Below are 115,343 nucleotides of genomic sequence, written 5' to 3'. Positions count from 1 at the left end.
ATGCACAAGATCAATACGCTAAGGGTATGGAGAAAGCCATGCAACTTTGGACCGAACAGAAAACTGCTGAAGCTTCAAATCTTTTTGAAAGAATTGCAATGGCTGAAAGTGACAATTGGCTTCCATATTTCTACGTTTCTGTTGTCAATACAACAGCATCTTTTGGAGAAAAAGATGAAGAAAAATTAACGCAACAATTAGAAAAGGCAAAAGAGTTTATAGCAATTGCAAAGAGAATTTCGCCAGATAATCCTGAAATTTTAGTACAAGAAGCTATGATAAATACCGCTTGGATTGCTTTTGATGGTGCCACATATGGTATGACATTATCTGGAAAGAACGTCAAATTGTATAATGAAGCAATGAAAATAGCTCCACAGAACCCTCGAGTACTATTATCAAAAGCTGAATGGGATATGGGTTCAGCTCGTTATTTTGGAAAGGACACTACTCCATATTGTAATGATATTGAAAAGGCTTTAGAACTTTTTGCTACCTTTAAATCTGATATTCCTTTTTATCCTGTTTGGGGTAAAGAAAGAGCTGAACAAGTTTTAAAGGAATGTAAAGCATAATGCATGTGGAGTTTTGTCAAAGTAGTTAAGATTTCTTTACTGATTACGGTTTTTGTTGCTATTCTTAGCATTTTTATATTTGGGAATAATGATTACTCTTTGGAAAGTATTTCCCGAAACTTAATTATTGCCTTTGTTTTTTCTTTTGGACTCACTTTAGTTAACTCATATTACTACGATGGAATGAATCTTCGATATTCATGGGAGAAAGATCCAAAGAAACGGTTATGGTTTGGAGCCATTGGGTCTTTGGTATTGACTCTAATAACTTTTGGGCTGCTTCGATTTTTAGTCTATTATTATTTTACTGGTAGTTCTTTCTACGAGTTTGTGGAACGCGAAAAAAATGAGACGGGCTCTTATGTAATTGCACTGATTATTACCTTAATTGCATCTCTGTTCACCCATGCTTTTTATTTCTATCGTACCCTTCAAAAAAGAGAGGTAAAAGAGCAAAAAATAATTGCTGGTACCGCCTCTGCACGATTTGACGCGCTAAAAAATCAATTAGATCCGCACTTTCTCTTCAATAGTCTTAATGTATTGACTAGTCTAATTGAAGAAGATCCACATCAAGCTCAAAAGTTTACAACCTCGCTATCTAAAGTTTATCGATACGTTTTGGAACAAAAGAACAAAGACTTAGTTACAGTAGATGAAGAACTAAATTTCGCACGTACCTACGTTAGGTTATTAAAAATGCGTTTTGAAGATAGCATCGTATTTGACATACCAGAGCAATCTAGCCAGCCAGATGCCAAGATCATACCACTTTCTTTGCAACTACTTTTAGAAAATGCTGTAAAACATAATGTAGTGACTTCCTCAAGGCCTTTACATATTAAGGTATTTGAGAGTAATGGTAACCTTGTTGTTGAAAATAATCTGCAAGAAAAACAAGTCGTTAAAAAGAGCAGTGGAGTTGGTCTGCAAAATATTCGCCAACGTTATGATATTTTAACGGATAAACTGGTATTTATAAACAAAACAAAGTCCGATTTTAGTGTATCTCTACCCATGTTATCTAAACAAGTTTCCGTGATGGAAACACAAGAAGAACACATTGAGGAAAAACGTTATTTAAAGGCTAAAGAAAGGGTTGAAGCACTTAAAGGTTTTTATGGTAATCTCATTGCTTATCTTATTGTTATACCCTTTTTATGGTGGCTTAACTTGCGAACAACTGATTTCATTTGGGCGATATTCCCAACTTTAGGTTGGGGCTTTGGTTTAACTATGCACGCCTTAGAGGCCTTTGGCTATAATCCAATCTGGGGTAAACGTTGGGAACAAAAGAAAATCCAAGAATTAATGGAAAATGAAGACTTTTAAATTAAAAAAGCGATAGTTCTTCTTACAAATTCAGCAATTCATTTTCAATACTACCCAGCCTTTTTTCAATCCATCCTATTAAAACTACAATTCAGTAATACACTTTTTTAGAATAGCCCACTTATTGAGAGATTTGGTATGTAATTAATAACAAAATAAAAGCATATCATCATGGAAAACATAAACGAATACAAATACAATAAAGCTGTTGAAAGAGTAAAATGCATTAAGTCTTTTTACACCCACCTAACAATCTATTTTTTGGTCATAAGCGCTTTAGCCTATATCAACTATTCTACAACTAGTTTTGTTTGGGTAATCTTTCCTGCAGTAGGATGGGGATTAGGACTCATAAGTCATGGTCTTCGCGCTTTTGGTCAAAACTTGATTTTCGGTAAAGATTGGGAAGAGCGAAAAATTAAAGAATTAATAGAAAGTGATAAACTATAATACATCAACCAAAAAGCGAATAAAATGGAAAACTATAACGAGAGTAAATATTTAAGAGCAAAGAAAAATGTAGAAGAAATCAAAGCTTTTTATGGAAGAGTGATACGAGGCATTGTTGCAATTCTAATTGTCGGGGCTATAAACTATTATCTGAATGAATGGCAAAGACCATGGTTTTTATGGGTTGTTTTTGGGGTAAGTTTAAGTCTTTTTATTAGGGCTTCTAAGATTTACGGATTAAATATGATTTTTGGTAAAGACTGGGAAGAGCGGAAAATAAAAGAGTTTATTGAGAAGGGCGATTTTTAAACTTTTATCTTTAAAAACCAACAAACCATTATTATGGAAAACACAAATAATAACAACAAATACTTAAGAGCTAAGGAGCGCGTTGACGAGCTAAAAAAGTTCTATGGACACTTAACATCTTATTTTATTGTAATAGCCGGCCTTGGAGCCTTAAATTATTGGGTAAATGAATGGAGGTATATGTGGTTTTTATGGGCAGCTTTTGGCTGGGGAATAGGCGTTATATCGCATGCGATAGGTACTTTTAGTCTTAATCCATTTTTTGGTAAGGACTGGGAGAAACGTAAGATTAAAGAGTATATGGAAAAGGAGAATGATCAGAGAAAATGGCAATAGTTATGGAAGATTTAAAAACAGAAAAGCTCAATAGAGCAAAGAAAAGAGTAGAACAGATAAAGGGATTTTATATTCATGCCACAATTTATACGATAATAAATATTTTTATTTTGGTTAATATTTTTATTGGCAATGGATATGATGGTGAAAATTTTTGGCAATTTTCTCATTTTTTAACCCCTTTCTTTTGGGGTATTGGTTTATTTTTTCATGCTGCTAAGGTTTTTAATTTTAATCCAATTTTAAATAAGGATTGGGAAAAACGTCAAATAGAAAAGTATATGGAAGAGGACCGTAAGATTTCTGAAAAATATACTAAGAAATGAAAAAGGAATATAGCGCAACATCGCAATTAGAGCGCGCTCAAGAACGCGTAAAGAAACTTAAGAGTTTTTATAAACATTTAATGGTTTATATAATTATTAATGGTCTTTTGCTCTTATTTTCTGGTAAAATGACTTTTATTCTCTTAAGTAAAGAGGCTTTAGGTAATCCTGATTTTATGAAATGGATTAATTGGAATGTATATGGGACACCAATAATCTGGGGTTTAGTATTGTTAGCACATGCTGCAGTGGTTTTTATTCCAAGTCCCTTCAAAAAATGGGAAGAACGTAAAATAAAAAGCTATATGGAAAAGGAGAGAATGAGAAACAATTCAAATTCCATGTAGTAACCATTCGTATGGAAAATAAAACAATTAAATACAAACGTGCTACTAAAAGGGTGAAACAATTAAAAGGTTTTTATAATCATATTAAAATCTTTGTGGTGGTGAATTTGGCTCTTTATTTAATTAAAAGTGGCTGGATTCATTCTTGGCTGCCAAATGGTTTTCCAAGAGCTTCTTATTATTTTGATTGGATAAATGAAAATTTCATAATCTGGGGTATATTTTTAATTTTTCATGGTTTGCTTGTTTTTCGTAACAAACTTCCTTTTTTTAAAAACTGGGAGAAAAAGCAAATACAGAAATTCATGGAACAAGAAAGTAAAGAAGAGAATAAGTATAGATAGTTTGATAAATTTTATCGAAGTTTAAGTATCAATATTAAAATAAACCTGAATGAAAGTTATCATTATTGAGGACGAAAAACCTGCAGCTAGAAGATTAGGAAGATTATTGAGTGATTTAAATGTTGCGGTTTCAACAATGCTTCATTCTGTTGAAGAATCAATTGAGTGGTTTCAAAATAATAAACACCCTGATTTAATCTTTTTAGACATTCAACTTTCGGATGGATTATCATTTGAAATATTCGATGTTGTTGATGTTAAAAGTGCTATCATTTTTACTACCGCTTATGATGAATATGCGCTGCAGGCTTTTAAGTTAAATAGCATTGATTATCTGCTAAAACCTATAGATGACGAGGAGCTTGAAAAAGCGGTAAAACAGTACAAAGAATTAAAGCCTGAAAAAGAACAAATTGCTGTTGATTTTGAAGACATTAAAAAGCTTTTAATTAACCCACTTGAACGCGAATTCAAAAAACGATTTACAGCCAAAGTTGGACAGCATATAAAAATTATTAATGCTGATGAAGTTGAGTGTTTTTATAGTGAAAATAAAGGCACTTATGCAGCTACTATTGATGGAAGAAATTATTTGTTGGATACCACTTTAGAAAACCTTGAAGACGAACTTTCACCAAAAATATTTTTCAGAGTAAGCCGTAAATTCTATGTTAATATAAATCATATTAATGATATAATTTCATATACTAATTCTAGACTTCAAATTAAGCTAAATAGCTTTAAAGAACAGGAAATTATTGTTAGCCGGGAGCGAGTAAAAGATTTTAAGTTATGGTTGGAATAAGAGTATTTAATAATCTGAATTTAAGATAATTAAATATCGTTATAGATTTTTCTTATACCAGCTATTTTTACTAAAATCACCCTTTTTCATCCACCCTATTATCATCAAAAGCCGATGGTAGCAATTTAGGAATTAATTTAATAAAAATTGGTAATAAAACAGCTCCACCTGGTAACATGAAAATAGCTAGAGACGGAATAGATTTAAAGAGGTCAAGAAGTTGACTTTGTATTTTTTTTCGCTCCTCTACATTTAAATCTTTAGAAGTTGCCTTGGCTAAAAGCTGTACTAACTCTCTACTTTCTGAAAGCTCCTTTTTAAGCCTTTTACTATTTCGTAAAATTAATTTACTGACATTTTTGGTCATCCCATCATAGAATTTTGATGCCAAATTTGTGTCTTGTAAATAGGGTATTTTTTGATGATTTTTAATGAAGAAAAGTTTAACATTTTCTAATGCATTTTTAGCGTTGGTTTTTGTCTTGTCTAAGACGCTAGAAATTTTAAAAATAAACTCTGATTCTGAGTGGTCTAAAGTAGCATCTTCCCAAACAGCTAAACAAGCAAAATCGAGCAAATAATCTTTCTCACATTCACTTAAATTATCTGGTATCATTTGAAGATAAGATCCTTCAAATTTTGTCTCGTTTAAATCAACATAGGTTAATGATGATTCTAATAATTGCATTAGTTTAAGATCATTATCATTTCGCTTTTTTGAATAAAGAGCGTGATAAGCTATGTTAATAGTTATATATTCTAAAACTTGAGCATGTCTTGTTAACGACTTAGAGTTTGACAAGTAGGCACTAAAAATTAAAATATCAACATATAATAAAGAGTTGGTTAAACTATTCCCAAAAGCTTTATTAAAAACGTTACCATTTAAGTAAATTCTTGACTCAACAAGCTTTTCAAGTTGTGCAATGGTTTTGCTTCCGGTCAATATTTTATTTAAGAAAGAGATTCTTCCAACCTCCATTTGTTGATAATAGGCAAAAACAGTATCAACAAACTTTTCAAAATCTGAACTGTTAGTTTCAAAACGAAAAGCAAAATATAAAGCCGTTAATAGATTTATTTTGGCTATCTCATCTTCCGATAGCTTATGTTCAGTAGGTATAAATGATGGAATGTCTAGATGTATGCCATAAACAAAGCCATTATCTAATAGCTCTAGATAGAGTTCTTTGTAAGAAGAATAGGGTAACTCTCCGGTTTTTAAAAGAGAACCAAATTTATTAATCCAACCTGGAGCAGATGGGTTCATAGGTTAATTTTCCAACTTCAAAGAAACATAAATTATAAGACTTTGGCTACAATGAAGTCATCTAATTAAATTAAAATTGAAAAGAAGAATTTTGAAAAGCAAAAGATTTTCTAACAGCTTTAGAACTCAATAAAATTACCCAAATCCAGGGTCCAATTATATTCTTTATAGTCAATTGCTACGCCCCTGGTCGTGGGAATCAGGTCTTGTTCTTTAAGAATCTTAAGTGAACCATCTTTGCCTCCAAAATCTCCCCTAAACCAACTAAACACAGAAGAAACAAATACTTTGTTTTGTGTGGTATCAAATGTTGTGGAACTTTTTAAAAAATACGTTGCGCTCTTGGCCAATTGATGATGTAAATCAATAGGGTAATAAATAGCAATTGGTGGACAGTCTTTTGCACCACAGTTAAGAGCAAAATGAATTCTGTAATCTGGATTTTCTACTCTTAATAATTTTTCGAACCCATTAGGAAAACTTTTTTTTACGTATCCCAATCCTAGTTTGGATTTAGACTTTCGAATTATCCCATGTTCAATCTTATCAAAAGAAATTTCATTTTCGGCTATAATTATTTGATTTCTTGAAAAGAAATGGTTTCGATTTTCATAAAGTTCCGGACTTTTTTTCAGAATTACTTGTATGTAAGCATTGTAGAGATTAATCCAAAAGGCTAACTTTTGTTCATCTGTTTTAAGGGTGTTAGCTAATTCTTCTAGGTCAATTTTCGCTAACTGCTCTTGAAGATATTCAGTGTTTTCACCTTTTTTAATTTTTTCTAAAAACTGCTCAGAAAGCGAATTAAGTTTCGTAGTCTGTGCTTCACACATGGAGAAGATTAACAAAAGAAAAATACTAATGCCTTTTAATTTCATATCATTTTGTTTCACCAGAAATTCAATTTACCACAGTTAATTAAGCACATGTGGTCTTTGTCGTAAAAGATTTAATTTCCTTTCTGAAATCTAGCAAACTAAATGCTGTTGATGTTTTATAAATTTATTAATGATGATAAGCTTTTCATTTGCAGTTTTAAAGTAAGAGCAATTCAAAAAACTCACGTTTCGTATTCCAAATGACGAATAGATTAATGAAACATAAAATTCAATAGCCTTTAGTTAATCGTTAAGTCGCAAAATAAAATGCTTGTTAAACATTAGTAGGTAATGACTTTTTGAAATCAATAAACTTTATTGATTTGCCTTATTTAGAAAAATATTAAAAAGCCAATCTTACTTGAGAAGTACTCTTTAACTAGTTTATGAAGCTTTTTTTGAAGTATTTTTTATTAAACCAATACCAGAAAAGAAGAAGAGTGCTCCCAAGACCCCATAAATAATCATAGCTCTCGTATTTTCACTATTATTTCCATACAATATTGCTGTATAAATTAAGCCTCCTATTCCCGCTAAGGTTAATATGGCTCCAAAAATCTTTTTTATATCCATGGCAGCAAAATAATAAAAAATTTAATTATCAATGGTTTTAATAATTTTACAAGGATTGCCAGCAGCGAATGTATCTGAAGGAATATCTTTAGTAATCACACTACCCGCACCAATTACTGTTCTGTCACCAATTGTAACACCAGGGCAAATAGTAACATTGCCACCTATCCAAACATCTTCACCAATAGTTATAGGTTTACCAAACTCCAAGCCGGAGGCCCGTGATTTGGCGTCCAAAGGATGTGTAGCTGTATATATTTGAACATTGGGTCCGAACATGGTTCTATCACCAATTTTAACAGGTGTAACATCTAGTACCGTACAATTAAAATTAAAAAAAACTCTTTTACCTAAATAAATATTAGTACCATAATCACAATAAAAAGGGGGTTGAATAAAGCAACTTTTACCCTGATTAGGAATGAGTAATTTGGCCAAACGTTTCAATTCTTTTCCGTTATCCGGTGAGCAAGTATTTAGTTTTTGTTGCAAGAGTCGAGCTTCAATCCGTTGAGATACTAATTCTTTGTCAAAAGGATTGTAAAGTTCACCATGTATCATTTTTACTTTTTCATTCATAAGCTCGAAAGTAAATCTTGAGTATTCAAGATAGTTGCAAATTCTTCGTTCAAACTTGCTAAGGTTGTTTGATGAATGATTTCTGAATCAAACTTATCCCCATTTGGAGCTATGCTGTCAAAAGTAGCCGTTGCGTCTGCAATTAAATAGGTTTTAAATCCAAGATTAGAAGCCATTCTAACACTTGTTGAAATGCAATGATTGGAAGTAAGGCCTGCTATAACGACTATTGAAATATCATCTTTATTTAATTGTTCTTCTAAATCGGTGCCAATAAATGCGCTATTTACATTTTTAGAGATAATAGGTTCTCCTTTAATTGGCAAAACTTCATTTTTTATAGCGAAGCCGGCTTTAGAAGGATGTAAAGGTGATTTTGGGTTTTGAGAACTGTGTTGGACGTGAAAAACAGGTAATTTAAGTGTACGCCATTTTTGAAGTAATGTTTTAGCATTTTCTTCTGCTTGATGGTTATTTCTGTTACCGCCATAATACTCCCAATCGTCTAAACCATATTGTATGTCAATGAGTAACAATGCTGAGTTATCAAATTCTAAATTCATCGTATTACTATTTTTTTTTCCATAACAATGTAGTCTATCCCTCCTTTTGTAAATTGAATGTTAGTCTCTTCCATACCAAAATTGGTATAAAAACTAACTTTATCCTTACGAGCATTACACCAAATATTTTCAATATTTAGGATACTTAATTTATTAAACATTGCTTTAAGTAATTCAGTGCCATATCCTTTGCCTTGCTGTTTATTTACAGTAGCAAATTTTCTAAACTGTACTCTTTTTCCTTGGAAAAATAGTGAAACAACGGAAACAAGATTATGATTAATAAATAGGCCATAGTGAAGCCCATGCTCATCATTTTTCAGTTTTATGTAATCAATATTTTTGTCCGGCCACATGACTTGATGCCTAATATCCCAAGTTTCGTAGTGTGCAATTTCTTTGATATTGAAATTCAAGAGAATAAAATTCTGTGATTTATACCTTAAACATGTTGGTCAATTAAAATGGTATTACCATCAGGGTCTTTAAAGACAAAGCTTGCTGGTCCGGTACTGTTTTCATCTGCCTCGCTCACCAATTTAATTTGATTAGCTTTTAGGTGTTTTTGTATTGTACGTACGTCATCATAACCCTTTACTGGTTGAGCATTTTCATCCCATCCAGGATTAAAAGTCATGATATTATTTTCAAACATGCCCTGGAACAAACCAATTAAGGTAGTACCATTTTTCATTATCATGTAGTTTTGCTCTATTGAACCTGCGAAAATCGCAAAGCCCAATTTTTCATAGAATGTTCGAGAAGTTTCTAAGTCCTTTACAGAAAGACTTAATGAGAATACGCCTAGTTTCATTTTTGTGTATAATGGTTATCTCTTAAAATTAAGAATTTTACTTAAGAACTTCACTTAAAACTAACCATACATTTTCCATTACAATTTGATGTCCTTCCGCGGTTGGATGAATACCATCTTCTAAGTTTAATTCTGGGTTACCGGCCACATTTTCCAAAAGAAAAGGTACAAGTGGAATATTATTTTCTTTTGCCAACTTAGGGAATATTTCGCGAAATTCTTTTGTGTATTCTGGCCCCATATTCGGTGGTATTTGCATGCCTGCCAAGACAATTCTGGTGTCATCGTTCTTTTTTTTGACCAAATTGATAATTGCTTGTAGATTAGAACTGGTTTCGTTCAACGGAATTCCTCTTAAACCGTCATTCGCACCTAGTTCTAAAACAAAAACATCGACTTTCTGATTAAGAACCCAATTTAATCTGTTTAATCCGCCAGCTGTTGTTTCGCCGCTCAAACCCGAATTGACAATGGTATAATTAAGGTTTAAAGAATCTATTCGTTTTTGAGTTAATGCAGGAAAAGCCTCTTCCAATTCTATACCATAACCAGCAGTCAAACTATCACCAAAAAACAGTATTACTTTATTACCATCCTCTATTAAAAGATTTTTTTGTTGTTCAGTCGTTTCTGATGTTTTATTTTGAGTTGTTTTTTTTGCTGAATCATCACACGATAACATTAAAAACAAAGCAAAAAAATAACGAAACTTTAAGAGGGTACGCATAGTAAAAAGAGGTGTTAAGTGAATTCAATTGCCTATTTTTCGATTTCGAAAAAATACAGCTCACATATAAACTATGTCAAAGATATTAAACGTTGGTCAGCTTGGGAAAACATACACTAGTGGTTCTAAAAAGTTAACGGTTTTAGATGCTATTTCATTTGAAATTGAAGCTGGTGAAACTTTTGCGATTGTAGGCCCTTCAGGAAGCGGTAAAACAACATTGTTAGGCCTTTGTGCAGGTCTTGATGAACCTAATGAAGGTTTTGTAGAACTATCTGGAAAGGACTTATCTGACCTAAACGAAGATGAAAGGGCTTTACTGCGTAATAAAGAAGTGGGATTTATATTTCAAAATTTTCAATTATTACCAACGCTTACCGCACTTGAAAACGTTATCGTTCCTTTAGAACTACAGGGCCAAAAGAATGCAAAAAAAGTGGGGATTGAATTATTAGGTAAAGTAGGCTTAAAAGATAGACTTCATCATTATCCTTCCCAGTTATCTGGTGGAGAACAGCAACGTGTTGCTTTGGCTAGGGCGTTTTCTACGCGCCCTTCTATTTTATTTGCAGACGAACCAACAGGTAATCTTGATGAAGAAACGGGTCAAAAAGTGGTTGAGTTACTATTTGACCTCAATAAAGAAGCTGGTACTACTTTAGTGATTGTGACCCATGATTTAGAATTAGCGCAAAAAACGCAGCGTATATTGAAGCTTAAAGGTGGTAGAATTGTTGCTAATGAAACAGTATCTATTTGATAACTATGAAGAATCAATCTACTTCAAAAGCAGGTATTAGTTGGATTTTTAAAATGGCCTGGCGTGATAGTAAGGCTAGTGGCAAACGCTTGCTTTTATTTATGGCTTCAATAATTTTAGGTATTGCGGCAGTTGTTTCTATTCAATCTTTCAGCGCTAACTTAAAAGATAATATTGCATTACAATCTAAAGCATTAATGGGTGCTGATTTTTTAATTGATAGTGATAAACCTCCAACACCCAAGGTTCAAGCTATTATTGACTCTTTGGGTGGCGTTGATGCAAAAGGGGTTAGTTTTCCTTCAATGGCCGTGTTTCCAAGAAGTGGCGATACTAAACTAGTCAGTATTCAAGGTATTCAAGGCGCCTATCCATTTTATGGCGAATTAGAAACAGTACCGCTAAATGCTGCAGGTACTTATCAAAAAACAAATGGTGCTCTTGTAGATGCTACATTAATGTTACAATTTGGTGTAAACGTTGGTGACTCTATTAAAATTGGAAATAGCCTTTTTCCTATTACTGGGAGTCTAGTTTCAGCACCTGGTACAGGTGGAGTTGGGGCTTCTATAGCTCCTCCTATATGGATTCCTTTTAAATCTATCGAAGAAACAGGTTTAATTCAAATTGGTAGTAGAGTAGGCTATGATTTTTATTTTGTTGCCGATGAACAACAAGATTTGGAAGAACTAGATAGGTTAGTTGACCCAATGCTCGATGTAGAGGGTGCCGATTTGGACACTCACTTGTCTACAGGACAACGTTTAGGTCGAAACTATGAGAACTTTGGTAAGTTTTTAAATCTTGTAGCCTTTATTGCCTTGCTTTTAGGTTGTGTAGGTATTGCTAGTTCAGTTCATATTTATATTAAAGAAAAGCTTAGCTCCGTTGCCGTATTGAAGTGTTTAGGAGCAACTAGAAAGCAGAGCTTCTTTATTTACTTAATACAAATAGCTGGAATGGGTTTTGTGGGCGGATTTTTAGGGGTTTTAACTGGTCTTGTTTTACAACAATCATTTCCATTATTATTGCAAGGATATTTGCCTTTTGAAGTAGAGATTAGTTTTGCTCCCCAAGCAGTTTCGGTAGGATTAATATTGGGGGTTTTAATGTCAGTTTTATTTGCATTAACACCATTATTATCAACATGGTTTGTCTCACCTCTGCAAGTGTTGAGGGTACAGGATGATAATGGTAAAAACTCCTTAACATCTCGTTTTTTGGTTTTATTGGCTATCATGCTCTTCGTATTTGGATTTGCTTATTGGTTACTTGGTAGATTGAACTATGCACTTTACTTTGTACTAGCAATTCTTATGGTATTTGCAGTTTTAGGAGGAACAGCAATTTTATTCATGCGATTGGTAAAACGTTATTTTCCTAATTCTTGGGGGTTCACTGCTCGACAGAGTCTATTGAATCTTTTTAGACCAAATAATCAAACTGCGGTTTTAATTTTAGCTATAGGAGTAGGTACATTCTTAATTAGTACCCTATACTTTACAAAAGATGTATTACTAGCTAAAACATCTTTAGAAGCTAGTGAAAAAGCCCCAAATTTAATTTTAATGGATGTGCAAACTGAGCAAAAAGAGCACGCTGAAAATAGTATTAAATCTTCAGGGCTTGAGGTTTTAAATAATATTCCGATAATTACGATGCGCGTACAACAAATAAAGGAAAGACCTGTACGAGAATTGATTTTAGACACTACCACCACTATGAACAAGTGGATATTACATCATGAATTTAGAGTAACCTATAGAGATGAGTTAGTGAGTTCTGAAACCTCACTAGAAGGAACTTGGCCTGTTGAAAAAACTCCTAATGGTTTAATACCAATTTCACTTGCTGAAAATGTAGCTCAAGGTGCACAAGTTAATCTTGGTGATAAACTTATTTTTAATGTACAAGGTGTACTAATGGAGACTTATGTAGCCAATATAAGAACCGTTGATTGGGCTAGAATGCAAATAAATTTTTCCATTCTTTTTCCTTCTGGTATTCTAGAAAGTGCACCTCAATTTCACGTCTTAACGACAAATGTGCCGGATACTGGTACTTCAGCTTCTTTACAACGGCAATTGGTGAAACAGTTTCCGACGGTATCAATTATAGATTTAAGACAAGTTTTAAGTGTTATAGAGGGTATATTAAATAAGATTTCTTGGGTAATCAACTTTATGGCCTTTTTTAGTATTCTTACTGGTATTATTGTGCTGATAGGTTCGGTTAGAACTAGTAAATATCAGCGAATTAAAGAGAGTGTACTGTTAAGAACTCTAGGAGCAAAAAGTAAGCAGATATTACGTATTACAGCTTTAGAATATCTGTATTTGGGGCTTTTAGGAAGTGGAATAGGATTGGTACTTGCTTTAGTGGGTAGCTTTTTATTGGCAAAATTTGTATTTCAAACAGCTTTTATTCCTTCATGGCCGCCTTTCGTCATTGTTTTACCTGTAATCACTCTTTTGGTATTGTTGATAGGCTTATTTAATAGTAAAACAGTTTTACAAAGCCCGCCTTTAGAAGTTTTAAGAAAAGAAATTAACTAATTTATCAAAAGAAACAGCATATAGAGGGTAAAGCATTCACCCTCTATATCTGAATCTGAATATTTTTATAATTATTGTATGATACCAGTACAGGCAACACGTGCCCCAGCGGCACCACTTGGCTGAGATGTGAAATCATCAATACCTTGGTGTACTATAATTGCTTTACCCACAATATTTTTAGTATCATCATCACATCCAATGCACCATTCACTAGTTGCAAATGAGATGGATGCATTGCCACTCGCATCTGCAGTAAAATTACCAATGTCGCCTTTATGATAACCACCTTCAGCTCCCCATTTTGCATGAGGTTGAAATGTTGGGTTCCAATGACCACCAGTTGATTTTCCATCAGCAGATGAACAATCAGCTTTTTCATGAATATGAATAGCATGCTCACCTTCTGTTAAACCAGTTAAAGAGGCCGACATACTCACAGTACCACCTTCTTCAGCAAAAGTTACTTCGCCAGATATACCACTATCACTTTTAGGTTCTAATTGAAATGTAATCGCTTCATTTTTAGCCATTTCAATCATTTCTTTTTCAGTTTCAAATTCTGTCTCAACTGCTTCCATTTCTTCCTTAGCGGCATTAGTATCTTTCTTTACCTCTTTGCAGCTAAATACAGTCACTATCAATAAGCCTAATAGTGTTGCTTGAACTTTTTTCATTTTTAGTGTTTTTAGTTTTGTCTAAGTTACTGAATATTTCAAGTGAATTCAATATTTCAGCTGCTATCACTTTAGAATTGCGCCTTAAAAAGTTCCTTGGGATCTTTAATTCCTCTTTTCAAATTTTCACACAATAATAAGGTCTTATCAATTTTGGTTTGCGAGTTTTTGTAGCGAGCTATACCATAAATCAAACCTCTCTTTTTACCATCGGTAAAACTTTCAAAAATTTTAAAGGCCTCATAATCACTAATCATAACCGCTTCAAATTCTTCCGGAACTTCAACTCCATATTTTGAAGTGTCCTCAAAAAATTGCATTTCAAAAATATCATTTGGAAATAGCCCCAATTCTTTTTGATAGCGTTTACCAAACATCATACAATATTGACCATGTATTTTTTGAATGGCGGCATGAAATACCAATTCTTTCCCTTCAAATTTTGCAACGGCCTTCACACGTCTTGTTTTCATCTTTATGAAGGGTTCTACTATTTCTTCTGAAAGAATTAAAGAATAATAATCCCCAGTTACAGAAATTTCAAAAACAGAACTTTTCAGCATAATACGAATCAATTACAAACAAACCAATTATGAATTTTAAAGGAAAAACATCGATAAAATGGTTAAAAAATACGATAATCGGTATTTGGACGTTTTAAAAGTATCTAATTTCCCCCGATTAGTAAATAAATAAAAACAATAAACACAAACCATTATGTTGGTCTACCAGCCATCAAAATATTTAGATTTTCTTTCATATTGTAGGCAAAGACGTTTATTCAGTAGAAATTATCAGAATTTACGTTTAATGAAACAATCCGGGGAAATTGCCCAAAACGAATATGTTCAGGCATTAAGAAAATTACATAATCGTGTAATTGAATTAGAACTACAATATTTTGATATTCTTCATATGAGACTTTAGTCTACTAAACTGCTAATAACCTGAGTATCGCTATGCAAAGTTTTATGCACAGGGCATTTATCAGCTATCTGTAATAGCTTTTGCTTTTGTTTTTCATCAAGGTCTCCATTTAGTTTTATTTCTCGATGAAAAGTATCAATCTTAGCATTAGTACTCTCACAATTTTCACAATCTTCTATATGCATTTTACTGTAAGAGGTGTGAACTTCTACATTATTAATAAGCCATCCTTTTCGTTTGGCATACATTTGAATTGTCATAACGGTGCATGCTGAAAGTCCGGCAGATACTAATTCATACGGCGAAGGGCCATAATCATTACCACCAAAACTTATGGGTTCGTCGGCAAGCATGTAATGGTTTCCTACTTTTAATTGCGTAGAAAATCCGTCATCATTATCTAAGCTTGCAATAACCTGATGTTTTGATTTTAACTTGCTATCAACACGGGCATTAATAGTTAAATATCTTTTGGCCCAACCAGATATGACTTCACCTACATAAATAGAATCTTTTTTATCAAACAAAAGATGATCTGCTCCACCTAAAGACACGAAACTTTTTGGATGATGCGCGGCGCTATAAATTTCTTCTGCATTTTTAATTCCCACGGTTTCATCTTGTGGTGAATGCATGATAAGTAGTGGCTTGCGTAGTGATTTAGCAGTTTCTGGTAACGATTTAGATTCTAAATCATCAACAAACTGCTTTTTAATTTTAAAGTCACGCCCGCTTAAATTTACCACTGCCTCACCTTTGGCTTTAATTTCTTCTAGCCCACTTTTAAATAAATGTTTAACATGTTTTGGGTTCGAAGGAGCCCCAATAGTGGCAACAGCATTAATAGATTCTATTTCAGCTGCAGCAAATAAAACTGCTGCACCGCCTAATGAATGGCCAATTATTAAAGAGGGTGCTTCATAATTCTCTTTCAAAAAATTAGCAGCAGCAATTAAGTCATTTACATTGCCAGAAAAATTGGTATCTGCAAAGTCTCCATCACTCTCTCCTAAACCAGTAAAATCAAAGCGGAGCACCGCAAATCCATTAGCGGTTAAAGCTTTACTTATATTTTTTACTGCAGAAAGATTTTTTGTGCAAGTAAAGCAATGGGCAAAAAGTGCAAAATTATGTGCTTGCCGATCTGCCGGAAATTCTAACCTACCTATAAGTTTTTGTCCTTCTTTATTATTGAAATTAACTTTCTGCAGGTTCATTATTTTTTCTTTTTCCTTAGGTCGGGATTAAAGAAGAAACCTATCTGAAAACGATTAAAAACTGCACTAGAAAACTGATTGCGTAGCCAACCTAATTGCAGGCTGCTGTTATCTGTAATATGAGCGCCTATAGCACCATAAAGTCTGTTTTGCCCGAAGAGGTTGTCTTGAAGGTTAATGAATAATTCATCATAAAAATTTAAGAAGAACGTATTGGTTAAGGGTAAAGTCATTTGAATACGATATCGAGCACGGTGCTCTGTCTTGTTTTCATAATCAAAATCATCTTTTTCAGCAACGGTTATAAAACGTTGCTCAAGGCGATAACGGTGTTCAAATAATAATTCCCAAACCTTATTCTTTAAAATGAATTGCTCAAAAATTCGGTGTTCTTTTATTCTTATATCATCATCAATGATATCATCAAAAATTAGTCTATTATCTTCAAAATTTGGGTCGGTATTAATAAAAGCGTATCCCCCGGTAATCATTGCATTTGGGTTGATATGATAATTGAGCCCAGTTCTTAATAATAATTGATTAAAATTATCCGAAGTTTCATAATATCTAAACTGCGCTTCAGTATGTAAACTGAATCGTTCTGAAATTTTATTCATTCCGAAATACATATACCAAATACCGGTTTCATCTTCTCCGGTTTCTTGACTGTTGGCTAAAAAACTTATTAAAAAACAAAAAACAATAACTCTTTTCATGTTCTGCTTTTTTTAATTGATGGAAAATGTTTTTGTTGTTTTGAAAGGAGATAAGTCAATACTTTCAATAGACTCTCTATAGGTTTTCCATGTATCAGTAAAGAAAGAATTAGTTTTAGTTAAGGTCTCTTTCAACTCGGCTTCAGCATAATTGATTAAATCTTTCTCTGTTTTTGTGATGCCTGTTTTTCTGCTGTAAACATATCTATTGGCTACGCTTATTCTTTGCATTACGGTCACCTCAGGGTTTCTTGTGATACCTTGACGTTTGTCTACTTTGCCAATGTATAGGGCGATTACAGAGTCAATGCTTTTTACAATGGTAGAAGACTCCTTAATTTGGTCTTTGTATTTGTCTTTATCTAAAGCTTTCAACTCTTTAGAATACTTGTTTGCCAAGTCTTTACTTTCAACCAATTGTTTAACTGCATCTGCTGCCGTTTGTGTCAATTTTTGAAGTTTATTTGCACTCTCGTATACCTCATTAATGGCTGCAATATTCACTTTTATTCTTGGATCGCTCTTAACGGTAACTGCTGTCTCATCAGTTACATCACCAAAACTTACTTGCACTTTGTAGGTACCTGGTTTTACAGCAACACCACCTCTTTCACGACTATTCTTGCTAATTTTCCTTGAAGGACGTTCTGCTCCTTTTTCATCCATTCTCCAATAAATTCTATGGAAACCGGCTTTTTTAGGTGTCTTATATTTTAGTGTACGAATAAGGCGTTCCCCATCATAAATATCAAACTGAATTGAATCTTTTTTCTGAACACCAGTCAGCTCTTTTTTAGAAGCATCAATATCAGAAGTTTCCTTATTTGTTGTATCAGCTTTTTTATCATCCTTCTTCATGTCCTCTTTACCCTCTTTCAAAAAGTAGGTAATCATGGCGCCACGCTTTCTGTTTTCTCCATTGTATATAGCATCTGCACCAAAACGGCTACCTGTAGCTTGTTGATAAGCGGCTTGATAGGCAGTCGGACTCTCGAATAGCTTAATATCTTTTTGTAGAATGGCTTTATTAGCTGCTAGAGCTCTCAATGGGCGAATATCATCTAATACCCAGGCGGCACGACCAAATGTTCCAATTACTAAATCATGTTCTCTAGGGTGAATTACCAAGTCTTTAGTGGAAACGGTAGGATAACCTTCTGTCCATTTTTTCCAAGAATTACCAGCATTAAAAGAAATATAAAGACCATCATCAGTTCCTAAAAACATAAGATTCGCGTTTATTTCATCTTCGACGATAGCTAAAGCATAACTCTGAACATCATTACTATCTACAATTCTAGACCATGTTTTACCATAGTCTTTTGTTCTATACACGTAAGGTGTATAATTGAATCTTCTATAATCGTTTGCAATTAAAAGCGCTTCTCCTTTATTTTTTTTAGATGCTTTTATTTGTGGTATCCAACTTCCTTTTGGTAAGCCTTTAATATTAGCGGTAACTTCAGACCAATTTGCACCTCCATTTTGAGAATAATGCACACGACCATCATCTGTGCCAACCCAAAGCATATCTTTCTCAACAACTGAAGGTTCAATGACCAATATGGTACAATGATTTTCAGCCCCAGTAGCATCCATGGTCAATCCGCCACTCTCACTTTGTTTTTGTTTTTCAGGATTATTTGAAGTTAGATCCGGAGAAATTACTTGCCATGTCAAACCCTTATCTGTGGTTTTATGTACGAACTGACTTCCAAAATATGCCGTACTATTATCAAAAGGGTCTTGACCAATTGCAGCGTTCCAATTGAATCTAAGTTTTGTATCGGCATTTGGTGCCGTTGGGCGTACAGAATAATTATTACCTGTCTTCCAATCATAACGCGAGACATTACCTTGCTGACTCATTGTATATCCGTATTGACTATCATCTAAATCAGGTACAACATCAAAGCCGTCGCCGAAACTAATTTCTTGCCAATAATCGTTACGAATACCTTGCGCTCTCCAAGCATAAGCAGGGCCTCGCCAAGAGCCATTGTCTTGCATTCCGCCATAAACATTATAAGGATATTCATTATCTACATTAATATGATAGAATTGAGCAACAGGAATATTACCCACAAAACGCCATGTTTTACCACCGTCTTTAGTAATATTCATGCCTCCATCATTACCATCCATCATAAATTGTCCATTCTCTGGATGAATCCACCACGCATGATGGTCAGGGTGTACACCATTATCCACGCCATAAGCAGGCATAAGTTCTGTAAAGTTCTTACCACCGTCTTCAGAAACATTCACATAGGTAAATACTGAGAATACTCGATTTTCATTTTCTGGGTCAACATGGATATCAGAATAATAAAAAGGTCTATTTCCGATATCATTTTTATCATTGATTTTTTTCCATTTAAAACCACCGTCTTCTGATTTGTAAAGCGCATTCTTCTTGGCTTCAACTAAAGCATAAACAATATTCGGTTTGTTTTTGGCGATAGCAATTCCTATTCTACCCAATTCCCCTTTTGGTAAACCATCTTCATCAGTTAGCTTTTTCCAATTAGCACCACCATCATGTGTCATATATAAGCCACTTCCAGAACCTCCTGATTTAAAAAACCATGGATCCCTTTTATGTTCCCACATGGCAACCATTATTTTATTAGGGTTGGTTGGGTCCATTACCATATCTCCAACACCAGTTTTGTTGTTCACAAAAAGAATTTTACTCCATGTTTTACCGCCGTCAGTTGTTTTAAAGACTCCTCGTTCAGGATGTTCACCCCAAGGGGAGCCAATTGCGCCAGCATAAACGGTGTTTGGGTCTGTCGGGTCAATAATAACACGATGTATATGCCTAGTGTTCTCTAAGCCCATAGCCACCCAGTTTTTACCACCGTCTAGTGATTTATAAACACCAAAACCACCATTTAAACTGTTTCTTGGATTACCCTCACCTGTACCTACCCAAATTACGGATGGGTTAGACTGTTGAATAGCAACAGCTCCAATAGATGCTGTTAATTCTTTATCAAAAATTGGTTCCCATTTAATACCGCCAGATGTTGATTTCCAAAGTCCTCCCGAAGCAGTTCCAACATACATTACATCAGGATTTGAAGTAACCACATCAATGGCCGTAACACGACCGCTCATGCCGCCAGGACCAATATTTCTTGGTTTAAGGTCTTGAACAAGGCCCATTGTAAATTCTTGAGCAACCAGTGAAGTTGATGCGAGGAGCATCAAAAAGGAAAGTAATTTTTTCATTTTCGAATTAGTTGGAAATTAGTCGCCTAAAGATAAAGAAAAGGCTTAGGTGATTTCTTAAAAAGGTGTTAAGGAATTTTATCGACGAACTACATAATCTACTTGACTTTTATCGAAAAATCAATCGCTTTGACAATAAATGACATATTTGATGGTTGTCTTTTCACCAAACCAAACTAATACCTCTTTTATTATGAAGAACTACTACATTTTTACTGTCGTAGTTGTATTATTGATAAGTAGTTGTTCTGATGAAACAACTGTATTCGATTTACAAAGCCAAGGTAAAGCCCTACTACTAGAAGAAAATAATACTACGCTTTTAAATTCAGTTTCAACAGCCTCTAATGGAATTCTAGAGATTTATTTTGAGCACGAAGAATACGACAATGACCTATTTGAAAAAAATAAATACTATGGTCTAAATCGTTCCGCTTTTGAAGCTAATTTTAATAAGGGCTCGAATACAGCTAATGCTAGTAGTGATTTCCATCTGAATTTAGTGGGCCAAGTTCAAAGCCCAAGTTTTGACGGCAACACTAATATGGGAGCTACACATATCGATATCAATAATAATTTTGCCTATGTTTCATATAACACTGTAGGTGAGGTTTACGCCGGTGCAGTAGATGTAATTGACCTTAGTGATCCTTTAGTACCGATTCTTTCTTCAAGAATGTACTTGTATGACAGAGATGCCAATGTTGTTTTATATGATGAAGGCTATATTTATGTTATTGGTGGTGTAAATGCCGAAAAAGTTATTGAAGCGACAGGTGAAGCTTTCATTGCAAAAATCCGAGTAAATGACGGTGTTATTGATTTAAATGATGTAAGCTATACTTATCAAGAAGGCCAAACAGCAACTGGAATTACAAAATCAGGAAATTCATTTTACGTCACCAGTGGTGTTCAAGGGGTTGTTGCAAAATATGATGCGAATAATTTTTCAAAGACGAACGAAGTATCTTTTGACGATTTACGCTGGGTAGCATCTTCAATTGATAAAATTGCTGTTTTAGATGGTAGTGCCGGAGTAAGGATTCTTGACACTGATTTAAACGAAGTTTCGCAAATAGGCACAAGAACTGATTTCGTTGCTGGTGCCAAACGTACCATAGCCATTGCAAACGATAAATTAATTGTAGCAGAGGGCGATAATGGAGCTGCAATATTTGACTTGGATTCGGCAACTTTGGAAGAAAGACTTCCGATACTAATTGACCCAGATAATGTAATTGAGGCTGATAAAGTTACTAATGCAGTTGACGTCGAAGGTAATGTCACTCTTATGGCAAATGGTGGAGCAGGTTTAGCTATTAGGGTTAAGAATGATATTATTGACCTAATGGGAGTTGTAGAATTAAATGGTTCCATAAATTACGTTGCCACGGACGGAGATTTTATATTCGCGGCATCAGGTACTCGAGGTTTACAGATTATAAATAAAATTCGTACTCAAGAAAGCTTGGTTATCCCCGAAGGAAATTATATTATAAAGGCAAGACATAGCACACGCGCAATAGGTATATCAAATCTTTCCGCAGATGATGGAATAAATATTAATCAAAGATCCTTAACCGGTGATTCAGAAAATGAAGAATGGCATTTAGAAGTTTTGGATTCAGGAGCATATGTAATAACATCTAATTACTCCAATAAGGCAGTTGCCAGCAGAAGTACTGATGTTAGACAGTGGCAATTCGGGAATGAATCTGATCAACAATGGGCGATTGAACCCGGAGCTCAAGAAGGTTATTTTTATATAAGAAACTTAGGAGATGGAAGATACCTAGATGTTTATGGAAGACGAACTTCATTTGGAACAAATATAATAACATGGCCATTTCATGGTAGAAACAATCAGCAATGGACTTTTGAACGTTTAGAAGATTAAATAAGTTTTAATTTAATACAATATAGCCTCTCAATGTTTTCATTGAGAGGTTTTTTATTTTGTGATTTTTATAATGATTGATGTTTTTAAAAAAAAAGCTTAGAAAAGGCCTAGCTATTTATTAATAAAAAGACCCCGATAGAAAAGAATTTTCAATTAAAGTAACAAAAATTAAAAGCTCGCGTCTGATTGCTAAATCAATCAATACATAAATCATTATGAAAACTCAACTTAATCAATCAATCCGAATTGTAATCTCTTTGGCTGTGACTCTTTTAATATGGGGCCATATTGCTTGGGATTATGTTCATGGCGGCATTCCTACGCACTATATTTTGCATAATAAAGATTTACCTGGTATTCCCAATTGGTGGGGAGGTCTTGTCTTACCTTTAATTACATACTTTTTGCTATTCAGAATACAGCAACGCATAAAAAAGCCAGCTAGTAAAGAAACCTTACAGAAAATTGGATTAAGATTTTTATCAGGTTTGATTTTTGCCGTAACAATTTCTATATGTTATATGCAAGACATTCAAATAGTAGATTTTATTATGGGCCTTGTCTTTTTGATGGCTTTTATTTTTCCTATTTATAAATCTGAATATTTTTTAGGATGGGTACTAGGGGCCTCTTTTACCTTTGGAGCAATAATTCCTATCGGATTTGGTAGTCTTTTATGTCTAGTGTTTTTTATAATATATCATTTAGTAGGTTTTATTAAATCTTTGCTCAAATCAAAAGGGAACTAATTATTCTTTTATAAAAATTCCAAATAATTCATTGCCTTGCCTAGGTGGAATAGAGTTGTAACAAGGTTCAAAAGTGAGCGTTTTCAAATGCTTAGATAAATATTTGGTATACAGTTTTTTATCACCACCAAAAGGTCGTTTTTCTAAATCATTTCCTAATGGGATGTCAAACCAAACGCCTACTAACTTTCCATCAGTATTTAGTAGTGCATTCATTTGATGTGCATAAGCATAACGATTTTTATCAGTCGGCACAAAAGAACAAAAGAAGGTTTGTTCAAATATCAAATCGTAATGGTTTTTATGCCTGAAGAAGTCTTCGTGCAATAATTGATTTTCCGGAAAGTCTGGATTTCTCTTTTGAAAGGCTTTTAACGGAGTAGGTGAAATGTCCATCACATAAACATTTGTAAAACCTTTTTCCCATAAATATTCGGCTTCATAGGCATTACCCGCTCCTGGAATTAAAATTTTTAAACTTTTATTTTGAAGTTGGTCTATATAGGCCTTAATAGGGGTAGATGGGTAACCGATATTCCAACCTGTATTCCCTTGCTGGTAGCGCTCTGTCCAGTATTTTGATTCTTCAACATTCATGATATGTAGTAGTTCATATTACTGTTACATACTTTCAAAGATATCGTAAATAATAGTGCAAATACAATTTTAAAAAAACTCGTAGACTTTAAGCTAAGCATATATTAATAGTAATGCCATTTAAAATAATTAGCTTAATTTAATGACCACCAAAAACAACGAACGTCAATGAATTTTTCACCTTCAGAAAAGATAAAAGAATTAGGACTGGAGTTACCTCCGGCTCCACCACCAGCGGGTGTTTATCGACCTGTTTTAGTGGTCGATAATTTTCTATATGTTTCTGGCCAAGGCCCTGTATTGAGCGATGGTTCATTAATTAAAGGTCGCGTAGGCGATGATATGGAAATAGAAGCGGGTAAATTGGCCGCACGTCAAGTAGGCCTAACAATGCTATCTACGATTCAAACACATTTTGGTAGTTTAGACAAAATTAAACGGGTTGTAAAAGTACTAGGTATGGTCAATTGCGGTCCTGATTTTGGACAACAACCTTTGGTTATCAATGGATTTAGCGAATTGTTTGCTGAGGTATTTGGTAAAGAAAATGGAATTAGTGTTCGTAGCGCCGTAGGTATGATTTTACCCAATGGTATCCCTGTTGAAATAGAGGCAATGTTTGAACTACATTAATATGGAAAAAGCTACCTGGTATCATGTAACCGATTCTGACACTATTGTTTCTCCTTCACTTTTAGTTTATCCAAATCGGATAGAACAGAATATTATGATAATGCTCGAAATAGCTGGAGGTGCAGCATTTTTAAGACCACATATTAAAACTCATAAAATGGCTAAAATCATTACCATGCAATTAAAGCATGGTATTGATAAGTTTAAATGTGCAACTATAGCCGAAGCAGAACTTTTAGCACAATCTGGGGCAAAAGATGTTCTCCTGGCTATACAGCTTACAGGCCCTAATCAGCTGCGTTTTTTTGATTTGATTGCAGCTTATCCTCAAACACATTTTTCTACTATTATCGATAATTCGAAAATAGCTAATGAAATGGCCTCCAAAGCTAAAAAAAGAAAAGAAAGCGTTTATTTATGGTTAGACCTTAATAACGGAATGCATCGAACTGGTATTTTACCGAATAGTAAAGCATTAGAATTGTATAAAGAAATGGCTGAAAACCCATATATTGAGGCGGAAGGTTTACATGTATATGATGGTCACATCCGAAATTCCGATATCACAACGAGAATCAATGTTTGTAACAATGCTTTTGAAACCGTTACCAATTTAAAAAAACAAATTGAAGTTGCAGGATTAGTAGTAAAAAATATTGTTGCTGGCGGTACGCCTTCGTTTCCCGTGCATGCTAAACGAGATGGTATACAAGTATCACCAGGCACTTCGTTATTATGGGATTTTAGATATGGAAGTCTTTTTCCTGACTTAAAATTTTTACATGCCGCAGTTATCATGACGCGTGTTATCAGTAAACCAAAGAATGGTCATCTTTGTTTAGACTTAGGTCATAAATCTGTCGCGCCGGAAATGCCATTACCAAGAGTTCAATTTATTGAGGATACAGATTTTGAACAAATAGGGCAAAGCGAAGAACATTTGGTTGTTACTACAAAGCATAGCGATAACTACGAGGTTGGTGATGTGCTCTATGCAATACCATATCATATATGTCCGACGGTTGCAAAATATCATGAGGTCACCGCAATTAAGGGGGGTGAAACTTCAGAAGTATGGCAAGTAGAGGCCCGAAATAACAAAATCACTATTTAATTTAAAACCATGTTTGTTTTTGATGCTCATTTAGATCTTTCTATGAACGCTTTAGAATGGAATCGCGATTTAAGATGGTCAATTGAAGCCATTAGAAACAGCGAACAAGGCATGACCGATAAACCTGATAGAGGTTTGAACACAGTTTGTTTGCCTGAGTTGCGAAAAGGAAATATTGGTCTTTGTGTTGCTACTCAGATTGCTCGGTATGTTAAAAAGAGTAGTTCTTTGCCAGGTTGGAATTCACCAGAACAGGCCTGGGCACAAACACAAGGGCAATTAGCTTGGTACCAAAGTATGGAGGCAGCTGGTGAAATGATTCAAGTTCATGATTTAAATACGCTAAATACTCATTTACAGTTATGGAAGAGTGATGCTCTCAACAAGCCTGTAGGTTATATTTTAAGTTTAGAGGGTGCAGATTCTATCGTAACTCTGGACCATCTAGAAAAATCATACGAAAGTGGGTTAAGAGCAATTGGCCCGGCACATTATGGCCCAGGCACTTATGCTCATGGTACAGATTCCGTGGGTGGAATAGGAGTGAAGGGCAGGGCACTTTTAAAAAAGATTGAAGAATTAGGACTAATTCTAGATGCTACGCATTTATGTGATGTAAGTTTCTGGGAAACGATGAAATTGTATCAAGGCCCGGTATGGGCTAGTCATAACAATTGTAGAGCCTTAGTAGACCATAATCGTCAGTTTTCGGATGAACAGTTAAAGGAACTTATTTCAAGAGAAGCGGTTATTGGCATAGCTTTAGACGCTTGGATGATGGTACCAAATTGGGTACGTGGACAATCAACCCCGAAAGGTATGGGTGTATCTTTAGCACAAATGGTTAATAATATTGACCATATCTGCCAATTGGCTGGAAATACCAAACATATTGGGATTGGTACCGATTTAGATGGTGCATTTGGTAAGGAACAAAGCCCTGCAGATTTAGATACTATTGCTGATTTACAAAAAGTTCCGCAGTTATTAGAAGATAAAGGGTATACTCAAAATGATATTCAAGGGATTATGAGCGAGAATTTTCTCAATTTTTTAAGGAGAGTTTGGGCATAATAACTTAGAAATTTGTAGTCTACGCATGAGAATTCATTCAAATATTTAGATTATACCAAAGTATGACTGATAAATCATTCGTTTATGTGTTTTTTTAAATTTTATAACATATATTTGTATGATATAGCATTCAAAATAAGTACTTAACATATAATATGAATGATAAATCATACAATAATTACAGAGAAGCTTCTGATAAATCTTTATTAGAAATCATAGGTAAATTCGTTAAATCACATCGTTTAAACCAAAATAAGTCACAAAATCAGGTGGCTGATACTGCCGGTATTAGTCGTTCTACTCTAAGTTTATTAGAGCGAGGTGAAAAGGTTCGTATTGATAGTTTAATCCAGGTGTTACGTGTACTTGATTTACTTGATGTAATGGATGCGTTTCATATTTCAGATGAAATAAGTCCTATTGCCTATGCCAAGCTTAAAAAGAAACAACGTAAAAATGCTTCACCACAAAAGGTGAATAAAGTTAATGAAGAAGATTTAGGATGGTAGATGTTGCAGAAGTCAAAGTATGGGGAGTTTCTGTAGGTGCTATTCGTTGGGAGCAATCTCAACAATTAGGATATTTTGAATATGACAGAACTTTTATAGAAAAAGGTTGGGATTTATCACCCATAAAAATGCCAATTGCACAAGGTTCTCGAATCTATAGTTTTCCAGAACTGCGCAAAGGTCGCGCAGACATTGAAGATACCTTCAAAGGTCTACCGGGCTTGTTATCAGATGCATTACCCGACCGCTATGGTAATAGACTTATTGATACTTGGTTAGTAAAACAGGGACGTTCAGAAGATAGTATGAACCCGGTCGAGAAGTTATGTTTTATAGGGGCTAGAGGTATGGGTGCACTCGAATTTTATCCTTCACAAATAAAAGCTGGTCAAAATAGTTTTTCCTTAGAGCTGGACAGTTTGGTCCAAGTGGCTAAAAAAATGCTGAATGAACGTAAAACCTTTTTGACTAATCTTGATAAAGACGAAGAGAAGGCAATGTTAGAGATTTTAAAGATAGGTACCTCTGCTGGTGGCGCCCGCCCAAAAGCAGTTATAGGTTACAATCCTAGAACCAAAGAAGTGCGCTCAGGTCAAGGTGATTTGCCTAAAGGTTTTGAACATTGGTTACTCAAATTAGATGGTGTTAGTGGCGAACAATTTGGTGAAAGCTCAGGTTGGGGTAGAGTAGAGTACGCCTATTACTTGATGGCTAAAGATGCTGGAATTCAAATTAACGAATGTCAATTGTTAGTTGAAAATAATAGGGCTCATTTTATGACCAAACGTTTTGATCGAAACAATAATGAAAAGTATCATATTCAGTCCTTATGCGGTATACAGCATTACGACTTTAATGATATGTATGGCTATAGTTATGAGCAGGTATTTCAAACAATGCGCCTATTGCGATTAAGCTACCCTGAGGCTGAAGAGATGTTTAGAAGAATGGTGTTTAATGTTTTAGCTACCAATTATGACGACCATACTAAGAATTTTTCTTTTCTTTTAAAAAAGGGTGAAGCTTGGCAACTAGCTCCGGCATATGATTTGTGTTTTTCTTTTGACCCTAGTAATCATTGGGTGAACAAGCAAACCCTTAGTGTTAATGGTAAGCGCTTGAAGATTACAAAAGAAGATCTGATGACCATAGCCAAAGACAATAATATCAAACGAGGTTCAAAAATAATTGATGAAGTAAATAACATAATCAAGTCATGGACAACATACTCTAAGAAGGCAGTATTACGAAACGATTTAACCGATAGAATTGGGAACAGTTTAAATTTTTTGTAGATTCTTCTTAATCCTTATTTACAGCAGATTTCAACAAATCTTTAAGATCATTTTTATCCAAAACTTGCATACCCTTTATCACATAATCTATATTTTGAGTTTGTTGAATATCTTCTAAGGGATTGGCATTCAGCAATACGATATCGGCTTTATTACCTTCAATAAGTTGACCATAATCAGCATCTTTCTTTAAAAATTGAGCCCCTTTATAGGCAGAGTTCTGTAGTGCTTGCAGCGGTGAAATACCCACGTTGACCATAGCTTCTAGTTCTTGGTGTAACGAAATTCCTGGATAAGTATACGAGTTAAAAGCACCACTATCTGAACCTGCCAAAAGTGAAACTCCGGCATCAGACATGGTTTTGGCCAATTTGCCAAAAAAGGTATCTAATTCTTTTCGATTTTGAATTGCTTCGGCTGTTGAATTCTTAACTCTATTAATACGCATTTCGTAGGTTTTTATAATTCCCGAGCCCATGTATTGCAAATAAGCATCTTGGCTATGGTCGACTTCATCTAAATAACTCAATATTCTACCGATGTTTAGCGTAGGAATAGAATACACATTGTTCTTCTTCAATTTTGAAAAAGTGTTCTGAGCTACGGTTTCATTAAAGCTTGTTTGAAGGGCCGGCATTGCTTGCCAGAAACCAATTTCTTTATTTTGTAATTGTTTGGTAATGGCCCCTTCTTTACTAGAACATCCTTTCATAATGTAGTATAAATGCTCAATACCATCAATTCCTGCGGTAATGGCATCATCAAGTTCCACGGTAAATGGCATATGCCCTGTTGTAATGGTATTTCGTTTTTCAGCCTCTCGAATTGTATTTAAATACGCCTCACCACTAATTCTACTGTCATAAAGCTTGACGTAGTCAGTTGGAATTTGTTCTAAAGAATCCAAAGCTTTAGTGATTTCAATATCATTTTCAACGGGAATAGAACCGGCCCAAGTTGCATTCGGACCATCAATTTTTGGCCCTGAAGTAAAGATGGTTGGACCAAGAAGTTCTTCCTTTTTAATTGCCTCTTTCCATTCCATTACTTGCGGTGTTAAATCACCACCGGCATCGCGAACCGTTGTAATTCCATTAGCTATGAAGAGTTTCAAAAGATTTTTATTTGCGGCAATCAAAGAATCGCCGCCTCTAAAATGTACATGATTGTCCCAAAAACCTGGTAGCGCGAACTTTCCACTTCCATCAATTTCTGTTTTAGCAGTGTAATGGCCTTCATTAAAGCTAGTACTTATTTTAACAATTTGCCCTTCAGAAATAAATATATTTTGAGTGTCTATTTCACCGGTAATAATGTCTATAACATTACTATTTTTAATAACTAGGTCATAATTCTTAATTGGGTTTTGATTACATCCAATAATTAAAATAAAAAGTATGGCGTACCCAAGTTTTCTCATTCCGTAATTAATTTGTAAAAAGGTAGTAATTATAATACAGTTAGTTCAATAGCTTTCTAATTGCAATAAATATTAGAATGAAAATTGAGTAACCAATAAAAAAGGGTACAATGTATTGCTTTAAGTCCATGACCAACATAGTACCTATAAGCAATAATTGAAAACCTAGACCGAATGTTGAAACTGCAGTCATGAACCAATTGGGCATTCGGGTACCTTCTACCGCCTTTTTATCCATGTTATAAATTATCTTATCAAAAGCACCATACAGCAAACTGTAAATACGAAACAAAATATTTACGTGTATTTGTCTTTCACCTTTAAGCGCAATAGGTGTTTCGTTTTCAAAAACACGACTGGTGGTATCACCGTGATGTTGGTTTCTAAGAATCACATAATAATAATTGTATAAGGTGCCTTGAAGTTGTAGCCCTAAAAATGCTAAAATGGTATATGCGATAGAACCATCAGTGCTGTACCAGATTGTCATTAAAATTAATAAGTTCAGAAGCATATCAGAGATAGAATCAAGATAACGCCCAGTATACGACGGGGTATTTTTAAGTCTTGCTAATTCGCCATCCGCTGCATCCAATATTGATTTTAAAACTAAGAAAAATGCTGTAGCCCAATAATATTCGTTTAATATGCAGAACACGGCAATTAGACCACTAGCTACAAACAAAAATGTAACATGAATTGGGGTGAAAGCTGTGTTTTGAAGTGATTTTGCGATGACGTTGGCAATTGGTCTGCCGTAATCTGATAAATCTAAAAATTGATTCTCCCTAGGTAATTTTGACATTTACTTTGGTAAAAAAATAGAAGGAACGGGAACACGCTAGCCAACTATTTTTTAAAACAGAAGCAAAAATAACCTAAAATTCACAAATAATTAAAGTAGCTCAAAACCTTTTTTGTATTTTAAAGTAAGTCTTATTACTACTTTAATATTTTAGTTTTATTGATGTCCAAGTTCGCAGCCACAGCCAGGTATGGTAAAGCCATGTGAAGCTTCATGCCATGGAAAGGCCTGATTGTATTTGTTATTTTCCCAATAGAATTTTCCACGATTCTCTTGCGTATTGCCAATTTCGTTCATCGTATCGGTATCGAATAAACGACCATTAACCATGGTATACTTCACGGTTTCTGTATTTCGAATATTCTCTAAAGGATTTTTATCTAAGACGATGAGGTCTGCCAGTTTACCCACCTTTAATGAACCTATTTCATTTCCGGCTCCAATATATTCTGCCCCATTAATAGTTGCGGCTTTCAATGCTTGTAAATTAGTCATACCTCCTTGATGCAATAACCAAAGTTCCCAGTGCGCTCCAAGACCTTGTAATTGACCATGAGCACCTAAATTTACTTTAACCCCTTTATTGGTTAACGCAGTGGCATCTTTGGATACCAAAATATGACCATTTTCATACTCTTCATCAGGTACCATAGTCCTGTGGCGAGAACGTGAATCAACTAAACCTCTAGGGGTATATTTTAATAGTTTTTCATTTTCCCAAATCTTATCTTTTTGATAGAACCAATATTCACCATTGAGTCCACCGTAATTAACAACAAGAGTAGGAGTGTAGCCAGACTTACTATTTTGCCAAAGCTCTAAAACATCTTTGTATACGGGTGCTACCGGAATATTATGTTCAACACCGGTATGACCATCCATGAGCATCGTCATATTTGTGTAAAAAGTGGAACCACCTTCAGGGACTACATTAATGCCCAATTCACGAGCAGCTTGCATTACCTGTTGACGTTGTTCTCTTCTTGGTTGGTTATAACTCTTAACAGATTTAGCACCGTAAGCTTTTGTTCTACGGATAGATGAACGAGCATCGTCTAAATTATTGATGACAGCTTTAAAATCACCATCTGCACCATAAAGTATAATTCCGGTAGAGTAGAGGCGTGGGCCAATCATATCTCCCTTTTTTATTAACTCAGACATTGCAAAAATAGATTCTGAATTGGCCGATGGATCATGTGATGTAGTTACTCCAAAAGCAAGATTGGCGTATAATTGCCAATGTTTTTGTGTGGTTAACCCGTAACGGAAACCACCAACATGCGCGTGAGCATCAACAATACCGGGCATAATGGTTTTTCCTGTAACATCAAATACTGTTGCATTAGGTGGAACTGAAATAGCTTCTGATGAGCCTAATTGTTCAATCTTGTTTTCATTAATAATTATGGTCCCATTCTCGATGACTTCATCACCTTCCATAGTAATAATTGTGGCATTGGTAAAAGCAATACGACCTGTTGGTTTATGAGTTTTGAGTTCTAAACCTACTTTAATACCTGTTGAATCGGGTTTAGCCACTTTTTTTGGAGAATTGGGCATGAAGGTATAACGGTCTTTGATAGCGTTTGAAAAATATTCATCACCCAAAGTCCACATGATATTTTTGCTATCCTTAGACCAGTGGAGATTGATACCTGCATCTTTTGATATTTGTGCAATAGGAACGAATTTAGACTTGTTATCTAAATTAAGTTCCTTTCCATTCATCACTAGTGGTGCGATATAAGCCTGATGTAGATTTGTAAAGGCAATCCAATTATTATCTGGGCTCGGAACTAACCTATTGGCATATTTAGATTTTACATGAGTCCTAACTTTATTCCCATTTAAATCAACCGATTTTAAACTTTTGGTCAAATTACCAAAATAAGTACCACCAGTTTGATAAAATATTCGATTACCATCTTTAGTAAACATCGGGTATTCTCCTTCTTCTGAAACCCATTTATGATTTCCGCCATTTGAATTCATGGTGTAGATGCCAGTATTTTTACTAAAGGTTCTACCTTGGTCGTTATTACCACGCTCCTTGCAATAGGTAATACTAGTACCATCCGGGCTAAATCTTGGTGTGCGGTAAATGCCTTTTTCAGTAGTTAGTTTTGTTGAACTACCACCTGAGGCTGGTATTTTATGAACAGCTCCTAAGTTTTCATCATTCCAAGTGACAAAGACGATTTCTTTACCATTGGGAGAAAAAGAAGGCTCCGCCTCAAAATCAGAAATATTAGTCAATCTTTTTGGTTTTCCGTTAGGAAGTTTTTTACTCCATAAATGACCCACTGCGGTAAATAGTATGGTTTTTCCATCTGGTGATGTGGTCGCATGTCGGATGACTTTGGCGTTAAAACTGTCCGGAGCCACAGGAGAATTAAAATGTACGCGTTCTGCAATTTTAATTTCATTTTCAACTTGAAAAGGAATGTTAGTGACCTCTAAAGAATTCACATTTATGCTATGGATTTTACCGCCACTCCAGAATACTATTGCTTTATCATCTGGTGTCCAATTAAAATTTGGGAATACTCCGAAAATTGCCCAAGCTTCTTGTTGGTCTTTACTTAAACCGTCGTATAAAGGCCATTCTTCGCCGGTTTTTAAATCATGTAAGAACAAGACTGTTTTAGTGCGAATACGTTTGATGAAGGCTAACTTAGACCCATCGCGTGAAAGCTGAGGCCTGGCAGCGCCGCCAGGGCCGCCGGTAATGGTGATCGTTTTTCCTGTTTCAAAATCGTAACGTTTGATAACATAAATTTGACTATTGGGGTCCATGTTATATTGAAAATATCCTCCTGGATATACATCTTCACTGTAATAGAGGTATTTGCCATCAGGCGACACACATGGTTCATTTACATTTTGCTGGTCGTTTTTACGCTTGGTAACTTGCAAACCAGAACCACCAGTAATGTGATACTGCCACATTTCGCCAGCTCCCAGTGATCGTTGTGAAGTAAAGTGTTTGCGACCTATTAAATAGTTGCCATTAGGCATCCAATAAGAATTATTTAATAATCTAAAACTTTCTTTGGTGACTTGCTTTGGGTTAGAACCATCGGTTTTCATTATCCAAATGTTATCACCACCACCAGCATCAGATGTAAAAGAAATATATTTGCCGTCAGGGCTAAATTTGGGCTGAATTTCAAAAGGGATACCGCTGCGTATTGCAGTTGCCTTTCCTCCTGAAATAGGCATACTATAGATATCGCCTAATAAATCAAAAACAATGGTTTTTCCATCAGGACTAACATCAATGTTCATCCAGGTGCCTTCATCCGTGGTTAGGGTATAATCCTTGTAATTAAATGATTCTCCTGGGTTAGCTACATCCCATTTTGTAGGTTCTTTTTTCTTGTCTTCTTGAGGGAAAACAATAATTGATGCCAGTAACACCAATACAGTCGTTAGTTTTTTCATTTTGTTGGCAAATTAGTCGACTAAAGATAGGCAAAACCCGCCTTAGATTTTGACACTATCGGTTTATCATTACCTTTAGAAAGTAAAAATTCTTGATGCTTGAATTAAGACCAACCTGCGAAAACTGCGATAAATCTTTACCACCAGATAGCCTAGAGGCTATGATTTGTACCTATGAGTGTACTTTTTGTTTGTCATGTGTGACAGAAATTCTCGATAACGTATGTCCTAATTGTGGTGGAGGATTTGAAAAACGCCCAATTCGGCCTAAAAAAGAATTGGATCATAACCCCTCAACAACTACAAGAGTTTTTAAGCCAGTAAATTTGAATTCTTTTCAAGTCCTAAAAGAGAAAATGATGAATATTAATCCTAAGGATAGATAAGGATTTTATGAAACAACCACCTTGGTATTACCTATTACTTTTAATATTGTCCGGTGAAGCAGTATTTATTTTACCCTTTGTACTGCCAAGAATTTTCAGACCTACCGTTTTAGAAGTTTTTGAACTTTCAAATGTCGAAATAGGACTGTGCTTTTCTATATATGGTTTGGTAGCCGTTCCGTCGTATTTGTTAGGCGGCCCTTTAGCAGATAGGTTCCCGCCTAGAAAATTAATAGCCATTGCCTTATGGATGACGGCTTTAGGTGGTCTCTTATTTGCTTCATACCCTAGTTTATTATCATTACAAATGCTTTATGGTTATTGGGGCTTTACAACGATTTTTTTGTTTTGGGCACCTATGATAAAAGCAACTCGCCTTTGGGGTGGCAATACATCACAAGGCAGAGCATTTGGTTTTTTAGACGGTGGTCGAGGTTTAACTGGTTTTCTTTTTGGCTTGCTGGGTGTATTTATATTTTCTCTGATTATGGGAGAACAGGTGGCGGAGGCCTCTTTACAAGAAAGTCAAGAAGCTTTTTCTTTTGTTATTTATGCGGCAATAGTAATTATAATGCTGGTTGGTGTATTGGTTTGGTTTTTTATGAAATCTGGAATAAATGAAAAAGAGATTTTGGTCGACCAGATAACAGTTTCTCAAATTAAATCCGTCCTAAAATTACCTTCTGTATGGCTTTTGATGGTTATTATTCTTTGTGCTTATGTGGGTTATAAAATAACTGATATTGTCTCTCAATTTGCAAATGAGGTAATGCTATATAACCAAGTAGAATCTGCTCAACTAGGTGCTTTTTTACAATTTTTACGACCGGCGACGGGTATTTTGGTTGGACTCATCGTTGACCGATTTAAAATCACCTTTTGGCTGTTTTTGAGTTTGGTCTTATGTATTCTAGCTGGTGCTTTATTTGCTTCTGGTTATATTATTCCGACTACATTCTATCTCTTTTTTATTGCTGTCTCTTTAATTGGTATGGGTGTTTACGCAGCTCGAGCTTTGTATTTTGGTGTTATGAAAAAAGGTAAAATTCCCTTAGTCCTTACTGGTACAGCAGTTGGTCTCATTTCTTTGATCGGATATACTCCAGATATTTTTGCAGGACCAGCTTATGGTTATTTTTTAGATAAGTATCCTGGTCAACAAGGCTATCAATACGTTTTTTGGATGCTAACTGCTTTTTCTGCGGTTGGAGCTATTGCAGCATTCATATATTATAGACTGTTTGAAAACAATAATTAACATTTTAAAAAAAGTAAGACAGCCGTCGCTTTTTGTTATCTTTCTAACTTAAATTAAACCACATCCGAATGAAGCGTCTTGCGTTTTTAATCTCATTGTTATTTTTTAGTTTTTCTATTGCTCAAACAAACCCTAAATGGGCTAGGTATCCTTCTATTTCACCTGATGGTAAAACTATTGTTTTTACCTACAAAGGGAACTTATTTAGTGTGCCAAGTACTGGAGGCACAGCCATGCAATTGACCTTTCATAAAGCACATGATTACAAGGCAGTATGGAGTAAAGACGGTAAGCGTATAGCATTCGCTTCTGATAGATATGGCAATTTTGATGTATTTGTAATGGATGCATTAGGAGGCGAGGCAACGCGATTAACATTGCATAGCAATGACGAAGTGCCTTATACATTTTCACATGATGACACCACCGTTATTTTTGGCGGAATAAGACAAGACGCGGTGAAACATAGACAATACCCGAATAGGTCTCAACCCGAGTTATATATGGTGGCCTCTAATGCTGGCAAAGTAAATCAAGTATTAACAGTGCCTGCTCAAGACGTACAAATAAGTTCAGACGGAAGTTATTTGCTCTATCATGATAAAAAAGGATACGAAGATGAATTTAGAAAACATCATGTATCCGCGATTACACGAGATGTATGGATGTATGATATGACAAATGATAAGCATACGATGCTAACCAACTTTAAAGGAGAAGATAGAAACCCTGTGTTGTCTAAAGATGAGAAGACCGTCTATTATTTAAGTGAAGAAAGCGGCACTTTCAACGTGCATAAGTTTGCGCTCGATAATCCTTCTCAAAATGAACAATTAACCGAGTTAAAAACACACCCTGTAAGATTTTTATCTTATGGAAATGGCACTATGGCTTTTAGTTATGATGGTGAAATTTATACCCTTGTTGACGGTGAGGCCCCTAAAAAAGTTGGTATAATTATCAGAACGCAAGATGGCGCTAATTCAGACCAGTATATCTCTATTAATTCTGGAGTTCGTGAAATGGTCGTTTCGCCTAACGGTAAAGAGATTGCTTTTATAGCAAGAGGTGAAGTTTTTGTTACTGCCGTTGAAGGTGGGCTTACGAAAAGAATTACCAATACTCCAGAGCAAGAACGTTTTGTACGTTTTACCTCAGATGGTAAAGGAGTTGCTTACGCAAGTGAAAGAGAAGGTCGTTGGCAAATCTTTAAAACTACAAAGACTAGAATTGAAGAGCCTTACTTTTTTGCAGCAACCCTACTTAAAGAAGAAGTGGTTTTAAACAAAGAGGTGGATTGCTACTTGCCCAAATTTTCAACCGACGGCACCTATATGGCTTATATAGAAGATAGGCGTACACTTAAAGTTTTAAACCTCAAAACCAAAGAAGAGAAAACCTTAATGACACCTGATGAATTGTACCATATGCGTGACGGTGACAAGTATTTTACTTGGAGTCCTGATAGTAAATGGTTATTAGTTTCATGGGGTAAATCGTTAAGTAATGGTGAAGTTTTATTAGTCGCCGCCGATGGTAGCAAAAAAATGAACTTAACTCAAAGTGGTTATTATGATTATTATCCGAAATGGGTAAATGACGGAAAACAATTATTGTGGTTTAGTAATAGAGATGGCTTAAAGAGTTATGCTACAAGTGGAAGAACTCAAGGTGATGTCTATAGTATGTTCTTGACGCAAGAAAGTTGGGATAAGTTCAGTATGACCAAAGAGGATTTTGATTTAATGAAATTACTCGAGGAAAAGAAAGATGATAAGAAGAGTGAAGATAACTCTGATGCTGCTTCCAAGAAAAAAAGTAAAAAAGATAAAAAGGAAGAAAAACCCAAAACCAAACCTTTAAATTTTGACTTTGAAGATGTGATGGAAAGAAAGGCCAGATTAACAATACATTCGTCTAATCTTAGTGATGCTGTGCTCTCTAAGGATGGTGAAAAATTGTACTATCTCGCTAGGTTTGAAAAGAATCTAAATCTTTGGGAAACGGAACTGCGAACGAAAAAAACCAAAATGTTAATTGGTCTAGGTGCACGCCGAGCAAGTCTGCAATGGGACGCTAAACAAGAGAATTTATTTCTTCTAAGCGATGGAAGTATTTCTAAAGTAGATTTAAAGTCTGGTAGCACTAAACCGGTTAAAATGAAGTCTGAAATGCAATTAGATACTGATGCTGAGCGCCAACATATGTTCGAGCATATTTGGTTGCGTACTAATGCAATTTTCTACCATTCCAATTTTCACGGTAAGGATTGGGAATTGTTACGTAGTGAATATGAGAAGTACATTCCGCATTTAGGTAATTCTTATGAATTCGCCGAGGTTGTTTCTGAATTACTTGGAGAATTGAATGTAAGTCATGCTGGTGGTCGTTACAATACTAACATCCCTAATGGAGATGCCACGGCTAGTCTAGGGATTTTTATGGATTATACTTATGTGGGTAATGGAATAAAAATAGCAGAAGTAATTAAGGGAGGACCGTTAGATAAAGCTTCGTTCAAACTTGAAGTAGGAAGTATTATTGAAAAAATTAATGGAGAAACCATTCAAGCCGATAAAGATGTTGCTGGCTATTTAAATCGTTTGTCATCTAAATTCACTTTACTTGATGTGGTTGATGCCGCCGGCCTAAAAAGACAACAAATTACTGTTAAACCAATAACCTTAGGCCAAGAAAATCGTTTGCTTTATAAACGCTGGGTAAAAATTAATGAAAAGGAAGTTGCCAAAAAAAGTAACGGTCAATTGGGTTATGTTCATATTCCAGGAATGAGTGACGGTCCTTATAGAAATATATATGAGCAAATGTTAGGAAAGTTTTCAGACAAAAAGGCTGTTATTGTTGATACTCGTTTTAATGGTGGAGGTGATTTAGTAGCAGATTTGGCGATGTTCTTTACTGGAGAACCTTTTATTACTTACGAAACTGAGGATAGACAAGTAGGTGGTGAACCAACATCGAGATGGACAAAACCAACTTTAGCTATTTTCAATGAATCTATGTATAGTGATGGGCATTGTTTTGCTAGTGGATATACCGATTTAAAAATTGGTAAAACCGTAGGTATGCCAGTACCAGGCACTTGTAGTTTTGCAGGTTGGGAACGTTTGCCGAACGGTGGTGTATGGGGAGTAGTGCCCGTAAGTGCTAAAAACAAAGCAGGAGAATGGATGGAAAATAATCAAACAGAGCCTATGATTGTGGTCAAGAACATGCCAGATGTCATTGATAAAGGTATTGATCAACAACTGGAACGTTCTATTGAAGAGCTTTTAAAAGATGTAAACTAGCGAGGACTTCTTGATTTGATACCTTGTTTACAAAGTGATATGATTTCTATTATCCGCTTATGTCTGGTTTCATTTCTTTTGGCTTGATTGAGCCAATAAAGATAACTTTTGCGCTGGCCTTTTGTAAAGCGTTGATAGTTATCAAAAGCTTTTTGGTTTTTATCAAATGCCATTTGTAAATCTTCAGGGATTATGCCTTTTTCTACTTTGTCTAATGCTATCCATGAACCATTTTCTTTGGCAGTCTTTATTGATCTTAAGCCGCTTTTGTGCATTAAGCCCTGTGCTTTAAGTTCTTTTAGGTGGTCTTTGTTCACTTTACTCCATACGCTCTTTGGTTTTCTTGGGCAGAAGTATTGTCTTCGTTTACCATTACCTAAACTTTTTACGGTACTGTCAATCCATCCAAAGCAAAGCGCAACCCTTACTGCTTCTTCCCATCGCATACTTAGCATAGGGTGTTCAATTTTATAAAAAATAAGATATATGCCTTTCGTGCTCATATGATTTTCTAACAACCATTCCCGCCACTCTTTATCATTCTTAAAATAGTACTCTTTTATTGCTTCCATTATTAAAAATCAAGACCCTAACAAATATCCAGAATATTTAATAGCTTTGATTTTATCTCAAGGCAAATTCTTATGAAAAAATTTCTTCTCTGTTCTGCAGTACTTGCGGGCGCTTTATTTTTACTAAATAGTTGTGATACTAAAAGATCAGGTACACCTAAGGTATTGGTGTTTTCTAAGACTATGGGCTTTGCCCATGCTTCTATTCCTGCAGGTATGGCTGCTATTGAAAAGTTAGGTAATGAGAACGGCTTTGCAGTTGATACCACCACTAATGCGGAACTTTTTAATGAAGAGAATTTAAAAAAATATTCCGCTATCATATTTTTAAGTACTACAATGAATGTACTTAATCATTATGAAGAAGCAGCTTTTGAACGTTATATTCAAGCCGGTGGCGGTTTCGTAGGCATACATGCTGCTGCGGATACAGAGTACGATTGGGGTTGGTATAATCAATTGGTTGGGGCTCAATTCTTGAGTCATCCTGCTGGAACTCCAAATGCCAATTTTATAGTTGAAGACAATACTTTTATCGCCACAACTCATTTTACAGATTCTATTTGGAATCGTTCAGATGAATTGTATAACTATAAAAACTTAAACCCCGATGTAAATGTTTTGATGACTGTGGATGAATCTTCTTATGAAGGAGGTGAAAATGGTGAATATCATCCAATTTCTTGGTATCATGAGTTTGATGGAGGTCGTTCATTTTATACTGGTGCAGGACACACAGATGAAAGTTTTAAAGAAGAACTATTCTTAAAGCATTTATTAGGAGGTATACAATATGCAATTGGAGAAAATTTGGAGTTAGATTACGCAAACGTTTCTTCACAAATTCCACCTGAAGTAGACCGATTCTCTAAAGTAAACTTAGCACAAGGGGAATTTTTTGAGCCGACTGAGATGACTATTTTACCTAATAACGATGTCTTAATTGCACAAAGAAGAGGTGAGATTTTGCTCTATAAAGAAGACACCAAAGAAATTACTGAAGTAGCTAAGTTTGACGTATATCATAAGACACTTAAGGCACAAGGTGTAAATGCTGAAGAAGGTGTTATGGGGCTACAAAAAGACCCTGATTTTACCAGTAATAATTGGGTTTATGTTTACTATGCTCCAACGGGCGAAAAAGAAGTCAATAGATTATCAAGATTTACCTTTAGAGATGATGTTTTTGAAATGGCTTCTGAACAAGTTATCCTTGAAGTGGCTAGCCAAAGAGAGATATGCTGTCATACGGGTGGCTCCATAGCTTTTGGTCCTGACAACTTATTGTATTTGTCCACTGGCGATAATTCTACACCATTTGATGAAGGAAATGCTAAATACGTTAACAGTGGCTTTGCACCTTTGAACGATTTACCAGGACATGAGCAATACGATGCTAGAAGATCTTCTGGTAACACCAATGATTTACGCGGGAAAATTTTAAGAATAAAAGTAAATGAAGATGGTAGTTATGATATTCCTGAAGGAAATTTATTTCCTGCAGGATTGGAGAAAACAAGACCTGAAATTTATACCATGGGGCATCGAAACCCTTATAGAATTTCTGTTGATATTAAAAGAGGTTATGTTTATTGGGGAGATGTTGGACCGGATTCAAGAGTAGATAGTCTTGAAACAAGAGGTCCGCGTGGTTATGATGAAATGAATCAAGCAAGAGAAGCAGGAAACTTTGGTTGGCCTTTATTTATTGGTGATAATAAACCTTATGTGGCATATAATTATGAAACCGGTGTTTCTGGCGAGGCTTTTGATCCAAAAAAACCAATCAATAATTCAAAAAATAATACTGGGTTAACAGAGTTGCCCAAAGCGATGCCGGCATATACATTTTATCCTTATGCGGAAACCACAGAATTTCCGCAAGTTGGTTCGGGAGGTCGTAATGCGATGGCAGGACCAACTTATTATTCTGATTTATACAAAGGAGAAGAAAAGCTACCTGCTTATTATGATGGTAAGGTCATCATATATGAGTGGATGCGCGGGTGGATGATGGCTATTCATTTAAACGAAGATGGTAGTTTTAATAAAATGGAGCCTTTTGCTTCAGATATTGAGGTAAACAGTCTAATAGATATGGAGGTTGGACCTAATGGTAAAATCTATTTGTTAGAATATGGAAGTGGTTGGTTTTCTAAGAATGATGATTCTGCTTTAAGTTATATCGAATTTAATGGCGGAAATCGCCCACCTTTAATTGATAATATGATAGTTGATAAAACTTCAGGGGCAGCACCATTGACAATTAATGCAAGTGTTGAAGCAATGGATAGAGAAAAGGACAACATGACTTACGTTTGGGATTTAGGTAATGGAGATACAAAAGAAACAACTACACCTGAACTTAAGTATACTTATAATGAGGTTGGTTCTTATAAAGTAAAAGTTGATGTAAAAGATGATTTAGGAGAAACTGCTCAAAGTGAGTCTGTGGCTGTTGTTGCAGGTAATAGTAGACCTGAGGTGAATATTAACTTAGTAGGGGGTAATTCTTCTTTCTTTGTGCCTGGCCAAGACATATCTTATGAAGTCATTGTGAACGACCCTGATGGTAATGAATCATTGAATGAAGAAAATATTTTTGTAAGTGTTGATTATTTAGAAGGTATGGACAAGGTTGCCATGTCTTTAGGTCATCAACAAGTTTCTGCAGTTGTTACTGGTAAAGCACTAACCCAGGCGATGGATTGCAAAACATGTCATAAAGAAAAAGAGGCTTCAATCGGTCCAAACTATTTGGAAATAGCTAATAAATATAATGGTCAGTCAAATGCTTTGGCTTACTTGGAAGAAAAAATAGTTGCTGGTGGTTCTGGTGTTTGGGGAGAAGTTATGATGCCTGCACATCCAAACGTGACTGCTGATGAAGCAAGACAAATTAGTTTATACATAACATCACTTGCCGACGATTATAAAGAAAAAAAATCCTTACCTCCAAAAGGAAGTGTTACGGCCACGGCGAAACCTGGGCAGATGATGATCATTACAGCTAGTTATACAGATACTGGTGAAGAGGGTGCAAGTCCATTAACAGGGACTAAATCAGTAGCACTTTCTAGTAATACGGTGACTTTCCCTAAAAACACACTTACGGATGGAATGCAGGCAGTACAATTTGGAGGAATGGATTTGCAGTTACTCAATGAAGCCAAAGGCGGTCTTGTAATGGAAAATGTTGATTTGACAGGCGTTCAGGCAGTTCTACTTACATTTGGTTGGCAAGAAGCACCTAGTATAGGTTACAATTTTGAGATACGTCAAAATAACGCTGAAGGCACCGTAATTGGCCAAGGAGCAATGCCTCAGCCTCAACCCGGACAACCAGGTGGCGCTGCAATGCTTACTTTTTCTGAAAAAATAGAAAGTAAAACTGATATCTATATTAGTTATGCCATTGAAGAGGGTAAGGAACCAGCTATGGTTGCTCTTGTAAATGCAACATTTAATTAAATCGGTTTGTTAGGTAAAATGGGCTAAAGTTTTTCATTCAATATGGCGAGCATTGTTTGAATACCTTCACGATAATTACCAAGTCTTAAATTTTCATTAGGACTATGTTGGTTATTATCTCTATTGACAGTTGGTACAGTCACTGCAGGAATATCAAGTGTGGTGACAAAGGGAGAGATTGGTATTGAACCACCGCTCATTCTAATGCGTATGGGGTCTTCGTCAAACGATTTTTTAAGTGCTCTTGTTAGCCAAAGACCTACTTCTGAATCAAAGTCTGTTCTGAAAGATTGATACGATATTTCAGAAGTTAGTGTAGCTGTTTTGGGGTACTTTAAGCGTTCTTCTGTACTTGGTTTTTGTTTCAAAACATGATATCCTTCAGCTATAATATGATTATTAATTAGACTAAGAAGTCTTTCAGGGTTAGACTCTAGAACTAATCGTACGTCAATTTCAGCTCTTGCCCAACTAGGTATGATTGTTCTGACCTTTTCATTTATCCAACCGGATTGCATCCCGCGAATATTTAATGAAGGATATTGTATAGCTTCTTGATAATAGCCTCCCACTTTATCAGTTTCGGCAATTTCTAGTCTATTTTTAATTTGAGTTTCATTATCTGGTACTGCCTTAAGGATTTGCTCAGTCGCAGGATTAATGGAGATGCCATCATAGAAGCCCTTAATGGTGACGCGACCTTGATCATCTTTCATTGATGCCAGTAATTTTGCAAGCCTTAACGCAGGGTTTGGGGCATAATTACCAAAATGCCCACTATGTTGAGGAACATTTGGGCCATATGTAGTTAACTGCAAAGTGGCAATACCTCGGGCACCAAAGGTAAGTGTAGGTTTATTGGTGATATGTCTTGGGCCATCAAAAATAATGAGCATATCAGCTGATAAAAGTGTTTGGTTTTCCGTTACTGCATTGGGCAGGCGAGGTGATCCTAACTCTTCTTCAAAATCCATGATGATTTTGATATTGTAATTAGGTGTTATGTTGAATTCTTTGGCGGCGTCTAATGCACTTAAAAACATTGCTACCGGACCTTTAGCATCACTTGCAGAACGTGCAAAAACTCGCCAATCATCTTCGTAATTTGTCATTTTTTCCCAAGAAACTTCTTCCCAGTCACCATTAGAATTTAATCTTTTTAAAGTTGGTCGGTAAGGACTTTTTTGAAACCATCTTGTGGAATCGACTGGTTGACCATCAATTTGTAGGTAAATCAATACCGTCTTTTCGGCATTTTTATGTTTACGCTCAGCTAGAAGCAAAGGCACCGTTGCGGTTTTGATTCGATGGGTTGTAAATGCTCTTTGTTTAAAAGCTACTTCACACCATTTTATATTTTTTTCAATATCCTCTGGATAAAATGCATCGTTTGGAATGCTTAAAATTTCTTTAAGAAGTGGAATGGAGCTTTCCGCATATTTTGAAGCAATTTCTTTTAATTTGTTTTGACTTAACTTTTGTGAAAAACTACTAACACAAATAAAGCTCAAGCAAATAGTAAATCTTGTGGTTTTGGTAAAAAGATTAATCATCATGAGTTAAAGAATTTAAAATAGAGTTTTTTGTGTTATCCTTTTGTAAATCAACAAAATAAAATAAAACAAAATAATTACTAGTGTAATTCCTAGAATTAGAAAGGTATAGTTTTTAAAGAGTTCTGATTTTTCGGGAATATTTTTGAATGAATTTTTCCAATTACCACTTAAGTATCTTCCAATGGGCCACCACAAAATATTTAAAACCACATTAAATTTAAGAAACTTCAAAATCAAGGGAGGGGTATTTTTATTTAATTGAAAAGCCAGATAAACCCAGATTGGAAAGGCAATCAGTCCGATGGCCGTCGTAAGATTACCTAAAGGAATTTCTGGGTTTTTAATCAAGGGGAGTAGCAGCATTTCTGAACCGGAAACCAGAAAAATTAGACAAGAAAGGAAAAGAAAAAAGCTGGTTAATAAGAGTAATTTATTCTTTTCTTTCATGAGTACTGTGTTTTGTCCAAAACAAAAGTAAGTCCGGTTTCCTTTGGTGTATGTAAATGCTTTAATAGGCCAGACTTATCTATTAGTTTTCCACCTAATTTTTTTACAGCCTTCTGTGAACGAAAATTATTTTCATCAACATTGAAGAGCACATAATCAAAATATTTGAAGGCGTGAATAATCATTAAATGTTTGAAAGCTTTGTTATACTTGCCACCCCAGAAGTCTCTAGAGAGAAATGTCCAACCAATTTCAACAGCGTTGCTAGCGTTCTCATGACGTTTGTAACGTGAACTTCCAATAATAGTTTTGGTGGCTTTATCAAAAATTGCAAATGCCCCTTTTGAGGCCATAGCGTTTTTAAAGAATTCCTTAAAAACAGCCAGTTCGAATCTGTCTGGGTTTTGATGTAGCTTCCAAATTTCAGCATCACTTGCTACATGATACAAATTTTCAAAATCCTTATCTAATAGTGGTCTAACAATGACCAATTCATTTTCTAATGTTGGCTGTAAATCTATCATTACTAAATAAGTTTTTCATTTTTAGTTTCTGGCTGATTTTTCACCATAAATTGAAATATATCATTTCTTGAATAATGACCGTTCACATCAAAATCCATTTTTGCGTTTGTAATATCATCCAAGTCTATTTCAGCATTTAAAACACCTGCTTTACCAAATAATGGGCCGGCCAAAACCTTTCCTTGTGGAGAAATAATAATACTTCCACCTTGACAAAGGTCTTCAGGTTGTTCTTTTACTAACTCCTGATGGATTTTTGAGTACATGGATTTTGTAAAATATTGATTACATCCCAATACAAAACATCTTCCTTCTAATGCAATATGTTTGAGTGTCGTGGTCCATTCTTCTCTTGAGTCCGCTGTTGGAGCAAGGTAAATTTCAACTCCCTTTTGATACATAGCCATTCTGGCGTGTGGCATATAATTTTCCCAACAAATAAGTCCACCAAGTTTACCGATTTTTGTATCAAAGGTCACCAATGAAGATCCATCTGACTCTGCCCAAACTAAGCGCTCTGTCCCCGTCGGTTTTATTTTGCGATGTACGCCTAACAGACCTTTGGTAGGGGAGATAAAGACCATACTGCAAAATAGACTACCATTGTTGTTTTGTTTTTCAGTAATCCCAATAACAAGATAAGTCTTATGTGCCCTAGAAAGTCCAATTAATCGTTTCATTTCTTCACCCTCAATAGCTATACTGTTTTTATAGTATTCTGTATAGAGAGATTTACCTTCTTCTGTTCGGCTACCTATTCTTGCGCCAAAATCAAAACCTCTGGGATAGCCTGGTATAAAAGACTCGGGGAATACTAATAAATCGCAATTTAACTTGGCTTGCTCAAGGATAATAGCTTCCATTTTATCCAAGGTTTTTTCCTTATCAAAAAAAATAGGATTGTCTTGAACTACGCCTAACTTTACTTTCATTTCAATACTTTTTGAAGCAATACAAAGTATGAAATATATAAGACTTAAACCATTAGTAAATCAATTATGCCTTGAATTGGTTCAAGTTCTTTTTGATGAACGGTTATGGACTCTAGAACACTACTACCAACCATGTCAAACTCACTTTTTAAAATCGTAATACAGTTTTCAGCTTCTTTAATAGTTAAGCCATTTGGTATTTTATAATAACTTTTGTCATATTGAGTTGGTTCTAAACAATCAAAATCAAAATGAAGATATAGTTGAGTGATATTCTTTTTCTTTAAAGTTTGTACCAATTCAAATAAATGTAATTTTTGTGGTGCATATATATTGCCATTATTGATTCTTTCCTGTTCTTTCTTGTCAATATCTCTTAAACCAACATAATGTATTTGCGAAGCTTCTAAATTTGAGAATAGCAAGGAATTCATTTTTATTTCACCTTCGCCCAAAAGGGTTCTTAAAGGCATGCCATGAAAATTGCAACTAGGAGAATCACACGGTTTGTTGATATCGGCATGTGCATCAAACCAAATAAGCCCTAGGTTTGGGTATTTTTTATTTAAAAAAGATACCGGAACAATTTCTAAACCGCAGTCTCCACCGATAATCTGTAATTTTGATGGATTCGATTTTTCTAAAACCTCTTTGAAACGACCTAATTGCTCATGAATGGCATTGAAATTATTGATATTATATAGTTGTTCCCCATTTTTACCAGCAGGAATTATTGCCAATGGAATGGATTCAATTGTGGTATCATTTAGATATTCAAGAATTGCTTTGGCCCCATATTCAATAGATTTTCCGGTACCAGAGCCTTGCCATTGCGGAAAGTAAATTTTCACTCTATAATTTTTGAATCTATATAGAAATCACGGTCAACATTAAGAGTACTACTGTTTACTTTCTCAGTTTTCCAATCTGAGGTTGGATATATCCATTGATTTTTATCACCAATGGTCATTTCAACTGGCATGTCAAAATCTTCTACAACATTGGTATAGCGATACTTTAAACTCTTGCCTTCTAATTTATACTCTAAAGTAGGTATCATTGAGGTTCTCAAGTATTGTTCAAAAAAGGCAGTTAAATCAATACCTGATTCCTTTGATAAAAAGTTTTCTATTTGAGCAGTTGTTACCGTTTGATGATAAAATGTTTTGTTCATATTCCTAAGGATTTTTCTCCACTTTTCATCATCTTCTATAAGCTGTCTTAGAGTATGTAATATATTAGCTCCCTTGTAATACATGTCATTAGAACCTTTTTTATTAAGATTATAACGCCCTATTATTGGTTTGTCATTTTGTATTCTCTTTCTGGTCCCAATGACATAATCTGCTGAAGCCTCTTTACCAAAATGATAGTCTAAATACAAATTTTCTGAATAGGCTGTGAAGCCTTCATGAATCCACATATCAGCAATATCTTTGTAAGTGATACTGTTTGCAAACCACTCATGACCCGCTTCGTGTATGATAATAAAATCGAATTTAAGTCCCCAGCCACTATCTGATAAGTCTGTTCCTTTATATCCGTTTTGATACCCATTACCATATGTAACTGAACTTTGATGTTCCATGCCTAAATAAGGTACTTCAACCAACTTAAAACCATCTTTGTAGAAAGGATACGGGCCAAACCAATGTTCAAAAGCATCCATCATTTGGCCAGTTTGTTTAAACTGTTCTTTGGCTTTTTCTAAGTTTTCAGGTAGCACATAGTAGTCCAAATCAAGGTCTCCATTTTCACCTTTGTATTTTTCTCCAAAATGAACATAATCTCCAATATTAACATTAACCCCATAGTTATTTATTGGGCTATCAACATACCAATGATACGTTTTTGTGTTTGCATCTTCATCCACTGAGCGCAAGCGACCATTAGATACATTCATTAAGTCTTTTGGCACCTTTACACTAATAGCCATGCTGTCAACTTCATCATACATATGGTCTTTATTTGGCCACCAAACGCTTGCACCTAAACTTTGGCAAGAAGTAGCAATAAAGTGGCTGCCCTTACTGTCTTTTTTCCAAGAAAACCCGCCATCCCAAGGAGCTCTAACCGCTTCTTTGGGGTTTCCTGAATAGTGAACTTTTATTTCATTGAAATCTCCTTTAACTTGTTTTTTACTGAGCAAGATGAGATGAACATTACCACTACTTTTAAATGTTAGTTCTTTACCATCGCTTACTACTTTTTCAATTTGCATAGGAGCTTGCAAATCAATTTGCATTAAATCATGCTCCTTCAAAACTTTATAACGAATGGTGTTTGTTCCAGAAATAAACTTTAGATTTGGTTTAACCTCGATATCTAAATGATAGTAATTCAAATCCCACCACTCGCGCTCAGGAGTTATACTACCTCTTAAAAAATCTTCTTTTGTATAACTAAGATTATCCTGCGAATAGACAAAAACACTACAAAAACTAAGGATTACTATCAGTAAGTACTTCATAAAAATGGATTGGTTTATCTAAAAATTGCGTTAGGAAATACTACCGGGCTTTCATGCCCATCTTCTCCAATTGCTGCAATTCCGAAAAAATAATTATCGATTACAATACCATCTAACGTAAAAATGTTGGTATTTCTTACAAATTTATAATTATCCCATGTAGGAGAGGTAGTTTCACGCCAATAAATTTTGTAACCAATAGCTCCTTCAACCGGGCTCCATTTAAATTTAGCTGCTGGTCTAACAATACCTCCAATTTCAACTTTTTCTGGCCCAGGAGGGGCCCAAGCTATTGATGCTAAGTTAATTGCATTTACTGCAGTTAATTTTTTGGCATACTCAAAATTCACATGTTCCAAGACATCTCCATAAGCTATGCCGTCTTCTACACGAATATCTTGGTGTTGTTGTGTATAATTCTCATGTGACTCCATAATTCTTATTCCTGCATAACCAGCATCATTAAAAGGTCGGTGATGCCCTCCACGACCAAATCTATCAAGTCTATAAATCATTGTAGGGTTCATTTCAGGCATGTAGGTTTTTACCGTTTTATGAACATAGCGAGCTAATTGTCTAGAAACACCATCTACTTCACCTCCATAAAAACGTCTAGCATTGCGTTGCTTTTCTGTTTCGGTGACCGGAACGGGCTCAGAAAAGATTCTAAAATCTCTATTACTTACAACCCCATCAACACCTTTGATGTTACCAATCATATCATTATTGAGTATTCCAACAATATTCCATTCATTTTCCTTTGCATAAGCTGCTAAGCCTTTTCCACCAAAAAGCCCTTGTTCTTCACCTGAAAGTCCAACGAAAATGATACTACTTTCAAAATCATATTTAGAGAGCACTCTTGCTGCTTCAATAGTACCTGCCATTCCACTTGCATTATCATTAGCTCCTGGAGAGTCTGAAGTAAAATTGGTTGGGTCACTAACTCTAGAATCAATATCACCGCTCATAATTATAAAACGGTTAGGATGTTTAGTTCCTCGTTTGATAGCAACAACATTAACCACCCAAACATCATTTACTATTCGTCCGTTAGTTCCTTTTTCTACAAAATCTTTTTGATAAAACACTTCAAGACAATCAGCACAGTCATTAGAAATTTTATCAAACTCACTTTTAATCCATCTTCGAGCAGCACCAATTCCTCTTGTCTGAGAGACTGTATCACTCAAAGTATGTCTCGTTCCAAAATTGGCCAAGGTGGTTATATCTGCTTCTATGCGCTCGGCTGAAACAGCATTAATAATATCATATATTCTTGAATCGTTTTGGGCAGTAAGACTTAAAGAGAAAAGCAAAATGCTACTCAGTATTATTTTTTTCATTTTATTCTGTTTTGAATTTTTTAAAAAAGTAATAACTGTGACCTGCACATAGAGGCCCCAACAGGCTATATAAAAGACCTGGTAATCCGAAATTAATTCCTATTTGTAAATAGGCAACAAAAATTGAAATTAGAGCGACCAGAACAAAAATTCCGAAATGCCTTACATAAAAGAGTAAATGATAAGCCGAAACATATTTTTTCGTTTTATCGTATGCTCTCCAGTACATTAAGGCTAAACACATAAATATTAGCGCAAAACCAAGACCATAAAGCTCAAAAATACCGGCTAATTTTTCTGGTGTCATTCCTTCAGTACCAAACCACGAATTGACCAATGTTTTAAGTGGAAATACGTAATATAGCACTACAAATAATAACACGGCATTAATGACGATAATATGGTTATCCATATAATTGGTTCGCCTAAAAAAATTGTAATGTAGATACCATAAGGTTACTAAAACGAAGAAACTCACAGCAAAACCCGTGAATAATTTAAAGTCTATGGAGATAATAGATTCGGAACTACTAGATCCCACCGAAACAACTAATAGTGTTGCTGCAAAAGCAAAAACTGCATCACTGAAAGCTTCTATCCTAGAAATATTATGAGGTAATTTCACAATAGAAATTTATCGAATTAAAGTGAATCTGGCAATTTTATCACCTTTAATAGCTATTCCTCATAAAATTTAAAAATTAAGAGTACAATTATTCAAATAATATGTCAGGTCATCAATTGGTATGCGATTGTGATAGACTATAGAAGGTAGCTTGAACGAAGTCTTCATCATCACCAGAATTATTTTGATTGTATACGCCAGCTTTGAAATACATGTACTGTCCTCCAACATCATAACCACTATCTGACATATCAACAACTTGTGTTACATCTTCTTTACCTTCTCTAATGATTGTAACAGTTAATTCATTACCAACGACCTCAATACGATAACTGAACTTTTCGTCTAAGGCGATACCATCGGTTGGATTACTGGCGCTATTTGAGCGAGAGCCAATCATTTCATACCAAAATTCGTCATCGTTATTTTCTTCGTGAGCAAAATAAATACTACCAAGTTCATTGTTCGGTAGTTTTCGATAGTACAAGCGAATTGGTTCATCACTGTTAGCGTGAATTTGACCAACAATTACACGTCCTCGATGGCTGGTGCTTCCAGTTGTTGTGACATGATTTACTGCTAATGTCGCTGTCAATAAACCATCATAACCACCAGAATTATCAATATCTTGTTGTGGAGCACTACCAAATACCCAGTTGTTTCTTGAAATTCCAGTAGTATTAAAATCAGTATTACCTCTGCGCAACATTTCGCGAAGTTCTACTCTTGTATAACTGGTATTTGTTGAAGTTTTAAACCCTGCATTCGGGCATTTGAAAACCATACCACCATCTTCAGCAGTGTAAAAAAAACGATCATCCTCGTAACCAGAACTTAAATCATCTTCTTTTATGTCATCGGCTGTACCACTGCCGTCAATATCGGTAGGAATACTAATTTTCCAAACTGCGAGGTCAAAGTTCCCTGATGGTGGTAAACTACTATCTAAGTCTTCAAAAGCACCTGTTTCTTCTTCCTCTTCTTCTTCCGGTTCTTCTACTTCTTCTTGCTCCTCTGGTTCTTCACCAATTACTATTTCTGGTTCTTCAGGTGTTTCTGGTTCAGAAGAACTACAATTAAAAAATAAAAATGCAAAAATGAATAGGGATAAAAGTTTTGTTTGGGACTTCATTTAAATCTTATTTAAATCAAAAAATAGTGTTCACTGCTGACATTTAAAATGAAAACTACGTCAAAATTTCGAAATTAGGTGTATCTGCAGTGATTATAACAAAGTTAGTAATTTCTGTTTTTAGTAAGAGCGTATTTATCGCCTCAAAAAAATAGACGTTTGAAGGCGGCGTTAAAAAGCTTTATTTAACAAAAGTTACTTTCGCAATTTTACCATATTCAATTTCATAAATGGCAATTGCTTCAAAACTACCACCGTTAACCGTGATGTGCTCTTGATCTATTACTTTATTACCAATAATAATTCTGTTTTTTATTTCGCAGTTTAAATCGGGTGTTGCATCGAAAAACCCCTTATAACCTTGTCTTATGGCTTCTTGACCTTTTGAGGTTTGATTATTAGGGAAACTATATAATTCTACATCCTCACTGTAGGTTTCTAAAAATGCATCAATATTTCTAGAATTGTAAGCGACGAGTTGTTCATCAACAATTTGTTCAGCTTGTTTTTCATTACCCTTGCCATAAACCATAGTCATGGATTTAATTTTACCGTTTTGAATTTTATAAATTGCAGCTTGTTTCTTTTTGTTGGAAGAGTTAAGCACTAGTTCTTTATCAATTACTATATCACCCACAATAATTCTAGATACGACATCTACTTTAGTTTCACTATCATTATCAAAATAATTTTGATAGTCCTTTCTAAGATTTTCAATTCCAGTAAATAAGGTTTTGTTCGGAAAATTGGCAACCACAACATTTTCTGAAAAGCATGAAACAAAGGCATCTAGATCTCTTTTGTTAAATGATTGAAATTGTTTATCAATTAATGATTCGTGTGATACTTCAGAAACTATGGCAATTTTATTGCCATTTGGCGAAATCGCCAATCTTGAAATTTTTTGAACATTCTTGTCTTGAGACTTGTATAGCGTAGCCCATTGATTAAGTTCTTTAGAATCAAAGATCATAAGCATGTTTTTCATTCCAATTAGAGCAAAGCCCATTGGATGCCAAGCATAATCTTGTGTATTAGAAATGTTGGTGATGGAATCAGTTTTTCCAGTAATAGGATCTAATGACTTTAGTACATTTTGATTGCCCTCTCTTTGTATAAAGCTTATATTTTTTGAATTTGGAATTTTCTGAAGACATCTACCTACATTTTTCTGAAAAGTATAATTAGTTCCGTCTTTCAAATTACTGACGACTAAATCCATTCTATTCTCTATCAGAACGGTATTGACTAAAACGTCTTTATTGTACCATAGATGATAACCCACTTTTGCATCTTTCAAAATAGGTTTAGAATTACCTTTTTCAATGTCATACGCATAAAGCAATTGTAGCCCCGTTGTATCTAATCGAACCGCAGAAATTTGATTACCATTCACAATTCGAGTAGGGGAGTATTCACTACCAACTGTGGTATCAGTTAACCAAGTGGTCTCGCCAGTCGCAATATCATACTTTCTAATATCAGTTTGTCCGTTACGTGTAGACGAAAAAAGAACTGTATTATTATCGAAAAAAGAAGGTTGGTTATCGTACCCAGCATTACTAGAAATATTAATCTTGTTCGAAAGAATTACTGTGTCATTATCAACACTTAAATCAAAGAGATAAATTTCAGTATCAGCTTGAGCAGATATAAATTGGTGACAAATAAAACAGACTAGAAAAAAAATGTAATTTTTCAAACTATTATAGATTTACAAAGTGTTTTAATAATTCACGAACCTTTTTTGTACCATCAATATGGTACTTGGCTTGTGTTTTTTGGAGCCCTACTTTCACGGTTATGGTCGATTCTGGTAGTTCTTGAAACATGAATTCATCTGTCCAATCATCACCTATTGCAAAAACAAAATCATAGTCATCTTCACTTAAAATCCTAACTGAAGCCCTTCCTTTATTAACGTTACTACTTTTAACTTCCATGACTTTATTGCCGTTAAGAACACTAATATCATCATTACCGATTAAACTAGTCAACACCGTATTTAGTTCAGTTGCCCGTTTATTACCAAAATCAGGATCTGTATTTCGATAATGCCATGCTAATGAATAATTTTTCTCTTCAATAAAAGACCCTGGTGTTCTATCTACGAAAGATTCCAACACTGGTTGAATTTTTTCCATCCACTCTCCATTTACTTTTTCTAAAAGTTTAAACTGTTCGCCATCTCTTGAAATCCAAACTCCATGCTCTACAATCATGTTGTATTTTTTTGGTAAAAACCAGCGTGTAAAAGTTTCTTTGTCACGACCGCTAATAAGAAAGAGCGTTGTACCTTCTTGATGGTGTAGTTGATCTAAAAGTTGATATAATTCTTCATTAGGAGAGGCTTTTTGAGGGTCTTTATGAAAACTTGCAAGTGTTCCATCATAATCTAAAAACAACAGTCTTTTTTTTGCGGAGCTATATTTAGAAGAAACGGCCTCTAAAATCTCATCATTCATTTTTTGAGAAACATAGGTTCCAATGTCTTGCCCCTGTGTTTTTAATGAGTTCATAAATTCATTAGCCCAGACCTCCACATTATAACGCTTTAGTCGATTTTGAAGAAACATATTTCGAGCAATCTGCTCTTCTTTAGGCATGGTGATGGCTTGTTTTAAGGTATCAGCTTGTTGTTCAAAATTGTTCGGATTTATGAGTAAAGCTTCATTCATTTCATAGGCTGAACCCGCCATTTCACTTAATATAAGCACACCTGTTTTATCTGTACGGGTCGCAACGTATTCTTTTGCCACCAAGTTCATGCCATCTCGTAGCGGCGTTAACCAGGCAATATCACTCGAGGTATATAAGTCAATCAGGTTTTCAAAAGGAAGAGAACGATAAAAATACCAAATAGGCGTCCAATTAACGGTTGAAAGTTCTCCATTAATTCTACCTACTAATTCATCTATTTCACGTTTTAATAACTTGTATTGCGGTACATTGGACCTTGATGGTACTGCTAAGATAATTAGACGAACCTTTTCTTTATATTCTGGGTATTTATTTAAAAAGTACTCAAAGGCATTTATTCTTTTGGCAATTCCTTTACTGTAATCTAAACGATCAATAGAAACAATTAATTTGGTATCTGGAGCGGATTTTTTGTGTTCATCTAATTTAATTTGTAAATCTGAACGTTGTTTACCTTTTAAAGCACTACTCTTTTTAGCAGCTTTATGAAACTTATCATAGTCAATTCCCATAGGGAAAGAGTCAACTTTAATTACTCGATTTTCAAGATAAACGTCATTAAAGCTTACATCAAGTCCTAATAATCTTCTTACTGAACTTAAAAAGTGTCTCTCATAATCATAAGTATGAAACCCTATTAAGTCTGCTCCTAAAAGCCCTTCAAGAACTTCTTCACGCCAAGGCAGGGTTCTAAAAATTTCATAAGAGGGAAAAGGAATATGTAAAAAGAAACCAATAGTAGCATTAGGCCTTTTCTCCTTTACCATCTGCGGCACCAACATGAGTTGGTAATCGTGTATCCAGATAATATCATCATCGCCAGCTTCTTCTAAAATAGCATCTGCAAATTTCTGATTTACAGATTTGTAACTGTCCCAAAAGTCTAATTCGAACTCGGAATATTCTAGAAAATAATGAAATAGAGGCCAAATAGTTCTGTTACTAAAACCAAAGTAAAATCCATCAACATCGTCCTTGGTGAGCCTTACTTTAGAACAACCATGTTCTTTTAAAGCACTATCTATAGTTTCAGATAAGCCATCAGGAATGTCTTCATCTGTTAGTCCAGACCAGCCAATCCAAAGGCTTTCACCACCACTATGAACAGATTTCATACCAGTTGCTAAACCACCGACACTAGGAATTGCTGATAAGCCGCCATCACTTATTTGCAATTGTACTGGCAGCCTATTAGAAATAATTATAGTTTTACTCATAAATAAATTTTAGAACAAAAATGTAATAAAAGTGGTGTTTTTTCGATTAATAAGAAAGAAAAAACCTACAATAACCACCAGAAAATAAGAATCCCACTATGGATAACCTAAATTACGGAATAATTGGAAACTGTAGAAGTGCAGCTTTAATTTCTAACACAGGATCATTGGATTGGTGCTGTTTGCCTCAATTTGATTCTACCTCAGTTTTTGCAAAAATATTGGATGATAAAAAGGGGGGGTCTTTTGAAATCATCACAAAATATAATTACGAGATAACTCAAAAATACCATCCTAATACGTCCATTTTAATTACGCGTTATTCAGATGGTGAAAATATTTTTGAGCTGCATGATTTCATGCCTAGATACCACAAATTGACTGGTAAGTATAATGCTCCACCTGAAATAGTTCGATATGTAAAGTACATTTCTGGAGCCCCAAAGTTCTCTGTGCTATATGACCCTAAATTAGAATATGCTATAGGTGAAACAGCTAATCACGTAAAAAATAACTTTATTGTCAGTTTAACGGATAAAGAAAAGTTTGATACATTGTTTTTATATACTTCTTTCAATAAGAATCAGGTGGTCAGTGGCGATGAAATTACTTTAAAAGAAGATGGTTATTTTTTAGTTTGTTATAACGAGAAAATTTTAAAGCCCAGCACTGAAAAGATGTCGCTTGAGCTAGAGCGCACGAAAATTTATTGGTTAGATTGGGTTGATAGAACTCCAACTTATAAAAAGTTCAATCCAGAGATTATTCGAAGCGCACTTACTTTAAAAATGCTCACCTATGATAAGACTGGTGCTGTATTGGCTGCACCTACCACATCTTTACCAGAAACTATTGGTGAAGTAAGAAATTGGGATTATAGATTCTGTTGGATTCGTGATGCCTCGATGGTAATTAAAGTGGTTTCTGAACTAGGACATAAAAATTCTGCCAAAAGATACTTACAGTTTATTATTGATTTAATGCCAGATAAAGATGAGAAGCTTCAAATCATGTATGGTATTAACAAGGAAAAGCAATTAACAGAACAAACCTTAGAGCATCTTGATGGTTATAAAGGCTCTAAACCTGTGCGAACCGGTAATGCTGCTTATGAGCAAAAACAGAATGACATTTATGGAATATTAATGGATGTTATATATGAGCAATTAAATAAATTTAGTAACGATATTGAAAATGGCGAAGAGCTTTGGAGTATCACCAAAGGTATTGTTTGGATAGTTAATAAACACTGGCAAGAACCTGATAAAGGAATTTGGGAATTTAGAGGTGAAGATCGTCACTTTACTTTTTCAAAAGTTTTATGTTGGGTAGCGATAGATAGAGCAATAAAAGTTGCCAAAATTTTCGGAAAACATCGAAAAATTGAACAATGGACTTCTATTGAACAAGAAATTAAAGCTGATATACATGAAAACGCTTGGAACGAAGATGTTAATGCTTTTGTTCAATCATATGGTTCATACGACTTAGACGCATCTGTATTATTGATGGAATCTTATGGTTTTGTTGATGCCCGTGACCCAAAATTTGTGAGTACTGTAAAAGCTATCGAGAAAGATTTAAGTAATGATGGCTTACTTTATAGATATAAAAATGAAGATGATTTTGGATTACCTTCATCTTCATTTACAATTTGTACTTTTTGGTTTATCAATGCACTATTCAAGATTGGCGAGGAAGAAAAGGCTCTAGCTCATTTTGAACAATTGTTAAGTTATAGCAATCATTTAGGGTTATTTAGCGAGGATATTGATTTTAAAACAAAACGTCTTTTGGGTAATTTCCCTCAGGCTTATTCGCACCTAGCTTTAATTGAATGTGCAATTAATTTTTCACGCAAACAGAGTGAGGCAAAAATTTTGGAATCTATCAGTTAATGTTTGATAAATTCCAATTGTTCTAGTCCCTTCTTTTTAATTTTTGCTATAAGAAGATTAAGATGCTCACTTGTCGTAAAAGGATTCATTAGACTAGTTCTTAAGAAAATCTTTTCATTTAGTTTCGTTTGAACTAAATAGAATTCGCCTTCTTCAAGTAATTCTTGTCTAATATTCTTGTTAATTTGATTCAACTGATTGTTTGAATAGTTTTCTTCTTTAAACCGAAAACACACAATATTCGACATCGGTGAAGTGGCCATTTCAAAATTAGCATTTTCAGTCAAATACTTTTCAAAGTCCTTTGCTAAGTCATATTGGCGCGTTACGAATTGATTAAAAACCTCTTGACCATAAAGCTTGAATAAAATATACCAATGCATGCACATCATAGTTTTAGTGCATTCAAAAGTCTTTTTACCACTGTTTATCCAATCATCTTCTTCAATATCATTGAGTAGGTAATCTGCTCTTTGACTAAAGGTAAGTTCAGCATGAATCTTATTTTTAAATAATAGTGCTGTGGTTATGGTGGGCATTAGCATCATTTTATGACCATCAATAACTACTGAATCTGAAGTAGAAATACCATTAAGAAGGTGTTCGTATTTATTAGAATAAATAGCAGCACCTCCGTGAGCACCATCTACATGAAACCAAAGGCCTTTTTCTTTTGCGAATTTTGAAATAGTCATTAAATCATCATAAGCCCCTGTGGCAGTTGAGGGTGCACTGCCCACAATGGCAAATATTTTAATCCCAGCGGTAATTGCATTTTGATAAGATTCTTCTAAAACAGAAGTATCCATAGAAAAATTATCCTGAGCAGGCACCTTAATGATTCCTTTTTCACCTAGTCCCATGATTTTAGCGGCACGATCGATACAATAATGGGCTTGTTCACAAACCATAACACCCAAAGGATCTGAATAACCTTCATTCCAAATGTCGTTTGAAATTTTTGCTTTCCGAGCAGATAATAAGGCTGTCAAGTTGGCCAAGGTTCCCCCGGAAGTTAAAAGCCCTCCAAAACCAGATTCATAACCTATTTTTTTACATATTTCATCAGTCACTACTTTCTCAATTGCTGAGGGAGCCATGCCCATTTCATACACTGCCATGCCGTTGTTAAGTAAGGCGCTAGCGAAGGCTGTTAAAAGGGTAATTGGAGCAGGAGCAGAAACTTGGTGTCCTACATATTTCGGGTGGTGAGTGTGTGTTGTACGTTTAATTACTTCAGGAAAGAAATCTTCATTCTCACCATTTTCTAAGAACGATTTCCAAAAATCTAATTCTTTTTCAGGCTCGTTCCAGTGAAGGGTTTTTAAAGCTTTCCCACTTGTCGTGTTTTGAATATGAGCCTTAATTTGTTTTAGAAGAATTAAAGAGTTCTTTTCAAATTCTTCTGGTGAGTATATTTTTTTAAAAAGTTCATCATTCATTTTATAAAATTAATGGCTTGATGATAACTGACAAAGTTGGAAACAAAAAAACCGCTCCTTAGGTGGAGCGGTTTCTCAAATTACGCTTCTAAAAGAAGCCATTATTTGAATTAGTCAAAGGTATACCCGTTATCCGCTGCTATTCTATCAGCAATTTGAGTTCGTAAGGCAACAACGTTGGGTTGATTTGTATATTTAGTGAAGCGCTTTAAGCCCATCAGCATCATTTTTTGTTCATCACCTTCAGAGAAAGAAACTATAGCTTCTTTTCCTTTTTGACTCACAATATCAGTAGCTCTGTATAAATAAAGCTTAGACATCGCTATTTGAGTGCTCTGCGCATCTTCACCGAATCTTTTTACATTTTTCTCTGTTCGTAAAATAGCAGATTCTGCTAAATACACCTGAATCAAAATATCAGAAGCTGCCATTAAAAGTTGTTGATGTTCTTCTAATTGAGGTCCGAATTTTTGAACTGCACTTCCCGCCACCATTAAAAAGACTTTTTTCAAACGTTTTACAAGGTCTTTTTCTTCTGCAAACAACACAGAAAAATCTGGAGTATCAAAAGATGGAATTCCCATTAATTCTTCTCCAACTGCCGTTGCAGGACCCAATAAGTCAACATGACCTTTCATGGCTTTTTTAACTAGCATGCCAACTGCTAACATTCTATTAATTTCATTGGTACCTTCATATATCCGAGAAATACGGGCATCTCTCCATGCAGATTCCATAGGAGTATCAGCACTAAAGCCCATACCACCAAATATTTGAATTCCCTCATCAGTTGTTTGTTGTACATGTTCAGAAACGGCAACTTTCAGAATGGAACATTCAATAGCATACTCTTCAACTCCTTTAAGTTCTGCTTCTTGATGAGTATTGCCAGCTTCTTCTCGCATAGCAATTCTGTCTTCAATATTCTTAGCTGCTCTGTATGAAGCTGATTCATCTACATAAACATTAGTAGTCATGTCAGCTATTTTTGCTTTTATGGCACCAAAATTCATAATAGGCGTCTTGAACTGAATTCGTTCGTTAGCATATTTAGTGGCTTCATTAACAACTCTTCGCTGAGCATCTAAACAGGCTGCAGCCAATTTTATACGACCTACGTTCAAAGCATTCATGGCGATTTTAAATCCATTTCCTTGCTCTGAAAGCATATTCTCAACAGGAACTTTGGTTTCGTTAAAGAATACTTGACGAGTGGAGGAGGAATGAATCCCTAATTTTTTCTCTTCGTCTCCTAAAGTTATCCCATTACTTGGGTCATTTTCAACAATAAAGCCTGTTATGTTTTTATCATCACCAATTCTTGCAAAAACTATAAAAAGATTACAGAAACCGGCATTTGAAATCCACATTTTTTGTCCTGTAATACTATAATGTTTTCCGTCTTCTGAAAGTACCGCTTTTGTTTTTCCAGAGTTAGCATCTGAACCAGCACCAGGTTCGGTTAAACAATAAGCTCCAAACCATTCACCAGTGGCCAACTTTGGCACATATTTTAGTTTTTGTTCTTCGGTACCATAAAGCGTAATAGGCATTGTGCCAATACCAGTATGTGCGCCAAATGCAGTGCTAAAAGAACCAGTTGCGCCAGAAATATAATCACAAACCAACATGGTAGAAACAAACCCCATGCCCATACCTTCGTATTTTTCAGGAACAGCAATACTTAAAAGCCCTAATTCCCCTGCCTCACGCATACATTCTTCTGTATATGCGTAATCTTTACTTTCAAAACGTTCCCAGTGTGACCAAAGTTTTCTATCAACAAATTCTTTAGTGCTTTCACGCATCATATTTTGTTCTTCACTCAAATCTTCCAAAGTGAATATATCTTCACAATCAACCTCTTTTACTAAAAATTGGCCTCCACGTAAAATCTCTTTTTTTAAAGTTTCAGTACTCATAGTAATAGTCGTTATTTCTTTTTCTTAGTTTAAAAATTCAAATATTCCGGCAGCACCTTGTCCCGTACCTACACACATAGTCACCATACCATGTTTACCTTGCATGTTACGCTTACGCATTTCATCAAACAACTGCACTGATAATTTAGCACCAGTGCAACCAAGTGGATGACCTAAAGCAATTGCCCCACCATTAGGATTAATGATATCCGGGTTAAGTCCTAACTCTCGAATTACGGCTAACGATTGCGATGCAAAAGCCTCGTTTAATTCAATTAACTCGATATCTCCTTGTTTTAAACCTGCTTGTTTTAATGCTTTTGGTACTGCAGCCACTGGACCAATTCCCATAATTCTAGGAGGTACTCCAGCCGCGGCATAATTTACTAAACGAGCAACTGGTTCAAGATTCAATTCTTTAACCATTTCTTCGCTCATAACCATGACAAAAGCAGCACCGTCACTTGTTTGAGAAGAGTTACCTGCAGTAACGCTACCATTAGCGGCAAATACTGGTCTTAGTCTTGCTAATGCTTCAATAGATGTTCCGGCCCTGGGCCCTTCATCTTTAGTAACTGTATATTTCTTTGAAGCCTTTTTACCATTTCCATCAACATAAGTTTGTTCCACATCAATTGGAACAATCTGGTCTTGAAAGCGATCTTCAGCTAAAGCTTTTAAAGCTTTAGTATGTGAGTTAAAAGCAAATTCATCTTGGTCCTCTCGCGAAACCTTATATTCTTGTGCTACAGCCTCAGCAGTGTTACCCATGCCCCAATAATAATCTTCATGACCAGACTTTACAATATCGTAGTTCAATTCAGTTTTAAAACCTGTCATTGGTACGGAACTCATACTTTCAACACCGCCAGCGATTATGCAATCTGCCATTCCAGCTTGAATTTTTGCTGTTGCGATACCAATAGTTTCTAGGCCCGAAGAACAAAATCTGTTAACTGTTACACCTGGTACATCAACAATATCTAATCCCATTAATGAGATTAAACGAGCCATGTTTAAACCTTGAGACCCCTCAGGCATAGCGTTACCAACAATTACATCATCAATACGTTTTTTATCGAAATCAGGAAGTTGATTTACTAAGTGAGAAATGGTTTCTGCAGCTAATTCATCGGCCCTTTTGAAACGAAATCCACCTCTACCAGACTTACCAACTGCTGTACGATATCCTTTAACTATATATGCTGTTTTCATTTTTTAATTTCTTAGAGGTTTACCAGTTTTTAACATGTGTTGGATACGTTCCAATGTTTTTCGTTCAGTACATAGTGATAAGAAAGCTTCTCTTTCTATATCTAATAAATACTGTTCAGAAACATAGCTAGGTTCAGATAAATCACCACCAGCCATAACGTAAGCCAGTTTATTTGCAATTTTCTTATCGTGTTCACTGATATACCTGCTTGCTTCCATTGAATCTGTTCCAACTAAGAACATACCTAGAGCCTGTTTACCTAAAACCTTAACATCTTTACGAGTAGGTGGCTGAGTATAACCAGCTTCTGCCATTAGTTTGGCATGAGCTTTGGCTGTTGCAATTTGGCGGTCTTTGTTAACCACTACAATATCTTTACCCTTTTGAAGTATTCCTAAATCATATGCTTCATAAGCAGAAGTTGAGACCTTTGCCATCCCAATTGTTAGAAAATACTCTTGTAAAACATTCAATTCAACATCACCTTTTCTAAAGGAGTCAGATGCTCTTAGTGCAAATTCTTTAGAACCACCACCACCAGGGATAACACCAACACCAAATTCCACTAAGCCAATATAGGTTTCAGCAGCAGCAACCACTTTATCTGCATGCAGGGAAAGTTCACAACCGCCACCTAATGTCATGCCGTGAGGTGCAGAAACCGTAGGAATAGATGAATAACGCATACGCATCATTGTATCTTGGAACATTTTGATAGCCATGTTAAGCTCGTCATATTCTTGTTCAACGGCCATCATGAAAATCATACCGATATTAGCCCCTACAGAAAAATTAGCAGCTTGGTTACCAATTACTAAACCTTGGTAGTCTTTTTCCGCTAAATCAATTGCCTTATTAAGGCCTGTCAAAACATCTACTCCAATCGTATTCATTTTAGATTGGAATTCAACATTCAAGATTCCATCTCCTAAATCTTCAATAACAACGCCAGCGTTTTTAAAGACTTCTTTTGATTTGCGTATATTATCTAATATGATGAATGAATCTTGACCTGGTATTTTGACCATTTCCTTTTTAGGAATATCATAAAAATATGTTGCGCCATCTTTTACAGAATAGAATGAAGAAACCCCAGCCTCTTTCATTTCAGCAACCCATTTTGCTGCTTCTTGATTTTCTGAGCCTATAAATTCTAAGCCCTTTTCAAGACCAACGGCATCCCAGATTTGGAAAGGACCATGTTCCCATCCAAAACCAGCTTTCATGGCATCATCTATTTTGTACAAGTCATCTGTTATTTCAGGAATTCGATGAGAAACGTAGGCAAATAACTGACCAAAACTTTTTCTATAGAACGCTCCTGCTTTGTCTTTACCACCTGTTAAAACTGTGAAACGGTCAACAACTTTGTCTATAGTTTTTGTCAATTCAAGCGTAGCAAATTTTGCCCTTTTTTTAGAACGATAGTCCATCGTATCTAAATCAAGCGTTAAAATTTCGGTTTTACCTTTGGCATCTTTAGATTTTTTATAAAAACCCTGACCGGTTTTACTTCCTAACCATTTGTTTTCCATCATGGTCGAAATAAAATCTGGTAAAGCGAACAATGCATGTCTTTCGTCTTCCTTGCAATTATCAGCAATTCCGTTTGCTACATGTACCAATGTATCCAAACCAACTACATCAACAGTTCTAAATGTTGCGGACTTCGGACGACCAATGACGGGTCCTGTAAGCTTATCTACCTCTTCAACAGTCATTCCCATTTCCTTTACAGCATGAAAAAGACTTTGGATACTAAAAATCCCTATTCTATTTCCAATAAAGGCCGGAGTGTCTTTGGCAATAACAGAGGTTTTACCTAAATATTGCTCACCATAACCATTCAAAAATTCTAAAACTCCGGTATCCGTTTTTGGACCAGGTATAATTTCAAAAAGTTTTAGATAACGGGCTGGATTAAAAAAATGAGTCCCACAAAAATGTTTCTGAAAATCGTCACTACGACCTTCGCTCATGAATTTAATTGGTATACCTGAGGTGTTTGATGTAATTAATGTTCCTGGAGTTCTATGTTTTTCGATACTTTCAAAAACTATTTTTTTGATATCTAATCGCTCGACAACCACTTCAATAATCCAATCTACCTTGCTGATTTTAGAAATATCATCTTCTAGATTACCAGTTGAAATTCTACCTGCAAATTTTTGGTGGTAAATAGGAGAAGGCTTTGATTTTAAAGCGGCTTTTAAAGAATCATTGACCAATCGATTACGAACTACTTTGTCTTTTAAGGTTAGTCCTTTTGCTTTTTCTTTATCGTTCAATTCTCTTGGAACAATATCAAGCAATAAAACTTCGACCCCAATATTGGCAAAGTGACATGCTATACCACTTCCCATGATACCTGAACCTATTACGGCAACTTTATTGATATGTCGCTTCATGAATATGCTTTGGATTAATTAGTTGTTGTTTTTCTATAAATGTTTTTATCTAAAATGAGTTTGTTTATGACACCAATTGTTTTGAAAAAACCGGCTAAATCATTCTCATCAATATCTTGTTTTACAGCGTCGTTGAATCTTAAAACGACTTCTTTAGAATCTTTTCTTTTACTCAAGCCTAGTTCAGTCAAGTGAATCAATACACCTCTACCATCATTAGGGTTAGGCTTACGAATTATATATCCTTTTTCTTCAATATTTTTTAGAATTCTTGAAAGACTAGTAGATTCCATTCCCATTTTTGGACCAAGAGCGGTACTAGGAGTACCTTTCTTCGGGTCAATACTTAATAATGTAAAGCCTAATGCCATGGTAAGTCCATAGTTTTTAGCTTCTTCATTGTACATTTTAATTACTGATTGCCATGTGGCTCGCAAGGCATAATCAATGGTCAAATCCTTCATAGAACAAAAATTCGACTGTAAATATAGTGAAAATTTATTATGCATGCATAATAAATTTGATGTCGAATTCTAAGAAATGAACCTTTTAATTATGATTTTTCCGTCTTCCGTTTTTTTAATTCCCCACCAATTATTGAAGAGAAAACAGAAGGGAGAATAGCTAGTGGCCCAAACACGGTTGGAACTAAAAATATGAGACTTGAGTCTTTTTTCTGGCTTATTTGATAAAGTGCGACACCTAACGCAATACACATGATAATTAAAAATACCACAGCGCTTACTAAAAGTGTTTTCTGATATTTCTTGAGTTGTTCTGTTGTGTATTTTTCAAAAGCCATTAGTGTCCGTATATATCATTATATAATGCAATATACTTTTCTTTTACGATTTTTCTTCGGAGTTTCATAGTTGGTGTTAAATGCCCATCATCAATACTCCAAACATCGGGTGTTAATCTAAATTGCTTAACCTTTTCCCATTTTGCGAAGTCTTCGTTAGCTGCATCAACTTCTTCTTGAATTCTCGCAATAATTTTATCATTAAGAACAATATCGGAATTTTCACCTACTGATATTTTATTTCTTTCTGCCCAAGCATACAGAAATTCAAAATTTGGTTGAATCAATGCAGCTGGCATTTTTTCACCTTCGCCAACCACCATAATCTGATCCACAAATCGAGACTGTTTAAAACGATTTTCTAATAATTGAGGTGCAACATATTTACCTCCCGAGGTTTTAAACATTTCTTTTTTCCTGTCTGTGATTTTCAGAAAACCATCAGCATCTATTTCACCAATATCACCGGTATGAAAATACCCATTTTTAAGTACTTCTTCCGTCTTTTTCTGGTCCTTGTAATAACCCATCATTACATTAGGTCCTTTACATAGTATTTCTCCATCATCAGCAATTTTTACTTCAACATCGTTAATAATACGCCCCACGGAACCAATTTTCCAACCCATACCATCTTCTTGATTTACTGAAATTACGGGAGATGTTTCTGTCAAGCCATAGCCTTCCATTACAGGTATTCCAGCAGCACCAAAAACACGACTTAGTCTAGGTTGTAGTGCTGCACTTCCAGAAACCATTGTGTTTAGGTTTCCTCCAAGACCTTCTTGCCATTTGCTGAAAATTAATTTCCTAGCAAGACCTAATTGTTTTTCGTACCACCAACCATTTGCACCATATGGCTCATATTTTAATCCTAATTCGACCGCCCAGAAGAATAGTTTTTTCTTAATCCCATCAAGCGCTGTTCCTTTAGCAATGATGGAATCATATACCTTTTCTAAAAGTCTTGGAACCACTGTCATAGTTTCTGGTTTAACCTCTTTAAGGTTATCGCTAATTTTATCTAAACCTTCGGCAAAATAAATTTGAATTCCACAGTATTGGTATAGATATAAAATCATTCGTTCAAATATGTGACATACCGGCAAAAAACTTAGTGCCTTGGCCCCCGCTTCAAAAGGTACTCGTAATTTACTTGCGATTACGTTCGATACGATATTATTATGAGATAACATTACACCTTTTGGTCTACCGGTTGTTCCTGAGGTATAAATTAAGGTAGCTAAATCTTCAGGTTGCACAGCAGCCATTCGTTTTTCAACCTCATCTTGGTTGCTATCATCTTTTCCTTTTTCTAAGACTTTAGACCAATGCTCGCAATTAGCTAATTCATCAAAAGAAAAAACATCTTTTAATTTTTTTAGCTTTCCACTAATTGCAAGGACTTTATCCAAGACCTCTTGACAAGAAACAAAGCAGTATTTAGCTTCAGAATGATTTAATACATATTCGTAATCATCTTCTGATATCGTTGGATATATAGGTACATTTTGAGCTCCTACTTGTAAAATTCCAATATCGCAAATATTCCACTCCGTTCTATTGGTCATGGATATAATGGCAACTTTATCATTTGGTTTTACGCCAAGTTTTAGCAAACCTCGACTTACGGCATTTGCTTGATTAATATATTCTTCAGTTGAAGTACTTATCCATTTACCATCTTTTTTACTGGTCAAAGCTTTTTGTTGGTTAAAATGTTCCTTTTGATAATAAGGAAAATCAAAGAGTCTAGTTACTGTTTGCATACTAAGTTTCTATTAAGAAATTGCAAAATAGGGAAAGGAAGCGGTAATTTAAAATGGCTTTTCTAAAAAAAAGACTAATTATTTGATAATCTAGCAACATAGCAGTTCTAATTTATTTCTGATACCTTTAAAAAATCACAAAATTAAAGTCCATTCGATGCGAAAACTAAAAAGAACAATCACCTTAGTTCTAATCTTAATCATACCTTATGTACTCTATATTTTCATATCAACTGGTTTTTTTAGAACAATAGAAAATACAACCAATTTTGAAGTATATAAGACCATAAACATTCCCGGTGTAGAAGATATCACCATTGATGAGGGAAAAGATTTTGGCATATTTATTTCTTATGACCGAGCTGGTGAACGTGAGGGGCAAGCCAAAAAAGGGGGTATATATGGTATGTATTTTTCAAAGGATGCTATTAGGGTCCAATCTTTGACGGATACTCATAAGAGGGAGTTGGCGCCGCATGGTATTAGTTTGATAGAAATTGATAGTACTAAACACCGATTATTTGTTATTAATCATGCCAAGGGAGAAAGTATTGAAGTCTATGATTTATTCCATAAAGACAGTCTGGTTCATGTGAATACCCTGCGTAATGAGCTCATTTATTCTCCAAATGATATTGTTGCTATCTCTGAGGATAAATTCTACGTAACCAATGACCATTATTATAGCAATACTATTGGTTGTTTGGCCGAAAACTACCTAGAGATTAGTAATTGTGAAACGGTTTACTTTGATGGTATAGATTATCGTGTTGTGGACAATGATTTGTCTTATGCAAATGGTATCAATTTTGATTATAACAGAAACTTAATGTTTATAGCCTCACCTAGAAGTTTTAAAATCAACGTATATAATCGACTGGCAAATGGAGATTTAAATTATATTGAATCTATTGATTGTGGAACAGGGGTTGATAATATTGAATTTGATAAGGAAGGTAATCTTTTGGTAGGATGCCATCCAAACTTGTTAGCATTTAGCTCATATGCTAAAGGTAATCGTGAATTTTCCCCTTCAGAAATTATTAAGATTAATTATCGCGATAAAGGAGATTATACGGTAAACTCAATTTATGTTAATGATGGTAAAGAAATGTCCGCTTCAACTGTAGCGCCTATTTATGGTGATTTAATGGTATTAGGTAATGTAATGGATAAGCACTTTTTGGTTCTTAAACAAAAAAATTCACATTAATCTTAAAGGTGTAATTTCATTCCTTCATGAGAAGCTATAAATCCAAGTTTTTCATAAAAGACTAATGCCTCTGGTCGCTTTTTGTCCGTTGTTAATTGTACCACGTGAGCCGCTTTGTCTTTGGCTTTAGAAATGGCCCATTTAAATAATTTTTGTCCTATTCCTTTTCCTCGATAATCTTCATGAACCCGAACTGCTTCAATTTGTGCCCTTATACCACCTTGATATGTCAGATATTGAATAAATGATAATTGTAATGTTCCAATTACTTTATTATTATCTTCAATTACTATTAATTCTTGATTAGGGTCATTTGTAATATTTTGAAATGCTTCATAATACCTGTCAGGTAAGGGGTTTTGATAATTTTCACGAAGCTTACCTAACTTATCATTTGCAATCATTTGGACTATTGCAGAAACATCAGATTTAATGGCATTGCGGATAGTCATTCCTTAAGAAATTCTTGATTTTATAAATTTAAATTGACCGTTGTGATTGGATTCATGCTCGCAAACATGGAACCATTTACAGTAGTTATTAGTGGGTCCCCAAGGAAAATTTTTATCAACGGACATTAACCATTCGTCATCTCTAGTCTTAAATTCTGCAAGCGTATATTCCCGAACCTTGGACATTTCTTCAAGGTAATAATCAAAGGGTTTTCCTTTAATCTCTTTGCGGGCTTGAGCCCCCAGACCAGAGGCTACTGACCATTTTTCTGAATCTTCTTTAGACCAATCTCCCCATGTCTTGTTCTCAAAAGTATGTATTTGATAAAAACGTTCAGTTGCAGCTAAATGCATAAGCATTGCTCCAATACTATTAGCATCATCATCGACCAAGTAATCAAGATCAGAGGCACTCATACCACGCACTGGTGAAAGAATAACCATACGCATCCAATTCATCATAGAGACCAAAGTTCCTATTTGCGGTGTATAACCTTCTTTTGGCCCTACTATATTTACATCACTATCTTGACTGTAACTATTTAAAGGTTGAAGATGTGGAGCTGCTATGACACTAGTACTAGCCAGGGCTCCAAGAGTAAATAGTGATGATTTTTTAAGGAAATTTCTTCTATCTGCGGTAAATAGTTGTTCTTTCATGGTCTTTGATTAAAGTTTGACCATTAATTTACGAATTCTTTACCACCCATTCTCTAGCATTAACAAAAGCTTGTATCCAAGGAGAAACTTTATCTTTTTGGCGGTTTTTTGGATAATGTGCCCAGTTCCAAGGAAAAATAGAACGCTCCATATGTGGCATAGTTACTAAATGCCTTCCTGTTTTATCACAAAGCATCGCCGTATTAAAATCACTACCATTCGGATTTGCAGGGTAGCCTTCGTAACCATATTTAGCTACAATATCGTAGTTGTCTTCAGATAAGGGCAAACTAAATTTACCCTCACCATGTGATATCCATACCCCTAAAGTGGTACCTTCTAATGAAGACAACATCACTGAGTTGTTTTGCTGAACTTTTACAGAAGTAAAATTACTTTCGTGTTTGCCAGAATCATTATAGGTCATCTTGCCGTGAATTTCATGCTCAGGATTGATTAAATCTAGTTCCATAAACAATTGACAACCGTTACAAATACCAACGGATAAGGTATCAGGTCTAGCAAAGAAATTATTGATTACTTTGTTGGCACGTTCGTTATATTTTATGGCACCAGCCCAACCTTTGGCGCTGCCAAGTACATCGGAATTAGAAAACCCACCTACGGCCCCTAAAAACTGAATATCTTCTAAAGTTTCACGACCAGAGATTAAATCGGTCATATGCACATCCTTTACATCAAAACCAGCTAAATACATCGCATTGGCCATCTCACGTTCGGAGTTACTTCCTTTTTCACGAAGAATAGCTGCTTTTGGCTTCTTTACTCCGTTTGATATCACTGGAATCAACCCATTAAAAGCGCTTGGAAAACTATAACTCAATTCTTGAGTTTTGTAATTTTCAAAACGATCATTTGCCAAGCCGTTTGACGTTTGTTTATTGTCTAATAAATAAGAGGTTTTAAACCATGAATCTCTCAGTGATGAGATATTTAGTCCTATGTCAACCCCATGATTCTTAATTTGTAATTCGTTGTTTTGTGTTACGTTACCTAGCGTGTAAAAATCTAATCCAGCTTTGCTCATCAAAGCTTCGATACCATTATCCTTGGATTGAATGACTACGCCGATATTTTCAGCAAAAAGGGCTTTAATGCTATCTTTTTCACCTAAGCCAGTTAAATCGAGTGCTGCGCCTAGATTGTTATCTGCAAAACATAACTCTAATAACGTAGTGATTAAACCCCCAGAGCCAATATCATGTCCAGCAATAATATGTCCTTTTCTAATTAGTTGCTGTAATGTATTAAAAGCCGTTTTGAAGTACGCGGCATTCTTTATACTTGGTGCTTCACTCCCAATACAATTTAAAATTTGTCCAAATGAAGAACCGCCGAGTTTAAAATCATCTTGAGATAAGTTAACATAGTAAATAGAACCTCCTTCTTTTTGTAGTACTGGTTCAACCACTTTAGTAAGGTCGTTACAATTTGCAGCAGCAGAAATTACAACAGTACCAGGAGCAATAACTTCTTGGTCTTTGTATTTCTGTTTCATTGATAATGAATCTTTTCCAGTAGGTACATTAATACCTAAAGCAATAGAAAAATCAGAAATAGCTTCTACAGCCTTATATAAGCGTGCATCTTCACCTTCGTTTTTACAAGGCCACATCCAATTGGCGGAAAGTGAAACCGATTGTAAACCATCTTTTAATGGCGCCCAAACCAAATTAGTTAGTGCTTCACCAATACTATTTCTACTACCAGCAACAGGATCTACCAAACCAGAAACTGGGGAGTGCCCAATACTTGTAGCTATCCCTTCTTTACCTTTGTAATCTAGTGCCATGACGCCAACATTATTCAAAGGTAGTTGCAGCGGACCAACGCATTGTTGTTTAGCAACCTTACCACCTACACAGCGGTCAACTTTATTGGTAAGCCAATCTTTACAAGCTACTGCTTCCAATTGCAATACCTTTTCTAAATATTCATGGAAGTTTTCTAAAGAATATTGAGCATCTTTAAATTCGAAATTGATAGTCGAATCTTTCATGATAGTTTTTGGTGAACTTCCAAACATATCAGAAAGGGCTAAATCCATAGGTTTATCCCCTTTTGTGGCAGACTCAAATGTAAAGCGATGTTCACCAGTAACATCACCTACCTCGTACATAGGGGACCGTTCTCTTTCAGCAATACGTTGAAGCAAAGCAGCATCTTCTTTGCCGATAACCAAGCCCATTCGTTCTTGACTTTCATTACCAATAATTTCTTTAGCCGAAAGGGTAGGGTCTCCTACTGGTAGTTTATCCAAATCTATATGACCACCTGTATCTTCTACTAATTCTGATAGGCAATTTAAATGTCCACCAGCGCCATGATCATGAATAGAAACGATAGGATTATCATGGCTTTCTACCATCCCACGGATGGCATTTGCCGCTCGTTTTTGCATTTCAGGATTAGAACGTTGCACAGCATTTAATTCAATTGCTGATTCAAATTCACCAGTGTCAGCACTAGATACTGCTGCACCTCCCATACCAATTCTATAATTATCGCCACCAAGAATTACAATTTTATCATCCTTTTTAGGGGTATCTTTTAAAGCTTGTTCAGCTTTGCCATAACCGATGCCTCCAGCCTGCATGATTACTTTGTCGTAACCTAATCGTTTATTGCCTTCTTTATGCTCAAAAGTGAGCACTGAACCAACAATTAATGGTTGTCCAAATTTGTTTCCAAAGTCCGATGCTCCGTTAGAGGCTTTTATTAAAATGTCCATAGGAGTTTGGTAGAGCCATGGGCGAGCAGGAAAGGCATGCTCCCATTCCCTTGAATTTTCTTCAAGTCTAGAATATGCTGTCATATAAACAGCTGTTCCAGCCAAAGGCAAAGAACCTTTACCACCTGCTAATCTATCTCTAATTTCTCCCCCAGAACCCGTTGCAGCCCCATTAAAAGGTTCAACTGTGGTCGGAAAATTATGAGTTTCTGCTTTTAATGAAAGCACTGAATTGAATTCCTCTTCCTCATAAAAGTCTGGTTTATCAGCAGTTTTTGGTGCAAATTGAACCACTTTTGGTCCTTTTACAAAAGCAACATTGTCTTTGTAGGCAGAAACAATGTCGTTTGGATATTCCGCTGAGGTTTTCTTAATCAATTTAAAAAGTGAACTTGGCATCTCTTGGCCATCAATAACAAAGGTGCCATTAAAGATTTTGTGGCGACAGTGTTCTGAGTTAACTTGGCTAAAACCAAATACTTCAGAATCCGTGAGTTTTCTCCCGATATTTTCAGCTAATTTTTCTAAATAAGAAACTTCATCATCACTTAATGCCAGACCTTCATGTTTATTATAAGCGGCAATATCTTCTATTGTTAAAATAGGTTCTGGAGTTACCTCAATGGTATAAATATCTTGTCCTAGTTCGCTATATTTTTGAAATAACATGGGGTCAAAATCAGCACTATCTGCTGCAATTGCTTTGAATTCTTCAATTCTAAGAATTCCTTCAATACCCATGTTCTGTGTAATTTCAGTAGCGTTGGTGCTCCAAGGTGTTACCATTGCAGCGCGCGGGCCAACAAAAAAGGCGTCAAGAGACGCCATGTTTATTTTGGGTTGTTCACCGAATAACCAGGTTAGTTTTTTTTCGTTTTCAGCTGTAATTTCTTGAGTAGTTTGGACCGCAAAAATTTTAGTTGCTAGGTCTCCAAAGAAATGAATCATATCGTTGCTTTCTTTTGCAGAATGGAAAGTGCAAATTTACAAATTTTCAATGCCTTTTTTAGTTTAAATCTATACAGTTTTTAACTAGTATTGTTGATAGTTTTCTATCCCTAATTTTCCTTTTAAAATTATTATTACATAAAACAGCCGATTTTATTTGGAAATTAGTTTGTTTAAATATGGATTCGCCAATTATGATGCATCGGAATTAAAAATCTAGTAAATATTTAAAAGTCAATTGAGTAACTGAAATTAAGTTGTTATCTTAAGCCAGCTAATATAAAGACCAACCTTCATGAGAACTTTTAAAACACTATTTTTTTTAATAGCAGTGAGTTTTGCAACTACTATTGCTGCTCAAAAAACTTATTCTAAAAAACAGATTGCCAAATTAAAATCTGAAGTGGCATCATTAGTTGAAGCAGAAAAAAAACAAGCACAGGTAATGGTCGATAAGATTTTTAGCTTTGCTGAACTTGGCTTTCAAGAGGTAGAAAGTTCTAAATATCTTACTGGAATTTTAGAATCAAATGGTTTCAAAATAGAAAATTCCATTTCTGGAATTCCAACAGCTTGGTTTGCAGAATGGAGCAACGGTGAAGGTCCAACAATTGCAATTGGTAGTGATGTTGATTGTATACCCAAAGCATCTCAATATCCTGGAGTAGCTTATCATAAGCCCATGGTTGAAGGTGCACCTGGTCATGGCGAAGGTCATAATTCGGGAATCCCTTTAAATATTTCTGCAGTTCTTGCCACCAAAAAAATTATGGAACGTGAAAATATAGGTGGAACTCTTATTGTTTGGCCTGGTATTGCTGAAGAATTGGTTGCTGCTAAAGCTTGGTATGTTCGTGATGGTCTTTTTGACGATATAGATATGTGCATTTTTACTCATGTTAGCAGTAATCTAAGCGTGAGTTATGGGCCCGCTCGTGGAACTGGATTAATTTCTGTAGAATATTCTTTTGAAGGGGAGGCTGCGCACTCTGCAGGATCACCTTGGAGAGGACGAAGTGCTTTAGACGCTGCAGAACTTATGAATATTGGTTGGAACTACAAAAGGGAACATTTACATCCTTTAAGACGTTCTCACTCTATTTTTACAGATTCTGGTGATCAGCCCAATGTTGTTCCTTCAAAGGCATCAATCTGGTTTTATTTTAGAGATATTGAGTATGAAGGAATTATGGATATGTATGCTACTGCTAATGATATGGCTAAAGGTGCAGCTTTAATGACAGGGACAACTATGACTTCAAGAGTATTAGGTGCTGCTTGGCCACGTCACTTTAATAAGGTGATTGCTGAAACCATGTATGAGAACATCAAGACCGTCGGCTTACCTATGTGGTCTGAAGCAGACCAGACGTTAGCCAAAGCAGTTCAAACAGAAGTAAATTCTAAAAAGATAGAAGGATTAGCAACAAAATTAAGTCCTATTGGTTTACCAGTGGTTAACCCAGTAAGTGGAGGATCTGACGATATTGGTGATATTTCATGGAAAATACCTACAGTAACAATGCGTTTTCCGTCAAACATTCCTGGTTTACAGGGGCATCATTGGAGTAATGCTATAACAATGGCAACGCCTATTGCTCATAAAGGTGTTGTTGCAGGTGCCAAGGCTGAAGCAATGACAATCATAGATTTTTTAACAAAACCAAAATTGTTAGCTGAGGCCTGGGATTATTTCAAAAATGAACAAACGAAGGAAACAAAGTTTGAGCCTATGATCTCTGCGGATGATATGCCGCCAATCTATTTGAATAAAGATAAGCAAGATGAATTTCGCTCTGAATTAGAGAAATTCTATTATGATGAAACTAAATTCGATACGTATTTAGAGCAATTAGGTGTTGAATATCCGACGATTAAAAAGGATTAACTCTTAACCATTAGAGCCATATAAAATCCATCAAAACCATGTTCTGAGGCATAAATATTTTGGTCTTTTTCCAATTTAAAATTTTCCCCTTCTTCAGACGCTAAAAATGAGTTTACTTGATTGACATTCTCATCTGGTAATACTGAACAGGTGGCATATACCATTTTACCACCTGGCTTTACCATCTTGGAATATTTACGCAGAATATCGTTTTGAACGCCCATGATTTTATCTAAAAATTCAGGTTGTAACTTCCATTTTGAATCCGGGTTGCGACGTAAAACTCCTAAACCAGAACAAGGTGCATCTAATAACAACCTATCGGCTGAATTATGTAATTTTTTAATAACCTTTGTAGATTCTATAGCTCTACCTTCAACATTATGTACACCATTACGTCGAGTTCTAACCTTTAATTTTTTAAGTTTACTTTCATAAATATCCATGGCAATAAGCTGTCCTTTATTTTCCATTAAAGAGGCTAGGTGAAGTGTTTTACCACCTGCACCAGCACAGGCATCAATTACACGTTGACCAGGAGCTACCTCTAAGTAGGGGGCTACCAATTGTGATGAAGCATCTTGTACTTCAAACCAACCATTTTTAAAAGCCTGTGTAACAAACACATTTTTACGAACTACGAGCTTTAAAGCATCTTTAACTCCTGAAATTGTTTCTGTTTCAATTTCCTCTGCTTTAAGTGCTTGACGTAGTTTTTCTTTGGTAGTTTTAAGCGTATTTGTTCTTAAAATTACTTCTGCTTGAGCATTAAGGGCAGCTATTTCTTTAGTCCATAGTTTATCACCTAAAGCTTTTTCTCCTAAATCATCAATCCAATCGGGAATAGATTCACGGTATTTTCTAATTTTAGAAAGTTCATCAAAACGCCCTTTAATACGTCTTTCCGGTGTTTCTTCTAATTGTTTCCAATCAGGTAATTGTATTCCTTTTAAAACGCACCAGACGGCAAAAAGACGGAATAAATTTTGTCTAGAATATGGGGAGTTTACTTCAGCTATTTCGGCATAAAGTCTTTTCCACCGTACAATATCATAGGTGGTTTCAGCAATAAAACCTCTATCACGTGCCCCCCAACGTTTATCATATCGTAATACTTTTTCAATTACTTTATCAGCATATTCGTTTTCATTAAATATCATGCCAAGGGCATCAATAACAGCAAAGACCAAATTTCTATGTAAACGCATGGTTTTTAAATAAGGCTGCAAAGGTAGGGTTTGTTCCTTATTTTTGATACTATGAAGAAATACTTATTATTCAGTGTCATCGGCTTTAATGTTTTGAGTTGTCAAGATCCGCAAGAATCGCATAAATATAGCACCGTAAAGTTGGAGTCAGTGTTTCAGGATTCAGTTAGTATTCGAGCTATCGAGTTTTTAGATCAACAAACTTTGGCTTTTGCTGGTAGTAACGGAATGTACGGTACCGTTGATGTCACTTCTGGTAAGGTGAGGACTAATGTTATGCAATACGATACTATTATTCCCCAATTTAGGGCTGTAGCGCATACGACAACGGACTTTTTTATGCTTTCTATTCAAAGTCCAGCATTGTTGTATAAAACAGGTGATAATGGAAAAATGGAATTGGTTTACAAAGAAGAAGGCGAGGGTGTATTTTACGATGCAATGAAATTTTGGAATGATAAAGAGGGTATTGCTGTTGGTGATACTTTTGAAGGATGCTTATCAATTATAATTACGAGAGACGGAGGTTATACCTGGCAAAAAATTTCTTGTAATGAATTACCTAATGAGATTGATAAAGAAGGAGCTTTTGCCGCTAGTAATACAAATATTGAATTAATAGGGAATAAGGTTTGGATTGCTACAACCTCAGGTCGTGTCTTTTATTCTGATGATAAAGGACATTCATGGATTTCTCTAGAAACTCCAATTATTAAGGAAAAAGAAACTCAAGGAATGTATTCGATAGATTTTTATAATGAAAACCTTGGTTTTGCGATTGGTGGGGATTTTACGGCGCCTAACGCCAATGAAGCGAATAAGATATTAACTGAAGATGGTGGAAAAACGTGGCAATTGATTGCTAATGGAATGGCACCTGGGTACAAAAGTTGTGCACAGTACATACCAAATGCAGGAGGTAACGATTTATTGGCCGTTGGATTTACAGGAATTGATTATTCAAATGATGGTGGTTCTTCTTGGAAGACCTTGAGTGAAGAGGGATTTTATACAATCCGGTTTTTAAATGATAGTGTTGCTTATGCGGCTGGAAGAAATAGAATTTCGAAACTTACTTTTAAATGAGAATAACAAATTAAGCCATTTTAGACTTGTTTCTTTTTGTCTTAAAAGTTAAAGCTTTCTTTACTCTAGAATTTTTAAACATATACAAACGAGCAACTTTATTAGTTTCAGTTGTAGACTTTTCAATTGTTATTGTTAACTCAACACCATTTGTTATAGTTTCAACCTTAACTTCTTTAGAAGTACTTTGTGCCATTGCTCCAATTGTTAAGTAGAAAATGAAGATAAAGGTTATAACTGTTTTCATGTCTTGGGTTATTTTTACAATGTAAAATTAACCCAGGCCCTATTCTCAAAGGGATTTTGGTCGTTTAGCGATTAAAAATAATCGTTAACTGACATAAGTCTAGATGAAGTGTATTTTATCCTCGACAAACGTTTTTTAGCACTTTTACACTTAACCGAAACTGCGTGCATTTAATCGAAGGAGTCCAATTAATCTCATTCAAAATATTCCCAAGAAGGTCAAAAAAGTAACTTTTTTGAAAAGTGGTATGCCATTTTTTTGGTTTTTATTTAACATACTATCGCGCAAGTTTAAAAATAGAAGAACATCTAAAAAAGAGCAAACCCAATAAATATAATGACAAATGAAAAGTAATATACTTAGAATAACCACAATAGTATTCGGAATTACCATGATTACCTTTCAAAGTGCTTGCGCACAATCAAATAATAGAGAGAGAGGACAAGAACCACCAAGTTTTAGTGAGCTTTTAGAAATGATGGATAAAAATAAGGATGGAAAACTTGCAGAGAGTGAAGTAAAAGGTCCTTTAAAAGATCATTTTAAAAAGATTGATGCGGATGAAGATGGTTTTATCACAGAAGAAGAAATGGAAAAAGCACCAAAGCCTAAAAGAAGAGAAAGAAATAAATAGCAATTCCAAAGGTTTAAGTTACGCTTAAACCAATAAAAATTTATGGTTTGGTTGATTGGTTGGAGTTAAAGGCTTCATGAGAAATCGTAAAGCTTTTTTAAGATATTTAGCCATTAAGAAGCAACTGACCTAAAAAAAAGTATGATGATAAAACCTAAAAACTTTTTATTAACCCTAATTATTTTAGTTTGTTTTTGCGCCTGCAAAAATAAAAATCATGAACATGGCGAACATACTCATGTTCATAATGAGGTAAGCAATTTAGATGATCAAAATTATTTTGATGAATATATGCTATCTGATCAAGTATATGGAACTAAGACTATTGTAACCATTACTGAGACGCAACGAATTATGGTTACTAATTCTTTACCAAATCATAATACAGGGAAATTTCCAAATGAAGGTAATCCAAATACGATTGCCGCTCAAAATAGAAAATTTGAGTTTCCGTTAAAACCGGTTTTTGTTGGGAAGCCAACATGGATTAGAGAGCCAGGTATTGCAATTAATGGCATTAAGTTTGAACCCGGAACAGGGGAGGTTGTTCAATGCGAATCTGGTGAAAATTATCGAGTAGAAGCTTTTCAAGATATCATTGATTTAGGTCTTGATTTTAACAATGCTCATGTCCAGCCAACTGGCGCTTACCATTATCATGGCGCACCTGTTAGTATCATTGAAACGATGGAGAATTTAGAAGATTTGGTACATATTGGTTTCGCGCATGATGGTTTTCCTATTTATTATTCTAGAAGTGGTAAATATAAACCTAGCTATCGTTTAGTTGAAGGTATTAGAGAAGGTGAAGATTGTTCATATGAACGACCCGGTATTTCAGTTGAGGTTGCAGATGGAGGACATCATGACGGTACATTTAATTCGGATTTTGAATTTGTTGATGGTTTAGGTGATTTAGATGAGTGTAATGGAATTACCATTGACGATGAATATATGTATTTAGTCACTTCAGAATTTCCATATGTAAGTCGTTGCCTAATGGGTGCTTTTGAGTCAAACCAAAGAGGAGGTCCACCACCTAATCGGCCCGCTGGAAAACCAGACTTGAATGAATTATTTGAACAAATGGATATCAATAAAGATGATAAAATTACAGAGGCAGAAGCCGAAGGTCCATTAAAACAAATGTTTAAATCGGTAGATACTAATAAGGATGAGTTTTTATCAAAAGAAGAATTAAAAAAACATCTTAATGATTACGATAGTAGACCAAAAAGGTAACCAGTAACTATAATGAGGATGATGAGAAAGTGTATTGTGATTTTAAGTATAATTGGAGGGATTTTATCTAGTTTTTCGAATTACAATGATATGTTCAGTAATGATACTACTAAGTTGAAAAACGATAAAGTGACTTATAAGATAAGTCAAGATGAAACTAATTTTTATCTAAGTATTAATACTAGAGACCCTAAAACTATGATGGCTATGCTCAACCTGGGCGTAACTACTTTTTTTGATATCAAAGGAAAAAAGAAGCAAAACGTTTATGTGAAGTATCCATCAGAACCTTTAAAGCGTGGTTTTGGTAGGCAAGAAAAACGTCAAAGAGGAGGGGCTAGACCTAATGAAAAACCTCGAGGAGAAGATTCTAAAAAAGAAGGTAATGATATCAAAAATAAAGTCAAAGAGATTTTAGAAAATGATTATCCTCAAGAGGCAGAGTATAGCTATTTCAAAGATTCGGAAGAGTTTCATGTAATGTTTAAAACGCTAAACATTGCACCGAAATTTACTTTTAATGAGGAACAAACTGTGTTATTTTATAACCTGGTTGTTCCAAAAACATTATTAATTAAAGACTCTGAAAAGAATTTTGAAAAGTTAACAATTGGTGTTAAAACTATTAAAGAGAAAATTGAAAGAGATAATGATGGAGGCTTAAATGGAAGTCTAGGTGGAATAAGTCTTGGAAGCGCGGGTCAAAGAGGTGGAAATCAAAGAGGTGGAAATCAAAGAGGTGGTGGTCAACGGGCAGGCGGACAAAGAGGCGGTGGTCAGGGTGGACAACCAAATGATAATCCATCAAAAGATGTTCTTTTAGACTTTTGGTTTGCTTTAACTACTAACACTGAATAAAAAAAGGAGCGATAAAAATCGCTCCTCTATGTTTTTATTGACGCTTAAGAATTATACGTTTACAATCACGTAGTTACGACCTGATTTTTTATACCAAACTCCTTTATATCTATAGAGTTTTCTGCCGTTAATTACTACAAGTTTTTTTCCTCTAGGTAATTTTCGCACTTTCAGGCCAACAGGGGCTCCAACCACCACATATTTTCTACCTCTTGCTTTGTACCATACACCATCAGCAAAATAGAAGTTGGTCTTTTTATGAACTATAATTTTAGGTTTTGTAACAGCAGTAACAACCGTTCCATGAGTGGGGTAGACTCTAACTACTTTTTTTTGAGCGTTCGAGATGAACATCGCACTTAAAATTGCGATTGCTGCTAAAAATGTTTTTAAATTTTTCATAACGTAGATTTTAATTGGGTTTCTATATCTATGACTACGTTTTGGTACTAGGGTTTAATAAAAAAAGGAGCCATTTGGCTCCTATTTAGTGCTATTCATCGAAAAACGAGTTTTTAACGCTGACCGCGCCTGTTGCGATATTGCTGTAATAGTCTTTTTTTGAAATTACTCTCCGCTCTAAATAGTAATATAATTTTTTTAGAAGAAAGTACAGGCCTTAAATCTGCTATAAACTTTTGCTCAATTTCGTTTTTTTGAGTTTGAAGACTCAAGTATTTTAAAATTAGCTTATCGGCTTCTTTGTCCGAAACTATTGACATATCTGTTTGAACACCCTGAAATTGCTCTCTTTCAGTACTTCTTATACGATTCAATTTTTGTTCATGATCATTATAAATGGGCCAAAATTGTTGAGCCTCATTAGTTGTCAATCCCAATTGTTCGGTGATATATGCCACTTTAAGAGTTTTAATTTTATCTCTTGCAGGGCCTTGTGCTGTAACGCTATATGATAGTAGTAGTAACAATAAAATAACTCCTACTTTATTCAAATTCTTCATAATCTAAGTTTAATTCTTCAATTTCGTCAACATTTTCATCCAAATATTCTAAAATCATTTCACTTCCAAGTGGGTCTTCTGATTCTATGATATCAAGCATGGTAATTTCTTCAATATTAATTACTTGTGCTAAATCATCAGAACTAAGGTCCATGTCATTACTCAAAAAATAGGCATCTAATTCAGCACTTACCAAATCTTCAAAACCATATTCAGTTTCCTGGTTTTGAGTAAAAAATAATGTCAAGGCAATTAAAACTGCTATTGTCGCTGCAACCGCATAATATTTGCGATGACTGTTCAAACCAATAACCTTCGTTTCCGTATAATTTGGAATTGTAGTAGAGATATTGTCAAAATAATCTTTGGGAACGTAAAAACCATCGCTAGAAGGAATAATAGACTCTTCCTTAACGATTTTATCCATCAACCTCTCATTGAAGCTTTCAAAGTAACCTTCTGGGGTTTTGAATTTATCTTTGTGGTTCTTTTTCATTATACTATTTTGACTTTCAACTTTATAAAAGGTTTAATCTGCTCTAAGATACGTTTCAATTTTTTTTACCGCCAAATGATATGATGCTTTTAATGCTCCAACCGATGTTTCAAGTACTTCGGAAATTTCATCATACTTCATTTCTTGGTAGTATTTCATGTTAAAAACTAACTTTTGTTTCTCAGGTAAAGTTGCCAAAGCTTGTTGTAATTTTAATTGAATTTCTTCCCCTTCAAAATAAACATCAGCCTGTAAATTCTCAATGAGTTGTTCTTGTAATTCTTCATTACCAACACCAAGCTTTCTTGATTTTTGTTTTAAAAATGTCAAGGCTTCATTCGTTGCGATACGATACATCCATGAATATAACTTACTATCTCCCTTGAATTTATCTATACTTCTAAATACTTTGATGAAGGTATTTTGTAAAACATCATCAGCATCATCATGGTTCAATACAATTCTTCTAATATGCCAATACAACCGTTCTTTGTAAGTATTAACTAATACTTCAAAGGCTTTAGCTTGTGATTCTTTATTCTTTAGTTCGTTGACTAGGGTTTCTTCGGCAATCAAAAGAAATCTTATTTAGTACTAAGACTACTAAGTTATGAAAAGGTTTAACGTATGGTTTTTAAATAACTATGCTAAGTTTTGCATTTCAACCAATTTTCTATAATTCTTTGCTGATTTCATGAGTTCATCATGAGTACCCTGTTCAATGATCTTTCCTTTGTGCATGACTACAATCGAATCAGCATTTTGGATGGTAGATAGTCTATGAGCGATAACAATTGAAGTTCTATTGCGCATCATTTTCTCTAAGGCATCTTGAACTAAACGCTCACTTTCAGTGTCTAAGGCAGAGGTTGCCTCATCTAAAATCATTATTGGAGGGTTTTTCAAAACAGCTCTTGCTATTGATAATCTTTGTTTTTGACCACCGCTCAGTTTGTTTCCACTATCACCAATATTAGTTTCATAACCATCAGGTAGTTCAAGAATAAACTCATGAGCATTAGCGATTTTTGCCGCTTCAATTATTTCTTCATGGGTTGCCCCTTCTTTACCTAATCCAATATTGTTTTTAACCGTATCATTGAATAAAATAGAATCTTGGGTTACAAGGCCCATGAGATTTCGTAAAGACTTCTTTTTAATATTTTTGATATTGATATCATCAATTAGAATCTCACCTTTATTAACATCATAAAAGCGTGTTGCCAGATTTGCAATGGTACTTTTACCGCTACCAGATTGTCCAACCAATGCAACTGTATGGCCTTTATTTACTTTTAGGTTGAAGTCTTCCAAGACATAGTCGTTTTCATACTTGAATGAAACATTCTTTAACTCTAAACAATTCTCAAATGTAACTTTGGACTGTGAAGATTTAGGATTTTTAATTGGGTTTTGCGTCTCTAAAATATCTAAAACACGCTCAGCAGCGGCATTTCCTTTTTTCACTCCATAAGTGGCTTTACTTATTGCCTTAGCCGGAGTAAGAATATTATAGGCTAAACCCATATAAGCAATGAATGAAGATGCATCAAGGGTTTGGTCAACTAATACCATTTTTCCACCATACCATAGTAATACTCCAATAACTAAAATACCTAAGAATTCACTGGTGGGGGATGCAAGGTTTTTTCTATTTAGTAAACTGTTTGAAAAGTTAAAGAACCTGTTAGTCGATTTTGCAAAAGTTTGATAAAACTTGGATTCTGCGCTAAAGGCTTTAATCACTCTTAAGCCACCTAATGTTTCTTCGACTATAGAAAGAAATTCACCTTGTTCTCTTTGAACTCTATCTGATTTCTTTTTTAATGATTTACCAACTCTGGAAATAATCATACCAGCAATAGGAATAAAAAGAAAAACAAAAATGGTCAGCTTCGCACTAATTCCAAACATTATTAATATGGTAAAAAGAATTGTTAACGGCTCCCGCACAATTAATTCCAAAACTGATAAAAATGAATGTTGAATTTCAAGAACATCGGATGTTATCCTAGCAATCACATCTCCTTTTCGCTTTTCTGAAAAATAAGAAATAGGTAAATCCACTACTTTCTTATACATATTATTTCTTATATCCTTCAAAACTCCATTTCGAAGAAAGGTTATAAAAAACATAGCTAAATAATTGAAAATATTTTTTAATAGAAATAAAACTAAAACCAAGCCTACAACCAATATTAAACCTTTCATTTCATCATCACCTGAATAAGAAGTAACGAGATAGTTTATATATTCTTGGAGATAATCTTTTAATCCAGAAAAACCTGTATATAATGGTTCTTTATATACCTTATCTTCTGGTTTAAACAAGACATCTAGCATTGGTATTAGTGCCGCAAAAGAAAGAGCACTGAATAAGGCATAAAGTATGTTAAAAAAAATATTTAAGAATCCGAATTTGCGATAGGGTATCGCAAACCGTAAAATCTTTTTAAAGTAATTCATTCACTATAAATTCAATTCAGCAACGATTCCTTCTAATTTGGAATCTAGCTGCGAATTTACGGATTTAAAGTCCTCGGCTTTGGTTAAAGTTGTGTTAGTACTCATGTAAAACTTAACTTTTGGCTCCGTTCCGCTTGGTCTAGCCGCAATTCTTGTTCCGTCTTCAGTTTCATAAATCAAAACATTAGATTTAGGTAAATCAATTGACTTTTCTTCACCTGTTTGAACATTTTTAGAAATAGAAGTATTATAGTCTTCAATCCAAAGGACCTTTGAACCTTGAACAGATGCTACAGGGTTTTCTTTAAAGTCTTTAAGCATTTGCTTGATTTCGTCAGCCCCGCTCATTCCCTTTTTTGTGATTGAAATAAGTTTCTCTTTGTAAAATCCGAATTGTACATAACAGTCAATTAGGTCTTTGTAAAAAGAACTACCATTTGCTTTTGCTTGTGAGGCAATTTCACAAGCGAGTAGGGTAGAGGTAACGGCATCTTTATCACGCACAAAATCGCCAACCATATATCCAAAACTTTCTTCACCACCACCAACAAATGTTGATTCCGGGAAGTCTTTAATCATTTTACCTATCCATTTAAAACCGGTCAATGAAGTTTTGCATTCTACACCATACGCATTTGCCATTTGCGCCATCATTGGCGTTGATACAATTGTTGAAGCTATGAATTCATTTCCTTTAAAACCTTTTGATTTATGCTGGTCTAACAGAAATTTAGTCATCAAAACCATAGTTTGATTACCATTCAATAGTTCCATTTCACCATCTAAATTACGCACAGCAATACCTAAACGGTCACTATCAGGGTCCGTTCCTACGACCATATCAGCTCCAATCTCTTCAGCTTTGGCTATCGCCATAGCTAGAGCTTCTGGTTCTTCTGGATTCGGTGATTTTACGGTTGGAAAATTACCATCAGGTACGGCCTGTTCTTCAATAACAGTGACATTTGCATATCCTGCACGTTTTAAAACCTCAGGTATAGCCGTTATAGAAGTTCCGTGAATAGATGTAAAGACAATTTTAAAGTCATCTTTACCAGCGGCATTAAAGTTTCCATTCTTAACTGATTCATTGAAAAAAGCTTCATCAACATCAGTATCTATAGCTTCAATTAAATCATGGTTGGCATTAAAGTTAATAGACTCAAAAGCGAGGGAATCAATTTCAGAAATGATTTCTCCGTCCTCAGGCGGTACTATTTGTCCACCATCACCCCAATAAACTTTATAACCATTATATTCTGGTGGATTGTGTGAAGCAGTTAAGACAATACCGGCATGGCAATTTAAATGACGAACAGCAAAAGATAATTCTGGTGTAGTTCTAAGGGCTGAAAAACGAAATACTTTAATTCCATTGGCAGATAAAACTTCTGCAACAACTTGCGATAAAGAGTCACTATTGTGACGACAATCGTAGGCTATTACCACCTTTATCTCGGTACCTGGGTATGTTCTTTTCAAGTAATTACTTAAACCCTGTGTACTTTTACCTAGAGTATATTTATTAATTCTATTGGTTCCAACCCCCATAACACCGCGCATACCTCCAGTACCAAATTCTAGGTTTTTATAAAACCTTTCATTTAGTTCTTCGGTGTCAGAGGCCATCAGATTCTCAATTTCCTTCTTTGTTTCCGTATCAAAAAAATCTGTTAGCCAAGTTTTTGCTGTTGCTATTGTAGAATCCATAGATTTCAGTTTCTTATTTAAATCAAAATTACATCAGAATATTCTCACTTAATAACGCAAAAAGTAAAAAATTATTAAAATAACCATCAAATTGGGTTATAAGGCCTTTTTTTCTTAAGTTGGAATGCTATGAAAGGCTTTGTGATATTGTTCTTTTTGTTAGTTGTTACCAAGGGATTCGCTCAAAAAGAAGCGGCCAATTGGTACTTTGGTAAAAGTGCAGGTCTTGACTTTAATTCAGGGCAGCCATTACCATTAATTGACGGCCTATTAAATAGCGTTGAGGGTAGTGCGGCAATTTCTGATGTAGATGGTAATTTATTGTTTTACACTGATGGTATTACCATATGGAATCGCAATCATGATATCATGCCGAATGGTGAAGGCATTAAAGGCAGTTCTTCTAGTACTCAGGCAGCGGTAATCATGCCAAATCCAGTTCAAACTAATCTATATTATGTTTTTACAACCGATGATGTATTATTAGGTGATACGGGTGAATTTAACGGCTTTAACTTTTCAGTAGTAGACATGGACTTAGACAATGGTTTGGGTGATGTTGTTGAAAAGAATAATGAGCTCTTAGTGCAATCTTCAGAAAAAGTAAGTGCTATTAAAAACGAAAGAGAAAATTACTATTGGGTTATTACACATTTTACGGATCGCTTTTACGCTTTTAGAGTAGATGAAAACGGCGTGAATAATAATCCGGTGGTTTCGGCTATTGGCCCAAGCATAAACAATTATAGAAACGGAAGAGGAGCATTAAAGTTTTCGCCTAATGGAAATAAACTGGCCATGTCATATAGCATAACCACTCCCGATTATGCTTCTAGCTTATTTCTTTTTGATTTTGATATTGAAACAGGAATTGTTAGTAATCCTATTGAAGCTTTGAATCAAGAAAAAGTTTATTATGGTTTAGAGTTTTCTTCAAACTCTAAAAAACTATACGCTTCAGGTGTAAATATTTTGAGGGGTAATATGTTAGGTGCAATTAATATTAGTCAGTTTGATTTGGAGGCTCCAGACATTTTTTCATCTGAAAAAATCATATTAAGTTTTGAAAATGAAGCCGGTTTCTTTTTAGGAGGTTCCATGCAAATAGGAATTGATAAAAGAATTTATCATGCCATACCGAGTTTACAATTATCTGTGATTAAAAACCCCAATGCTGATTCGCAATTTATTGAGTCCTCAAAATTTGAAACCGAATTAAGTAATCGTGAAGCTTCTTTTGGCTTACCAACTTTCGTACAATCCTATTTTGAAACCATATTTGAAATTGAAAACTTTTGTTTGAGTGATAACACCACTTTTACCCCTGAAGATATTTCAGGAATTGCGGCAATTTCTTGGGACTTTGGGGATCCAAATTCTGGAGCTTCTAACTATTCAAATGATTTAGTTGGTGAACATATATTCTCCAATATCGGGTACTTCACCATTACGGTTGAAGTAACATATGACAATGGAGCCACTAGACAATTTATTGAGTATGTTAATATTCAAGAGATACCAGATGTTTTAGGCCGAGTGAGTCTTGTGCAATGCGATATTGATGGGGTGGACGATGGATTAACGTCTTTTAATTTATTAGAAAGTATCCCTCTTTTTAATAATGGTAATGATGAATTAAAAGCCCTATTCTTTGAAACTGAAGAAAATGCTAACCTAAATGAGAATATTATAAATGCTGTGGGTTACAGAAACAGCAGTATAAATCAAACCATTTTTGCCAGAGTTTTTAAAGACTCAGAGTGTTTTGTAGTGGTTGAAATTGATTTGATAGCCCAGCCAATGTCTGATTTGGGATTATATGATACCTTTTATATCTGTGATGGGCGTTTGACTCAAAATACGAGTATAGCAGATATTAGTAACGTATTTGATCAGCTCTCTAATGATTTTGCAAATAGTGACATATTATTATTTGAGTCCGCCAATGATGCTCTTTTAAAGTTAAATGTACTGCCATTATCAGAATTTAGTTTTGACGCATTGTTTACGCCTGAATTGTATTTCAGAATTGAAGAGGATACTAATTGTGCATTTATTGGTAGTGTGCAATTGGTAATAACAGAGACGCCTGATTATGAGATTTCAAAAACCGCTTATTTGTGTGAGGGTGTAGCAGAAGTTATAGCGCCAGAAGGCTATGAATCATACCTATGGAGTACTGGCCTAATGAATCAGAAAGTACAGTTTGACACTCCTGGTATTTATGATGTGCTTTTCTCTACAGGTACCTGTTCCTATGCTCAAACCGTTGAAATTTTACCCGAAATCGGAATAGTTGTTGAAGCTATTAGTATTCAAGATTTCAGTCGTAACAATCAAGTTCAAATTCAACTAGGAATTAATGAAATTGTTGAAAACACAACTTTTTCACTTGATGGAGGGCAAAGTTTTCAAAATGATAATACTTTCAACGCTGTACTTCCAGGAGTTTATGATTTGGTGGTTTATAATGGATGTTCTGTTTATGAAGAAGAAATAATAGTTGGCGGTACACCAAGTTTTTTTACACCAAATAACGATGGGGTTAATGACGTATGGACAATGGCAAACAGCAATTTCTTTCCAGATTATAAAATTTCAATTTTTGATAGATATGGTACTTTGATGAAATCATTTCAAGAAGGTCAAATAGGGTGGGATGGTCGTTATCAAAACAAAAATATGCCTGCAGATGATTATTGGTACTACTTAGAATTGCAAGATGGTAGAAGTTTTAAAGGATTTTTCGCTTTAAAACGTTAATCATTAATAGTTTCCGAAATGCGATAATTTTCGGAGGTTTTTTTAGAACGAATCATGATTTCGCCTAAAAACCCAGCTAAAAATAATTGGGTACCTATAATCATACTTACTAAAGCAATGTAGAATTGTGGTCGATCGGTTATTAAACGACTAGTTGGGTTAAGAAAAAGTTTGTCAATACCGAGGTACAACGAAAAAGCAAAGCCAATAAAAAACATAAGGACTCCTAAGGCACCAAAAAGATGCATAGGTCTTTTTCCAAATTTTGAAACAAACCAAATAGTCAATAAATCTAAAAAGCCGTTGATAAAACGCTCTGCTCCAAATTTGGTATTCCCGTATTTACGGGCTTGATGGCGAACCACTTTTTCACCTATTTTATGAAAACCTGCATTCTTAGCCAAAACAGGGATATAACGATGCATTTCGCCAGAAACCTCAATGTTTTTTACCACTTCTTTGTTGTAAGCTTTTAAACCACAATTGAAATCATGTAGTTGAACTCCGGAAGTTTTTCTTGCAGCCCAATTAAAAAGTTTTGATGGTAAATTCTTGGCTAAAATAGAATCATATCTTTTTTTCTTCCAGCCAGATATGATATCAAAACCATTTTTTGAAATAAGTTCATACAACTCCGGAATCTCTTCGGGATTGTCTTGTAAATCAGCGTCCATGGTAATGATTACATCACCTTGTGCTAGGTTAAATCCGGCATGTAAGGCTTGAGATTTTCCAAAATTTCTCAAAAAGCGTATACCTTTTACGTCTTTATTTACTGTGGATAATTCCTCAATGATTTTCCAAGAATCATCGGTACTTCCATCGTCAATAAAAATTACTTCAAATAAAAAACGATTGGATTGCATGACTTGTGCAATCCAATCATAAAGCTCTTTTAAAGATTCTTCTTCGTTAAGTAAAGGAATGACAATGGATAATTGCATTGTTGTTTTGTAGAATTCCTTTCAAAAATAAGATTTTCTTTATTAGTAACCTGGTTTATCTTTTTTCATGATAAGGCCAAAAATTAAACCTGCAACAAGTCCAATTATTATATTAAAAATTAAGATAAAAGGGTAAGCAAGAAATTTGAATTTATTTTGCATCTCCATGCCTTGATCCCATTGCTCTTGAGTTAGTTGCGGATTTTCAGCAAAGGTCTTTTCTTTTGCAATTGCGGTTGCTTTTTCCATGAATCCAGGTTCGATAATATCATTAGATAATAAAGCATAATATATTAATCCAATAATAGCACCAACAAGTGCAATTCCTGTTCCTAGTTTTAGTGCTTGCCCCAGTTTAAGAAACCCTTCATTATCTTTTTTAAATTGATTTATTCCGAAGGCTATTACTCCAAAAACTATTGCGATGCCAACAACAGTTGCCACTGTACTTTGCTCATAATGCATACCTTGAAAAAATAGCATTAAGCTAAATAAGAGTGAGATACCCCCAGCAATAAGACCAAATTTCAATGCGTATTGACCTACTTTAAGTTTTTTTTCTTCCATTTTTATAAAATATTTAGTTGATTACGTTACGTTAGTTTGTTTATTTTCTAAAATGTTACATCTAAATGTACGTTTTTTTCTTTTTTGCTTGCCTGATGTTGTCAGTATTCAAAATTTAAGTAAATTTGCAGCCTGAAATAAGTGCCTGTCGGAATGGGCGCGTCAAATATTATTACAATGAAAACTGGTGTACATCCTGAAAACTACAGATTAGTTGCTTTTAAAGACATGTCTAATGAAGATGTTTTTATTACAAAGTCAACTGCTGAAGCAAAAGAAAATATTACTGTTGATGGTGTTGAATATCCGCTAATCAAATTAGAAATTTCAAGAACTTCTCATCCTTTTTATACTGGCAAAACCAAACTTATTGATACCGCTGGTAGAATTGATAAGTTCAAGAACAAATACAAGAAGTTTAAGAAAGACGAAAAGTCTGAGTAGACTTTTTTGAAAATATATTTCAAACGCCTTCGTTTTATAGCGAAGGCGTTTTTTATTTTTACCATATTGAAATCATAGCAATGAACTATATACTTTCTGACGGCAATTATCGCGAACACTTATTACCATTTACGTTTACCAGACCAGTGGCAGATATTCGCATTGGTATATTAACTATTAGAGAAAAATGGCAAAGAAGGTTAAATACTGACTTAAGCTCTTTAACAGCGGCTTATTTGTCTGAAAAATTTCCACTTAAAAAAGAGGATAGTAATGTGGTCATAATCGCTTCTTTTCTTCCTACAGATAATTTGGTTAAAGCGGTAGTATCTTTAAAAACAGGAGAGGCAATTAACTATCAAGAAGAAGTTATTGCTTATTGCACCGCAGACCCTGCAGCGACCTTTAAGGCATCTGATTTTAAAATCAGCACTTGGGAAGAAGAACTAATAACCGTGAAAAACACATGGGATATTTTTTCAAAAAATGGTGAAGCACTACAATCGGATTACGAATTTATTACACAAGGCCGAAAAAGCGCACCTATTTCTGATACTAACCGTGTTATAGCTTCTGAGAACATTTTCTTGGAAGAAGGAGCTCAGGTTGAATATAGCATACTAAATGCTACACAAGGGCCAATTTACTTGGGTAAAGACTCTTTGGTTATGGAAGGGAATATGATACGCGGTGCATTGGCGCTTTGTGATAATGCTGTAGTGAAAATGGGAGCCAAAATATATGGAGCAACAACTATAGGCCCATTCGGAAAAGTATGTGGCGAAATAAATAATTCGGTAATTTTTGGGTATTCAAGTAAAGGTCATGACGGTTATTTAGGTAATGCCGTATTAGGTGAATGGTGTAATATTGGTGCAGACTCTAACAACTCTAACCTAAAGAATAATTATGCCAAAGTTCGTTTATGGAACTACGCTACAGAAAAATTTGACCAAACTGGTCTACAATTTTGTGGTTTAATGATGGGTGATCATAGTAAAACTGCTATTAATACTATGTTTAATACCGGAACAGTAATTGGTGTGAATGTTAATGTATATACTCCGGGTTTTCCAAGAAATTTTATACCAAGTTTTAGTTGGGGCGGTGCCTCTGGTTTTAGTACTTACTTACCAAAAAAGGCTTTTGAAGCTGCTAAAGTGATGATGGCCAGAAGGGGAGTTGAGTTTGATGAAGTCGAAGCAAATATGCTAAATCATGTATTTGAGTTGAGTAAAAAGTGGCGAAAATATTAGGCTTTTAAGTAACGAATCAAGATGTTATTTTATTGATGTCGACAGCATTTTCACTATTTAGTATCTTTGCAAACCCAATTTGGGTTGGTAATGAATAAAAAGGTCGCATTTTATACTTTGGGCTGTAAGCTTAACTTCTCAGAAACCTCGACTATAGCGCGTAGTTTTGAGAGTGAAGGCTTTGACCGCGTAGACTTTTCGGAAAAAGCTGATATCTATGTAATTAACACCTGCTCTGTTACTGAAAATGCAGATAAACGCTTTAAGACCATTGTAAAACAAGCACAAAAGGCAAATGTAGAGGCATTTGTTGCTGCAGTGGGCTGCTATGCACAATTAAAACCAGAACAGTTAGCAGAAGTTAACGGTGTTGATTTGGTATTGGGTGCAACGGAAAAATTCAAAATTACTGATTACCTAAATGACCTTTCAAAAAATGACCTTGGTGAGGTACACTCCTGTGAGATTGAGGATGCTGATTTTTATGTAGGTAGTTATGCCATAGGCGATAGAACTAGAGCCTTTTTAAAAGTACAAGATGGTTGTGATTATAAGTGTACCTATTGCACAATCCCTTTAGCGCGTGGTATTTCACGTAGTGATGCATTGCAAAATGTATTGGCTAACGCTGCAGAGATTGCTTCTAAAAATATTAAAGAGATTGTACTCACGGGAGTTAACATTGGCGATTATGGCAAGGGAGAGTTTGGTAATAAAAAGCATGAACATACTTTTTTAGACTTGGTAAAAGCCTTAGATCAAGTTGAGGGAATTCATAGATTACGTATTTCATCAATAGAACCCAATCTTCTAAAAAACGAAACCATTGATTTTGTTTCAAATAGCAATTCATTTGTACCTCATTTTCATATTCCACTGCAAAGTGGAAGTGATGAAGTATTAAAAATGATGAGGCGCAGATATCTGACTAATTTATATGTTGACAGAGTGTCTAAAATTAAAGAGGTGATGCCTGATGCATGTATAGGCGTTGATGTTATTGTTGGCTTCCCTGGTGAAACTGAAGAATACTTTCTAGAAACGTACCACTTTTTGAATGCATTAGATATTTCATATTTACACGTATTTACCTATTCCGAGCGCGACAATACCGTTGCGGCAAAAATGGATGGTGTAGTTCCGAAAAATATCAGAAGTAAACGCAGTAAAATGTTACGTGGTTTATCCGTTAAAAAAAGAAGAGCCTTCTATGAAAGTCAAATAGGAACAAAACGGACGGTGCTTTTTGAAGGGGAGAATAAATCTGGTTATATCCATGGTTTTACGGAAAACTACGTTAAGGTAAAAGCGCCTTGGAATCCTGATTTAGTTAATACTTTAGAAAGCGTTGAATTGACGAAAATTGATGAAGATGGCTTAGTGCGGTTTGAGGTTGTCAAAGAATCGGCAGAAGTTTAAAAGGATTGTTTTGTTTTACTAATTATAAGTCATAAAAAAAGCCTCTCAATTGAGAGGCTTTTTTCATTGTTATATTCTTATACCCACAGGTAACATTTCTTTGTATTGCCTATTCTTTCTTAAGAATCCTGCAATATGTGGACTCGTTGGCACCACTCTCAGATTTCTTTCTTGAATTTCGTTAAGAACTCCTTTAATAAAAGATTCTTTAAAACCTTCTTGAGTAATTTCTTCAGGAATAACAAGCTTTGTTAAAAAAACTTTTCTTTCTTGAGAAGAGTACTCGATTTTTGCTAAATGACCGTCAACTTTCGTCTCAAACTGGCGCAAGAAACTGTTATCATTAATTTCCATCTCTATCATATAGTTTTTGTTTACTTTTAGATTTAGACAAAAAAATTACGATGTATCCTAAATCGTAATTTTATATCTTTCTTTCGGTTTGGTGTTTGTAAAATTGTGAGGTACATTACAAACGGGAGACAAAAGTAGTTAAAAATTTGCTAAATTCCTAGTAGAACAGACCATGTGCATGATATGACCAATGACAAAACTGCAGTATACCTTATGCCGGGAATGGCTGCTAACCCCTCTATTTTTAATGGAATAAAACTTGATGACACTCTTTTTGAGGTGCATCGTTTACAATGGTTTCAACCCGAGCAAGGAATCTCATTTGAAGACTATGCCAAGAAAATGTGCCAACAGATTAAAGCTTCAAAACCTGTTTTACTTGGGGTTTCATTTGGTGGCATGCTTGTTCAAGAAATGGCTCGTCATATAGCCACTAAAAAGGTTATAGTTGTTTCTAGTGTAAAGTCAGCAAAGGAGTTACCTAAAAGAATGATTTTTGCAAAGTACACAAAGGTCCATAAGTTATTACCAACAGGTTTAATTAACAATGTTGAGCTACTGGCTAAATACGCCTTTGGAGAAACTGTAACCAAACGATTGGCGCTTTATGAAATGTACCTTTCTATTCGAGATAAATATTACATAGATTGGTCTATTGACAATATTGTTAATTGGAAGGAAAAGGAAAAACTTCCGAACCTAATTCATATTCATGGTGAGAAGGATGCGGTTTTTCCCATTAAAAAAATTGAAAATTGTATTCGAGTTAGAAACGGCACTCATACAATGATTATTCATCGTGCCAAATGGTTCAATGAGCATTTACCTTCAATATTATTAGAGTAGCAAAGTTTAAAATTCCTAGTATCTTGCATTAGAAAATTGGAAATCATGAAACATTTAAAAAATATATTAGCAATAATCGGTTTTATCGTGGTTATCGGTAGCCTTATTTACGCTGCCCAAGAAAATGAAGCATTAAAGAGTGAGCTCTCTGAAAAAACCGAACAAGTTGATAACATGGTTAAAGAGGGTTACCGAATAAGTGCAATTGATATTCCTAAAGATTTAAATTTTGCCGGTGAAAAAGTACCTTTTGATGACCCAGAAGTAATGGAACGCGTGGATCGCGAATTCTTAGTAAACACGTATTGGCAATCTAACGCCCTTTTGTTAATGAAAAGAGCTAATAAGTATTTTCCAATTATTGAACCAATACTTGCAAAAAATAATATACCCGATGACTTTAAGTATTTAGCAGTTGCAGAAAGCGGATTACAAAATGTAGTGTCCCCGGCAGGTGCGACTGGTTTTTGGCAGATTATGCGAGCGACGGGTAAAGAATATGGTTTAGAGGTTAATAGTAATGTGGATGAACGATACCATGTTGAAAAATCTACTCAGGTTGCCTGTGAATATTTGAATAAATGGAAAGATCGTTTTGGTAGTTGGACCTTAACTGCAGCGGCTTATAACGCTGGCCCTGGCGGAATTAGAAAGTATATGGGTATTCAAAAGGTAGACGACTACTACGATTTGCTTTTAGGCGAAGAAACTGGTCGTTATTTATTTAGAATAATGGCGATAAAAGAGATCATTGCGAATCCGGATAAATATGGTTTTGATGTAGAAAATGATGATTTTTATAATGCTGTTCCTACTTTTTCAGTCGAAGTTGATGAACCCGTTACCGACTGGGCTGACTTTGCTAATGAATATGAAATTAATTACAAAATCTTAAAGAGGCATAACCCGTGGTTGAGAGAACCACATTTGAATAATGCTTCTAAAAAGAAGTACACCATTGAAATTCCGAATAAAGGATATTACAGAGAATCTAAATAGAAACAACTTAAATTGTCTTTTAATTAGGAAATGACTGTGGGTTCGGGTCTTATATTTTCTTCATCTGTTGTTGCATCATTTTAATTTGATCTGTCAACATATTGTTTTTATCTAACTTTTTAGCTTCTTGAAGTAGGGTAGTGGCTTCACGTTTTCTGCGTTTTTGCATAGCGATACCAGCTAAACTAAGTTTTGCCATGGCCACATCATAATCCATATTAAGCCCAAGTTTAAGAGCCTTCTTAAAATATTTTTCGGCTGTAGTTAGATTTTTTTGCGAAAAGATAATCCCCTGCAGATAGTTGTAATACCCTTGTTGCTTTGGAGTTAGAGCAGCTTCAGGCTTCTTAATTTTAGTCAACCATTTTTCTGTACCAACCATGTCTTGCTTGCGCATTCGCAGAAATGCCAATAAAATAATCTCATTTCTGAAATACAAAAAGACAAAGATTAAAGAAAGTAAGATTAAAAAAATACCATTACCGATATAACCTTCTATAATTTGATAAACTGCATAACCAATGATAAGAGCGGCAATGACTAGTTTTAAATTTTTATTAAACATTTTCTAGTGTTTTTATAATTTAGCTACCGCACAAAGAAATGCAGTTTTTCTCGGCTTGCAAAGCTACTAAAAACTATTGAAAATTATTTTTGAATAATATTGTCAAAGTAAAAACTCTTTGTATATTTGCGCCCAGATTTTGCGAAGCTATTTGTAATTTCAAATTTAATTAAAGGATTAAAAAATGCCCGGACAAAAAAGAACATATCAGCCTTCAAAAAGGAAAAGAAGAAATAAACATGGGTTTAGAGACCGTATGGCCTCAGCTAATGGAAGAAAAGTTCTTGCTAGAAGAAGAGCAAAGGGAAGAAAAAAATTAACGGTTTCATCTGAACCTCGTCATAAGAAATAATGACTGTAAATAACTTTTTAATAAAGGTGCTACTTTTTCAAGTTTAGCACCTTTTTTTTTGCCGAAATTTGAAAAATTTTGAATAACGAGTAACATTATTAAGAATGCCAAAAAGAGAAGATCTTAAATCAATTTTAATTATAGGTTCTGGCCCAATCATCATTGGTCAGGCATGTGAGTTTGATTATTCCGGTTCCCAGGCTTTGCGATCATTACGTGAAGACGGAATTGAAACTATTTTAATAAATAGTAATCCTGCAACAATAATGACGGATCCCGTCATGGCAGATCATATTTATTTAAAACCACTGAATACCAAATCGATTATTGAAATTCTTAAAAATCATCCACAAATTGATGCTGTTTTACCTACTATGGGTGGGCAAACTGCGCTTAACCTTTGTATAGAAGCTGATGAAAAGGGAATTTGGGAAGATTTTGACGTAGAGATTATCGGAGTTGATATTGATGCTATTAACATAACTGAAGATCGTGAGAAGTTCCGTGAGCTGATGTTAAAAATTGGTATTGGTATGGCTCCTCAAGCCACGGCCACCTCATTCTTAAAAGGAAAAGAAATTGCTCAAGAATTCGGTTTTCCTTTAGTTATTCGTGCTTCTTTTACTCTTGGTGGTGCCGGAGCTTCTATAGTATATGATCCTGAGAAATTTGATGATTTACTAAGCCATGGTTTAGAAGTATCTCCAATTCATGAGGTGATGATTGATAAGGCTTTGATGGGCTGGAAAGAATATGAATTAGAGTTACTCCGTGATAAAAATGATAACGTTGTTATTATTTGTGCTATTGAGAATATGGATCCTATGGGTATTCATACCGGAGATTCCATAACAGTAGCACCTGCAATGACGCTTTCTGATAGAACGTACCAAAGAATGCGTGATATGGCAATTCATATGATGCGAAGTATTGGTGACTTTGCTGGGGGTTGCAATGTTCAATTTGCGGTCAGCCCAGATGAGAAAGAAGATATTATTGCGATAGAAATTAACCCAAGGGTTTCGCGTTCGTCGGCATTAGCTTCTAAAGCTACAGGTTATCCTATTGCCAAAATTGCTGCTAAGTTAGCCATTGGTTATTCACTTGATGAGTTAGATAACCAAATTACAAAGTCAACATCTGCGCTATTTGAACCAACATTAGATTATGTGATTGTAAAGATTCCTCGTTGGAATTTTGATAAGTTCGAAGGCTCTGATAGAACTTTAGGGCTACAGATGAAATCTGTTGGAGAAGTAATGGGAATAGGACGTTCTTTTCAAGAAGCATTGCACAAAGCAACACAATCGCTCGAGATTAAAAGAAATGGATTAGGTGCCGATGGTAAAGGTTATAAAGATTATGATACCATCATTAAAAAACTAACAATACCTAGTTGGGACAGAGTTTTTGTTATTTATGATGCTATACAATTGGGTATACCGCTAACAAGAATTCATGAAATCACTAAAATTGATATGTGGTTCTTAAGACAATATGAAGAACTACATTTTTTAGAAAAAGAAATAGCAAAGTATACTATTGAAAGTTTGCCTAAATCATTGCTTTTAGAAGCAAAGCAAAAAGGGTTTGCTGACCGTCAGATAGCTCACATGCTTGATTGTTACGAGAGTGAGGTTCATAAAAAACGGACTGCTCAAAATATTAATAGGGTTTATAAGCTGGTAGATACTTGTGCTGCTGAGTTTAAAGCGATGACACCCTATTACTATTCTACTTTTGAAGAGGAAATTGAAACTGCTGATGGTACACGTTATGTAGCCAATGATAGTGAAGTTACTGATAGAAAGAAAATTGTTGTTTTGGGTTCAGGGCCTAACCGTATTGGTCAAGGTATTGAGTTTGATTATTGTTGTGTTCATGGTGTTCTTGCTGCTGCTGAATGTGGTTACGAGACTATTATGATCAATTGTAACCCTGAAACAGTTTCAACTGATTTTGATACTGCTGATAAACTTTATTTTGAACCTGTATTTTGGGAACACATTTACGACATCATTCTACATGAAAAACCAGAAGGTGTAATTGTGCAATTAGGTGGGCAAACAGCGTTAAAACTTGCTGAAAAGTTATCTAAGTATGGAATTAAGATTATCGGTACCACTTTTGAATCTTTAGATTTAGCTGAAGATCGTGGTAGTTTCTCAACTTTATTAAAAGAGAATAATATTCCTTATCCACGATTTGGTGTTGCTGAAAGTGCGGACGAAGCTTTAAAATTATCTGATGAACTAGGTTTTCCACTATTGGTGAGACCTTCTTATGTCTTAGGTGGTCAGGGCATGAAAATAGTCATCAACAAAGAAGATTTAGAAGCTCATGTAGTAGACTTATTGCGCAGCATACCTAATAACAAACTATTACTAGATCATTATTTAGATGGTGCTATTGAGGCTGAGGCCGATGCAATCTGTGATGGTGAAGATGTGTATATTATTGGTATCATGGAACATATAGAACCATGTGGTATTCACTCTGGTGACTCTAATGCAACATTACCTCCATTTAATTTAGGTGAATTTGTAATGCAGCAAATAAAAGACCACACTAAAAAAATTGCGCTGGCATTAAATACTGTTGGCTTAATTAATATTCAATTTGCAGTGAAAGATGATACGGTGTATATCATTGAAGCAAACCCTAGAGCCTCTAGAACGGTTCCTTTTATTGCCAAGGCTTATAAAGAGCCTTATGTAAATTATGCTACCAAAGTAATGTTAGGTGAAAAGAAAGTCAAGGACTTCAACTTTAACCCTCAATTAGAAGGTTACGCAATTAAACAACCGGTATTCTCTTTTAATAAATTCCCTAATGTAAATAAGAACTTAGGACCTGAAATGAAAAGTACTGGGGAAAGCATCTTGTTTATTGATAGTTTAAAAGATGATGATTTTTATAACCTATACTCAAGACGTAAAATGTACTTGAGTAAATAATGGCTAATAGTCTTAAGTATTAAAACCCGGCCTATAAACTCGTTTATAGGGTGGGTTTTGTTTTATGTAGTACTATATTCTATTGCTAATGCACATTATAGTATCGTCAATATTTATTGGTGGTGTAGAAATCTTGTAGAGAATTATTCCGGAAACTGGAGCTTTAAATTCTGAAATTACCACCCCAAATTCGTCAGTAATTTGACCAACAATATCCCCTTCTTTTACAGTGTCTCCTGCCTTATACTTACTGTAAAAAATTCCTTTATTGTTAGATCTGATATAGGTCTGATTATTTAATTTGATAATACTATTTAAAGGCTCAATGTCGCTATTATACATTTCCATTTGGTTAAGCATACTATAAACCCCTCTTTTTATGAGCACCACAGCATCTTTTTGAACATTACCCAATTTCCCCGATTCTATACTCAACGCAATTTTACCGTCTTGCGCTGCTTGTTTAAAAACATACTTCGCTGGTTCATCATCTTTTAAAGTATAGGCATAAGAAACTACGTATTCAAAACCACTAGTTTCTGATAGTTGTTTTGCCTTCAAAGTTTGTTCTGGCCTTTTTTTATTGCGGTAATAACAAATAAACGGCATCAAATCTTCAGCAGCGCCACCGCCATGAATATCAAGAAATACGTCACTAAGCGGAATTATCTTTGTTTTGAAATAATCTGCAATTTTATACGTGATGGAACCATTTGATTTACCCGGTAATGCACCATTCAAATTGACTTTGTCCTGAGGATTCATTAGTGGTGTTCGGGAGAAAAAAGAACCAGTATTTGCTATAGGCACGACTATCAAAGTGCCCGATAACCTATCAATATCAATTTCTTTTAAAAATTCTTGAGTTGCAATAATTGGAGGATACTCATAACCATGCACACCAGCAACGATTGTAAAAGTTGGACCTTCCTTTTTTCCTTTAATAATTGATATGGGTAAATGGCCTTGATTGTTTTGTGAGTCACTGAATTTAATTCGAATATTACTTACTGAAGGTCTGGTTTGATTTTCAACTATTGATTGAAAATCGTCTTGTGCAAACCCCAAACTAGTCGAAAATATGATAAGAAAAATGGTTAGATTTTTAAACATTGTTAATCTAATTTACAATTTGTTCTTTTAAAGATTTTAAGCTTCCCATTCTGTATGAAAAACACCTTCTCTATCAGTTCGCTCATAAGTATGAGACCCAAAATAATCACGTTGCCCTTGAATTAGGTTTAATGGTAATTTAGAAGAAGTGTAGGCATCAAAATAAGTTAAAGAGTTTGAAAGTCCAGGCAATGGAATACCATTGGTTGCACCGTAAGCTACTAACTCTCTAGTTTCATCAACCGTACTTTGCACTTTATCTACGAAAGCTTGAGATAATAATAGATTTGGTAACTCTTTATCAGCTTTAAATGCATCTGTTATATCTGCCAAGAGTCGCGCTCTAATAATACACCCAGCTCTCCAAATTTTAGCTATCTCTGCTAATTCTAGTTCGTAACCATATTCTTTTGAAGCATCTGCCAATTGATGCATACCTTGGGCATACGCCATTATAAAAGCGAAGTACAAGGCTTTTTCTGCTTTTGCAACCAATGAGCCTTTAACAACGGTTTCAGGACTAGGTCTGTCATATAGTTTATCAGCTTTTATACGTTCCTCTTTTAAAGCGGAGATTTCTCGCATACTTACTGCAATATCAATGGTTGGAACTGGAATACCCAAATCCATTGCATTTTGAGAAGTCCATTTTCCAGTGCCTTTTTGTTTCGCTTTATCAAGAATCATATCGACCAAATCACCATCTGTAAGTTCATCTTTTTGAGCCAATATTTCTGAAGTAATTTCCACTAAGAATGATTGCAAACGTCCTTCGTTCCATTCAGCAAATGTTTGATGTAATTCTTGATTGTTTAATCCGCCAGCTTTTTTGAGTAAATCATAAATTTCAGAAGTGAGCTGCATTAGTCCATATTCAATGCCATTGTGAACCATTTTTACATAGTTTCCAGCGGATTTAGGTCCTAAATAGGTGACGCAAGGTTCGCCATTATATTTTGCAGAAACTGCCTCAAATATTGGTTTTACATGTTGATATGCTTCACGCGACCCTCCTGGCATAATACTCGGTCCTTTACGAGCACCTTTAGCACCACCAGAAACTCCTGCTCCAAAAAAGTTAATACCTTTCTTTTTTAAATAAGATTCTCTTCGGTCCGTATCAGTAAAAAATGAATTACCACCATCAATGATAATATCTCCTTCATGTAACATTGGTAGTAAACTTTCAATAACCACATCCACAATTTTACCCGCAGGTACCAAAAGCATAATTTTTCTTGGAGTGCTCAAGGCATTGACAAAAGTTTTGGCATCAGTACTGGCATTCACTTTGTTTGAATCACCACCTTCTTCGATTAAAGCATTGACTTTTTCTTCATCCAGATCATTACCAAAAGCAGTAAACCCATTGTCTGCAACATTAAGAATAAAGTTTCTACCCATTACTCCAAGCCCTACCAATCCAAAATCATATGTATTTGCCATAACTATGTATAAATTAAGTCTACGCTAAGTACGTATTTTCTATTAAGAGCTACCTAAAATAAACGTTATATTCGTTATGCTCAAATAAAGGAGCGCGTAACTCATGAAAAAAACAGCTAATCAACTTCTTGTTATTTTTGGAGCTTCAGGGGATTTAACAGCGAGAAAATTGGTGCCCTCATTATTTAATCTATACATTGCTAGGCAGTTACCAGAAAATTTTGTGGTTTTAGGAGCTAGTCGTAGCGATATGACAGACAAAGATTTTCGCAATCGAGTTGTTTTAGAAAGCAAATATTTAAAACCTCGACTTGAGGACTTAAAAGAAAATTATATTCAGGGCTTTTCAGATAAGTTTTTTTATGAAGATTTAGGTGGCGATTATGATACCCATTATGACCGTTTGAGAAAACGTGTAGAAGATTTAAATAACAAGTATCATACTGAAGGAAATATCATTTATTACCTCTCGACTCCTCCAACTTTATATGAGACGATAGCAAGTAGATTGGCCGAAGTTGAATTAAATAAAGAAAACCTAGGTTGGAAAAGACTTATTGTTGAAAAACCTTTTGGTTACAGTTTAGATACGGCAAAAGCACTAAATAATGGACTTCAAAAATATTTTTCAGAATCTCAAATTTATCGTATTGATCATTATTTAGGGAAAGAAACTGTGCAAAACCTTTTAGTAACGCGATTTGCAAATACCATTTTTGAACCCTTATGGAATCGAAATTATATTCATCATGTTGAGATAACAAACGCTGAAAGTGTTGGGGTAGAGAAACGAGGAGGATACTATGATAAGTCAGGCGCTTTAAGAGATATGTTCCAAAATCACCTATTGCAAATTGTATCATTAATTGTAATGGAACCTCCAATAGGCGATGAACCTGAAGAAATTCGAAATGAAAAGGTAAAAGCATTAAAGTCTCTCCGAATCATGAAGAATGACAAAGAACTTCATGATAACACCATTAGAGCCCAGTATATGGATTCTACCATCAATGGTGAGAAGGTTAAAGGATATCGTCAAGAGGAAGGAGTGGATAAAAATTCTACAACAGAAACTTATGCTGCGATTAAGTTTTTTGTAGACAATTGGAGGTGGAAAGATGTTCCATTTTATGTGCGTACTGCAAAGAGAATGCCTACGAAAGTTACTGAAGTTGTTATTCATTTTAAATCACCACACCATCATATATTTCAGAATTCCGGTGTGAATAACAAGGATAATAAACTCATCATTAGAATTCAACCTGATGAGGGTATTCTCATGAAATTTGGAGTCAAAGTTCCCGGTCAAGGCTTTAAAGTAGAGCGTGCAAATCTTGACTTTTACTATTCAAGTTTAGCACAAACCCATGTAATGGAGGCTTATGAAAGACTATTATTAGACTGCATGCAAGGCGATGCTACTTTGTATGCTCGAGCTGATGAAGTTGAAGCTGCTTGGGAATTTGTTGATCCTATTTTAAAATATTGGGAAACCGGAGACGATGTTCGAATGTATGGCTATGCAGCTGGTGTTTGGGGTCCTGAAAATGCAGATGAATTAATAGAAGGAATCGGATATTGGCGTAATCCTAGTTCAAATTTAGCAGATGACCCAGGGTACTGTGTTATTTGTTAGGAGTGAGTCATTAGGTGTAATTCAAGGTCATACTTTCGAATTGAAGTTAATTGAAGTATAAGACAAGACGCAAAACAGCTAGTACTAGTAATGGAAAACAAGATTTACAAGGATAAAAAGATGGTTGCCGAGGCATTTTCAGATTATTTTGCCGATTTAGTCGAAGATAAAGTACAATTTCATGTTGCCTTATCAGGCGGAAGTACACCGAAGTTGATTTTTGACGTTTTAGCCACGAAATACGGAAATCAAATCGATTGGTCAAAGATCAATTTTTATTGGGGAGATGAGCGCTGCGTTCCACCTATCGATGATCAAAGTAATTTTAAGATGACTTTTGAGCATTTATTTTCTAAAATAAATGTTCCAAAAGAAAATATTCATCGTGTTTTAGGTGAAAATGACCCTCAAGGTGAAGCTATGCGTTATGCCAACCTTTTGGAGATAAATCTAGATAGAGTAAATAGTATTCCTCAGTTTGATTTGGTCTTACTAGGTATGGGTGATGATGGGCATACAGCTTCTATTTTTCCTCATGAAATAGACTTATGGCATTCTGAAGACCATTGTGTTGTTACCCTACATCCTGAATCAGGTCAAAAGCGGGTATCCATCAATGGAAAGGTCATTAACCAAGCAAAAGAAGTCGTTTTTTTAGTTACTGGAAGTGGAAAAGCTGAAAAGGTTGAGGAAATACATAACCAAAAAGAAGATTATAAAAAATACCCCGCTTCATTGGTAATTCCTGAATCTGGTAAGTTGATTTGGTTTATGGATGAAGAAGCTGCTGCACTAATCTAAATCCATTTTTACATTTTCATTTTCAAGGTATTCTAAATATTCTTCAACTTTAAAGTTTTTAGTGTCGTATTTTGAATCACGTTTGAAAGCAGATAATTTTCGTTCTTTACTTCTTGCGAAACGACGCATTCCCTGTTTGTCTTTAATAATCAATCCTGGGACTGGAAGATTTTTACCACCTTCGCCTTTTGCCACCATGGTAAAATATGACGAATTACAATGCTTTGTATCACCAGTAGTTACATTTTCAGATTCAACGCGTACCCCAACAACCATTGAAGTTCTACCCGTAAAATTAATAGATGCTCGGAGGGTAACCAACTCGCCTACTTCAATCGGATTCAAAAAATCTACTCGGTTCACTGAGGCAGTTACACAATAGGCTTGAGAGTGCTTTGAGGCACATGCGAAGGCTATTTGATCCATTAGGCTTAGTATATGACCGCCATGAACCTTTCCACCAAAATTAGAATGAGAAGGAAGCATGAGCTCTGTAATAGATAGCCGAGATTCTTTGGCAGTTTTAAACTTTTTAATCTTGGCTCCCAAAATGTGGTGATTTTTCAGGTTCTACTTCGATGATAAAATACTTGGTGTCTCCTAACCAAAAAAAGGTCGAATACCGCTCTTTATAGGTTACTTTGACATATTTACCTTGTAAATCTTTAAGGTTTTGAATGACTTCAACTTTGCTATCTTCTACTGAAAATTCAAAAATTTGAGCTCCTGAGATACCTTGACTAATTTCACCTTCCCAAGTTTTAGCCAACACCCCTTTTCTACTGAATTTTATCAATTCACCTGAACGATATCCTTCGCTAAATGGTACATAATATACAAAAGCAAAGTACGCTGCTATGGCCAAAATGACCACTGTTATTAAAATAAAGAGAAACTTACGCATTTACATTTCTAATTTAGATTGTTCAAAATCGTCTTCTTCTGCTCGTTTTATTATCGGCTCTGGGATAGACTTTTTTGCTTTGGCTCCCATTTTTTTCAATTTTTCAATGCTGACAACTATATTTCCACGCCCATCTACTAGCTTATTCATAGCTCCACGATATTCCGTTTTAGCCTCATCCATTTTTTTGCCGACTTTAGTTAAATCAGTAACAAACCCCTCAAATTTATCATAAAGCGCACCAGCCTGTCGAGCTATTTCAATGGCATTTTTTTGTTGCTTTTCATTATTCCACATCGTATCAATAGTTCGTAGGGTAGCTAAAAGGGTAGATGGGGTAACAATAACAATATTTTGTTCAAATGCTCTATTATACAAAGAATTATCTTGGTTAATGGCCACTGCAAAGGCGGGTTCTATTGGTACAAAAAGTAATACAAAATCGGGACTCTCCATTTCATATAGATCTTCATACTTTTTAGCCGAAAGTTGTTCTACGTGTTTACGTAATGAGTTGATATGGTCTTTTAAGTGTTTTTGTTTAAACTCTTCATCAGCGTTTACATATCGCTCATAATCGGTTAGTGAAACCTTAGAATCCACTACCATTTTTTTGCCATCCGGTAAATTGATGATTACATCAGGCAATACTCTAGAACCATCGGCCAATTGAAAACTTTGTTGAACACTATATTCACGGTCTTTTTCCAAACCAGATTTTTCTAGGACACGTTCTAAAACCAATTCTCCCCAATTACCCTGCATTTTACTATCTCCTTTAAGGGCTTTCGTTAAATTTTCAGCTTCTTGGGTAATCTTTAGATTTTGATTTTGGAGATTTAATAATTGTTCTTTTAAAGCAGAATGGATGGTGATGTTTTCCTTTTGTGTGTCTTCAACTTTCTTTTCAAATTCTTTAATCTTCTTATCAAGAGGCGTTAAAATATTTTCAATGTTTAGTTTATTCTGTTTTGTAAACTTCTCGCTCTTTTCATCCAGAATTTTATTCGCTAAATTTTCAAATTCTTTAGAGAACTTTTCTTGTAACTTTTCTACTTCTTCTTTCTGTTTCTTATTTGCTTGTTCTAGATTACTATTGGCAGCTTCAAGACGAACATAGTCTTGACCTAGTTTTTCTTTTGCTAATTGAATTTGTTTTTTTTCTTCATCATTAGTTAAAAGCTGATCATTCAAAGTACGAACAGAAATGTTTAGCTGCCTATTTTCCGCCTCTAATTCACTTAAACCAGACTTTGTTTTGAGCTTTTGGATATATATTCCTAAAAGTGCCCCTAAACCAAGACAAAGGAATGCAATAAGTATAGTAATCAAATCAGTACTCATAATAATTTTTCTAAGGATAAAGATAATAGATTCGGATGCAAACAAATGTTACTAAGGCAGACTACTTATTAACTTTAAAAGAACCAGAATTTGCATCAAATGTAACCATGTCAGTAGGAAAAAGCTTTTCAAACGCTCCAGAAGAGATAAGCTCACAGGGCTCATTAAACGGGTTTTCTATGCCGTCAATAATTAAAATTTTATCAGCAAGTTGAATAGCCAAATCAATTTCATGAGTTGTAAAGACAATTGTTTTCTGCTGTTCTTGGACTAACTGTTTTAAGAGTTTTAATATTTGGACCTTATGGTATAAATCTAAATGTGTTGTTGGTTCATCTAGTAAAATTAATGGAGTGTCTTGAGCCTGAGCCCTTGCTATTAAGACACGTTGTAATTGACCATCACTTATTTCATGACATTTACGGTTTATAAATGGCTCTAATTCTAAGGCAGCAATACACTCGTCAATAAATTCTGAATCAGCTTTAGACAAAGACCCCATCCAATTTGTGTAGGGCTGTCTACCTAATGTGATGAGCTCTTTAACAGTTAAGTTTTTAGAAGCAATATTTTCAGTTAAAACTAAACTCATTTGTTTTGCAACTTCAATGGGAGAATACTTCTCCAACTCTTTATTTTGAATTTTTATGATTCCTCCAAGTTTATTTTGAATGTTGCCTAGTGTTCTCAATAAAGTAGATTTACCAATACCATTAACACCTATTATTGCGCATAGCTCCCCAGGTTGTAATGAAAATGTAATTTCATTGGCAATGGTATTGTTTTTATAACCGATTTTCAAGTTATGGACAGCAATGGTATTTAGGTCTGTAGTAATCATTTTAGAAAAACAATTTTCGTTTTTTAACTAGTATCCAAATAACTACTGGTCCACCAATAATAGAAGTAATGGCATTAATCGGAATTACATTGACCGAATAAGGTAATTGTGCTATGCAATCACATAATAACATCAAAATTCCACCATATAAGAAAACGGCAGGTAACAAAACACGATGTTCCATGGTATTGAAAAATTGCCGAGTTAAATGAGGTACAGCAAGCCCCACAAAGGCTATAGGTCCGGCAAAGGCTGTAATAGACCCAGCCAACAGCCCAGTTGATAGAATGATTAAAAACTTTGATTTTTTAACTGAAATGCCCAAACTCTTGGCATAATTTTCACCTAACAATAAGGCGTTTAAATTCTTTAACGATAACAAAGAAAGAAGCAACCCAACTACTACAGTAATAGCTAAAATAATAAGTTGTTCCCAAGATAGATTGCCGACAGAGCCGTAAGACCAAAAAATAAAACGTTGTAGTTGTTCTGCTGGTGAAAAATAAGCCAATACACTAACTATTGCTCCGGTAATACTACCAAACATTAAGCCTATTATTAAAAGGGCCATGGTATCACGAACCCGATTCGCAACAACCATTACAACGGCTAGGACTAAAAAACTCCCTATACTAGCTGCTACAGCTAAAGAAAAATCACTTAAAAATTGAAAAGTGGCAAAACCAGATAATAGGCTAGCTCCCATTATCAGTAAAGCAGCTCCTAAACTGGCACCAGAACTTATGCCTAGAACAAAAGGGCCTGCTAGAGGATTTCTAAATAAAGTTTGCATTAAAAGCCCGCTAACCGCTAAACCACCACCAACTAAAATTGCTGTCAGTGCTTTTGGAATCCGATAGTTTAAAATAATATACTCCCAAGAAGTTGTTTTTAACGTTCCTCCAAAAAGCACTTTTAAAGTATCTGTAAATGGAATTGAAACACTACCTAAACTTATATTCAAAAGCATACTAAACAATAGCATAATTGTCAGCACTGAAAACCATTTTTTATAAGATCCTAATGAATTTGTCATTCTAAGGCTTTAAAGAAATATGGAATGTAATTTGGTTGCAATTCTGGATGAAAAATATGAACCAAGTCTTTTAATACTATGTCAGGTCGCTGGGGGGCAAGCTCGAAATATAATAGTCCACCGGTGGGCCCTTTTGTGGCCGAATAAGTAAACAACTTTTTTTTATTGTAGGCATTGAATTTGATATAATGAGTATTGGCATTAGCTAAATTTTCATAGGTTGTAAATTGAGATGGAGCAATCCAATAATCAGCTTTTTGACCTTTTTCAAGAACAGCCTCTATACTTAAAGCAAGGCTTCCTGTTCCTTTTGTTTCTGCCCACAGATAATTTGTGTTCGCATCCGCCAAGAACTGGGATGCCCAACTTTCACCTGCAGGCAAATACCATACATCTTTATATAGCGCACCACTCATGACTGTTGGTTTTTTATTACTTGTTTTAGCCAGTTCTTTAATTTGGTGATATGAATTTGCAATTGTTTTAAAAATACTATCAGCCTCTTTTTCTTTTTGAAGCAAGACACCAAAGAATTTTATCCATTCTGCCTTGCCTAGTGGAGTCTGTTCGGTCCAGTCACCATTAAATAGTATAGGAATTCCTGATTTTTGAAGGAGCTCATAGGTGGTATTTTGATTATCAATAGCAAACCCTACCAAGGCATCAGGATTCATTTCTAAAACCATCTCGGTATTCAATGTTTCATTTGATCCTAAATCTTTAATTTTCTTTGCATTTATAAGCTGCCTAGCTGGCATTGAAGATATATAGTCGGTGTCTGGAAAACCTTTTAATTTATCTAAACCACCTAAACTCTCCAATGCAGGAATATGTGTAGTAGAAGTTACCACAAGATTTTCGATAGGGGTTGTTATTACAGCATCATACAAGTCTTTGGTTACAGAAATTTTTTCTAAAGTTTCTATAGGAACAAAAGCATATCTAAAACTATGTTTTGCATTTGGCCAAGGATTTGTCACAGAAACAACAGTAAAATCACCTTCTCTATCAATACTAAAACCTTTTGCATATTGAACACTGCCGTTGTGCTGTCCATTATTGGCTTCGATTGTCTTAGCGTCTTTTTTACAGGAGGCTACTGTTAGTATTAATAAACTACTCCAAATTGCTTTAATGAAGATACTTTTCATGATTTCAAAAATAGGGTATTTAACTTATGTGATAAGGTTAAACAAAATGATTAGCTTCGCAGCGAAATTTGGTTCATATAAATCATCTTATATGATTAAAAGGGAATTTAGTGAGAAACTAGAGCTGTTCCCGCAACTGTGAGTATATGTCGAATTTTTCGGCATCTTGCTTGACTAAGCAAGTTGTATTTGCTTCAGACCACTGCTAGTTATTTCTAGTGGGAAGGTTAAATACAAATTACAAGCCAGGAGACCTGCCAATTTCGAACGATTAATATTAAACTTTCGGGATAAAAGTTTGCGTAGGGATTCCTATGGCTCTTCCGAGTAATTAAAATTAAAATGAAAAAAGTAGTAATAGGGTTTTTAGCCCTAAGTAATTTTTGCGTGTCTTTACTCGCACAAGATCAAGACTCAGTACGAGTTCAAATCCTTGATGAAGTTGTGGTTAGCGATTCTCGTTTTGCGCTTAAGCGAGAGTACTCGGGTAAAACCGTTATTAAAATTAGTGCGGAAGAAATAGCCCAGAATCAAGGTAGATCAGTAGCGGAGCTTATTAATTCTAAAAGTGGGATTGAAATTAACGGTAGTAGGAGTGTAGCAGGTCAGAATTTAGGCTATTTCATAAGAGGTGGTAATAACCGACAGGTTTTAGTTATAATAGATGGAATTCAGGTGAACGACCCTTCACAAATAGCTAATGATTTTGATTTAAGGTTATTAGATTTAAACACCATTGCGAATATTGAAATTATAAAAGGTTCTGCCAGTACACTTTATGGTAATGCAGCTGCAACAGCAGTAATTAGTATTACGACTAAAAATGCATCAAAAGAAAAGGTAGCTTTGAGTGTTAATTCAGTGGTTGGGACCAATGCATCGCAAAATGAAGATAATAAAACCTTGTCCAATTTTAACAATGCTATAAATTTAAACGGGACAATTGATAAGCTGACCTATTTGGTAGGGTTTGCTACTCAATATACCGATGGACTCTCGGCTGCCTCTGGTGTTAATACCGAAAAAGACCCGTTTTCTCGGCTTAATACCAATATGAAAATAGAATATAAATTCTCAGAAGCTCTTGATTTAAAGGTATTCGGAAGTTTTGATAAGATCAAAAATGATATTGATGGTTTTCCAGCTCCGTTATTTCAGTTTGCTGATACCAATGATGAATCTATTTCTGAGCAACTGAGATTTGCCGTTGCACCTACCTACACATATGAAAACGGAAGTATCTCTATAAATGCAAGCATGACCAGTATTGATAGGGAAACCAAATCAGATTTTCCTTCAGTATTTGAATCAAAAGGGTATAGTCTTGATATTTTCAATAAATATGTATTTGCCGACAAATTGTACACGATTGTTGGTTTTAACTATCAGCAAAACGAAACTCTTTTTGCCGAGGAAGTTAGTTATACCAATAGTGACCCATATGCCAATTTCGTTTATGTCTCTGATTTTGGTTTGAACTTGAACGTTGGAGCACGATTAAACAACCACAGCGAGTACGGAAGTCAATTTACCTATAATTTTAACCCTTCTTACTCTTTTGATTTGGGTAAGGGGTATGGTAAGTTTTTAGCTTCATACAGCACCTCTTTCATCGCTCCTAGTTTGTTTCAATTATTTGATGGGACTTTTGGAAATCCAGACCTGCAGGCTGAAGATAATAGAACATTAGAAGGTGGTTTTGAATGGAATCTTGGAAAAACGTTGCGTGTTAGCGGTCTTTACTTTAACCGAAACGAAACAAATACTGTTATTTTTACCACTATAGATCCAGTTAATTTTATTTCGCAATATACCAATGCCGAAGGAGACGCTAAAATACAAGGAGCAGAACTAGAAGTAGCTTCTGAATTGATTTCAGGATTACAACTTTCTGCGAATTACACCTTCACACAATTAAAGGAGGGCAATCGGGTAAGATTACCAAAACATAGGGCGAATGCAAATTTGAATTACCAATTTTCAGATAAGACTAATGCGACTTTAACTTATCAATACGTTGGTAGTAGAGAAGATACTGATTTTAGCACCTTTCAAAATGTAGAACTTGATGCTTACTCTTTAATAGACCTTTACATAGGCCATCGATTTAAAAACAATAAACTGAAGTTGTTTGTTAACATCACCAACATCTTTAATGAAGATTATCAAGAAATTATTGGGTATAGTACCAGGGGTAGAAACTATAATTTGGGTCTCAATATTAATCTTTAAATAGTTGGCCCACATTCTTGAATTTAAGATTGTGGGCCATTTCTTTATTTCTATTTGAGATTAATTGGTTTATCTAAAAACATATTATCTCTTAATGGAGCATGTAACTTTGAGTTTGACACTTCTTCACCAGTTCCAATTACTTCTCTAAAAATAGATTTGGAAGTAACACCAGTAATTTCTTGAATAGCTCTTGCAAGTAGAGGTTCACTTAAATTGCCGAGCTGTCCAAGATTTCCAAAATCTTCTCCAAGCTCAATGTCTGGCGCTAAACCATTAGTGTAATCGAAAAAGCCGTCAGCATTTTCATTACGTCCTACCAAAGGCTGAATTGCCCAACTATTATTCGGATTTATTTGATTTTCTCGAGATGAATTATACACATAATCATTTTCAGAATCATCAATTAATGTGATTGAAAACTCGTTTTTTCCTCGTGTGGTCTCTCCGATATGAATAATATCTAAGTAGGGTGCTAAACCATTCATCACCAATTCGCTCGCTGAAGCGGAACTATTAGTTGCAATTACAAAAACTCTATTTAGATTTAAAGTATTTATAGGAGTTCCCGCTCCAGTGGTTGAGGCAAAATAATCTTCTAACTGAGATGAGCTTAATTGTTCTTGAACTTTTGCATTCCACCGTTGTTTTATATATAAGTCTTGAGTTCTAGTACCATAAATCATACTTGCCAATAACCTTGAAGAATTAACAGAACCTCCAGGATTATAGCGCATATCAAGAACTAAATCTGTAACTCCATTAGCTACAAATTGGCCGAAAGCAGCATTCAGTTGTTCATCAAAACCACGAGTGAAACCATTGTACATTAGATAACCGATTTTTTGACCATTTACATCAAGGGTAGTAGCTACTAAAACCGGATTTTCGGTCAAACCTTCTAACTTAGTTAGTGAAACCTCTTCTTCTATATCAGTAATTGTTGAATTTTCAATTGTTGCAAGGCCTAGGGTATAAGAGTCATTATCTCCAAATAATAATTCTCTATAATTATCTAAATTTAATTGTTGACCATCTACTCTTGTAAAAATGTCTCCTCTTTGTATATCCTTAGTCGCTGCGTCTGAATTTGGAATGATATATCGCACGTATCCAAATATATTATTACCATCAGAAAATTGTACTAAACCAAATTCCAATCCATTGTTTTTCGAAATACCATTAAGGCTATTTACCAAAGTATTATAATCTTCATTAGAGAAACTAAAACGATCTTCTATGAATTGAATACTATTATAAAAATCTAAGGGATTAGGAGTTGCTTGTAAAAATTCCGTGTAAACCTCATTATTAGCAAACCTGTCATCAGCGAGATCTGGGACTTCTGCTTGCCAAAAGTACCAATCATTCATGGCGTTCCACATAAAATTCTGCACCGTTACATCACCTGAGGTGGGATTTAAAGGATTATCATCATTTTTATCACAAGAGATGACTATAAAACCTAAGCCAACAAATAAGAAGAGAAGTTTTTTCATAGTGTTTTTATAATTTCAATAGCAATTAGTATTCCAAAGTAGCTTCTTTACTATAACAACTTTAGTTTGAAAAACCCTAAAATACTTACATCTAATAAATTTTTAATACTATTTGTAACAATATTCGTTATGTTTCGTCTTCAAGTTGTAAGTCAGTAAATGATTTACAACAATTCAACCACCAAATGCAACAAAAAGAGTTTTTAAATCTTGTGATGCCCTTTAAGGATAAGCTGTTTAGACTGGCGAAGCGATTGCTTGTGTCAAGAGAAGAAGCTGAAGATGCAACTCAAGAGATTTTATTAAAACTATGGTCAAAAAATGAGGCAATGAGCCAATATAAAAGTGTTGAGGCTTTTGCTATGACCATGACAAAGAATTTCTGTCTAGATCGATTGAAATCTAAACAAGCTGGTAATTTAAAATTAGTTCATAGTAATTATAAAGATGAAAATACTAGTCTACAGAAACAATTAGAAATTGAAGATAGTGTAAGTTGGGTAGAACGAATAATGGATGAATTACCAGAGCAACAAAAATTGGTCTTGCAATTGAGAGATATTGAGGATTATGATTTTGATGAAATTTCAGATATGCTCAGTATGAAACCGACAGCAGTTCGTGTAACATTATCAAGAGCGAGAAAAGCAGTTAGAGAAAAATTAATGCAAAAGCATAGCTATGGAATCGGATAAGAACATAGAAAAATTATTAGAAAAATATTTTGAAGCAACGACAACAGTTGTTGAAGAAGAAACATTGCGAGCGTATTTTAATCAAGAGGGCGTAGCATCGCATCTTGAGCAATACCAACCTATGTTCACTTATTTTTCTAAAGCCAAAGAAGAACAGTTTACAAAAGTAACATCGCTATCGGAACCTGTAAAACCTAGAAGAAGATTCAATTATAGATGGGTTTCCGTTGCGGCGGCAGTAGTGTTGGCATTTGGTGTGTATTTCGGTAATGATTATCGAGAACAAAGAGAGGCCCAAAAGGTCTATTTACAAACAAAAGAGGCTTTAAATCTTTTAGCAGTAAATTTTAATAAAGGCACTGAAAAAGTTGCTTTGTTAAATGAGTTTGAAGTCGCAAAACAAAAAGTTTTAAGTAATGATTAATAATAACAAAATGAGAAAGAATATTTTAATTCTATTAGTAGCCCTATTACCACTTTCTGGGTTTTCACAATCGCTTTTTGATAAGTATGAAGAGTTAGATGATGTAACATCAGTTGTGGTGAATCAAAGCATGTTCAATCTATTGGCAAAGATTGATGTTGAGGTAGATGATCCTGAAGCACAAGACTTTGTAGATATTGCAACGAGTTTAAAGAGCCTCAAAGTATTTACAACAGATAATCAATCTATTGGAGCAGATATGAAAGCTTCTGTAAATGGTTATTTAAAGAAATCGTCTCTAACTGAATTAATGCGTATTAAAGACAAAGATGCTAATGTGAAATTTTACATTAAAGAAGGTAAAGATAGTGATCATGTTAGTGAGCTGTTAATGTTCGTTACCGGACTTAAAGATGTTGATTTAGAGGTTAATGATAGAAAATTTGAAACAGTATTACTTTCATTGACTGGGGATATTGATTTAAATAAAATCAATTCATTGACAAAAAAAATGAATTTACCAGATGAATTAAACAAAGCTGGTAACAATTAATAGTCAATTTGCAAAGAGCGGTTGTCAGTTAGTCTTATGGTTAACTGACAACTATACTTTAAAAAAAATCAATCAAAAATCAAAAACGAATAACATGAAAAAATTTATAATAATAG

The 115,343-nt window shown here is 34.9% G+C and carries 104 protein-coding genes and 1 riboswitch (2 of these 105 cut by a window edge); of the genes, 44 read left to right on the top strand and 60 right to left on the bottom strand.

Annotation, left to right across the window (positions count from 1 at the left end; genetic code table 11):
- From RM520_RS10040 to RM520_RS10000, 9 genes are all read left to right on the top strand, one after another.
- Positions 1-575 carry the 3' portion of a tetratricopeptide repeat protein gene (locus RM520_RS10040; protein ID WP_311387933.1) on the top strand. It extends 49 nt beyond the left edge of the window, so only the last 575 of its 624 coding nucleotides appear in the window; its start codon lies off the left edge, out of view; its stop codon occupies positions 573-575.
- Positions 576-578: 3 nt separating this feature from the next.
- Positions 579-1,907, top strand: coding sequence for a 2TM domain-containing protein (locus RM520_RS10035; RefSeq protein WP_311387932.1), 1,329 nt, complete (start codon positions 579-581; stop codon positions 1,905-1,907).
- A 171-nt stretch (positions 1,908-2,078) separates the two neighbouring features.
- Complete coding sequence (locus RM520_RS10030) at positions 2,079-2,357, top strand: 2TM domain-containing protein (protein ID WP_311387931.1); 279 nt, start codon at positions 2,079-2,081, stop codon at positions 2,355-2,357.
- 24 nt (positions 2,358-2,381) lie between these two features.
- The gene (locus RM520_RS10025) at positions 2,382-2,666 is read left to right on the top strand and encodes a 2TM domain-containing protein (RefSeq protein WP_311385580.1); all 285 of its coding nucleotides are present in this window, start codon (positions 2,382-2,384) and stop codon (positions 2,664-2,666) included.
- Positions 2,667-2,699: 33 nt separating this feature from the next.
- Positions 2,700-3,002, top strand: a complete 303-nt coding sequence (locus RM520_RS10020) for a 2TM domain-containing protein (RefSeq protein WP_311385579.1) — start codon at positions 2,700-2,702, stop codon at positions 3,000-3,002.
- A gap of 2 nt (positions 3,003-3,004) precedes the next feature.
- Positions 3,005-3,328 carry a 2TM domain-containing protein gene (locus RM520_RS10015; RefSeq protein WP_311385578.1) on the top strand — a complete coding sequence of 108 codons (324 nt, stop codon included), beginning with the start codon at positions 3,005-3,007 and terminating at the stop codon, positions 3,326-3,328.
- Positions 3,325-3,675, top strand: a complete 351-nt coding sequence (locus tag RM520_RS10010) for a 2TM domain-containing protein (protein ID WP_311387930.1) — start codon at positions 3,325-3,327, stop codon at positions 3,673-3,675. Before RM520_RS10015 ends, RM520_RS10010 begins: the two co-directional genes overlap by 4 nt.
- Positions 3,676-3,686: 11 nt before the next feature.
- Positions 3,687-4,019 (top strand): 2TM domain-containing protein, encoded by a 333-nt coding sequence (locus tag RM520_RS10005; RefSeq protein WP_311387929.1) that lies wholly within the window; start codon positions 3,687-3,689, stop codon positions 4,017-4,019.
- A gap of 49 nt (positions 4,020-4,068) precedes the next feature.
- A complete protein-coding gene (locus RM520_RS10000; RefSeq protein WP_311387928.1) occupies positions 4,069-4,824 on the top strand; it encodes a LytR/AlgR family response regulator transcription factor in 756 nt (251 codons plus the stop codon).
- Positions 4,825-4,900: 76 nt separating this feature from the next.
- Here RM520_RS10000 and RM520_RS09995 read toward each other — a convergent pair whose 3' ends face one another.
- From RM520_RS09995 to RM520_RS09960, 8 genes are all read right to left on the bottom strand, one after another.
- Positions 4,901-6,094, bottom strand: a complete 1,194-nt coding sequence (locus RM520_RS09995; RefSeq protein ID WP_311387927.1) for an LETM1-related biofilm-associated protein — start codon at positions 6,092-6,094, stop codon at positions 4,901-4,903.
- A gap of 119 nt (positions 6,095-6,213) precedes the next feature.
- Positions 6,214-6,972, bottom strand: coding sequence for a DUF547 domain-containing protein (locus RM520_RS09990; RefSeq protein ID WP_311387926.1), 759 nt, complete (start codon positions 6,970-6,972; stop codon positions 6,214-6,216).
- A gap of 384 nt (positions 6,973-7,356) precedes the next feature.
- Positions 7,357-7,545, bottom strand: a complete 189-nt coding sequence (locus RM520_RS09985; protein ID WP_311387925.1) for a hypothetical protein — start codon at positions 7,543-7,545, stop codon at positions 7,357-7,359.
- A 21-nt stretch (positions 7,546-7,566) separates the two neighbouring features.
- The gene (locus RM520_RS09980) at positions 7,567-8,124 is read right to left on the bottom strand and encodes a sugar O-acetyltransferase (RefSeq protein WP_311387924.1); all 558 of its coding nucleotides are present in this window, start codon (positions 8,122-8,124) and stop codon (positions 7,567-7,569) included.
- Entirely contained in the window at positions 8,121-8,687 is a 567-nt protein-coding gene (locus RM520_RS09975; RefSeq protein WP_311387923.1) for a cysteine hydrolase family protein, read from the bottom strand. The genes RM520_RS09980 and RM520_RS09975 overlap by 4 nt, the downstream gene beginning before the upstream one ends.
- Complete coding sequence (locus RM520_RS09970; RefSeq protein WP_311387922.1) at positions 8,684-9,103, bottom strand: GNAT family N-acetyltransferase; 420 nt, start codon at positions 9,101-9,103, stop codon at positions 8,684-8,686. The genes RM520_RS09975 and RM520_RS09970 overlap by 4 nt, the downstream gene beginning before the upstream one ends.
- A gap of 26 nt (positions 9,104-9,129) precedes the next feature.
- Positions 9,130-9,501: a VOC family protein gene (locus RM520_RS09965; protein WP_311387921.1), complete on the bottom strand. Its 372-nt coding sequence runs from the start codon at positions 9,499-9,501 to the stop codon at positions 9,130-9,132.
- Positions 9,502-9,538: 37 nt separating this feature from the next.
- Positions 9,539-10,228, bottom strand: a complete 690-nt coding sequence (locus RM520_RS09960) for an arylesterase (protein ID WP_311385567.1) — start codon at positions 10,226-10,228, stop codon at positions 9,539-9,541.
- Positions 10,229-10,301: 73 nt separating this feature from the next.
- Here RM520_RS09960 and RM520_RS09955 point away from each other — a divergent pair, with 73 nt between their 5' ends.
- Together RM520_RS09955 and RM520_RS09950 are read left to right on the top strand one after the other, a co-directional pair.
- Positions 10,302-10,988 (top strand): ABC transporter ATP-binding protein, encoded by a 687-nt coding sequence (locus tag RM520_RS09955; protein ID WP_311385566.1) that lies wholly within the window; start codon positions 10,302-10,304, stop codon positions 10,986-10,988.
- A 5-nt stretch (positions 10,989-10,993) separates the two neighbouring features.
- The gene (locus RM520_RS09950) at positions 10,994-13,543 is read left to right on the top strand and encodes an ABC transporter permease (protein ID WP_311387920.1); all 2,550 of its coding nucleotides are present in this window, start codon (positions 10,994-10,996) and stop codon (positions 13,541-13,543) included.
- Positions 13,544-13,614: 71 nt separating this feature from the next.
- Here RM520_RS09950 and RM520_RS09945 read toward each other — a convergent pair whose 3' ends face one another.
- From RM520_RS09945 to RM520_RS09925, 5 genes are all read right to left on the bottom strand, one after another.
- Complete coding sequence (locus RM520_RS09945) at positions 13,615-14,220, bottom strand: superoxide dismutase family protein (protein ID WP_311387919.1); 606 nt, start codon at positions 14,218-14,220, stop codon at positions 13,615-13,617.
- Positions 14,221-14,291: 71 nt separating this feature from the next.
- Positions 14,292-14,783, bottom strand: coding sequence for a YdeI/OmpD-associated family protein (locus RM520_RS09940; protein ID WP_311387918.1), 492 nt, complete (start codon positions 14,781-14,783; stop codon positions 14,292-14,294).
- Between the two features lie 360 nt (positions 14,784-15,143).
- Entirely contained in the window at positions 15,144-16,364 is a 1,221-nt protein-coding gene (locus tag RM520_RS09935) for a bifunctional alpha/beta hydrolase/OsmC family protein (RefSeq protein ID WP_311387917.1), read from the bottom strand.
- The gene (locus RM520_RS09930) at positions 16,364-17,080 is read right to left on the bottom strand and encodes a DUF2490 domain-containing protein (RefSeq protein WP_311387916.1); all 717 of its coding nucleotides are present in this window, start codon (positions 17,078-17,080) and stop codon (positions 16,364-16,366) included. The genes RM520_RS09935 and RM520_RS09930 overlap by 1 nt, the downstream gene beginning before the upstream one ends.
- 12 nt (positions 17,081-17,092) lie before the next feature.
- Entirely contained in the window at positions 17,093-20,317 is a 3,225-nt protein-coding gene (locus RM520_RS09925) for a WD40/YVTN/BNR-like repeat-containing protein (protein ID WP_311387915.1), read from the bottom strand.
- A gap of 193 nt (positions 20,318-20,510) precedes the next feature.
- Between RM520_RS09925 and RM520_RS09920 the strand changes: the two genes are divergently transcribed.
- Both RM520_RS09920 and RM520_RS09915 read left to right on the top strand, forming a co-directional pair.
- Positions 20,511-22,214, top strand: coding sequence for an RICIN domain-containing protein (locus RM520_RS09920; protein WP_311387914.1), 1,704 nt, complete (start codon positions 20,511-20,513; stop codon positions 22,212-22,214).
- Between the two features lie 218 nt (positions 22,215-22,432).
- Entirely contained in the window at positions 22,433-22,966 is a 534-nt protein-coding gene (locus RM520_RS09915; protein WP_311385558.1) for a hypothetical protein, read from the top strand.
- On the opposite strand, the gene RM520_RS09910 is transcribed toward RM520_RS09915, so the two are convergent.
- Positions 22,967-23,563 carry a methyltransferase domain-containing protein gene (locus tag RM520_RS09910; protein WP_311385557.1) on the bottom strand — a complete coding sequence of 199 codons (597 nt, stop codon included), beginning with the start codon at positions 23,561-23,563 and terminating at the stop codon, positions 22,967-22,969.
- A 168-nt stretch (positions 23,564-23,731) separates the two neighbouring features.
- Between RM520_RS09910 and RM520_RS09905 the strand changes: the two genes are divergently transcribed.
- The 5 genes from RM520_RS09905 to RM520_RS09885 all read left to right on the top strand — a co-directional run bounded on the left by RM520_RS09905 (position 23,732) and on the right by RM520_RS09885 (position 28,188).
- Positions 23,732-24,196 (top strand): RidA family protein, encoded by a 465-nt coding sequence (locus RM520_RS09905; protein WP_311387913.1) that lies wholly within the window; start codon positions 23,732-23,734, stop codon positions 24,194-24,196.
- A gap of 1 nt (position 24,197) precedes the next feature.
- Positions 24,198-25,310: a D-TA family PLP-dependent enzyme gene (locus RM520_RS09900; protein ID WP_311387912.1), complete on the top strand. Its 1,113-nt coding sequence runs from the start codon at positions 24,198-24,200 to the stop codon at positions 25,308-25,310.
- Between the two features lie 9 nt (positions 25,311-25,319).
- A complete protein-coding gene (locus RM520_RS09895) occupies positions 25,320-26,384 on the top strand; it encodes a dipeptidase (protein WP_311387911.1) in 1,065 nt (354 codons plus the stop codon).
- A gap of 155 nt (positions 26,385-26,539) precedes the next feature.
- The gene (locus RM520_RS09890) at positions 26,540-26,893 is read left to right on the top strand and encodes a helix-turn-helix domain-containing protein (RefSeq protein WP_311385553.1); all 354 of its coding nucleotides are present in this window, start codon (positions 26,540-26,542) and stop codon (positions 26,891-26,893) included.
- The gene (locus tag RM520_RS09885) at positions 26,887-28,188 is read left to right on the top strand and encodes a type II toxin-antitoxin system HipA family toxin (RefSeq protein ID WP_311387910.1); all 1,302 of its coding nucleotides are present in this window, start codon (positions 26,887-26,889) and stop codon (positions 28,186-28,188) included. The genes RM520_RS09890 and RM520_RS09885 overlap by 7 nt, the downstream gene beginning before the upstream one ends.
- Before the next feature lie 7 nt (positions 28,189-28,195).
- Here the strand turns inward: RM520_RS09885 and RM520_RS09880 are convergent, their stop codons facing one another.
- From RM520_RS09880 to RM520_RS09870, 3 genes are all read right to left on the bottom strand, one after another.
- Complete coding sequence (locus tag RM520_RS09880; RefSeq protein WP_311387909.1) at positions 28,196-29,608, bottom strand: amidohydrolase family protein; 1,413 nt, start codon at positions 29,606-29,608, stop codon at positions 28,196-28,198.
- A gap of 40 nt (positions 29,609-29,648) precedes the next feature.
- The gene (locus RM520_RS09875) at positions 29,649-30,413 is read right to left on the bottom strand and encodes a CDP-alcohol phosphatidyltransferase family protein (protein ID WP_311387908.1); all 765 of its coding nucleotides are present in this window, start codon (positions 30,411-30,413) and stop codon (positions 29,649-29,651) included.
- A gap of 156 nt (positions 30,414-30,569) precedes the next feature.
- Positions 30,570-33,860: an amidohydrolase family protein gene (locus RM520_RS09870; protein WP_311387907.1), complete on the bottom strand. Its 3,291-nt coding sequence runs from the start codon at positions 33,858-33,860 to the stop codon at positions 30,570-30,572.
- A 95-nt stretch (positions 33,861-33,955) separates the two neighbouring features.
- Between RM520_RS09870 and RM520_RS09865 the strand changes: the two genes are divergently transcribed.
- The 3 genes from RM520_RS09865 (at position 33,956) to RM520_RS09855 (ending at position 38,815) form a co-directional block, all read left to right on the top strand.
- Positions 33,956-34,246, top strand: coding sequence for a DUF1272 domain-containing protein (locus RM520_RS09865; RefSeq protein ID WP_311385548.1), 291 nt, complete (start codon positions 33,956-33,958; stop codon positions 34,244-34,246).
- A 7-nt stretch (positions 34,247-34,253) separates the two neighbouring features.
- Complete coding sequence (locus tag RM520_RS09860; RefSeq protein WP_311387906.1) at positions 34,254-35,504, top strand: MFS transporter; 1,251 nt, start codon at positions 34,254-34,256, stop codon at positions 35,502-35,504.
- Positions 35,505-35,572: 68 nt separating this feature from the next.
- Positions 35,573-38,815 (top strand): S41 family peptidase, encoded by a 3,243-nt coding sequence (locus tag RM520_RS09855; RefSeq protein WP_311387905.1) that lies wholly within the window; start codon positions 35,573-35,575, stop codon positions 38,813-38,815.
- Here the strand turns inward: RM520_RS09855 and RM520_RS09850 are convergent.
- A complete protein-coding gene (locus RM520_RS09850; protein WP_311387904.1) occupies positions 38,812-39,387 on the bottom strand; it encodes a YdeI/OmpD-associated family protein in 576 nt (191 codons plus the stop codon). The genes RM520_RS09855 and RM520_RS09850 overlap by 4 nt on opposite strands.
- A gap of 72 nt (positions 39,388-39,459) precedes the next feature.
- Between RM520_RS09850 and RM520_RS09845 the strand changes: the two genes are divergently transcribed.
- The gene (locus RM520_RS09845) at positions 39,460-42,858 is read left to right on the top strand and encodes a ThuA domain-containing protein (RefSeq protein ID WP_311387903.1); all 3,399 of its coding nucleotides are present in this window, start codon (positions 39,460-39,462) and stop codon (positions 42,856-42,858) included.
- Positions 42,859-42,881: 23 nt separating this feature from the next.
- On the opposite strand, the gene RM520_RS09840 is transcribed toward RM520_RS09845, so the two are convergent.
- From RM520_RS09840 to RM520_RS09790, 11 genes are all read right to left on the bottom strand, one after another.
- Entirely contained in the window at positions 42,882-44,414 is a 1,533-nt protein-coding gene (locus tag RM520_RS09840) for a M20/M25/M40 family metallo-hydrolase (protein ID WP_311387902.1), read from the bottom strand.
- Between the two features lie 12 nt (positions 44,415-44,426).
- Positions 44,427-44,861 (bottom strand): hypothetical protein, encoded by a 435-nt coding sequence (locus RM520_RS09835; RefSeq protein ID WP_311387901.1) that lies wholly within the window; start codon positions 44,859-44,861, stop codon positions 44,427-44,429.
- On the bottom strand, positions 44,858-45,385 hold the full coding sequence (locus tag RM520_RS09830) for a GNAT family N-acetyltransferase (RefSeq protein WP_311387900.1): 528 nt from the start codon (positions 45,383-45,385) through the stop codon (positions 44,858-44,860). Before RM520_RS09830 ends, RM520_RS09835 begins: the two co-directional genes overlap by 4 nt.
- A gap of 2 nt (positions 45,386-45,387) precedes the next feature.
- Complete coding sequence (locus RM520_RS09825; protein WP_311387899.1) at positions 45,388-46,317, bottom strand: carbon-nitrogen hydrolase family protein; 930 nt, start codon at positions 46,315-46,317, stop codon at positions 45,388-45,390.
- Between the two features lie 44 nt (positions 46,318-46,361).
- Positions 46,362-47,168, bottom strand: a complete 807-nt coding sequence (locus RM520_RS09820; RefSeq protein ID WP_311385539.1) for an arginase family protein — start codon at positions 47,166-47,168, stop codon at positions 46,362-46,364.
- Positions 47,165-48,787, bottom strand: coding sequence for a M1 family metallopeptidase (locus tag RM520_RS09815; protein ID WP_311387898.1), 1,623 nt, complete (start codon positions 48,785-48,787; stop codon positions 47,165-47,167). The genes RM520_RS09820 and RM520_RS09815 overlap by 4 nt, the downstream gene beginning before the upstream one ends.
- 14 nt (positions 48,788-48,801) lie before the next feature.
- Positions 48,802-50,133 carry a M28 family peptidase gene (locus RM520_RS09810; protein WP_311387897.1) on the bottom strand — a complete coding sequence of 444 codons (1,332 nt, stop codon included), beginning with the start codon at positions 50,131-50,133 and terminating at the stop codon, positions 48,802-48,804.
- Between the two features lies 1 nt (position 50,134).
- Positions 50,135-50,758, bottom strand: a complete 624-nt coding sequence (locus tag RM520_RS09805; protein WP_311387896.1) for a TMEM175 family protein — start codon at positions 50,756-50,758, stop codon at positions 50,135-50,137.
- A 112-nt stretch (positions 50,759-50,870) separates the two neighbouring features.
- On the bottom strand, positions 50,871-51,890 hold the full coding sequence (locus tag RM520_RS09800; RefSeq protein WP_311387895.1) for a polysaccharide lyase family 7 protein: 1,020 nt from the start codon (positions 51,888-51,890) through the stop codon (positions 50,871-50,873).
- Between the two features lie 181 nt (positions 51,891-52,071).
- On the bottom strand, positions 52,072-53,592 hold the full coding sequence (locus RM520_RS09795) for a nuclear transport factor 2 family protein (RefSeq protein ID WP_311387894.1): 1,521 nt from the start codon (positions 53,590-53,592) through the stop codon (positions 52,072-52,074).
- A gap of 4 nt (positions 53,593-53,596) precedes the next feature.
- A complete protein-coding gene (locus tag RM520_RS09790) occupies positions 53,597-55,807 on the bottom strand; it encodes a bifunctional alpha,alpha-trehalose-phosphate synthase (UDP-forming)/trehalose-phosphatase (protein WP_311387893.1) in 2,211 nt (736 codons plus the stop codon).
- Between the two features lie 98 nt (positions 55,808-55,905).
- Here RM520_RS09790 and RM520_RS09785 point away from each other — a divergent pair, with 98 nt between their 5' ends.
- A complete protein-coding gene (locus RM520_RS09785; RefSeq protein WP_311387892.1) occupies positions 55,906-57,705 on the top strand; it encodes a glycoside hydrolase family 15 protein in 1,800 nt (599 codons plus the stop codon).
- On the opposite strand, the gene RM520_RS09780 is transcribed toward RM520_RS09785, so the two are convergent.
- From RM520_RS09780 to RM520_RS09750, 7 genes are all read right to left on the bottom strand, one after another.
- Positions 57,702-59,147, bottom strand: coding sequence for a pyridoxal phosphate-dependent decarboxylase family protein (locus RM520_RS09780; RefSeq protein ID WP_311387891.1), 1,446 nt, complete (start codon positions 59,145-59,147; stop codon positions 57,702-57,704). The two genes, RM520_RS09785 and RM520_RS09780, sit on opposite strands and share 4 nt — an antisense overlap.
- 110 nt (positions 59,148-59,257) lie before the next feature.
- A complete protein-coding gene (locus tag RM520_RS09775; RefSeq protein ID WP_311387890.1) occupies positions 59,258-61,069 on the bottom strand; it encodes an acyl-CoA dehydrogenase FadE in 1,812 nt (603 codons plus the stop codon).
- Positions 61,070-61,093: 24 nt separating this feature from the next.
- On the bottom strand, positions 61,094-62,284 hold the full coding sequence (locus RM520_RS09770; RefSeq protein ID WP_311387889.1) for an acetyl-CoA C-acyltransferase: 1,191 nt from the start codon (positions 62,282-62,284) through the stop codon (positions 61,094-61,096).
- A 3-nt stretch (positions 62,285-62,287) separates the two neighbouring features.
- On the bottom strand, positions 62,288-64,693 hold the full coding sequence (locus RM520_RS09765) for a 3-hydroxyacyl-CoA dehydrogenase/enoyl-CoA hydratase family protein (RefSeq protein WP_311387888.1): 2,406 nt from the start codon (positions 64,691-64,693) through the stop codon (positions 62,288-62,290).
- Between the two features lie 14 nt (positions 64,694-64,707).
- Positions 64,708-65,157, bottom strand: coding sequence for a MarR family winged helix-turn-helix transcriptional regulator (locus RM520_RS09760; protein WP_311385527.1), 450 nt, complete (start codon positions 65,155-65,157; stop codon positions 64,708-64,710).
- An 89-nt stretch (positions 65,158-65,246) separates the two neighbouring features.
- Positions 65,247-65,495, bottom strand: coding sequence for a hypothetical protein (locus RM520_RS09755; RefSeq protein WP_311387887.1), 249 nt, complete (start codon positions 65,493-65,495; stop codon positions 65,247-65,249).
- Positions 65,495-67,264, bottom strand: coding sequence for an AMP-dependent synthetase/ligase (locus tag RM520_RS09750; RefSeq protein WP_311385525.1), 1,770 nt, complete (start codon positions 67,262-67,264; stop codon positions 65,495-65,497). Before RM520_RS09750 ends, RM520_RS09755 begins: the two co-directional genes overlap by 1 nt.
- Positions 67,265-67,421: 157 nt before the next feature.
- On the opposite strand from RM520_RS09750, the gene RM520_RS09745 reads away from it, so the two are divergent.
- The gene (locus RM520_RS09745; protein WP_311387886.1) at positions 67,422-68,477 is read left to right on the top strand and encodes a hypothetical protein; all 1,056 of its coding nucleotides are present in this window, start codon (positions 67,422-67,424) and stop codon (positions 68,475-68,477) included.
- A 2-nt stretch (positions 68,478-68,479) separates the two neighbouring features.
- Here the strand turns inward: RM520_RS09745 and RM520_RS09740 are convergent, their stop codons facing one another.
- From RM520_RS09740 to purL, 3 genes are read right to left on the bottom strand one after another with little or no spacing between them, the layout of a single operon-like run.
- On the bottom strand, positions 68,480-68,929 hold the full coding sequence (locus RM520_RS09740; protein ID WP_311387885.1) for a GNAT family N-acetyltransferase: 450 nt from the start codon (positions 68,927-68,929) through the stop codon (positions 68,480-68,482).
- A gap of 3 nt (positions 68,930-68,932) precedes the next feature.
- Entirely contained in the window at positions 68,933-69,589 is a 657-nt protein-coding gene (locus RM520_RS09735; RefSeq protein WP_311387884.1) for a DinB family protein, read from the bottom strand.
- A gap of 28 nt (positions 69,590-69,617) precedes the next feature.
- Complete coding sequence (gene purL, locus RM520_RS09730) at positions 69,618-73,289, bottom strand: phosphoribosylformylglycinamidine synthase (protein WP_311387883.1); 3,672 nt, start codon at positions 73,287-73,289, stop codon at positions 69,618-69,620.
- A gap of 295 nt (positions 73,290-73,584) precedes the next feature.
- On the opposite strand from purL, the gene RM520_RS09725 reads away from it, so the two are divergent.
- A complete protein-coding gene (locus tag RM520_RS09725) occupies positions 73,585-75,177 on the top strand; it encodes a zinc-binding metallopeptidase family protein (RefSeq protein WP_311387882.1) in 1,593 nt (530 codons plus the stop codon).
- On the opposite strand, the gene RM520_RS09720 is transcribed toward RM520_RS09725, so the two are convergent.
- Positions 75,174-76,385 carry an RsmB/NOP family class I SAM-dependent RNA methyltransferase gene (locus tag RM520_RS09720; RefSeq protein WP_311387880.1) on the bottom strand — a complete coding sequence of 404 codons (1,212 nt, stop codon included), beginning with the start codon at positions 76,383-76,385 and terminating at the stop codon, positions 75,174-75,176. The two genes, RM520_RS09725 and RM520_RS09720, sit on opposite strands and share 4 nt — an antisense overlap.
- 51 nt (positions 76,386-76,436) lie before the next feature.
- Here RM520_RS09720 and RM520_RS09715 point away from each other — a divergent pair, with 51 nt between their 5' ends.
- Positions 76,437-77,471, top strand: a complete 1,035-nt coding sequence (locus tag RM520_RS09715; RefSeq protein WP_311387879.1) for a WD40/YVTN/BNR-like repeat-containing protein — start codon at positions 76,437-76,439, stop codon at positions 77,469-77,471.
- Between the two features lie 10 nt (positions 77,472-77,481).
- Here the strand turns inward: RM520_RS09715 and RM520_RS09710 are convergent, their stop codons facing one another.
- Positions 77,482-77,718, bottom strand: coding sequence for a hypothetical protein (locus tag RM520_RS09710; RefSeq protein ID WP_311387878.1), 237 nt, complete (start codon positions 77,716-77,718; stop codon positions 77,482-77,484).
- Positions 77,719-78,061: 343 nt separating this feature from the next.
- Here RM520_RS09710 and RM520_RS09705 point away from each other — a divergent pair, with 343 nt between their 5' ends.
- The 3 genes from RM520_RS09705 (at position 78,062) to RM520_RS09695 (ending at position 80,452) form a co-directional block, all read left to right on the top strand.
- Positions 78,062-78,352, top strand: coding sequence for an EF-hand domain-containing protein (locus tag RM520_RS09705; RefSeq protein WP_311387877.1), 291 nt, complete (start codon positions 78,062-78,064; stop codon positions 78,350-78,352).
- A gap of 144 nt (positions 78,353-78,496) precedes the next feature.
- The gene (locus tag RM520_RS09700) at positions 78,497-79,594 is read left to right on the top strand and encodes a YHYH protein (RefSeq protein WP_311387876.1); all 1,098 of its coding nucleotides are present in this window, start codon (positions 78,497-78,499) and stop codon (positions 79,592-79,594) included.
- An 18-nt stretch (positions 79,595-79,612) separates the two neighbouring features.
- On the top strand, positions 79,613-80,452 hold the full coding sequence (locus RM520_RS09695; RefSeq protein ID WP_311387875.1) for a hypothetical protein: 840 nt from the start codon (positions 79,613-79,615) through the stop codon (positions 80,450-80,452).
- Between the two features lie 51 nt (positions 80,453-80,503).
- On the opposite strand, the gene RM520_RS09690 is transcribed toward RM520_RS09695, so the two are convergent.
- The 6 genes from RM520_RS09690 to RM520_RS09665 form a co-directional block, all read right to left on the bottom strand.
- Positions 80,504-80,854 carry a DUF6515 family protein gene (locus RM520_RS09690; protein WP_311387874.1) on the bottom strand — a complete coding sequence of 117 codons (351 nt, stop codon included), beginning with the start codon at positions 80,852-80,854 and terminating at the stop codon, positions 80,504-80,506.
- A gap of 113 nt (positions 80,855-80,967) precedes the next feature.
- Entirely contained in the window at positions 80,968-81,414 is a 447-nt protein-coding gene (locus RM520_RS09685; RefSeq protein ID WP_311385512.1) for a hypothetical protein, read from the bottom strand.
- Positions 81,398-81,910 carry a hypothetical protein gene (locus RM520_RS09680; RefSeq protein WP_311387873.1) on the bottom strand — a complete coding sequence of 171 codons (513 nt, stop codon included), beginning with the start codon at positions 81,908-81,910 and terminating at the stop codon, positions 81,398-81,400. The genes RM520_RS09685 and RM520_RS09680 overlap by 17 nt, the downstream gene beginning before the upstream one ends.
- 33 nt (positions 81,911-81,943) lie before the next feature.
- Complete coding sequence (locus RM520_RS09675) at positions 81,944-82,486, bottom strand: RNA polymerase sigma factor (RefSeq protein ID WP_311387872.1); 543 nt, start codon at positions 82,484-82,486, stop codon at positions 81,944-81,946.
- Positions 82,487-82,552: 66 nt separating this feature from the next.
- Entirely contained in the window at positions 82,553-84,376 is a 1,824-nt protein-coding gene (locus tag RM520_RS09670; protein WP_311387871.1) for an ABC transporter ATP-binding protein, read from the bottom strand.
- 3 nt (positions 84,377-84,379) lie between these two features.
- A complete protein-coding gene (locus RM520_RS09665) occupies positions 84,380-86,086 on the bottom strand; it encodes a phospho-sugar mutase (protein WP_311387870.1) in 1,707 nt (568 codons plus the stop codon).
- Positions 86,087-86,215: 129 nt separating this feature from the next.
- On the opposite strand from RM520_RS09665, the gene RM520_RS09660 reads away from it, so the two are divergent.
- Entirely contained in the window at positions 86,216-88,849 is a 2,634-nt protein-coding gene (locus RM520_RS09660) for a T9SS type B sorting domain-containing protein (RefSeq protein ID WP_311387869.1), read from the top strand.
- Here RM520_RS09660 and RM520_RS09655 read toward each other — a convergent pair.
- Positions 88,846-89,793: a glycosyltransferase family 2 protein gene (locus tag RM520_RS09655; protein ID WP_311387868.1), complete on the bottom strand. Its 948-nt coding sequence runs from the start codon at positions 89,791-89,793 to the stop codon at positions 88,846-88,848. The genes RM520_RS09660 and RM520_RS09655 overlap by 4 nt on opposite strands.
- Before the next feature lie 42 nt (positions 89,794-89,835).
- Positions 89,836-90,360 (bottom strand): DUF4199 domain-containing protein, encoded by a 525-nt coding sequence (locus RM520_RS09650; RefSeq protein ID WP_311387867.1) that lies wholly within the window; start codon positions 90,358-90,360, stop codon positions 89,836-89,838.
- 177 nt (positions 90,361-90,537) lie between these two features.
- Between RM520_RS09650 and RM520_RS09645 the strand changes: the two genes are divergently transcribed.
- The 3 genes from RM520_RS09645 to mtaB all read left to right on the top strand — a co-directional run bounded on the left by RM520_RS09645 (position 90,538) and on the right by mtaB (position 93,479).
- Complete coding sequence (locus RM520_RS09645; protein ID WP_311385504.1) at positions 90,538-90,804, top strand: type B 50S ribosomal protein L31; 267 nt, start codon at positions 90,538-90,540, stop codon at positions 90,802-90,804.
- An 80-nt stretch (positions 90,805-90,884) separates the two neighbouring features.
- Positions 90,885-92,060, top strand: a complete 1,176-nt coding sequence (locus RM520_RS09640; protein ID WP_311387866.1) for a GlmU family protein — start codon at positions 90,885-90,887, stop codon at positions 92,058-92,060.
- A 90-nt stretch (positions 92,061-92,150) separates the two neighbouring features.
- Entirely contained in the window at positions 92,151-93,479 is a 1,329-nt protein-coding gene (gene mtaB / locus RM520_RS09635; protein ID WP_311387865.1) for a tRNA (N(6)-L-threonylcarbamoyladenosine(37)-C(2))-methylthiotransferase MtaB, read from the top strand.
- A 69-nt stretch (positions 93,480-93,548) separates the two neighbouring features.
- Here mtaB and RM520_RS09630 read toward each other — a convergent pair whose 3' ends face one another.
- The gene (locus RM520_RS09630) at positions 93,549-93,842 is read right to left on the bottom strand and encodes a GNAT family N-acetyltransferase (RefSeq protein WP_311385501.1); all 294 of its coding nucleotides are present in this window, start codon (positions 93,840-93,842) and stop codon (positions 93,549-93,551) included.
- Between the two features lie 174 nt (positions 93,843-94,016).
- Between RM520_RS09630 and RM520_RS09625 the strand changes: the two genes are divergently transcribed.
- Together RM520_RS09625 and RM520_RS09620 are read left to right on the top strand one after the other, a co-directional pair.
- On the top strand, positions 94,017-94,679 hold the full coding sequence (locus RM520_RS09625) for an alpha/beta fold hydrolase (RefSeq protein ID WP_311387864.1): 663 nt from the start codon (positions 94,017-94,019) through the stop codon (positions 94,677-94,679).
- Positions 94,680-94,724: 45 nt separating this feature from the next.
- A complete protein-coding gene (locus RM520_RS09620) occupies positions 94,725-95,678 on the top strand; it encodes a lytic transglycosylase domain-containing protein (protein ID WP_311385499.1) in 954 nt (317 codons plus the stop codon).
- 49 nt (positions 95,679-95,727) lie between these two features.
- Here the strand turns inward: RM520_RS09620 and RM520_RS09615 are convergent, their stop codons facing one another.
- Positions 95,728-96,243: a tetratricopeptide repeat protein gene (locus tag RM520_RS09615; RefSeq protein ID WP_311385498.1), complete on the bottom strand. Its 516-nt coding sequence runs from the start codon at positions 96,241-96,243 to the stop codon at positions 95,728-95,730.
- Between the two features lie 184 nt (positions 96,244-96,427).
- On the opposite strand from RM520_RS09615, the gene rpmH reads away from it, so the two are divergent.
- On the top strand, positions 96,428-96,595 hold the full coding sequence (gene rpmH / locus RM520_RS09610) for a 50S ribosomal protein L34 (protein WP_311385497.1): 168 nt from the start codon (positions 96,428-96,430) through the stop codon (positions 96,593-96,595).
- 104 nt (positions 96,596-96,699) lie between these two features.
- Positions 96,700-99,552 (top strand): carbamoyl-phosphate synthase large subunit, encoded by a 2,853-nt coding sequence (gene carB, locus RM520_RS09605; RefSeq protein ID WP_311385496.1) that lies wholly within the window; start codon positions 96,700-96,702, stop codon positions 99,550-99,552.
- A gap of 72 nt (positions 99,553-99,624) precedes the next feature.
- On the opposite strand, the gene RM520_RS09600 is transcribed toward carB, so the two are convergent.
- Positions 99,625-100,665: a succinylglutamate desuccinylase/aspartoacylase family protein gene (locus RM520_RS09600; RefSeq protein WP_311387863.1), complete on the bottom strand. Its 1,041-nt coding sequence runs from the start codon at positions 100,663-100,665 to the stop codon at positions 99,625-99,627.
- Positions 100,666-100,701: 36 nt separating this feature from the next.
- Positions 100,702-102,111 (bottom strand): NADP-dependent phosphogluconate dehydrogenase, encoded by a 1,410-nt coding sequence (gene gndA, locus RM520_RS09595; protein ID WP_311385494.1) that lies wholly within the window; start codon positions 102,109-102,111, stop codon positions 100,702-100,704.
- 103 nt (positions 102,112-102,214) lie between these two features.
- Here gndA and zwf point away from each other — a divergent pair, with 103 nt between their 5' ends.
- Entirely contained in the window at positions 102,215-103,747 is a 1,533-nt protein-coding gene (gene zwf, locus RM520_RS09590) for a glucose-6-phosphate dehydrogenase (protein ID WP_311387862.1), read from the top strand.
- A gap of 90 nt (positions 103,748-103,837) precedes the next feature.
- Entirely contained in the window at positions 103,838-104,548 is a 711-nt protein-coding gene (gene pgl / locus RM520_RS09585; protein WP_311387861.1) for a 6-phosphogluconolactonase, read from the top strand.
- Here the strand turns inward: pgl and RM520_RS09580 are convergent.
- From RM520_RS09580 to RM520_RS09555, 6 genes are all read right to left on the bottom strand, one after another.
- Positions 104,540-105,085, bottom strand: coding sequence for an acyl-CoA thioesterase (locus RM520_RS09580; RefSeq protein WP_311385642.1), 546 nt, complete (start codon positions 105,083-105,085; stop codon positions 104,540-104,542). The two genes, pgl and RM520_RS09580, sit on opposite strands and share 9 nt — an antisense overlap.
- Entirely contained in the window at positions 105,081-105,452 is a 372-nt protein-coding gene (locus tag RM520_RS09575; protein ID WP_311385491.1) for a DUF8785 domain-containing protein, read from the bottom strand. The genes RM520_RS09580 and RM520_RS09575 overlap by 5 nt, the downstream gene beginning before the upstream one ends.
- Entirely contained in the window at positions 105,453-106,796 is a 1,344-nt protein-coding gene (locus tag RM520_RS09570) for a DNA recombination protein RmuC (protein WP_311387860.1), read from the bottom strand.
- Positions 106,797-106,857: 61 nt separating this feature from the next.
- Positions 106,858-107,637 carry an ABC transporter ATP-binding protein gene (locus RM520_RS09565; protein ID WP_311387859.1) on the bottom strand — a complete coding sequence of 260 codons (780 nt, stop codon included), beginning with the start codon at positions 107,635-107,637 and terminating at the stop codon, positions 106,858-106,860.
- Position 107,638: 1 nt separating this feature from the next.
- A complete protein-coding gene (locus RM520_RS09560) occupies positions 107,639-108,673 on the bottom strand; it encodes a FecCD family ABC transporter permease (protein WP_311387858.1) in 1,035 nt (344 codons plus the stop codon).
- Positions 108,670-109,824 (bottom strand): ABC transporter substrate-binding protein, encoded by a 1,155-nt coding sequence (locus RM520_RS09555; RefSeq protein WP_311387857.1) that lies wholly within the window; start codon positions 109,822-109,824, stop codon positions 108,670-108,672. The genes RM520_RS09560 and RM520_RS09555 overlap by 4 nt, the downstream gene beginning before the upstream one ends.
- Before the next feature lie 51 nt (positions 109,825-109,875).
- Positions 109,876-110,100, top strand: a riboswitch (cobalamin riboswitch).
- Positions 110,101-110,166: 66 nt separating this feature from the next.
- On the opposite strand from RM520_RS09555, the gene RM520_RS09550 reads away from it, so the two are divergent.
- Positions 110,167-112,056 carry a TonB-dependent receptor plug domain-containing protein gene (locus RM520_RS09550; protein WP_311387856.1) on the top strand — a complete coding sequence of 630 codons (1,890 nt, stop codon included), beginning with the start codon at positions 110,167-110,169 and terminating at the stop codon, positions 112,054-112,056.
- A gap of 50 nt (positions 112,057-112,106) precedes the next feature.
- Here the strand turns inward: RM520_RS09550 and RM520_RS09545 are convergent, their stop codons facing one another.
- On the bottom strand, positions 112,107-113,555 hold the full coding sequence (locus tag RM520_RS09545) for a GFO_1087 family putative carboxy terminal peptidase (protein WP_311387855.1): 1,449 nt from the start codon (positions 113,553-113,555) through the stop codon (positions 112,107-112,109).
- A 185-nt stretch (positions 113,556-113,740) separates the two neighbouring features.
- Between RM520_RS09545 and RM520_RS09540 the strand changes: the two genes are divergently transcribed.
- From RM520_RS09540 to RM520_RS09525, 4 genes are all read left to right on the top strand, one after another.
- Positions 113,741-114,250 (top strand): RNA polymerase sigma factor, encoded by a 510-nt coding sequence (locus RM520_RS09540; protein WP_311385484.1) that lies wholly within the window; start codon positions 113,741-113,743, stop codon positions 114,248-114,250.
- Complete coding sequence (locus RM520_RS09535) at positions 114,237-114,674, top strand: PG0215 family putative anti-sigma factor (protein ID WP_311387854.1); 438 nt, start codon at positions 114,237-114,239, stop codon at positions 114,672-114,674. Before RM520_RS09540 ends, RM520_RS09535 begins: the two co-directional genes overlap by 14 nt.
- A gap of 10 nt (positions 114,675-114,684) precedes the next feature.
- Positions 114,685-115,227 carry a DUF4252 domain-containing protein gene (locus RM520_RS09530; RefSeq protein WP_311385482.1) on the top strand — a complete coding sequence of 181 codons (543 nt, stop codon included), beginning with the start codon at positions 114,685-114,687 and terminating at the stop codon, positions 115,225-115,227.
- 94 nt (positions 115,228-115,321) lie between these two features.
- On the top strand, positions 115,322-115,343 hold the start of the coding sequence (locus RM520_RS09525) for a DUF4252 domain-containing protein (protein ID WP_311385481.1). The gene runs 524 nt beyond the window's last position; only the first 22 of its 546 coding nucleotides appear in the window; its start codon is at positions 115,322-115,324; the stop codon falls past the right edge of the window.

This window comes from Croceitalea vernalis, assembly GCF_031846405.1.
Taxonomy (GTDB): domain Bacteria; phylum Bacteroidota; class Bacteroidia; order Flavobacteriales; family Flavobacteriaceae; genus Croceitalea; species Croceitalea vernalis.
This window is presented reverse-complemented; position numbering and strand designations above follow the sequence as displayed.

Coding starts and splice junctions, on each gene's coding strand:
- RM520_RS09865 (WP_311385548.1), top strand. CDS start 33,956: ATGCTTGAATTAAGACCAACCTGCGAAAACTGCGATAAATCTTTACCA.
- zwf (WP_311387862.1), top strand. CDS start 102,215: ATGAAAAAAACAGCTAATCAACTTCTTGTTATTTTTGGAGCTTCAGGG.
- RM520_RS09835 (WP_311387901.1), bottom strand. CDS start 44,861: ATGAAAGAAAAGAATAAATTACTCTTATTAACCAGCTTTTTTCTTTTC.
- RM520_RS09930 (WP_311387916.1), bottom strand. CDS start 17,080: ATGAAAAGAGTTATTGTTTTTTGTTTTTTAATAAGTTTTTTAGCCAAC.
- RM520_RS09875 (WP_311387908.1), bottom strand. CDS start 30,413: ATGTCAAAATTACCTAGGGAGAATCAATTTTTAGATTTATCAGATTAC.
- mtaB (WP_311387865.1), top strand. CDS start 92,151: ATGAATAAAAAGGTCGCATTTTATACTTTGGGCTGTAAGCTTAACTTC.
- RM520_RS09680 (WP_311387873.1), bottom strand. CDS start 81,910: ATGAAAAAGAACCACAAAGATAAATTCAAAACCCCAGAAGGTTACTTT.
- RM520_RS09950 (WP_311387920.1), top strand. CDS start 10,994: ATGAAGAATCAATCTACTTCAAAAGCAGGTATTAGTTGGATTTTTAAA.
- RM520_RS09660 (WP_311387869.1), top strand. CDS start 86,216: ATGAAAGGCTTTGTGATATTGTTCTTTTTGTTAGTTGTTACCAAGGGA.
- RM520_RS09905 (WP_311387913.1), top strand. CDS start 23,732: ATGAATTTTTCACCTTCAGAAAAGATAAAAGAATTAGGACTGGAGTTA.
- RM520_RS09815 (WP_311387898.1), bottom strand. CDS start 48,787: ATGAAGTACTTACTGATAGTAATCCTTAGTTTTTGTAGTGTTTTTGTC.
- RM520_RS09850 (WP_311387904.1), bottom strand. CDS start 39,387: ATGGAAGCAATAAAAGAGTACTATTTTAAGAATGATAAAGAGTGGCGG.
- RM520_RS09545 (WP_311387855.1), bottom strand. CDS start 113,555: ATGAAAAAACTTCTCTTCTTATTTGTTGGCTTAGGTTTTATAGTCATC.
- RM520_RS10015 (WP_311385578.1), top strand. CDS start 3,005: ATGGAAGATTTAAAAACAGAAAAGCTCAATAGAGCAAAGAAAAGAGTA.
- RM520_RS09740 (WP_311387885.1), bottom strand. CDS start 68,929: ATGACTATCCGCAATGCCATTAAATCTGATGTTTCTGCAATAGTCCAA.
- RM520_RS09870 (WP_311387907.1), bottom strand. CDS start 33,860: ATGAAAAAACTAACGACTGTATTGGTGTTACTGGCATCAATTATTGTT.
- RM520_RS09560 (WP_311387858.1), bottom strand. CDS start 108,673: ATGACAAATTCATTAGGATCTTATAAAAAATGGTTTTCAGTGCTGACA.
- RM520_RS09895 (WP_311387911.1), top strand. CDS start 25,320: ATGTTTGTTTTTGATGCTCATTTAGATCTTTCTATGAACGCTTTAGAA.
- RM520_RS09645 (WP_311385504.1), top strand. CDS start 90,538: ATGAAAACTGGTGTACATCCTGAAAACTACAGATTAGTTGCTTTTAAA.
- RM520_RS09650 (WP_311387867.1), bottom strand. CDS start 90,360: ATGGAAGAAAAAAAACTTAAAGTAGGTCAATACGCATTGAAATTTGGT.
- RM520_RS09620 (WP_311385499.1), top strand. CDS start 94,725: ATGAAACATTTAAAAAATATATTAGCAATAATCGGTTTTATCGTGGTT.
- RM520_RS09765 (WP_311387888.1), bottom strand. CDS start 64,693: ATGAAGCGACATATCAATAAAGTTGCCGTAATAGGTTCAGGTATCATG.
- RM520_RS09985 (WP_311387925.1), bottom strand. CDS start 7,545: ATGGATATAAAAAAGATTTTTGGAGCCATATTAACCTTAGCGGGAATA.
- RM520_RS09530 (WP_311385482.1), top strand. CDS start 114,685: ATGAGAAAGAATATTTTAATTCTATTAGTAGCCCTATTACCACTTTCT.
- RM520_RS09830 (WP_311387900.1), bottom strand. CDS start 45,385: ATGATAGATTTACAGCCAACATTAGAAAATGAATTGGTCATTGTTAGA.
- RM520_RS09535 (WP_311387854.1), top strand. CDS start 114,237: ATGGAATCGGATAAGAACATAGAAAAATTATTAGAAAAATATTTTGAA.
- RM520_RS09575 (WP_311385491.1), bottom strand. CDS start 105,452: ATGCGTAAGTTTCTCTTTATTTTAATAACAGTGGTCATTTTGGCCATA.
- RM520_RS09790 (WP_311387893.1), bottom strand. CDS start 55,807: ATGAGTAAAACTATAATTATTTCTAATAGGCTGCCAGTACAATTGCAA.
- RM520_RS09910 (WP_311385557.1), bottom strand. CDS start 23,563: ATGAATGTTGAAGAATCAAAATACTGGACAGAGCGCTACCAGCAAGGG.
- RM520_RS09690 (WP_311387874.1), bottom strand. CDS start 80,854: ATGAAAAATTTAAAAACATTTTTAGCAGCAATCGCAATTTTAAGTGCG.
- RM520_RS09780 (WP_311387891.1), bottom strand. CDS start 59,147: ATGAATGATGAACTTTTTAAAAAAATATACTCACCAGAAGAATTTGAA.
- RM520_RS09860 (WP_311387906.1), top strand. CDS start 34,254: ATGAAACAACCACCTTGGTATTACCTATTACTTTTAATATTGTCCGGT.
- RM520_RS09890 (WP_311385553.1), top strand. CDS start 26,540: ATGAATGATAAATCATACAATAATTACAGAGAAGCTTCTGATAAATCT.
- RM520_RS09665 (WP_311387870.1), bottom strand. CDS start 86,086: ATGGATTCTACAATAGCAACAGCAAAAACTTGGCTAACAGATTTTTTT.
- pgl (WP_311387861.1), top strand. CDS start 103,838: ATGGAAAACAAGATTTACAAGGATAAAAAGATGGTTGCCGAGGCATTT.
- RM520_RS09940 (WP_311387918.1), bottom strand. CDS start 14,783: ATGCTGAAAAGTTCTGTTTTTGAAATTTCTGTAACTGGGGATTATTAT.
- RM520_RS09955 (WP_311385566.1), top strand. CDS start 10,302: ATGTCAAAGATATTAAACGTTGGTCAGCTTGGGAAAACATACACTAGT.
- RM520_RS09745 (WP_311387886.1), top strand. CDS start 67,422: ATGCGAAAACTAAAAAGAACAATCACCTTAGTTCTAATCTTAATCATA.
- RM520_RS09980 (WP_311387924.1), bottom strand. CDS start 8,124: ATGAATGAAAAAGTAAAAATGATACATGGTGAACTTTACAATCCTTTT.
- RM520_RS09725 (WP_311387882.1), top strand. CDS start 73,585: ATGAGAACTTTTAAAACACTATTTTTTTTAATAGCAGTGAGTTTTGCA.
- RM520_RS09935 (WP_311387917.1), bottom strand. CDS start 16,364: ATGAACCTGCAGAAAGTTAATTTCAATAATAAAGAAGGACAAAAACTT.
- RM520_RS09900 (WP_311387912.1), top strand. CDS start 24,198: ATGGAAAAAGCTACCTGGTATCATGTAACCGATTCTGACACTATTGTT.
- RM520_RS09995 (WP_311387927.1), bottom strand. CDS start 6,094: ATGAACCCATCTGCTCCAGGTTGGATTAATAAATTTGGTTCTCTTTTA.
- RM520_RS09625 (WP_311387864.1), top strand. CDS start 94,017: ATGACCAATGACAAAACTGCAGTATACCTTATGCCGGGAATGGCTGCT.
- RM520_RS09920 (WP_311387914.1), top strand. CDS start 20,511: ATGAAGAACTACTACATTTTTACTGTCGTAGTTGTATTATTGATAAGT.
- RM520_RS09570 (WP_311387860.1), bottom strand. CDS start 106,796: ATGAGTACTGATTTGATTACTATACTTATTGCATTCCTTTGTCTTGGT.
- RM520_RS09960 (WP_311385567.1), bottom strand. CDS start 10,228: ATGCGTACCCTCTTAAAGTTTCGTTATTTTTTTGCTTTGTTTTTAATG.
- RM520_RS09655 (WP_311387868.1), bottom strand. CDS start 89,793: ATGCAATTATCCATTGTCATTCCTTTACTTAACGAAGAAGAATCTTTA.
- RM520_RS09735 (WP_311387884.1), bottom strand. CDS start 69,589: ATGAAAGAACAACTATTTACCGCAGATAGAAGAAATTTCCTTAAAAAA.
- RM520_RS09810 (WP_311387897.1), bottom strand. CDS start 50,133: ATGAAAAAAATAATACTGAGTAGCATTTTGCTTTTCTCTTTAAGTCTT.
- RM520_RS09770 (WP_311387889.1), bottom strand. CDS start 62,284: ATGAAAACAGCATATATAGTTAAAGGATATCGTACAGCAGTTGGTAAG.
- RM520_RS09990 (WP_311387926.1), bottom strand. CDS start 6,972: ATGAAATTAAAAGGCATTAGTATTTTTCTTTTGTTAATCTTCTCCATG.
- RM520_RS10000 (WP_311387928.1), top strand. CDS start 4,069: ATGAAAGTTATCATTATTGAGGACGAAAAACCTGCAGCTAGAAGATTA.
- RM520_RS09720 (WP_311387880.1), bottom strand. CDS start 76,385: ATGCGTTTACATAGAAATTTGGTCTTTGCTGTTATTGATGCCCTTGGC.
- RM520_RS09630 (WP_311385501.1), bottom strand. CDS start 93,842: ATGATAGAGATGGAAATTAATGATAACAGTTTCTTGCGCCAGTTTGAG.
- RM520_RS10010 (WP_311387930.1), top strand. CDS start 3,325: ATGAAAAAGGAATATAGCGCAACATCGCAATTAGAGCGCGCTCAAGAA.
- RM520_RS09700 (WP_311387876.1), top strand. CDS start 78,497: ATGATAAAACCTAAAAACTTTTTATTAACCCTAATTATTTTAGTTTGT.
- RM520_RS09945 (WP_311387919.1), bottom strand. CDS start 14,220: ATGAAAAAAGTTCAAGCAACACTATTAGGCTTATTGATAGTGACTGTA.
- RM520_RS09840 (WP_311387902.1), bottom strand. CDS start 44,414: ATGATGATTAATCTTTTTACCAAAACCACAAGATTTACTATTTGCTTG.
- rpmH (WP_311385497.1), top strand. CDS start 96,428: ATGCCCGGACAAAAAAGAACATATCAGCCTTCAAAAAGGAAAAGAAGA.
- RM520_RS09550 (WP_311387856.1), top strand. CDS start 110,167: ATGAAAAAAGTAGTAATAGGGTTTTTAGCCCTAAGTAATTTTTGCGTG.
- RM520_RS10020 (WP_311385579.1), top strand. CDS start 2,700: ATGGAAAACACAAATAATAACAACAAATACTTAAGAGCTAAGGAGCGC.
- RM520_RS09925 (WP_311387915.1), bottom strand. CDS start 20,317: ATGAAAAAATTACTTTCCTTTTTGATGCTCCTCGCATCAACTTCACTG.
- RM520_RS09775 (WP_311387890.1), bottom strand. CDS start 61,069: ATGAGTACTGAAACTTTAAAAAAAGAGATTTTACGTGGAGGCCAATTT.
- RM520_RS09975 (WP_311387923.1), bottom strand. CDS start 8,687: ATGAATTTAGAATTTGATAACTCAGCATTGTTACTCATTGACATACAA.
- RM520_RS09540 (WP_311385484.1), top strand. CDS start 113,741: ATGCAACAAAAAGAGTTTTTAAATCTTGTGATGCCCTTTAAGGATAAG.
- RM520_RS09685 (WP_311385512.1), bottom strand. CDS start 81,414: ATGAAGAATTTGAATAAAGTAGGAGTTATTTTATTGTTACTACTACTA.
- RM520_RS09710 (WP_311387878.1), bottom strand. CDS start 77,718: ATGAAAACAGTTATAACCTTTATCTTCATTTTCTACTTAACAATTGGA.
- RM520_RS09555 (WP_311387857.1), bottom strand. CDS start 109,824: ATGAAAAGTATCTTCATTAAAGCAATTTGGAGTAGTTTATTAATACTA.
- RM520_RS09640 (WP_311387866.1), top strand. CDS start 90,885: ATGAACTATATACTTTCTGACGGCAATTATCGCGAACACTTATTACCA.
- purL (WP_311387883.1), bottom strand. CDS start 73,289: ATGATTCATTTCTTTGGAGACCTAGCAACTAAAATTTTTGCGGTCCAA.
- RM520_RS09825 (WP_311387899.1), bottom strand. CDS start 46,317: ATGAAAGTAAAGTTAGGCGTAGTTCAAGACAATCCTATTTTTTTTGAT.
- RM520_RS09915 (WP_311385558.1), top strand. CDS start 22,433: ATGAAAACTCAACTTAATCAATCAATCCGAATTGTAATCTCTTTGGCT.
- RM520_RS10035 (WP_311387932.1), top strand. CDS start 579: ATGTGGAGTTTTGTCAAAGTAGTTAAGATTTCTTTACTGATTACGGTT.
- RM520_RS09695 (WP_311387875.1), top strand. CDS start 79,613: ATGATGAGAAAGTGTATTGTGATTTTAAGTATAATTGGAGGGATTTTA.
- gndA (WP_311385494.1), bottom strand. CDS start 102,111: ATGGCAAATACATATGATTTTGGATTGGTAGGGCTTGGAGTAATGGGT.
- RM520_RS09750 (WP_311385525.1), bottom strand. CDS start 67,264: ATGCAAACAGTAACTAGACTCTTTGATTTTCCTTATTATCAAAAGGAA.
- RM520_RS09755 (WP_311387887.1), bottom strand. CDS start 65,495: ATGGCTTTTGAAAAATACACAACAGAACAACTCAAGAAATATCAGAAA.
- RM520_RS09670 (WP_311387871.1), bottom strand. CDS start 84,376: ATGAATTACTTTAAAAAGATTTTACGGTTTGCGATACCCTATCGCAAA.
- RM520_RS09600 (WP_311387863.1), bottom strand. CDS start 100,665: ATGTTTAAAAATCTAACCATTTTTCTTATCATATTTTCGACTAGTTTG.
- RM520_RS09715 (WP_311387879.1), top strand. CDS start 76,437: ATGAAGAAATACTTATTATTCAGTGTCATCGGCTTTAATGTTTTGAGT.
- RM520_RS09785 (WP_311387892.1), top strand. CDS start 55,906: ATGGATAACCTAAATTACGGAATAATTGGAAACTGTAGAAGTGCAGCT.
- RM520_RS10025 (WP_311385580.1), top strand. CDS start 2,382: ATGGAAAACTATAACGAGAGTAAATATTTAAGAGCAAAGAAAAATGTA.
- RM520_RS10005 (WP_311387929.1), top strand. CDS start 3,687: ATGGAAAATAAAACAATTAAATACAAACGTGCTACTAAAAGGGTGAAA.
- RM520_RS09845 (WP_311387903.1), top strand. CDS start 39,460: ATGAAAAAATTTCTTCTCTGTTCTGCAGTACTTGCGGGCGCTTTATTT.
- RM520_RS09880 (WP_311387909.1), bottom strand. CDS start 29,608: ATGAGAAAACTTGGGTACGCCATACTTTTTATTTTAATTATTGGATGT.
- RM520_RS09855 (WP_311387905.1), top strand. CDS start 35,573: ATGAAGCGTCTTGCGTTTTTAATCTCATTGTTATTTTTTAGTTTTTCT.
- RM520_RS09760 (WP_311385527.1), bottom strand. CDS start 65,157: ATGAAGGATTTGACCATTGATTATGCCTTGCGAGCCACATGGCAATCA.
- RM520_RS09885 (WP_311387910.1), top strand. CDS start 26,887: ATGGTAGATGTTGCAGAAGTCAAAGTATGGGGAGTTTCTGTAGGTGCT.
- RM520_RS09705 (WP_311387877.1), top strand. CDS start 78,062: ATGAAAAGTAATATACTTAGAATAACCACAATAGTATTCGGAATTACC.
- RM520_RS09800 (WP_311387895.1), bottom strand. CDS start 51,890: ATGAAGTCCCAAACAAAACTTTTATCCCTATTCATTTTTGCATTTTTA.
- carB (WP_311385496.1), top strand. CDS start 96,700: ATGCCAAAAAGAGAAGATCTTAAATCAATTTTAATTATAGGTTCTGGC.
- RM520_RS09565 (WP_311387859.1), bottom strand. CDS start 107,637: ATGATTACTACAGACCTAAATACCATTGCTGTCCATAACTTGAAAATC.
- RM520_RS09965 (WP_311387921.1), bottom strand. CDS start 9,501: ATGAAACTAGGCGTATTCTCATTAAGTCTTTCTGTAAAGGACTTAGAA.
- RM520_RS10030 (WP_311387931.1), top strand. CDS start 2,079: ATGGAAAACATAAACGAATACAAATACAATAAAGCTGTTGAAAGAGTA.
- RM520_RS09615 (WP_311385498.1), bottom strand. CDS start 96,243: ATGTTTAATAAAAATTTAAAACTAGTCATTGCCGCTCTTATCATTGGT.